The following is a 113,260-nucleotide window of genomic DNA, read 5'->3' on the forward strand; positions in this document are numbered from 1 at the left end:
GCTGCACTGCTGCGTTGACCGTGCGCGGAAACGGCGTTGATAATCCGGGCGATGCCGGCCGCCATCGCCCGGCCCGGTCCATACGGAGCTTCAGCATGCGCCACGCTCGCGTTCTTGCCGTATCCGCCCTTGCCACTGCCGTAGTCGTTGCCGCCGCTGCGTTCGCGCAGACCACGTTGACTCCGCTGCCCGACAACGGGCCAATCCGCACCGCGTCGCTGGAGGTGGACTTCAGCAAGACCCACTGGGGTGATGCCAAGGCCGGCCAGACCAAGGCGACGGCCTGTGCGGCCTGCCATGGCGCCGACGGCAATTCCACGGTGGAGATGTATCCGTCCATCGCCGGCCAGAGCGAACGCTACGTGGCCCAGCAGATGGCCCTGATCGCCAATGGCCAGCGCAGTTCCGGCGCAGCAGTGGCGATGGTGCCGTTCGTGCAGAACCTCACCCCGCAGGACATGCGCGATATCGGCGCCTACTTCGCCACGCAGAAGGCCAACGCGGGCATCGCCGATGACACGGTGGTCACCGACGGCCCCTACAAGGGCATGAAGTTCTACGAGATCGGCCAGCAGCTCTACCGTGGCGGCGATGCCAAGCGTGGCCTGCCGGCCTGCATGGCCTGCCACGGCCCCAGCGGTGCCGGCAATCCCGGCCCGGCCTATCCGCACCTGGGTGGGCAGCACGCCAGCTATGTCGCGCGCCGCCTGCAGGAGTACCAGGCCGGCCAGACCAACGAGACCGACAAGGCGCACTTCCAGATCATGGCCACGGTCGCGCAGAAGCTCAGCGAGCAGGAGGTGCAGGCCCTATCGAGCTACCTGCAGGGCCTGCACAACAAGGCCGACGATGTGGCCGCTGCGGCCACGCCGACGCAACCGGCTGCCGCCCCCTGAGCACCACTGGTCGGCCGGGGCCGCGACGTCGGCCCACGGCTGCGGTATGTTTCCTTCACGCCGGCGGCTGCGCCGGCGTTGCTTTTTTCAACGGAGATGCGTGTCGATGAGGTTGATTTCCCGCCTGCTGTTGTCCGTGCTGGTGCTGCTGCCGCTGGCAGCCTGCGCCGCCACCCCCGCCAATGCCCCGCTGGTCGAGGGCAAAGACTACGAGCGCATCGCCCAGCCGGGCCCGTTCCAGCCGCTGGCCGGCAAGATCGAGGTGGTCGAAGTCTTCGGCTACACCTGCCCGCACTGCGCCCATTTCGAACCGCAGCTGGAAGCCTGGGCGGCCAAGCTGCCGGCCGACGTGCGCTTCACGCCGGTCCCGGCGGCCTTCGGTGGCGCTTGGGATGCCTGGGCACTGGCCTACTACGCCGCCGACGAAGTCGGCGTGGCCAAGCGCAGCCACGCTGCCGTGTTCAAGGCCCTGCACGAGCAGGGATCGCTGCCGATGCAGAACGTCTCGGCCGATGAGCTCGCCACGTTCTACAAGGCCTACGGCGTGACCCCGGACCGCTACCTCCAGGCGCTGCGCGGCGATGCCGTGCAGAAGAAGGTTGAGGCCGCGCGCGCGTTCGCCCAGCGCACCAAGGTGCCGGGCACCCCGGCCATCATCATCAACGGCCAGTACCTGGTGCGCGGCAACAGCTTCGACGACCAGCTGCGCATCGCCTCGGCGCTGATCGCCCAGGCCCGCGCCGCCCGCGGCCGCTGAACCAACGCCCACCCTCGACACGGCGCTGTCGCCGCCGCATGTCATCATTTCCCCCTGGCTGGCGCCTGGCGCCGGCCCCACCTTTCCAGATGCTGGAGACGTTTCCATGAAGATCCGTTACGCCCTCGCCCTCGCAGCGCTGCTGCCGATCCTGGCTGCCTGCAAGGCTGATGACGGCAGCACCAACACCACCGCGGCCCCGGCCGCACCGGCCGCCGCCCCGGCCACCCCCGAACCGGCCGCTGCGCCGCGGCGGGCAGCGAAGGCGCCGCGCGCGGCTGCCGCCGAAGGCGACAAGGCCCCGGCCGAAGCGACTCCGGCCGCCGCGCGCCCCGACCACCGCCGCGCTGACCGGCCCGGCCCCGGTGGAAGGCGCCGATTACCAGGTGATCCCGAACGGCCAGCCGTTCCAGCCGGCCGCCGGCAAGATCGAAGTGACCGAGATCTTCGGCTACGTCTGCCCGGCCTGCGCCGCGTTCCAGCCGCTGGTCGGCCCGTGGAAGGCCGGCCTGCCGAGCGACGTCAACTTCGTCTACGTGCCGGCCATGTTCGGCGGCACCTGGGATGACTATGCCCGTGCGTTCTACGCCGCGCAGACCCTGGGCGTGCAGGAAAAGACCCACGAAGCGCTGTATGCCGCCATCCACTCGCAGAAGACCCTGAAGGGCGAGCGCGGCCGTGATTCGGTGGAAGACATCGCCAAGTTCTACGCCGCCTATGGCGTGGATCCGAAGCAGTTCGCCGCCACCATGGGCAGCTTCGCAGTGAACGCCAAGACCAACTCGGCCAAGCAGTTCGCCCAGCGCAGCCAGATCAGCGGCACCCCGTCGATCATCGTCAACGGCAAGTACCTGGTGAAGGGCAAGAGCTTCCCGGACATGCTGCGCATCGCCGACCACCTGATCGCCCGCGAACGCGGTGCGGCCCAGGCTCACTGATCCAAGAGACGCATTTCCCGGCCGTGAATTCCCCCCGTACACGGACCCTGCGCTTGCTGACGGCCAACATCCAGGCCGGCTCAAGTACCCGCCGCTACAGCGACTATGTGACCCGCAGCTGGTCACATGCGCTGCCGGCGGGTCGCAAGCGCAGCAGCCTGGACGCGATCGCCACCCTGGCGCGCGACCATGACATCGTCGGCCTGCAGGAGGCCGACCCGGGCAGCCTGCGCTCGGGCTTCACCAACCAGACCCACTACCTGGCCCAGCGCGCCGGCTTCAACTACTGGAGCCACCAGCCGAACCGGCGCATGGGCGGCGTGGCGTCCAGTGCCAATGGCCTGCTGAGCAAGCTGGAACCGGTGGAAGTGCAGGACCATGCCCTGCCCGGCCGCATCGGCGGGCGTGGCGTGCTGCTGGCCAAGTTCGGCGACGGTACCGATGGCCTGGCGGTGGCGGTGGCGCATCTGTCATTGGGCGCGGGCTCGCGGATGTCGCAGCTGGGCTTCATCGCCGAGCTGCTGTCCGACCACCCCAACGCGGTGCTGATGGGCGACTTCAACTGCCTGGCCGAACGCCCGGAAATGCAGGTGCTGTACCAGAAGACCCGGTTGCAGCCGCCCGGCTGCATCGTGCCGACCTTCCCCAGCTGGCGCCCCGATCGCGCCATCGACCACATCCTGGTCAGCAGCGGACTGCTGACCCGCACCGTGGAAGCCGTACCGGCCGCGTTCTCCGATCACCTCGCCCTGGCGATGCAGATCGACGTCCCGACCGACGCCCTGCGCTGAACCGCCGCCCTGGTAGGTGCGGACCGTTGGTCCGCACGCTTCGCGCCGGCCGCCGCCTGGCGCCCGCTAAATCAGGGCATAAACGACTTAATCCCCTCCGTCCCCTTTTTTCAGGCGGTGACGGGTGCCTTCAGGCGCCGCGCGATCATCGTGCTGCCCACCGAGGCCAGCACCGTGCAGCCGATCGCCAGCCACTGCAGCCCATGCAGGTGCTCGTGCAGCAGCAGCATCGCCCACAGTGCGGCCACCGCCGGCTCCATGCTGATCAGGATGCCGAACGTCTCCTTCGGCAGGCGCTTGAGCGCCATCATTTCCAGCGACATCGGGATCGCGCTGGAGACCAGCGCCACCAGCAGGCCGGCGGCCAGGATCTTCGGGTCCAGCAGCGCCGCGCCGGCGTGCACCACGCCCACCGGCACCACCACCAGCGACGCCGCCAGCAGCCCCAGCGACACCGAATGCCCGGCGTGCAGGTGCCCGGCACGCTTGCCGAACACGATGTACAGGCCCCAGCACGCCGCAGCACCCATCGCATACAGCACGCCGGCCGGATCAAGCGCCGGGCCGCCGCCGATCGGCAGCAGCAACAGCAACCCCACCGCCGCACAGCCCACCCAGAGGAAATCGATCGGTCGTCGTGACGACAGCATCGCCACCGTCAGCGGCCCGGTGAACTCGATGGCCACCGCGATGCCGAAGGGAATCGTACGCAGGGCCATGTAGAACAGCAGGTTCATCAGGCCCAGGGTGAGCCCGTAGCGCAGGATGGTGATCGCATCCGCGCGGCCGGTCTTCCAGCGCCACGGCCGCCAGAACAGCAGCAGCAACAGGGCCGAGAAGCCCACGCGCAGCGCGCTGGTGCCCTGCGCGCCGATCAGCGGGAACAGGTTTTTTGCATAGGAGGTGCCGATGGCCAGCGAGGTGACCGAGCCAAGCACCGCCAGCGCCGGTAACATCGGCGCGAGTCGTGGGGTCTGCATGGGCAAAGTCTATTGCGCCGGCGCCGAGCACTTGGCTCAATTGACGGCCCGTTCGTGCAACTTCTGCTCGCCATGGCCACCGCCCCCGTGCTCGACAGCTTCGACCGCGCCATCCTCGACCTGCTGCAGCGGGACAACACCCTGCCGCAACGCGAAATCGCCGAGGCTGTGCACCTGTCCGCGCCGGCCGTGCAGCGCCGCATCAAGCGCCTGCAGGACGGCGGCGTGATCGCCGCCAACGTGGCGGTGGTCGACGCGGCCAGGGTCGGGCGACCGCTGACCATCATCGTCGAGGTGCGCGTGGTCAGCGAGCAGCGCGACCGCGTGGCACCGTTCAAGCGCCGCGTGCAGGACGACCCGGCGGTGCAGCAGTGCTACTCGATCACCGGCGATGGCGATTTCCTGCTGCTGGTCTCGGCCGCGTCGATGGAAGAGTACGAGGCGATCACCGAGCGGCTGTTCAGCGCAGATGACAACATCGAGCGCTTCCGTACATCGGTGGCGCTGGGCACGTTGAAGCGCAGTTTCGAGGTGCCGCTGGCATGACATCCGCTGATTCCCCTTCCGCGGCCCGCCGCCTGCGCCGCTGGCTGCTGCGCGGCCTGTGGCTGGCCGTGGCCCTTGTTGCGGTGATGGCGGTGTGGAACAGCCCGTGGGCGGCCGCACCGAAGATGCTGTGGACACTCTCGCGGATGCCGCCGGCCACCGGACTGCCGGTGCCCGTGGACGGCGTCAGACCCGGGCAGATCGCCGATACGTTCGGCGCACCGCGCGGTCGCGACCGCTCCCACGCCGGCATCGACATCTTCGCCAGGCGTGGCACCCCGGTGCGCAGCGCCACGCCTGGCGTCATCGCCGACGTCCGTGAGGGTGGCCTCGGCGGGCGCCAGGTGTGGGTGATCGGGCCCGGTCGCGAACGCTACTACTACGCGCATCTCGAAGACTGGGCTGAGGGCCTGGCGCGCGGCCAGGTGGTCCAGGCCGGCGACCTGCTCGGCCACGTCGGCGACAGCGGCAATGCCAAGGGCACGCCCCCGCATCTGCACTGGGGCGTCTACGGCACCGACGGTGCCCGCGATCCGCTGCCACTGCTGCGCTGACCCCAACTGTTGCGTCGGGCCCTGCCCAAGCGCCTTCCTCGTTCAGGATTTGTAAATAGGAATAGTTCGTATTAACATTTCTTTCGTTTCCGGTGGTGCCAGGACGGCCTGCCCGCCCTTCCCCTACCCGTAGCGCCTCGCCTCCTGGATGCCGGCCGAGCGCGCGTGCTCGCCCAGGACCTCCATGACCCGTTCCGCCCTCCGTATCCCGCAGCCGAAGCGGCTGTCCGTTGCCGTGCTCGCCGTGCTCTGCAGCGTGGCCCCGGCCGCCTTCGCCGACACCGCCGCCGACCCGACCACGCTGGACAAGGTCGTGGTCAAGGGCGAACGCGCCGAAGGCTATTCGGTGCGCCGCACCTCGGCCGGTACCCGCTTCGACCTGGCGCCGCGCGAGATCCCGCAGTCGCTCAGCATCATCAGCCACCAGCGCATCGAAGATCAGAAGCTGGACGACATCATCGACGTGCTGGCCAACACCACCGGCGTGACCAGCACCCAGTCCGACAGCGAGCGCACCGAGTTCTACGCGCGTGGGTTCTACATCGATGCCTACCAGTTCGATGGCCTGCCCACGCAGATGGTGCAGAACTGGAGCTACGGCGACTCCGGGCTGGACCTGGCGCTGTATGACCGTGTGGAAGTGGTGCGCGGTGCCACCGGTCTGCTCAGCGGTGCCGGCAATCCATCCGCGTCGGTGAACCTGATCCGCAAGCACGCCGACAGCGCCGAGCTGGCCGGCAGCGTGTCGGTGAACGTCGGCAGCTGGGGCCGTACCCGCACCACCGTTGACGTGGGCAGCGCGCTCAATGCCAGCGGCAGCGTGCGCGGCCGCGTGATCGGCAGCTACCTGGACACCGACGGCCAGATGGACCGTTACAACCAGCGCAAGACGCTGGGCTATGCGGTCATCGATGCCGACCTGACCCCGGACACGCAGCTGAGCGTGGGCTACGACTACCAGCAGAAGCGCGCCAATGGTGCGACCTGGGGCGGTTTCCCCATGCTGTATTCGGATGGCTCGCGCACCGGCTACGACGAATCGTTCAACGCCAGCCCGGAGTGGACCTATTGGGACACCACCAGCAAGCGGGCCTTCGCCACCCTGCAACACGCCTTCAGCAGCGGCTGGAAATTCAAGGTGGGGGCCACGCACGATGAGACCAGGGCCGACGACAAGCTGTTCTACCCCGCCTACAACGACTGGACCACGGGCGCCTCGAACTTCGACCGGGCCACTGGCGCGGGCATCTCGCCGTCCGCAGGCCTGTACAACACCGAGCGCAAGGTCACTGGCGTCGACGGCTACGTGGATGGCCCGTTCCAGCTGTTCGGCCGCGAGCACCAGCTGATGGCCGGCCTCAGCTACAACAAGCGCGAGTACGCCAACTACGGCGACTATCAGGTCGGTGGCCCGGGCCAGACCTGGGATCCGTTCGCCAGCTATCTGAACTGGACGGGCAAGATCGGTGAGCCGAACTGGAACCCGCTGGCCCTGGCCAGCGAGGGCACCATCACGCAGAAGGCCGGTTACGCGGCCGCGCGCCTGTCGCTGGCCGATCCGCTGAAGCTGATCATCGGCGCACGCTACACCGACTGGAAGAGCGAGGGTGAAGGCGCCGACCGCGCGCACAAGGTGACCACGCCGTACGCTGGCCTGGTCTTCGACATCAACGGGACGTACTCGACCTACGCCAGCTACACCGAGATTTTCCAGCCGCAGACGCTGAAGGACCGCAATGGCAGCTACCTCGATCCGGTCGATGGCAAGAGCTACGAGGTGGGCGTCAAGGGCGCGTGGTTCGACAACCGCCTCAATGCCTCGCTGGCCGTGTTCCGCATCGAACAGGACAACGTCGGCCAGGCCACCGGTGAGCCGGTGCAGGGCAGCCAGAACGAGTTCGCCTATCGCGCTGCACGCGGCACCGTCAGCCGCGGCTTCGAGTTCGAGGTGAACGGCGAACTCGCCCCGGGCTGGAACGCGACCTTCGGTGCGTCGCGCTATGTGGCCAAGGACATCAACGGCGCCGACATCAACACCAACCTGCCGCAGACCGCGCTGAAACTGTTCACCAGCTACACCCCGCAGTCGCTGCAGGCACTGACCGTCGGCGGCGGCGCCAACTGGCAGAACCGCATCTACTACCCGGTGCCGGCCTACGGCCGCATCGAACAGAGCGGCTACGCGCTGGTCAGTGCCTTCCTGCGGTACCGCATCTCGCCGGAGTTCAGCGTGCAGGCCAACCTCAACAACCTGCTGGACAAGAAGTACCTGTCGCAGGTCAACGGCTACGGTGCCTACGGCGATGGCCGCAATGGCTCGCTGACGTTCACCTGGGCGTTCTGATCAGACGCGGGGTACGACCGCCCCGCGCCTGTTGAGCCGAGCGCGGGCTCGGCTCTACGCCCGCAAGGCAGCGCCGGAACTGACCGGCGCTGCCACCGTCACATCAGAACCGCAGGTCCGCGCGCAGGTACCAGTAACGGCCACGCGGGATGTCGTAGGTCGAGGCGTCATACCCGTTCAACGAACACGACAGGCAGATCGGCGGATCCTTGTCGAACACGTTGTTCAGGCCCGCGGTCAGCTGCAGCCCCTTCATCCAGTCGATCTTGTAGCCCACCTGCACGTCGTGGAAGGTGGTGGCCGAGAGCGTGTTGGTACCGGCGGCCTGGTTGCTGCAGACCGGGAATGCCACCGCATCGCCACAGTTCTCGGTCAGCTCGGAAATGTGCCGCACCGTCCAGTTCGCACTCCAGCGGTCCAGCGTCCAGCCGATGCTGGCGTTGCTGGTCCACTCTGGAATGGAGCTGTCGGCCACTTCCACGCCCGGCTTCTGCGGCTGCTTCTGCCCGGCCGCGCCGGTGGCTTCGTAACGACCGACGAAGGTGTTCTTCCAGGCCAGCTTGAACTGGCCGACCGAGGTCTGCGGCAAGGTCCAGAACAGGTCCACGTCCCAGCCATCGGTCTTGATCGAGCCCAGGTTGGTCAGCCGGTTGTTGAAGCTGCTGACCGCGCCGGTGCTGGCGCGGGTGATGCCACCGCAATACAGCGGGTCAAGCGTGTCCACGCACAGGTCCAGCTGGGTCTGGGCGTTGATGGCCTGAATCGCACCATCGATGGCATGGCGGTAGAAGGTCACTTCCACATCGAAGCGCTCCGACCAGGACGCGTTGTTGCCGAACCACGGACTCCACACGAAGCCGGCGCTGAAGCTGCGCGAGCGCTCCGGTTCCAGCTCGCGGTTGCCGCCGGTGGTCACCGAGATCTGCGAGTTGGCCTGCTGGAAGCCGGCCGGGACGCCCAGCGCGGCGCAGTTGGCGGCGCTGCCGCGCGGCGCGGTACCGCCCAGGCCCACCGAGCACGGATCGAACAGCTGCAGGTCGGCGCGTGCGGCCGAGCCGTACAGCTCGCCGATCGATGGCGCCCGGAAGCCCTCGGCGTAGGTGGTGCGCAGCACGAAGTCGTCGGTCACCTGCCAGCGCAGGCCGTACTTCGGGGTGAACTCGCCACCGAAGGTGGAGTAGTCCGAGTAGCGGCCGGCCAGGCTCAGGTCCAGCTTCTTGCCCAGCGGCGAGTCGGCGAAGATCGGAACGCTCAACTCCAGATACGCTTCGTTGACGTCATACGAACCGGACGTCGGCTGCGACGGCACACCGTTGTAGTGGCCGATCACCGTCAGCGGGTCGGGCTGGTACCAGCCCTTGTACTTGCGATATTCGTAGCCGCTGGCGAACGATACCGGACCCGCCGGCAGGGTGAACAGGTCGCTGGACAGGTTGGCGGTGAACAGGCTCAGCTCGTTCTGGCTGCGGTCGCGCACCACCGGCTGGATCCACTTCAGCATGTCCGGGGTGATCGAGCCGGCGCCACCGAAGATGTTCAGCGGCACGCATCCCGGCGTGGCCGCACACACCGCCGGATCGCCCAATGCCAGGTTGACGTTGTAGATGTTGTAGCTGCCGTAGTTGGTCTGTTCGGCCTTGTTCTTGCTGTAGATGCCGTTGACGTCCCAGTACCAGCTGCGGTCGGCGGCATGGAAGTTGCCGACCAGGCCGGTGGCCACGTAGGTGGTGTTGACCTCCTGCTTGAACACGCGTGCCCCGCCCTCCACCGGACGGCGGCCGATCAGGCTCATGTTGTCGCCGGACACCAGATCGAAACCGAACGGGTTGTACGGGTTCAGGCGCGAGACCACGATGTTGTCGGCCAGCGGGTTGCCGGTGGCGCCGTCAGGACCGAAGAACAACGGCTCCGGTCCGGCCTGGTTGGTCGACTCGCGGCGGTTGCCCAGCGCCTTGATGTACCACTGCACGTTGTCGGTGATGTCGAAACGGAACTGGCCGAACAGGCCTTTGCGCTCGGACGGCGTGAGTACCATGTTGTATTCGGCGAAGTTGAAGCGGTCGGCGGTGGTGAAGCAATGGTAGTCATCGCTGCGGTTGCAGCCGGCGCTGCCGTCGTACCGTGGATTGCTGACACCGCTGTTGGGCACGATGTTCTGCACCGCGCCGGTGTTCGGATCGGTGAACATGAAGCGGCCCTGCGGGATGCCACCGCTGCCGAAGGCCAGGCCGGTGCCGGGAATCGGGAAGCGCGACTGTTCGCGGTCCTTGGCAAACACCGGATCCTGCTTGGTCCAGCTGGCGCCCAGGAACAGGCTGAAGCGGTCGCCGCTCTTGCCCCAGGCCAGATCCACGCCCTTCTGCGTGCCGTCGCCCTTGCTGTACTCACCATAGTTCAGGGTCACCTGGCCGCCGTCGAAGTCGCGGCGGGTGATGATGTTGACCACGCCGGCGATGGCATCGGAGCCGTACAGCGACGATGCGCCGTCTTCCAGCACCTCGATGCGTTCGACGATGGCCAGCGGGATGGTGTTGAGGTCGGTGGCGGCACCCACACCCGATGCGGACGACTCGTTGACCCAGCGGATGCCGTCGACCAGCACCAGCACGCGCTTGGCACCGAGGTGGCGCAGGTCGACCTGCGCCGAGCCGGCACCCACGCCGCTGCCATCCGGCGGGAAGCCGAAGTTGCCGGACGAATTGAACTTGGCATTGAGCGCCGAACCGGAGCCGGTCAGTTGCTGCAGCACCTCGCTGATCGAGTTCAGGCCGGTGCGTTCGATGTCACCGCGGGTCAGGGTCTGGATCGGGACCTGGCCCTCGACTTCAGCGCGCTTGATGCGGGTACCGGTGACTTCCACCGCATCCAGGTTGGTGGTGGATTGTGCAGCGGCACCCAACGGGGCCAGGGCCATCACGCACAGCGCGACGGCAACCGCCAACGGGCGGTGGTGCAGGTGATTCATTCGCTCTCTCTCCAAAGGAATGTCGGGACATGGACTGCCGCGCTCCCCCCTGCATGGCGGCAGCGTCTCCTTTGTAAACAAGCGGTAAAAATCACGGCGTGACGATCGACACTCTTTCACGCGGAATTGACGCAATTGCATGACATTTGCGTCAGATGAGTGCCGTTTAGAACCGGACGGTAATGTTCTGCCGCCTACGCTTTGATGCTGGCCACGACAGCGTGCGCCGGAAACTGCCGCGCGCATGAAAGTGCCTTTGCCGCACCATTTCAGGAATAGTCTGAAATTCCTTCATTCAGAAGGCCCGCTTGATCGACCCGGTGCAGACTCGCACCTCCAGCCATTCGCGGGAGGATCGATCATGAAAGCATCAACTGCCGTGCCAAGCGTCATGATGGTGATCACGCTGCTTCTTCCCCTAGCCGGCGAATCGAGGGCAGGCGGCGTGGTCGAGTGCAACAACTGCCCCTCTCCCAGGAATGCGGCCTCGGCCTCAGGAGAGGGATTGACGGTTGTGGTGGATTTCGAGAGAGCCGAGTTGACCGCTTTCGACGTTGAACATGACCCTGAGACCGGAAGGTGGCGAGCACATCCGACCCCGGTTCCGGCGCAGATTGAAATGGCTTTTCTGCGGATCCTGGATGCGACGCTGTCAGCAGGGCAAGCGCCGCTCATGCAGCAATCACCGCATGAGCGGCAGTGAGACAACGCGCTATCGCACGAAGGCAATCCGCTCCATGCCGGTCGCCTCGGCCGCAGCCAATATCCGCGCCATGCCTTCGTACTCGGCCGCCGGGTCGGTGGCGATGCGCAGCTCCGGCAGGTTGCCGGCATGTTCGCCCACCTGTGCCTGCAGGCGCGCCTGCAGCTCACTGATCGCCATCGGCTGGCCATTCCAGCTGAGCTGGTTGCCAGCGTCCAGGCGCAGCTCGATCGGCGGGGGCGGTTCGGGACGGTCAACCACGCGATCGGTGGCCTGTGGCAACTGCACGGCGATTGGCCGGGCCACGATCGGCGCGGTCACGATGAAGATGATCAACAGCACCAGCATTACATCCACCAATGGCGTGACATTGATGTCCGCCAGCGGGCCGCTTCTTACTGCGCTACTGAACGCCATGTGCCGCTCCCTGCAGCCGGGCCGTTCGCCCAAGGCCGACGTTACGACGACTGTCACCCGCTGCGGCAGGGGCTTCTACGGATTCATTCAGCTGTCGTTGCCGACGCCCGGCGTGCACGCAATGCGAAACTGAATTCAGCCACCGCCCGCTATGCTGCATGCCATGACCCGACGATCTCCGACCGCCCTGTCCCTGCTGCCCTTGGCCACCACGCTGCTGATCGGCTGCGCCAATGCCCAGTCCCTCGACGCCCAGAACGCGCAGTTGAAAGCCGCGATCGCGGCCGCCGAACGCGGCCAGTTCGATCCTGGCCAGGCCGCTGCGCTCAGCCGCCACCCGGCGTACGGCTGGCTGGAGTACGCCAACCTGCGCCGCAACATCGACACCGTCGATACCGCGCAGGCACAGGCCTTCCTCAAGCGCTATGAGGGCCAGGCCGTGGCCAGCACGTTCCGCAGCGTGTGGCTGCCCTCGCTCGCCCGCCGCCAGGACTGGCCGACCCTGCTGGCCAACTGGGCGCCCACCGACAACGCCGGCCTGCGCTGTGCGCAACTGACCGCGCGCCAGGTGACCGGCAAAGTCGATCCGCAGTGGATCAGCGAAGCGCAGGAGCTGTGGCGCAAGAACGGCAAGCCGCTGCCGGACAGCTGCGATGCGGTGTTCACCGTGCTGCAGGCCCAAGGCGGCCTGAGCGACGCCCTGCGCTGGGAACGGATCGATGCCGCCGCCGACGCGCAGCAGCCCGCCGTGATGCGCAGCGCGGCCCGCGGCCTGCCTGCCACCGATCTGGCACTGGCCAACACTTACGCCGCGTTCGTCGACAAGCCCAACGCCAGCGCCCTGAACTGGCCGCGCAACGAGCGCAGCCGGCGCATCGCCACCGATGGCCTGGCCAAGCTGGCCAAGGCCGACCCGGCCGCCACCGAACAGCAGCTGCCGCAGTACGCGCAGGCACTGGGGCTGAGTGCCGACCAGCAGGGCCAGGTGCTGTACCAGATCGCGCTGTGGACGGTGGCGTCCTACCTGCCCGATTCGGCACGCCGCCTCAACGCGGTGCCGGAGTCGGCCTATGACGAACGCCTGCACGAGTGGCGCGTGCGCGAAGCGATGTCGCGCGGCGGCTGGCCGGCGGCGCTGACCGCCATCCGCAAGATGGGCAGCAAGCAGCGCAGCGACCCGCGCTGGCGCTACTTCGAAGGCCGCATGCTGGAGAAGACCGGCCAGGCCCAGCAGGCGCAGCCGCTGTTCCGCGAAGCCGCACGCGCACCGACCTTCCACGGTTTCCTTGCCGCCGACAAGCTGCAGCAGGGTTATACCCTGTGCCCGTGGAAGCCCAACGACAGCGCGCAGGCACAGGCCGTGATCGCGCGCGATCCGGCCATCCAGCGGGCGATGGCGCTGTACCAGATCGACCGCGCCGGTTGGGCCGTCGCCGAATGGAACAGCGCGCTGTCGCGCTTCGATGACACCCAGCGCCGCCTCGCCGTGCGCGTGGCGCAGGACAACGGCTGGTTCGACCGTGCCGTGTTCGCGCTCGGCAAGCAGCCGCAGGAACAGCGCCTGTACGACCTCCGCTTCCCGCTGCACCACGACGCCACCATCCGCCGCGAGTCGGCACGCAACGCGATCGATCCGGCCTGGGTGGCGGCGGAGATCCGTGCCGAGAGCACGTTCACCCCGCGCGCGCGCTCGCCTGCCAACGCCATGGGCCTGATGCAGGTGCTGCCGGCCACCGGTGCCATCGTGGCCAAGTCGATCGGCCTGACCGGCTACGGCGGCGCCGACAGCCTGTACGACCCGGACACCAACATCGCGATCGGCACCGCCTACCTGCGCCAGCTGATGAACAAGTACAACGGCCTGCCGTACGTGACCATCGCCGCGTACAACGCGGGGCCGACGCCGACGGCTCGCTGGCAGGGCCAGCGCCCGGGCTTCGATCCGGATCTGTGGATCGAGACCATCAGCTACAAGGAAACCCGCGAGTACGTCGCCCGCGTGCTGGCCTTCAGCGTGATCTACGACTGGCGCCTCAATGGTGATGCACTGCCGCTGAGCGACCGCCTGATGGGCCGCCTGGTGGACAAGCGCAAGCGCTTCAGCTGCGCGGCCGACGCCGAGCAGGGCGGCGATTGATCGCAACACGGTACTGCCGGCCGCTGGCCGGCATTCCCCGGTGTCCACGCCCTGGGGAGTGAAACGATGAGCCTGCTGGCCTGGATCAGGCTGGCCGCTGTATCGGTAGTGCCGCCGGCCAGCGGCCGGCACTACCGGTGCATCTGCACCGGGCATGCGATGATTCCCGCCATGAAGATCTATCTTGTCGGCGGCGCCGTGCGTGACCGCCTGCTGCAGCGACCTGCCGGCGACCATGACTGGGTGGTGGTCGGTGCCACGCCCGCGCAGATGGAAGCGCAGGGCTACACCGCCGTCGGCCGCGATTTCCCGGTGTTCCTGCACCCGAAGACCGGCGAGGAATACGCGCTGGCGCGCACCGAGCGCAAATCCGGTCGTGGCTACCGCGGCTTCGTGGTCGATGCCGATCCGGCGGTGACGCTGGAGGAGGACCTGCAGCGCCGCGACTTCACCATCAACGCGATTGCCTGCGACGAAGACACCGGCACGCTGGTCGATCCCTACGGCGGTGTGCGCGATATCGAGCAACGCGTGCTGCGCCATGTCGGCCCTGCGTTCGTGGAAGATCCGCTGCGCGTGCTGCGCGCGGCGCGCTTCATGGCGCGCTTCGCGCCACTGGGCTTCACCGTCGCCGAAGAGACCCTGGCACTGATGCGCGAGGTCGCCGCCAGTGGCGAGCTGGACGCGCTGGTGCCCGAGCGCGTCTGGCAGGAGCTGCGCAAGGCGCTGGTCAGTGAGCGGCCCTCCGCGTTCCTGCGCACATTGCACGATGCGCATGCACTGGGCCCGATCCTGCCCGAGCTGGAAGCGCTGTATGGCGTGCCACAACGTGCCGAATTCCACCCCGAGGTCGATACCGGCATCCACCAGGAAATGGTCAGCGACATGGCTGCCAGGCTGGCGCCGGGCGATGACCTGGTCGGTTTCGCGGCCCTCACCCACGACCTCGGCAAGGGCCTGACCCCGCCGGAGGAATGGCCGCGCCACATCATGCACGAGCAGCGCGGCATCAAGCCGCTGAAGGCACTGTGTGCGCGGTTGAAGATTCCCGCCGAACACCAGCAGCTGGCTGAAGCGGTGTGTCGCGAGCACTTGAACGTGCACCGCATCGACGAACTTCGCGATGCCACCGTGCTGGAACTGCTGGGCCGCTGCGATGCGCTGCGCCGGCCGGAACGCGTGGCCCGCATCGCACTGTGCTGCGAGGCCGATAAGCGCGGCCAGCTCGGCTTCGAGGATGCCGACTACCCCCAGGGCGAAACGCTCAAGCGCCTGCACCAGGCGGCGCTGTCAGTGCAGGCGCGGGACCTGGATACCACGCACCTGAAGGGCCCGGCCATCGGTGAAGCGCTGGCCAAGGCGCGGGTGAAAGCCATCGCCGCCGCCCGCTGATCCGCAACCGCCGTGGCGCCCGCGCACCGACTCCCATGGGTAGTGTACGCCGCTGGCACCCCTATATCACTGGCTTCAGTGCGCCATCCCACGGGTAATCGCCGCCGCACGCTGCTTCAGCTGGGCCACGGCATCGGGAATCATCTCCATGCCCACGTCCAGGCCCGGGTTCAGCACCAGGCCGACGCCGTCGCCGATACCGGCCAGCAGCGCGTGCACCGCGATCGGCATGGCATGCGCAAACTGCGGCAGCTGCTCGTGCCACAGGCCGGCACGCTCGGGCGCGGTGAACACCGCGAACATCGGCTCGCCGCTCTCGCTGGTCAGCACCAGCGGCGAGATGCTTTCGTCCCAGGCGCCATCCTCACCAATGGCCTTGTCCAGCAGCACGAACGCCGTCGAGGTCAGCAGGCCATCGAGGAACTGCGCTGCGGTCAGCGTGCCGTCCTGGGCCTGCAGCAGGCGCACCTCGAGGTCGTTGAGGGGTTCGAACGGGGTGTCGTGGTCCATGGTCGGTTCCGGTACGTGGTTGCAGGCTGCAACTTTAGCAGGCCGGGCACGAGGCACGGCAGCGCCTCGGCAGGGACACCGGCTTCAGCGGCCGATGAGGCTTTCCGCGGGAATGCCCAGGTTGCGGTGAAGCTTCCGGATCATTTCCAGAGTCAGACCGCGCTTGCGATTCAACACCTCATAGACACGGTTGAGCTGGCCGATGGACGGCACCAGATCCTTCACGGTCAGACCGCCCTGCTCCATGCGGAAGCGGATTGCGTCGATGGGGTCTGGCGGTTCGATCGGGTAGTGCTTCGCTTCGTAGGCTTCAACCAGCGTTACGAGAATTTCGAATCGATCGCCCTCCTCGCTGCCCGGCTCCGGCTCGTTGTCCACGTAGGCCGAAATCTCGCGCAGCGCATTTTCGTAGTCGTTTTCCGTACGGATGGGCTGGATGTTCATAGAAGCTCCACAGTGTCGGCGTCGATCCGGTCGTACTCGGCGTGGGTGCCAATGAACTTGATGTAGACCACCTGAAACCTGTAACTCACAGCGACGATGAGCCGGTAGCTGTTGCCCTTTATGTTGAACACCACACGACTGTTCGCCACGAAACTTGCGCTTGCATAACGTTGGCGTACGTCGTGCGGCGTGTCCCATACGGCGTGCCTGACTTCGTCGTACCAGGACCTGAGCACTGCTTCCGAATCAGGGTGACGTTCCCAGAATCGTTTCAGCGTCGCCAAAGCAACCACCTTCATCCGCACATCCTAGTCCCAATATGGGACATAAGCAACCGTTTCATCTTCATCAGCGGCCGATATAGCCGTGCCGCCATAGCCAGCCCAGCGCGGCCAACCCGGCCACGCCCACCAGCATCAACGGCAGGCCGAAGCGGTGCTGCCACGGGATCGGCACCCCGCCCAGCTGCTGGTCCATGGTCTCGGTATCCAGCACCCAGCCGTGCTCGCACCGGGTACAGGCCAGCTCGTAGCGGCGCTGGTAGGTGAACCCGAACAGCAGGTCGATGCGCGCCATCTTGTAGCGCAGCTGCGGCGCGAACTCGGTTTCCGTCTGGCACCGCAGGCAGTGGTGCGCTTCGGTGGGGCCGACGATCAGCACCCGTTCCTGTTGGCCGATCAGGATCATGTCCGGTTGCCCCGGCAGGTGGGCTGGGCCAGCAGCCAAGCCTGGGCGGCGGCGACGGTGGCCGCGTCACCCTCCACGCGCTGGTCGGGCTCGATCTTCAAGCCATCGCCACGATCATCGCGGTCCCGCATCACGCTGGTGGTCAGCAGCAGGCGACTGCCATCGGCAAGCGTGTGCACGACATTGCCAGTGGAGACACCCGCCGTCGGCTGGCCGAAGCTCCGCGCCTGCGGCCGGCCACGCCACGCCAGCACCGCGGCCTCGCCCGAACTGGCAGTGCGGGGCCCGAACAGCACCGCCACCGGCGCACCAGGCTGCCGCAGCGCGTGACCCGACTGGCCGAAGTCCAGCAGCGGCTTGCCCGCCAGCTGCACGGCAGTCGCCGTCAACGTCCAGCGCTGCGGCCCTTGCGCGGTTTCGAACGAGCCGACGTCCTCGTTGTTCACCACCGAGGTGCGCAGCAGCGGTGCCATGCCCAGCAGCATCGGCCACATGGAGCCGCCACCGTTGTCCCGCAGGTCGACGATCCAGCCGCAGCGCGCGCCGTCGTCCTTGCTGCGGATGACCTGCTGCCACCGCGCGGCACGCTGGATGTCCTGGCGGAATTTTTCCTGCGGCGTCGCGCCCGGCGAGGAGGCATAGCCCTCGATGACCACCCAGCCGATGCGCGCATCCACCGCATCAGCGGCCTTGGCCCGGTCCACGGCGGCGGCACCGGCCTGCTGCGCACGCGCGAGGGATTTGCGCTGACGCTGGGTCGTGGTCCACGCACCATGGTGGCCGGTGCTGAGCGCAATGGCTTCGCGCAGAACGGCCAGCCGTCGCGCCGGGTCGCCCTGCGCCGATTGCAGGCGTACGCGGGTGGCGGGCCAGTCCATCCGGTCGCGATACAGCGCCTGGCGTTCAAGCAGGTTGAGGATCTCGGCCTGGGCCTCCGGCGAGGGCACCTCGACCGCGCTTGGGGTATCGGCCATGGCGCCGGTCGCCAGCAACACGAGCATCAGCGCGCCGATGCGACGCACTCCCTTGCGAACCTGCATGCGACGCTTCCTTGTCGTTGAATCAGGACCGCAGCATAACCGGGGCATGATCGCTTGCGCCACGCGCGAACTGTCGTATTTGCCTCCTCCGCAGATTGCAGGCAGACACGCTCACTGCGATCACAACATTACAACTTTGCCCATGTCATCGCGGGGTACAACGCGCCAAGGTGGCTTTGCCGGCGCCTCCTGCGCTGGTCGGGATTGGCGTCCTGAATGAAGTTTTTCACGAGCAGGCTTGCAACCTCGTTGCCGGCCCGAACAATGCACCGTCCGTCGTTCTGCGGCGGGCGGCGCGAGGGGATCCCCGGATCCGCCGGCGTCATTCCTCGTGAAGAGCTTCACCGGCACGCCAACCCGCACCGCCCGCCACCTTGCATCCCGCAGGTGGCCTCGCCTCGTGAGGTTGCCGCCATGAACACGCCCCACCCCACCTATCCACGCCTGCATGCCCTGCTCGGCGCTGCACTGCCCGGCCTGCAGCTGTCCACTGCCGTCGCTGAAGCGTTGGAAGATGCACTCGCCGAAGCCAACGAACAGGCGCCGCCATCGGCGTTCTTCGCCCGGTTGCGCGGCATCGCTCACAGCCACGCAGCCGACGGCCAGGCGTGGCGCGAGCGGCAACTCAGCGAGGCGCGCGGCCGGGACCTGGCGGAGGCAACGCGCTGCCTGGCGGCAGTGTCTGCGTGTGGGGGCGTGTTGCTGGCGGCGCAGTCGGCACGCGAGATGGATGATGCGCAGGCGCAGTGTCCGCCGCAGGTGGAGGAAGGCTTGCTGCACGCAGTGGTGGTATTGGCCGATCATGCCGGAGCGTTGGTGGAACCGGATGCGTGCGCACCGCTGCTATAGAGCTGCGCCTATGCCCGGCTGCGCAGAGGTCATGGCGTGGGTGGGATTCGTGCCGACCAAGGTCGGCACCTACCCAAGGTTGCGGTTGTCACCAGTCCGCGCGCAGGCCGATGTTGCCTTCGATGATGCGGCGCTTCTCGTTGCGGTCGCCGCCCAGCTCGCGCGTGTAGTCGGCCACGGCGTACGCACTGATGGTGCGGTTGAAGCGACCGACCACACCCACGCCGGCTTCCAGCGCGCGCGAGCGCTGCGAATTGACGATCACGTCGTCGTCGAAACGGATGCGGTCTTCGCCGGAACGGCTATGCCAGTAATTGAGCTTGAAATACGGCTGCCAGCCGTTGTCGGCCAACTGATAATCGCCGGCCAGGCGCAGGCCGATGCGGCCGGTCCAGGCGTTGTCGTTGTCGAAGCGCACGCTCGATACTTCATCGCGACGGTCATCCAGCGAAGTGCGCTGCCAGATCACCTGCACCTGCGGTTCCAGCCACCATGCGGACTGCCCGAAGTGCAGCAGCGGCTTGCCCGCCTCCACCGACACGCTGGTACCGTCGCCGCTCAGGCCGAAGCCGAGCCCACGCGAGGAACGCACGCGGCCGTCGTAACGGCTCTGCATCGCCACGGCGTCGATATAGCCGCCACTGCTGTCGGTGAACGTCCAGTACAGGCCCACGTGCTTGTCATCCAGGCGGTTCTGGCCCACCTGCACGTTCTCCCAGCCCAGTGCCAGACCCGTGGTCTTGCCCTGCGCGCGGGTGCGGCCAACGAATACGCCGATCTGGTTGCGGTGGTTGTCAGACGCCGCAGCCCACACGTCGAGGCCGGCCTGCAGGCCCATCACATCGCCATCGAAGCCCGGCTGCGCATCCCCCTTCCAGTGGATCTCGCTGCTCTGCCCCACCAACCGGCCCCAGGCGGTGCGGAATGCGCCCTGGTTGTACAGCAGGCGCTGCTCGCCCTGCCGCTCGTGGAACGTGCCGAGACTGGCCAGCGAGGTCTCGCGCAGCAGCGGTGGCACCACCGCGTAGGCGGCGGTCTCCACGCGGTACAGCGGCACCACCGCGCCTTCGGCAGGGCGTGCACCCGGCGTTGGCGGAGTGCCGGTACCGGGCAGCGCACCGCCGGCCATCGGCACGTCCGGCACCGCCGGGTCGCTGGGCGGCGCCACCGGCGCCGGTTCCGGTGGCGGCGGTGGCGGCGCGGTCTCGCCGGCGGTCAGGTCAGGATCGGTGGCGCCTTCCGGTGGCGGCGGCGGTGCCGGGGTGATCGCCGGCGGCGGTGCGACCGGCGGCGTCAGCGGCGGTGGCGCGGCGCTGCCACCACCATTGGGTGCCGGCGTTGGCCCGGTCAACAGCGTCGAGCGCAGGTACCAGTTCTCGCTGGTGCCGGCGCTGACACCGCCCTTGAACAGGAAGTACTCGTAGGCACCGGCCGCGACCGGCGCAAACAGCGAGAACGCGCCCGGCGCGGTGCGGCCACCATTCAAGGCCTGCACCACCAGGATGCCATCGGCCAGCGTGGCGGCACCGCTGCCGCCCGCATTGAGCACGCCGATGCCGGTGGTGCCGGTGGCGGAACCGCCATCGATCACCAGGCGGTCGCTGGTGGAATTGTCTGCGCCCAGCACGGTGCGCAGGTACAGGCCACCGCCGTCGCCGCGATAATTGCCGCGCACGGTGAACACGTCGCCTGCGCCGGTGCCGGTCAGGTCGATGCGCCCGGCATTGACCATCTCCACCAGTGCACCACTGTTGAACGGACGGATGGCATGGCCGCCACTGCCTGCATAGACGGTGCTCGTGTCATCCACCGTGAGCGTGCCGGTGCCGGTACTGCTGTCGCCCAGCACCAGATCGCCATCGAAGGTCAGCTCGGTGCTGTTGGCCAGGCGCACCGTCTCCCAGTTCTGGAAACGGCCCACGCCGGCGGTCTTGACGTTGCTGAGGTTGAGCTGGTCGATGCCGCTGCCACCGTCGAACAGCGGCACCGCGCCAAGGTTGCCCTGGTTGAGGTTGCCGAGGGTGGCGACGTCGTTGTCCGGCCCCATGTCGATCGCACCGTAGACGATGCCACCACCATTCCAGTTGAAGGTGTCATCGCCGGTACTGAGCAGCACCTGCCCGCGCACGGTGCCGTCGGTGATGGTCACGCTGTCGTTGCCGCCGCTGACGCTGATGTTGCCGCCGATATAGGCCGTGCCAGAAATGATGATGGTGTCGGTGTCGAAGCCGGTCACCACGTTGCCATCCACGGTACCGCCGGACTGGTCCCACAGGTTCTTGTCCAGCTTCATGTTGACGCGGCCGATGCGGCCTGCGGTCATCCAGGCCTGGTCGCCATCCTCGAACGCACCGATGATGCGGCCACCGCTCATGCGGAAGGTATCGATGTTGTCGCCCTGCTGCAGCGCGCCGATCGTGCCGCCACTCATGACGAAATCATCGCGGCCACTGCCCTGCGCCACCACGCCGGTGACGGTGCCACCGGTGACGGTCATCTGGTCATCGCCACTGCCCTGGTCGACGCTGTCGATCGTACCGTTGCCCAGCACCAGCACGTCGTTGCCATCGCCCTGCAGGACGCCGCCGCTGATGCTGCCGGCCTGCATGTCCAGGCGGTCATTGCCGGCACCGAACTGCACGCCGGTGCGCCCGCTGATCGTTCCGCGGTTGACCAGCACGCTGTCGCCCGCGCCGACGAACTGCAGCGCGGTGTTGTTGCCGGTACTGATGCTTCCCGCATTTTCGACGCGGCTGCCGCCACCGAGCTGGACCGCCACGCCGCCCACCGAACTGATCGTGCCCAGGTTGGACAGCAGGTGCCCACCGGCGCCGACAAGCGAAATCGCGCTGCTGCCACCGCTCTGCTGCAGTTGTACCGTGTTGGCGACAGTGACGGTGATGCCGGCGGCGCCATTGGCGGTGACGGGCACGGTCTGCGGGTTCGGCGCGTTGGCATCGCAGGTGACCGTCTGGCCGGCGACGGGGGCGACGCTGTCACAGCCGGCCCAGGCGGCGCTGGCAGTCAACAACATGACCGACGGAACAGCCATGGCCTGCAGTACGGAAACAGTGAGGCGGCGCATACGCACTGCGCGCGGGACGGCACGGGACATACAGCACTCCTGGGACAGGGGATCAGGAACTGCGGATATGCGGTACTGCGAGCGCAGTCTGCGCCGTGGTGAATGGTTTCGTCAGGTGAATTTGCGTGCCGCTCATCACAGTTCAGATGCGAACTTGATCGGGCATCACCTGGCCTCTACGTGGCTGAAATCGTTCATCTTTGCGGCAATCACACGCCACGCGGAGAGCATCCACGCATGGCGTGGATCTACTGGCGCACCCGGTAGATCCACGCCATGCGTGAATTGAGCCGCCGGCACACCCGGTTGGTCCACGCTATGCGTGGATTGAACCGCCGATACATCGGGTAGATCCACGCCATGCGTGGATTGAGCCGCCGATACACCCGGTAGATCCACGCCATGCGTGGATTGAGCCGCCGGCACACCCGGTTGGTCCACGCCATGCGTGGATTGAGCCACTGATACACCCCGTAGATCCACGCCATGCGTGGATTGAGCCGCCGATACATCAGGTAGATCCACGCCATGCGTGGATGAGGCGACCTCCCGGGTAGGGTCAGAGCCCGTTCCTGCGGAAAGGGATCCGACCCCGTGCCATCAGATCTTCAGATAGATCTTGCGGCGGTCCAGCCACCACGCCACACCCCACCACAGCGCGACGAACGCCAGCGCCTGCAGCATCGACGCCAGCTCAAGCGCCTGCGGCATCGCGGCGGCCAGTTGCTGCCAGATCCAGCTCCAGGCACCGCTGGCCATCAACGCCACCGACATCACCGAGGCCCCCAGATACGCGGTGATCGCATTGACGCCGAAGCGGCGGCCCAGCGCCGGCCATCCCTTCTGGTCGATCAGCACGTGGCCCAACCACAGTGCCAGCGCGGCCAGGCCGCCGGTCCACAGCACATAGCTGGGCGTCCACAGCTGCTTGTTCAATGGCAGCACCACGGCCAGCAACAGGCCCAGCACGGCGGTTGCCACACCCAGGCCAGCCAATGCCGCCGCACGTCCGCTGCGCAGCAGGCCACCGGCCAACAGACCCAGTACGGTACTGGCCAGCGCACCCAGCGTGCTCAGCAACCCTTCCGGGTCGTGGCCCAGTCCGGTATCGGCCTGCCACTGGTAGATCCAGGGGGCGAACAGCGTGGTGTCCAGGCGGCTGGCCGGGTTGGTCCATGGCGCCAGGTCACCGATGCCCAGCAGCAGCACGGTGTAGCCCACCAGCAGCGTGACCAGCACGCCCACCTGCACGCGCGGCCGTGCATACACCGCCAGCACACCCACCAACGCTGCGCACACCGCGATCCGTTGCAGCACGCCCCAGATGCGGAAGTGATGGGTATGCAGCGCCCACCAGATCAGCAGGTGCAGCAGCGCACCGGCCACCAGGATGCGCAGCGCGCGCTCCAGTACGCCGCGCGCCAACGCCGGTCGCGCCGCCGTATCCTGCGCGCGCGGCGCCACGCTGAAGGCCATCGACACGCCGACTAGGAACAGGAAGAACGGGAACACCAGGTCGGTGGGCGTGCAGCCGTGCCATTCCGAATGGCGCAGCGGTGCAAACACCGCACTCCAGTCTCCCGGGTTGTTGACCAGCAGCATCGCCGCCACGGTGATGCCGCGCAGGGCATCGATCGAGCCCAGGCGGCGTGGCGGCGTACTGTTCATCAGGCGGCCTCGTACTGTCCGGCAATCCAGGTACCGCGCACCTGCAGGGCGTCGTCCAGCAGCACCAGGTCGGCCTGGTAGCCCTCGGCGATATGGCCCAGGCGGTCGTCGACGTTGAGGAACTGCGCCGGATAGGTCGACGCCATGCGTGCGGCTTCGGCCAGCGGTTGGCCGAGCAGCTGCACGGTGTTGCGCACGGCGGTGGCCATGTCCAACGCCGAACCCGCCAGCGAACCGGCGGCATTGCGCACCACGCCATCGATGGCGGTGATGGTTTCACCGTACAGCACATAGCTGGGATCGTCGGCACCGACCGGCGGCATCGCATCGGTCACCAGCAGCAGGCGACCACGCGGCTTGGCCGCCAGTGCCACGCGCAGGCTGGCCGGGTGCACATGCACGCCGTCGACGATGATGCCGATCCAGCTGTCGCGGTCTTCCAGCGCAGCGCCCACCGCACCGGGCTCACGGCCCTGCAACGGCGACATCGCGTTGTACAGGTGGGTGAAACCGCGCACGCCCGCATCCAGGCCGGCACGGATCTCTTCGTAGGTGCCTGCGGTGTGGCCGGCGGCGACGATCACGCCCCGCTCGACCAGTGCACGGATGGTCTCCAGCGGCACGCGCTCCGGCGCCAGCGTCAGCAGGGTCACGCCGTTGTCCAGCGACGCGGCCAGTGCGATCTCTTCTTCATCCGGCACGCGGAACTTGCTTGCATCGTGCGTGCCCTTGCGCGCCGGCGCGATGTACGGGCCTTCCAGGTGGATGCCGATCACCCCCGGCACGCCCTGCGCGATGGCCTCGCGCATCGCACCGATGGCTTCGCGCATCACCGCCACGTCATCGCTGATCAGCGTGGGCAGCATCGCGGTGGTACCGAAACGGCGATGGGTCTGCGCGATGGTGCGCAGCGCCGCCACGTCCGGCGTGTTGTTGAACAGCGCGCCGCCGCCACCATTGACCTGCACGTCGATGAAGCCGGGCAGCAGCCAGCCGCCGCCCAGGTCCACCTGTTCGGCCGCGTGGCCAAGCTGCGGCGCGGCATCGGGCAGCAGCGCGCTGATGCGGCCGTCTTCGATCACCACCGCCAGGTCGTCGCGGAACTCATCGCCCGCCAGGATGCGGGCGTTGCGCAGCACGGTTGCCATCACACCGTCTCCGTGACCTTGTTCAGATGCGGCGGCAGGTCCGGGTTGAAGCCACGGCGCAGTGCCAGCGCGTTGATGGCGCGGTAGAAGCTCTGCACGGTCAGCAGCGGTGCGCACAGCGGATGCGGTGCGGCGGCCACCGGCAGGTTGCCACCGGCACCGGCCAGCCACACCTGCGCGCCGCGTGCGGTGAACTCATCGACCACCGCACGGGTACCGGCGCCGGTTTCGTCCGGCTGGGCGAAGGCCAGCACCGGGAAGCCGCGGTCGACCAGCGCCATCGGGCCGTGCTTGACCTCGGCCGAGCTGTAGGCCTCGGCGTGCAGGCTGCAGGTTTCCTTGAACTTCAGCGCGGCTTCCTGCGCTGCACCCAGGCCCAGGCCACGGCCGAGCACGAACAGGTTGGTGGCGTCGACCAGGCCCTCGGTCACCGCGCTCCAGTCGCACTGCCAGGCCTCACGCAGCGCATCGGGCAGCAGGTCCAGCGCTGCACGCAGGCTGCTGTCCTGCTTCCAGTACGCCGCCAGCTGCAGCAACGCGGCCAGCGAGGCCAGGTAGCTCTTGGTCGCCGCCACGCTCTTTTCGGCGCCCGCGTGCAGCGGAATGACCGTGTCGGCCAGCTGCGCCAGCGGCGAATCCTCGACGTTGACCAGCGCGATCACGCGCGCGCCGGCGGCCTTGGCCGCCTCGGCGTTGCGCAGCAGGTCCGGGCTCTTGCCCGACTGCGAAATGACGATGAACAACGCACCGCGCAGCTGCAGCGGCGCGGCGTAGACCGAACCCACCGACGGCGAGGCCGACGCGACCACCAGGCCCAGTTGGGTCTCCAGCAGGTATTTGCCGTAGGTAGCGGCGTGGTCGGAGCTGCCACGTGCACAGGTGACCACGAACGGCGGCGGCGCGGCGCGCAGGCTGGCAGCCAGCGTTTCCAGGGTGGCGTGGTTGCGCGAGAACTGGCGGGCAACCACGTCGGCCGCTTCGGCGGCCTCGGCGAACATCAGGGTGGACGTGGGGTCTGACAGCGACATGGCGGGCTCAGGCAGGATCGGAAGGAAGGGGGCGTGCGCCGGCCGGGCGCATCGGCGCGGTCGAGCCGCGCACCACCAGCTGCGGCACGAAGCCCTGGTTGTGCAGCGGCGCCGGCGCATCGTCGTAGGCATCGCTGCGCAGCTGCGCGATCAGCAGGCGCGCGGCGTGGCGGGCGATGTCCTCGGTGGCCTGCTTGGCGGTGGTCAGCGGCGGCCACGACTGGCGCGAGAACGGGCTGTCCTCGAACCCGGCGATGGACAGGTCGTAGGGCACGTTCATGCCGGCCGACTTGGCAGCGGCCAGCACGCCGGCGGCGATTTCGTCGTTGGAACCGAAGATGGCGGTGGGCGGCTCGCGCAGCGCCAGCAGGCGGCGCGCACCCCGGAAGCCGTCGTCGAAGGTGTAATCGCCCTGCACCACCAGGTGCTTGTCCACGGTCATGCCGTAGTCCTTCAGCGCGGCTTCGTAACCGGCATAGCGTTCGCCCGAAGAGCGATGCGAACTGCCCCCCCACAGGAAGCCGATGCGCTGGTGGCCCAGCTGGATCAGGTGTTCGGTGATCTCGTAGGCGGCCTCGCGGTCGTCGACGAACACGCAGGCACCGTCGGCGGGGTCTTCGGTGGCGGCGATGATGCGCACCAGCTTGATGCCACGCGCGGTCAGCGCCTGGACCAGGTCGCGGCGCTCGGACATCGGTGCGGTCAGCACCAGCCCGGCCAGGCGCGAGCGCTGTACCCAGTCGGCCAGCTCATCGGCCAGCAGCGGCGAGCTGGAATCGCAGGGATGGATCTGCAGGCCGAAGCCGGTCTCGCGGCACGCGGCCAGCACACCGTTCTGCACGCCGATGATGTGATACGGGTTCGGGTTGTCGTAGACCAGCCCGATCACGAAGGTGGTGCCGCTGCGCAGGTTGCGCGCGGACGGATCGGGTTCGTAGTCGAGCTCGGCGATGGCACGCAGTACCCGCGCACGGGTGGCCTGCATCACCGAAGGTTCGTTGTTGATCACCCGCGAGACCGTCTTCAGCGAGACCTTGGCCTTCTCCGCAACGTCCTTGATGGTCGCTCTGCGCATGGGTTTTCCCTGGGGTTGGCTGCCGTCCATCATCGCCGATCAGGCCTTGTCCTGCGGCAGGCCGGCGCGGTGGCCGATCACCGAGTAGAACAGGATGTACAGGTAGCACGGCACCATCAGCAGCACGAACACCAGCTGGAAGTCGATGTGCTGCTTGAGCACGGCGAACAGCTGCGGAATGATCGCGCCGCCGGCGATGCCCATCACCAGCAGCGCCGAGCCGGTCTCGGTGAAACGGCCCAGGCCGCGGATCGCCAGCGGGAAGATCGCCGGCCACATCATGGCGTTGGCGAAGCCCAGCAGGGCCACGAAGGCCACCGAGACGTAGCCGTGGGTGGCCCAGGCGCCCAGGCAGAACACCACGCCCAGCACGGCCGAGAAGGTCAGGTAGCGCGACTGCGACACCACGTTGGGGATCAGCAGCAGGCCGACGACATAGCCGACCAGCATCGCGCCCAGGGTCAGCGAGGTGAACATCTTGGTCTGGTCCAGCGGCAGGTCGAAACCATGGCCGTAGGTACCGATCGCATCACCGGCCATCACCTCCACGCCCACGTAGACGAACAGGCACAACACGCCCAGCCACAGGTGCGGGAACTGGAAGATGCTGCGCCGCTCGGCGGCACCGGCGGCGACCGGTGTGGCGTTGGCTTCGGACGACTTGATTTCCGGCAGCGGCGAGAACAGCACGGCCACCGCCAGCACCACCAGCAGCGCGGCCATCGCCAGGTACGGGGTGTGGATCTTGGCAGCGAACTCGTTCAGCAGCGCGGCCTTGGTGACCGCATCAGCCGCCTGCACCTGCGCATCAAGGTCGCCGATGCCATGCAGCACCAGCGTGCCGATCAGCACCGGGGCGAGCATGCCGGCGATCTTGTTGCAGATGCCCATCAGCGCGATGCGGCGCGCTGCGGTCTCGATCGGGCCGAGGATGGAAATGTAGGGGTTGATCGCGGTCTGCAGCAGGGCCAGGCCGCTGCCGATCACGAACAGGCCGCCGAGCGCGCCCGGGTACCAGCGCTGGGTGGCGAATTCGCCGAACAGGGCGGCCCCCCCGGCCATCACCAGCAGGCTCAGGCTCAGGCCCTTCTTCATGCCGGTACGGCGCAGGATCCACGACGCTGGCAGGGCCAGGAAGAAGTAGGACAGGTAGAACACCATCAGCACCAGGAAGGCGCCGACCTCACTGAGTTCGAAGGCCAGCTTGACGAAGGTGATCAGCGGACCGTTGAGCCAGGTGAAGAAGCCGATCAGGAAGAACAGCACGCCGACGATGGCGATGGAGGTGGCCACGTTCGGGCGCGCGCTTGCAGCGGGGACGGCGGACATCAGGAGGGCTCCTGCGGCGACGGCCGCAGAACGCGGCGTCGGAGAGTGGCTGGGAACAACGTTGTCACATTCTTTCGATGGACAACGGCGGTTTGTCAACTTCCATCCGACGCCCCCTGCTACCCATGTTGCACTGCGCAAGGGAGTGGCCGTGCATCACGCTGAATGCGCTGGGCAGCTTGAGCCCCATAGCACAACGGTTCCCGCGTGAATCCCGCATTCACGCCATGTAAACGTTTACCACGTGGCGCATTCGTTGCGGCGCAGCAACGAAAGTGTCACGAACTCGTTGACATCGTTGTCAGCGCGGTTACAGACTCCGGCCCAATCGCCGCTCCCGATCCCGGGGCCGGCCCCACCTGCAGCAGGAGCCCGCGTGACCGCCAGCCACCCCGCCCCGGCCCATGTCCTGTCCCGCGTCGCGCCCTCGTTCCTGGCCGCCGACGTCGGTGGCACCCATGTGCGCGTGGCCCGGGTCCAGGCCAGCGGCGATGCCGCCCATCCGGTGCAGGTGCTGGAATACCGCAAGTACCGCAACGCCGACCACGCCGGTCTCAGCGCGATCCTGTCCGACTTCCTGGGCGAAGGCCCGCGCCCCACGCACTGCGTGGTCGCCAGCGCCGGCTACGCCCGCGAGGACGGCACCGTGATCACCGCCAACCTGCCGTGGCCGTTGTCGGCGCGCCAGGTGGAAGCCGATGTGGGCCTGCAGCGGGTCTACATCGTCAACGACTTCGAGGCGGTGGCCTACGCTGCCGCGCAGGTCGACGCCAGCGGCGTGCTGCACCTGTGCGGCCCGGACACCGCCGCGCGTGGCCCGACCCTGGTGGTCGGCCCCGGCACCGGCCTGGGCGCCGCGCTGTGGATCCCCACCGCGCACGGCCCGGTGGTGCTGCCCACCGAAGCCGGCCAGCCGACCCTGGCGGCCAGCACCGAACTGGAAATGGCCATCGTCCGCCACATGCAGCGTGATCGCGCCCATGTGTCGATCGAGCATGCGATCTCCGGCCCGGGCCTGATGAACCTGTACCGCGCGGTCTGCGCGCTGCAGGGGCAGGCGCCGACGCTGGCCAGCCCCGATGCGGTCACCGCTGCGGCCATGGCCGATACCGATGCACGCGCGCGCCAGGCGCTGGATGTGTTCTGCGGCCTGCTCGGCAGCACCATCGGTGACATGGCGCTGTTCTACGGCGCGCATGGGGGCGTCTACCTGGCCGGCGGCATCCTGCCGCAGATCCGCGAATACCTGCATGCCAGCACGTTCGTCGAGCGCTACCTGCAGAAGGGACCGATGGGCGAAGCGCTGGCACGCATCCCGGTGAAGGTCGTCGAGCACGGCCAGCTGGGCGTGGTCGGCGCGGCCAGCTGGTACCTGCAGCAGTCCGCGGCCTGACACCGCAACAGGCTTCAACGCAATCGCAGCACGCAGTACGTGGCACGCCAACGCACGGGACTTCGCCGCCGCCCCGCGCATGTCATCGCAACCGTTATCGAACACCGCCGCCGGCATCCAATCGAGTGATGAGGAGAGACATCATGAACACCCGCAAGACCCTGCTTTCGGCCGCCATCGTCAGCTGCATCGCCTTCAGTGCGCACGCGCAGCAGGCTGCCCCGACCGCCACCGACCTGGACACCGTGACCGTTACCGGCATCCGTGGCTCGATGGAAAAATCGCTGGACACCAAGCGCGAAGCCAATGCGCGCGTGGAAGTGGTCACCGCCGAAGACGTGGGCAAGCTGCCGGCGCACAACGTTGCCGACACCCTGCAGCGCCTGCCGGGCGTCAACATCAGCTCGTCCAGCGCCGATGAAGGCGGCTTCGATGAAGCCGACCGTGTCAGCCTGCGCGGCACCAGCCCGAGCCTGACCCAGACCCTGATCAACGGCCACACCGTCGGTTCGGCCGACTGGTTCGTGCTCAGCCAGGGCAACAACGTCGGCCGCAGCGTCAGCTACTCGCTGCTGCCGTCCGAACTGGTCAGCTCGGTGGAAGTGAACAAGTCCTCGCAGGCCAAGCTGCAGGACGGCGGCACCACCGGCACCGTCAACATCATCACGCGCAAGCCGCTGGAGTTCTCCAAGCCTTTCACTGCGGAAGGCTCGATCGGCCTGGTGCGCTCGGACCAGGCCAAGTCGAACGACCCACAGTATTCGGCGCTGTTCAACTACAAGAACGACGAAGGCACCTTTGGCGTGATGGTGCAGGGCTTCAGCCAGAAGCGCGAACTGCGCCGTGAAGCGCAGGAAATCCCGGGTGGCTTCTTCAAGATCGGCGCAAACGATCCGGTCGCCAGGACCAATCCGGACCTGATCGGCGTCAACGTTCCGGGCCTGCTGGGTTCGACCCTGTTCGAACAGACCCGCGAGCGCAAGGGCGGCCTGGTCTCGCTGCAGTTCAAGCCGAGTGACAGCCTCACCCTCGGCCTGAATGGTTTCAGCTCCGAGCTGAAGGCGAACAACTACAACCGCAACTTCATGATGTTCGGCAACAGCTTCGCCAAGTCGCAGGCGCCGGATCCGGGCTATGTGGTCAAGGATGGCGTGCTGACCAATGCCACCTACCGGGGCGTGCCGGGCACCGACTACGCGGTGTACGACATGATCTATCGTGAGTCGAAGGCCAAGTCGAGCTATGTCACCTTCGATGCCGACTGGCAGATCAACGACAGCCTGACGGCAAAATTCCAGGCCGGCAGCACCAAGGGCACCGGCGAAACGCCGCGCCAGTACATCGCCGAAGTCACCCTGGCCAACGGCGGCGGCGCCAGCTGGGCCACCCACGGCAATGGCTCGCCGATCGACTGGAACGTCGGCGGCGACATCTCGCCCAACGGCGTGACCAGCTTCGGCACCTGGGGCAACCAGCAGGTCACCGCCGAAGACAAGGAGAAGTGGGCCACGCTCGACTTCAACCAGTACTTCAACGATGGCGGCGTGCTGAGCTCGATCGACTTCGGCCTGCGTTTCGCCGACCACAAGCGCGAAGCACTGTCGCCGGAAGGCGCAACGCCGGGTGACATCTGGAGCGCACTGAAGAACGGCGCGACGGCCAACTATCCCAGCGGCTTTGCCGGTGACATCGGCGGCACCTTCCCGCGCAACCTCTGGTACTTCACGCCGGGCGCGCTGAAGGACGCGGTGACCAACAACTCCACCTGGCTGGCCGGCAATGATGGCCCGACCGGTCGCCACAACTACGGCGCCGAATGGAAGGTGAAGGAAAAGAACTTCGCCGGCTACGTGCAGGCCAACTTCCGCGGCGACTGGTGGAGCGGCAACGTCGGCCTGCGCTACGTCAACATCAAGCAGGACATCGACACCTACAACGCCGTCAGCAAGGCCGCCGATGCCGATGTCAGCAGCCTGTTCGGCATGTGGGAGCGCCTGGCCTTCCAGAACAAGCGCAACCGTGTGCTGCCCAGCGCCAACATCAAGTTCGACCTGGACGACTCGCTGGTGCTGCGCGTCGCCGCCTCGCAGACCCAGACCCTGCCGGACTACTCGGCACTGGGTGCCTCCTCGTACGGTTCGGACCTGAACCGCACCGGCGGCGGCGGCAATCCGAACCTCAAGCCGACCCTGTCCACCAACCTGGACGCCAACCTGGAGTGGTACTTCATGCCGCGCGGCCTGCTGTCGGTGGGCGCGTATCACATGGACCTGAAGGACTACATCGCCTTCGACGTGGTCTCGCGCCAGCTGTACAGCGAACTGACCAACCAGCTCGAGACCTACCAGATCTCCACCCCGATCAATGCCGACGGCAAGGTCACCGGCGTGGAAGTGGCCTACGAGCAGCCGATCGGCGAGTACTTCGGCATCAATGCCAACTACACCTATGCCAACGGCACCACCTCGCATACCTGGTCGGATGGCTCGCACAACCTGCTGGGCACCTCGAAGAACACCTACAACGTGGGTGCCTACTTCGAGAACGAGCGCTTCGGTGCCCGCGTCAGCTACACCCGCCGTTCCTCGTTCCTGATCAGCCTGTCCGGTACCAATCCGTACTACCAGGATGACTTCGGCACGCTGTCGGCATCGCTGAGCTTCAAGGCCACCGATTGGCTGAGCATCAGCCTGGATGGCCTGAACCTCAACAACCCGACCTACAAGTACTACCAGACCGCGGCCATCCCGACCTCGTTCTACAGCAACGGTCGCCAGTACTACCTCAACTTCCGCTTCAAGTACTGATCCAGCGGCAGCAACATCGCCGAGTCGTGCACGCACGCCGGGCCTGGGTCATTCCGGGCCCGGCGTTTTTCATGTATAGCGTTCATCGCACCGTTCCAAGGAGTCGTTCCGATGGTCAAGCCTTCCCGCGCCCGGATGCGCAGCGCGCTGCTGCTGGGCAGCCTGATCGCCCTGCTGCCGGCACTGCCGGCGCTGGCCGCCGATCCTACGCCCGCCACCGAAGCCCCCGGCCCGCAGCTGCGCACCGGCAGCCTGATGCTGATTCCCGCGCCAGCCACTGTGCAACGCGGCCAGGGCAGCGGCATCACCGTGCGCGCCGATACCGTGCTGCTGGCCGAAGGCGAGGCCGCACAGCGCGTCGCCAGCCAGTTCGCCGACCTGCTGGCGCGCAGTGGCGGCCCGCGCCTGGCGCTGGCCAAGGGCAAGACGGCGGCCAGGACCGGTGGCATCCGCTTCCAGATCGTGCCCACCTTCCGCGACAGCGGTGAGAGCTACACGCTGGAAAGCACCGCACAGGGCGTAGTGGTACAGGCCGGCAACGAAACCGGCCTGTTCTATGGCGCAACCACCCTCGCCCAGCTCGCCACCGGCGGCAGCAACGGCGTGCTGCCGGCAGTGCAGATCCAGGACGCGCCACGCTTCAGCTGGCGCGGTTTCATGCTCGACTCGGCACGGCATTTCCAGAGCCTGGACGAGATCAAGCGCGTGCTCGATGCGATGGCCGCGCACAAGCTGAACACCTTCCATTGGCACCTGACCGATGACCAGGGCTGGCGCATGGAGATCAAGCGCTACCCGAAGCTGACCGAAGTGGGCAGCTGCCGCCTGCCGGCCGGCGACGGTGGCATCGATCCGGTCACTGGCAAGGAGCATCCGTATTGCGGCTTCTACACGCAGGACCAGATCCGCGAAGTGATCGCCTATGCCGCGAAGCTGCATATCCAGGTGATTCCGGAAATCGATGTGCCGGGGCACGCGACCGCAGCGATTGCCGCGTACCCGGAACTGGGTTCGATCAATACCCCGCTGAAGCCGATCAGCGAATGGGGCGTGTTCCCGAACCTGTTCAATGTCGAAGACAGCACTGTCACCTTCCTCGAAAACGTGCTGGAAGAGGTGATTGCGCTGTTCCCGGCCAGGTACGTGCACGTCGGCGGCGACGAGGCGGTCAAGGACCAGTGGGAAGCCTCCAGGCAGGTCCAGCAGCGCATGCGTGCGCTGGGCATCAAGGATGAAATGGCCATGCAGAGCCACATCATCAAGCGTCTGGAGACCTTCCTGGAGGAGCACGACCGGCGCCTGATCGGCTGGGATGAAATCCTCCAAGGCGGGCTGCCGCCGCAGGCCACGGTGATGTCCTGGCAGGGCACCGAAGGTGGCCTGGCCGCGGCCAGTGCGGGCCATGACGTGGTCATGTCGCCGGTGGGCTACCTGTACCTGGACTACCTGCAGACGGCCTCGCCGAATGAACCTCCCGGCCGCCCGACCCAGGTCAACCTCGGCAAGCTGTACAACTTCGAACCGGTGCCGGCCGAGCTTGCGGCCGACAAGCGCCAGCACATCCTGGGCCTGCAGGCCAACATGTTCACCGAACACACGCGCACCTACGCGCGCCTGCAGCACAACCTGTTCCCACGCCTGGCCGCAGTGGCCGAGACCGGCTGGAGCACGCCGGAACATCGCGATTTCCGCGATTTCCTCGCACGCCTGCCGGCCCAGCTGCAGCGCTACCGCGCCTGGGGCCTGGCCTACGCGCAGACCCCGTTCGAAGTGGGCGTGGACTACACCGACAGCCGCGCGGCCAACACCGTGACCGTGTCGCTGGCCAACCCGCTGGGCTATGACGTGCGCTACAGCACCGATGGCCAGCCGGTGACCGCGCAGTCACCGCTGTACCAGCAACCGCTGACCGCGACGCTGCCGACCACCGTGCAGGCCGCCGCGTTCTACCAGGGCCAGATGCTGGCGGCGAAGCCGAGCATCGCCGCGTTCACCGCGCAGTCGCTGCTCAGCCGCCGCAGCGATGAGCTGCTCAGCTGCGTGGGCAAGAAGGGGCTGGTGCTGCGCCTGGAAGACGATGGCCCGCGCGAGGGAACGCGTGCGGTGTTCAACGTCGACATCTTCCAGCCGTGCTGGCGCTGGCCGCAGGCACAGCTGGACGGCATCGGCAGCGTGGAAGTCCGCGCGGGGCGCATTCCGTACTACTTCCAGCTGGCCCACGACGAGCCCAAGCGTCGCTTCGAGAAGCCCAAGCGCGCGCATGGGGAGATGCTGGTTCGTCGTGGCGACTGCAGCGGCAAGGTACTGGCGGAAGTGCCGTTGCCGGCCAAGCCGGATGCCGATGGCTTCGTGACGCTGCGTGCGGCGCTGCCGAAGGGGACGCAGGGCACCGCTGACCTGTGCATCAACTTCACCGGCGACACGCGCCCGGCGATGTGGGTGCTGGATGAGGTCACGCTGGGGAAATGACGGCAGGCCTGTACGGGTGGGTGCCGACCTTGGTCGGCACCTCGGGCACTTCATCCACGCATGGCGTGGATCTACGGTTAGGTGCCAACCTGGGTTGGCACGACGTTACCCGCGCCAGCGCAGCAGCAGGTCGCGCATGGGGGTCAATGCCGTGCCCATGCCCGCCAGCACGCCCACCGTGTTGGCGATGGCGTCCATCGGATCGGCCATGCGGTCATCGGTCAATGCACCCTGCGCAAACTCGATGCCGATGCCCATCAGCACCAGGCCCACGGCCACCCACAGCAGCGGACGACCGCGACGGAACAGCTGCACCGCGCTGCCGGCCAGGATGAAGTAAGCGAGGACGTGTTCGCCCTTGTCGCCGTTTTCCGGCAGCGGGATCGGCGGTGGCGGGATCAGGCAGACCACGATCACCAGCAGCACCGCCAATGTCCAAAGCGCGATCCACAGCCGCGGCCGCCGCAGCGGCTTGATCAGCGGCAGCGCATCGCTCACAGGCGCCAGCTCAGGTCACCCAGCTCGAAGGCGGGCTCGAAGTCGACGCCGCGCTGCAGGCCGATCGCCTGGAAGCGCTCCCCCATCTCGGTCGGCAGGGTCAGCTTCTTCACCTGGTCGCGCAGCTGGATACGGCCGACTTCATCGGTGCGTTCCTCGGCCAGCGACAGCACCTGGTCCAGGCCGTTGCCGAGCAGGAAGCTGGCCTGGCTGCAGTAGCCCGCCAGCTCGAAACCGCCGTGCATGCCGGCCTCGGCCATCGCGGTGAAATCCACCGACGCGGTGATGTCCTGCAGGCCCGGCCAGCGGTGCACGTCGTTGTGCACGTGGTGGCGGTAGAACGCGCGCACGGTGCCCTCATCGCGGTCGTGCTGGTAGAACTCGCCACGGTTGTAACCGTAGTCGATGAACAGCATCGCGCCGCGCTGCAGGCCACCCGCCACTGCCTGCAACCAGTACGGCAGCTGCGGCAGCACCTCGGAGCGGTAGCCCTCGGCGAAGGGGCGCTCCAGGTAGCGCTCGATGTGGCGCACCGCACCGTTGAGCAGGATGTCGGCCGGCTGCGCGCCACGGATGAAGTTGCCTTCGGCATCCAGCTCGACGGTTTCCTCGTAGACCTCGCCGTCCCGGATCAGGAAGCGCGGGGTCGGCAGCGCGTCAATCACCTCGTTGGCGAACACAACGCCTTCCCAGTCCTCTTCGAACGGGCGGTCGACCCAGTCCACGCGCGCGGCCAGCTCCGCCGGCAGGTTCTGCTGCAGCCGTTGCTGCTGGCGCTCGCGCAGGTCGGCGCTGGGTTCGAGGATGGCGTAGCGCGACGGCAGTGCATCAAGTTCCGCCAGGCGCAGCAGCACCGCCTCGGCGAATGCACCGGTGCCGCCCCCCAGTTCCAGCAGGCGCGACTGCGCGCCCAGCTGTGCGAATACCGGCGCCAGCGCATTGGCTACGCTGCCGGCGAACAGGCTGCCGAGCTCGGGCGCGGTGGTGAAATCGCCACTGCCACCAAACTTGCTGGCACCCGCGCTGTAATAGCCCCAGCCGGGCGCATACAGGCACAGCTCCATGAAGCGGGAAAACGGCATCGCCCCGCCATGGGCAAGGATTTCGGCGCGCAGGGCGGCCGCCAGCTGGTCGCTGTGGGCCAGGGCATCGGCTTCGGGCAGGGGGAAGGTGGGCTGCATGGCGTCTTCGAATGCGGTGACAATGGTGCACAGGATAGCCGAGCCTTGGAGGACCCTCGATGAGCGACACCCACCCCGTGGTCCTGATCACCGGCAGCGCACGCCGGATCGGTGCGGCCATCGCCCGCCAGTTCCATGCCTGCGGCTGGTCGGTGGTGCTGCACGCCCACACCTCCAGCGCCGAGCTGCAGCAGGCCGCGTTCGATTTCGACAACGTGCGCCCCGGCAGCGTGCTGGCCCTGCAGGCCGACCTGCGTGACGCCGACGCCCTGCCCGACCTGGTGGAACAGGCGGTTACCCACTTCGGCCGCCTGGATGCGCTGGTCAACAATGCTTCCAACTTCTTCCCCACTCCGCTCGGCCAGGTCACCGCTGAGGCGATGGACGCGCTGTATGCGGTCAACGCACGCGCGCCATTGCTGCTGTCACAGGCGGCGGCGCCCTACCTGCGCCGCCAGCAGGGCTGCATCGTCAATTTGACCGACCTGCACGGCACCGACCCGATGCGCGACCACATCGCCTACACCATGGCCAAGGCCGCGCTGGAGATGGCCACCCGCGCGCTGGCGCTGGAGCTGGCACCGAAGGTGCGGGTCAATGCGGTCGCGCCGGGGGCGATCCTGTGGCCGGAACAGGGCAAGGACGATTTCGCGCGCGAGGCGCTGCTGGCACGCACGCCGTTGGCGCGGATCGGCACGGTCGAGGAGATCGCCGAGGCGGTGTACTGGCTGGTGGCCGAGGCCAGCTTCGTGACCGGCCATACCCTGCGCGTGGATGGCGGGCGTACGGTCAGCTGAGAGGTTGTAGCCGGCCAGCGGCTTAAGATACCGGTAGTGCCGGCCGCTGGCCTACAACCCCGTCATTCCAGGTCAACCACCTCGAACGCCTCGCCAAACTGCGGGTGCGCGCGCCACAGCGTGGCCAGGTCCAGTCCGCTGACCGGATCGATGAAGTCCGGCGCGATGTCGGCCAGCGGCTTCAACACGAACGCGTGCTTCAGCTCCGGCCGCGGGATGCGCAGGTGACCCGGCCCTTCCACCACCAGGTCGCCATAGAACACCACGTCGATGTCCAGGGTGCGGTCGGAGAAGCGCGGCCCGCTGCGGTCGCGGCCATGCGCATCCTCCAGCGCATGCAGCCAGTCGTCCAGTTCCTGCAGCGGCAGGCCGGTCTCGATCGCCACCGCGTTGTTGAGGAAGGCCGGGCCATCGAAGCCGACCGCGGCAGTACGGTAGGCGGGCGAGACCTGCAGCGCGCCGAAGCGCTCGCGCAGGGCCGTCACCGCGGCGTGGAGGTAGCGGCGGGGCTGGACGTTGCTGCCCAGGCTCAGGAGCACGGTGGTCATGCGGTTCAGGTGACGGCACTTAGGGGGCGTGGACATGCCGTCGTCACGGCGGCCTGCCTACAATCCGGGACGCACATGATAGGGCACCGACATGACCTATTGCGTTGGAATCGAGGTGGACGAGGGCCTGGTCTTCGCTGCCGACACCCGGACCAATGCCTCGCTGGACGATGTGCGCGTGCATCGGAAGCTGCACGTGTTCGAGTATCCCGGCCAGGCAGCCTACGTGCTGATGGCGGCTGGCAACCTGGCCACCACCCAGCTGCTGGTGTCGCGCCTGGGCCGCGACGCCGCAGAACGGCGCATGCCCAACCTGCGCGACATGACCCACCTGTTCGAAGCCGCCGCGTATGTGGGCCAGCTGCTGGTGGACAGCCAGGTGCACAGCAGCCACAGCGAACACGGCCATGACGGGGTCAACACCCAGGCCACGCTGATCTTCGGCGGCCAGATCGCCGCGAGCGGCCCGGGCTGTACATGATCTACCCGCTCGGCAACGCCATTGCCGCCTCGCCGGAGACGCCCTACCTGCAGATCGGCGAATCCAAGTACGGCAAGCCGATCCTCGACCGCATCCTCAGCCCGGCCACGCACCTGGAGGATGCCGCGCGTACGGCGATCGTGTCGCTCGATTCCACCATCCGTTCCAATCTGTCGGTGGGCCTGCCGATCGATCTGGCGCTGCTGCGCGACGGCGAACTGCGCATCGGCCAGCAGCTGCGGCTGGGCGCGGATTCCACGCTGTATGCCGACATCCACCAGAACTGGTCGCGGCGGCTGGAACAGGCGGTGGACGCGCTGCCGCGCTTCCCCTGGGAAACCCTGGACCGGTAGTGCCGGCCGCTGGCCTACAACCGCGTTGATTCCACCACACAGGGATGTACCAGCGGCCGCACTACCGTGGCATCAGCCCAGCGCTTCGGCCACCGCGCGGAAGACCGGCTGCATCTGCTGCGGCTGGAACAGGCAGTGGATGCCTTGCCGCGCTTCCCTTGGGAATCCCTGGACCGGTAGTGCCGGCCGCTGGAACCGCATTGACCCGACCCCAGGGATGCTTACCAGCGGCGGCGCGCGGCACTACCGTGGCATCAGCCCAGCGCTTCGGCCACCGCGCGGAACACCTGCTGCATCTGCAGCGGCTGGAACAGGCAGTGGATGCCTTGCCGCGATTCCCTTGGGGAAACCCTGGACCGGTAGTGTAGGCCGCTGGTGCCTACAACCGCGTTGATCCCCCCACACAGGGATGTTGCCACCAGCGGCGTCACTACCGCGAGATCAGCCCAGCGCTTCGGCCACCGCGCGGAAGACCAGCTGCATCGGCTGCGGCTGGAACAGGCGGTGGATGCGCTGCCACGCTTCCCCCTGGGAAACCTCCGGACCGGTAGTGCCACCGCTGGTAAACAACCGCATTGATTCCACCGCACGGGATGTAGGCCAGCGGCCGGCACTACCGTGGCATCAGCCCAGCGCTTCGGCTACCGCTCGGAACACCTGCTGCATCTGCAGCGGCTTGCGCAGCACATGCACCTCCACGCCGGGCGGGAACGCATCGGCGGGCACCGCCACCGCCGCATCCTCCAGCACCAGCGCCGGCCCGCGATAGCCCAACGCGGCCATCTCGCCCAGCAGCTGGCTGGCCGGCAGCAGCTTGGAACCGGCATCGGCGATCACCAGGGCCGGCATCGCCTCCTGCTGCATCCAGCGCAGCGCCGCCGGGCCGTCGGACGCCAGCTGCAGCTGGTAGCCCTGGCTGGACAACGCATTGCCAAGCAGCGACAGGCGCGTGGCTTCGCCGTCGACGACCAGGATCGACTGCCCACTGCCCAACGCCACCAGCTGTTCGATCGGCTCGCTGCCGTCGCTGGCTTCGTGCATGGGCAAGCGCAGTTCGAAGCAGGTGCCTTGCCCCGGCTGGCTGCTGACATGGATGCTGCCGCCGGCGCCTTCCACGATGCGCTTGCAGGAAATCAGGCCCAGGCCGGTGCCATCGGCCTTGGTGGTGAAGAACGGATTGAACAGGTGCGACAACGTGTCCGCGTCCATGCCGATGCCTTCATCGGCCACGCAGATGCGCATCCAGTCCACGCCATCGCGCTGGCCGGCATGGCTGGCGGTCAGGCTCAGGCGGCCACCGTTGGGCATCGCCTGGATCGCGTTGAGCGCCAGGTTCAGCATCACCTGCTGCAGTTCGGTGTAGTTGGCGTCGACCACCAGGCCTTCATCCTGCACCAGCAGTTCCAGGCGCACGGCATCGGGCACGTTGCTGCGCAACAGCAGGGCCACCGCATCGAACAGGCCCTTGATCTCGATGCGCTCGCTCGGCTTGCGCGATCCGCGCACGAACGACAGCATCGATTCGGCCATCTCGTGGCCACGGCGGCCACACTCGGCGATGACATCGGCCAGGTGGTGCAGCTGCGGATCGTCGGTACGCGCCTTCAGCAGGTCCGGCATGATCAGCAACGGCTGCAGGATGTTGCGCAGGTCGTGGCTGAGCCCGGCGGCAAGCAGGGACAGGCTTTCCAAGCGCTGCGCACGCATCAGCTCGGTTTCCACGCGTGCACGCTCGACCGCACTGCGTGCATCGCGGATCGCACGCGCGACCGCCGAGGGCAGGCGTGCCGGCAGGTGCTTGATGATGTAGTCGTTGGCGCCCTTCTGCAGCGCCGCCACCGCGTTCTCCTCGCCCATGGTGCCGGAGACGAAGATGAAGGGCACTTCCGGCGAGGTCTCGCGCACGATGCGCAGCGCATCATCACCGGAGAACCCCGGCATGCTCAGGTCGGACAGCACGATGTCCGGCTGGAACGCGGCCAGTGCCTGGCGCAGTTCAGCCTCGCTCTCGACGCGCTCGAAACGGGCGTCCAGGCCCGCATCGAGCATCTGTTCGGACATCAGCTCGGCATCTTCCGGTGAATCCTCCACCAGCAGGATGCGCAGCGCCCCCAGGGCGGGACCGGTCAGGGGCATGGGCTCACTCGAGTTCCGGTGCCTGGTTGATCAACGCCCAGAACTTGCCCAGGGTCTGCACTGCGCCGAAGAACTGGTCCACATCCACCGGCTTGACCACGTAGGCGTTCACGCCCATGTCCCAGCTGCGGGCCAGATCGCTTTCCTCGCGCGAGGACGACAGGATCACCACGGGCAGGCGCTTGAGCTCCTCGTGCTCGCGGATCTGCCGCAGCACTTCTAGGCCATCCATGCGCGGCATCTTGATGTCCAGCAGCAGCACCGCCGGCAGGCCTTCCTCGCGCTCGGCAAAGGCGCCGCGACGCAGCAGGTAGTCCATCACTTCCACGCCGTCTTCGACGTGCACGATGGGATTGGCCAGGCGCGCCTCTTCCAGGGCATCGATCGCCATTTCGGCGTCGGCCGGGCTGTCTTCGGCGAGAAGGATGGTGCGCAGAGTGGTCATGCAGAAGGCCCTTGTTTGTCCGCGTCGTTCGCGGGAGGCAGGTAGAAGTGGAAGGTGGCGCCGACGTCCGGCTCGGCCTCGGCCCAGATGCGGCCGCCATGGCGGGTCAGCACGCGGCGCACGCTGGCCAGGCCGATGCCGGTGCCCGGATAATCGCTGGCCTTGTGCAGGCGCTGGAACACACCAAACAGTTTGCCGGCGTAAGCCATGTCAAAGCCTGCACCATTGTCGCTGACCGTGAACTGATGGCCGCCATCGGGCTGCGGCTGGTAGTCCACGCGGATCTTCGCCGGTTCACGGTTGCCCGAGTATTTCACTGCGTTGCCAAGCAGGTTCAGCCAGACCTGGCGGATCATGTTCTCGTCGCCCACCACGATCGGCAACGGCGCGATGCTCCACTCCACCCGGTGCGCATGACCGCTGTTCTCGGCCTCGGTCTGCAGGTTGGCATCGAGCATGGCGCGGGTATCGGCCACCAGCGACTGCATGTCCACGGCCTGCTGGCGCATCGCCGCACGGCCCAGGCGCGAGTAGACCAGCAGGTCGTCGATCAGCGCCGCCATGCGACGGGCGGAACTGGAGATCACCTCCAGGTAGTGGCGGCTCTTGTCATCGGCAGCATCGCCAAGGTGGCGCGACAGCTTGTCGGAGAATCCGGCCACGTGGCGCAGCGGCGCGCGCAGGTCGTGCGAGACCGAATAGCTGAAGGCTTCCAGCTCGCGGTTGACCTCGGACACCTGCGCGACCTTGCCTTCCAGCTGGCGGTTCAGCTCTTCCACGCGCAACTGCACTGCGCGCTGCAGGGTGACGTCGCTGATGGTCAGCAGCACCACCTCGTCATCGGTGTCGGGCAGCGGCATGCGGCGCGCATTGAGCATCATGTAGCGCACCATGCCATCGGCGGTACGCTGCTCATGCTCGAAGTCCCAGAGCTCGCGGCCACGCGACAACACATCGGCCAGGCGCTGGCGCACCACCGGATCCCCCCAGGCGCCGTCGCCGACGTTTTCCAGCAGCAGGCCATCGGCACGCTCGTCCTGCAGGTCGTACAGTTCGGCGAACGCCGGGTTGTGCAGCTGCACGCGCAGGTCGCGGTCGAGCAGCACGATGGGTTCGCGCACGGTCTGCAGTACCGACGCCGCACGCGCGGCCGAGCGCAGCGACTGGCGTTCGGCATGCAGGCGGCGGCCGATCTGCCGCTGCAGCAGCCACAGCACCAGGCCCAGCAGCGCCAGCTGGATCACCAGCGAGCTCCACGCGACCAGTTCGGTCTGCTTGCGCTGGCGCGCGGCCTGCTCGGCACGCCGTGCCAGCAGCGTCTGCTCGCTGGCCTGCAGTTCTTCCACCAGGCCACGGATCGGGTACCGCGTGCTCAGGTCCTGCACCAGTTCGCGCTGGTCGCTGTTCGGTTCGGACCGGGCCAGTTCGCGTGCCACCGCCAGGCGGCCGTCCAGCATCGATTCGATGCGGCCAATGCGGATCAGCTGCTCGGGGTTGTCGCGGGTCATCCGCCCAAGCTCGGCCAGTCGTCCGGGAATGTCGTTGGCCTTGGCCATGCGCTCGCGCAGGCCGGGCGCATCCACGCCCTTGGACAGGGTCAGGGCGGCCGATTCGACGTCGCGCACATCGGCCTGCAACTGTTGCAGTGCCACGCCCACGGCCTGGGTATGGTTGACCCAGGCCATCGCCTCTTCGCTGTCCTGCTGCAGTTTGCGCAGCGTCAACCACGGCACCACGATGATCGCGGCAGCCGCCAGCGCCAGGGCCGGCAACCGCCAGCGGTCCCAGATGTCGTCACTGAAAACCAGCGCCATAGTTCCTCGTCAGCACGGCCGCGGAGCGGGACCCGGGGCGGAGCCCGGCTGCGGCGGAACCGGCAATATAGCGCAGGCGGTCACAACTCTGGAGCCCGAAGCGCGGCAGGCTGAACGGGCTCACGCAGCCGGCCCCATACGCGAGTGGGCGCCCCTTGCGGGGCGCCCACCCTGTTCAACGCGTGGTGGCTGTTCAGCGCTTGGCGGCGGCGCTGACCTTCAGCGCGGCGGCATCGACGCGGGTCACGCCCTTGATGCCCTTGGCGGTATTGACTGCCTTGTCCTTCTCCGCCTGCGTGGCGACGGCGCCGCTCAGGCTGACCACGCCGTTCACGGTTTCCACCTTGATCTCGGTGCCCGGAACGTTGCTGCTGGCCAGCAGGTCAGCCTTCACCTTGGTGGTGATCCAGGTGTCGGTCACCGGCTCATTGGAGTCATGGCGATCGGCATGGGTGGTCGGGTGGGCACTGGTCGGCGGGCTCTTCGCGGCCGGATCCTTGGCGAATGCGGCCGAGGAGGACATGGCCAGGCCCAGCGTCAGGGCCGAGGCAATCAGCGTGCGGGTCGTATTGCTCATCGTGTCGTACTCCTTCGGAATGTGCTGCCAGTCTGGACAAGCGCACGTGGAGCAGGCGTGGCGTTGCGGTCATGCTGCCGTGAATCGGCAGCCCGGCGATGCCAATGGTTCAGTTTGGGCTCGTCCGCCATCGTCGTTTACCCTGCCCTTCCCCATTGCCGGAGCCCTGCCATGCGCCCCGACCTGCAACTGGCCCTGATCGGTTACGGCCTCGCCGGCCGCGTCTTCCATGCGCCGCTGATCCAGCACACGCCCGGGCTGGCGCTGCACAGCATCGTCAGTTCACAACGCGACACGCTGCTGCGGACGTTCAGCGATGTGCACGTGCGTGCCACGCCGCAGCAGGTATTCGATGATCCGGCCGTGGATGCCGTAGTGATCGCCACGCCCAACGAACAGCATGCGCCACTGGCCATCGCGGCGCTGGCGGCAGGCAAGCATGTGTTGGTCGACAAGCCGTTCGCACTGGACGTGGCCGAGGCGGAAACGGTGCTGGCGGCGGCACGCGACGCCGGGCGCATCGCCACCGTGTTCCAGAACCGGCGTTTCGATGCCGACTTCCTCACCCTGCAGTCGCTGCTGGCCGAAGGCACCTTGGGCGACGTGGCCGAGTGCCACGCGCACTTCGACCGCTACCGGCCACAGGTGCGCGACCGCTGGCGCGAACAGGACGGGCCCGGCAGTGGCCTGTGGTACGACCTCGGTCCGCACCTGCTGGACCAGATGCTGGTGCTGTTCGGCTGGCCCGACGCCATCGATGCCGATCTGGCCGTGCAGCGCGAAGGTGGCGGCGGCATCGATTACTTCCACGCGATACTGCACTACCCGCGGCATCGGGCGATCGTCCACGCCGGTTCACTGGTGGCAGCGCAGACGCCGCACTTCAGCGTGCATGGCAGCACCGCCAGCTGGATCAAGCACGGACTGGACGTACAGGAGGCGCAGCTGCGCCGCGGCGTTGCGCCGGGCGCACCGGGCTGGGGCATTGATCCGCGGCATGGCGAGCTGGTGCGCTGCGATGCCGAAGACAACGTGCAGCGCAGCACCTTCGACAACCTGCCCGGCGACTACCGCCGCCTGTATGCACAGTTCGCCTCGGCGATGCACGGCGAGGGCGAAGCCACGGTCAGCCCGGTGCAGGCCCTGCAGCTGATGCGGCTGCTGCAAGCCGGCATGGACAGCGCGCGCAAAGGGCGGCGGATCGCGTTGGGTGATCGGCAGGGCTGCGCCCTGCACCCGCAGAAACGGTAGTGCCGGCCGCTGGCCGGCAACCTCAACAGCAACAGCAAAAGCCGGCTATCCGTGAGATGGCTCTTGTAGAGTCGAGCCATGCTCGACTGGCTGCATGGGGTCAGAGCCCTTTCCTGCGGAAAGGGATCCGACCCCGATCTGCCTGGGGTCGGATCCCTTCGGCAACGCCGAAGGGCTCTGACCCCACCGCAGTGCTTACGACTTCTTGATCGCGTGCCCGCCGAATTCATTGCGCATCGCCGACAGCAGGCGGTCGGTGAACGAATTGGATTCGCGCGAACGCAGGCGTTCCAGCAGCGACAGCGTGATCACCGGTGCAGGCACGTCCAATGCGATTGCTTCGGCTACGGTCCAGCGGCCTTCACCGGAATCCTCGACGTACGGTGCGATGCCATCCAGCGACGGATTGCGCTTGAGGGCTTCGGCACTCAGGTCCAGCAGCCACGAACGCACCACGCTGCCGTGGCGCCACACCTCGGCGACCTGGGCCAGGTCCAGTTCCATTTCCTGCTTGCGCTCCATCAGCGCGAAGCCCTCGGCGTAGGCCTGCATCATTCCGTACTCGATGCCGTTGTGGACCATCTTGGTGAAGTGGCCAGCGCCGGACGGGCCGACACGACCCCAGCCCCGGTCCTCGGCCGGTGCCAGCGTGCGCAGCAGCGGTGCGATCTGCTCCACCACCGACGCTTCGCCACCGACCATCAGGCTGTAGCCTTCCTGCAGGCCCCACACGCCACCGCTGGTGCCGCAGTCGACGTAGCCCAGATCATCCTCGGCCAGCGCCCTGGCGCGGCGGATCGAGTCCTGGTAGTTGGAGTTGCCGCCGTCGATGACGATGTCACCTTCGGCCAGGTGCGGGGTCAGCTGGCCCAGCGTCTGGTCGACGGTTTCACCCGCCGGCACCATCAGCCACACCACGCGCGGCACCGGCAGCGCGGCCACGGCGGCGGCCAGCGAATCGACCACCTCCAGGCCCGCCTCGGCGGCGCGCTCGCGGGCGCCTTCGCCCGGGTCGTAGCCGACTACGCGGTGGCCGCCGCGATGCAGGCGCTGGGCCATGTTGGCCCCCATGCGGCCAAGGCCGATCATTGCAATGTCCATTGTTTCACCTTCAGTTGGGGTCGAGGGTCAGGCTGCCTGGCCTGCCGGTAGCCGCGCAGTGGCGCAGTTGCGCCTCGCGCCAACGCCGGTAGAGCGTGGTGTGCAGATTGTGCACCGCCAGGTCGATCGAAAACGGGGTTCGCGGGTTGCGGTCGAGCAGCCGGGCGATGTGGTAGCCGATGGGACGTATACCGCGTGGATGCACATAGATCACGAACTGCCGGTAGAACGGATCGTCCAGCAGCTGGTCCATGCGCGCCAGCGCCGCGTGGTAGCGCGGCGCCAGCCGTGCGCGCAGCTGTGGATCGCGCTCGTACAGCAGCCGCTCGAAGTAGCGCTGGCCGGTACGCGGTATGTCCTGCGCCAGTGCCCACACCTCGGCATTGCGCTGGTCATACCAGGCCAGTCCGCCGTGCGTGGCCAGCGCCCGCGCAGCATCCTCGCCCACCTCGACCACCACGAAGTTCTCGGCCTGGTTGCTCAGGTCGTCCAGCGTGCCTTTGTCGTACACATGTTCGATGAAACCGGGAACGCCGACGAACGCCTGCCGTCCCATCGCCGAGGTGCGCACTGCCTTGCCATCGGCGAAGAATTCGCCCGCGTGCGCGCCAAGCAGAATGCTGTCGGTCCGGTGCAGCGCGAGGAAGGTGCCGATCGACAGTTCATCCTCCGCAAAGCCGGCGTCGAACGCAGCGTCGCCGTACAGCTCGCGCTGGGTGGCCAGCTGCGCAACCTGGCGACCGACACCGCATTCGGCACGCACGGCCCCGCTATAGAACGCCTCCAGTGCACGGCTGTTGCCCGCACTGGGCATGAAGCCACGGCCGAGGCTGCGCGTGCGCTGCCACCCCTGTGCCGGCGCACCGCGCACACCGAAGCCGATCCAGCCCAGCTGCAGGCCGGAGAACCGGAAGCCGGGATTGCCCTCAAGTGCCTGCGTCGCACGCCGCGTGGCTGCGCCCAGCTCGAACGCGTAGGCGCAGACCGTGGCCGGATCATCCAGCAGCTGCTGCAGCAGCGCCTGCCGTGCGGTCGGGGCGAGGGCCGCTGGCCAACGCACCTGCAGATCGCCGGCGGCCTGCGCCGCAGCCAGCGACGCACGCGTGCACACCGCGCCACCGTGTACCTGCGGTGCACTCACGACCGCGTCCTCGAAGCGCCAGCCCAGCCGTTGCAGCAGGCCCTGTGCACAGTCCAGCGACGGCGCTGCCACGACCCACGATGGCACCAGCAGCAGGGCCACGCTCAGCCACCTGCCGCGCACGCTCAGCCCTGGTCCGTCGCCGCCGGTGCAGGTTCCGGCGGTGCGGCCGGTGATGGCGATGGCGATGGCGCGCCCGCTGCCGCGGGGAGGTACTGCTGCAGGCGCTGGAAGAAGCGGCGATAGAACTCGGCATCGGTAACCGTGCTGCTGGCCACCTTCACCAGCGAGTCGTCGTTGCTGCCGAACGGCAGCGACACCGAGCCCAATGCGCCCACGCCGACACTGGCCGACGTCGGGCTCTTCTTCAGCGCGTAACGATCCTGCACCGCGCTGACAAACACCAGCGCCTGGCCGCCACGCGGCGCACACGAGATGCGCAGCACCAGCTGCTCATGATCGTCCTCGCGCGGCTGGAAGTTCTTGTTGCCTTCCACCTGGGCATCATCGGCACGGGCGATGGCATAGCCCTGACTGAGCAGCGTGCGGCGCGCCGCCTCGCAGGCCTCCGCAGGGCGTCCCTCGACGGTACGCGAGAAGGTGTCGCCGGAGTCGAAGGACTCGCGCAGCACAGTGCTGTCGGCGGCGCGGCCACCACAGGCCGACAGGATCAGGACGCTGGCACAGGCGACGGCAGCGCTGGAAAGACGGGAGGCCCGCATGGGTGCTCCTGCGAGGACGGTAGCGGCAAGGGTAGTCCCGCCGCCGTGTGCGGCAGGTCGACATCGCCGCCCATGTTGCTCCCGGTTCATGCGCCGGCAGCGCCACGGACGGGGGTCCTCAAACAGACGGGACCCCAGACAGAAAGGGGCCGGCAATGCCGGCCCCTCGGGGATCGCGTGGGACGCCCGGTTCAGTCCGCCCAGCGACCCGCGCCGGTGGACTGCGGCAGCACCTGTGCCGACAGCGGGCGGTCGTTGGCCAGCAGGTTCACCGCGTCAGCCAGGATCGACGCCGACTCGCGCAGCAGCGGGTCCGGGCGCTTCTCGGCAGCCTTCTCGCGCGCCGCATCCTTGACGATGTCACGTTCGTTGCCGGTCAGGCCATCATCGCTGCTGTCATCGGCCAGCGGGTCCAAGGCCAGGCCCAGTGCCTTGCGCTGCACCTGGCGCTCCTTGCGCTGGGCATCCTGGCGCTCACGCTCGGCGCGGCGGGTGGCCTCGTTGAGCGAGATGTACTTCTTGGCCGCCTCGGCACGGAACTGCTCCACGTCCTCGTTCCACCACTGGAATTCCTTGTCGGTCGCGATGCGCGCGTCATGACGGGTTTCCAGCTTCGGCAGCAGCGGCGCGAAGTTGCCGTACTGGGTATGCGGCACGGCCGCGATACGGGTCCACGGCAATGCGTTGTCGTAGGTGCTTTCGCCGAACTCGGTGGCATCGACGCTGGCCGGGAACGCCAGGTCCGGCACCACGCCCTTGTGCTGGGTGCTGCTGCCGCTGATGCGGAAGAACTGGGCGATGGTCAGCTTGACCTGGCCGAAGCGCTGGGTTTCGCCGCTCGGCCAGCGATCGAGGTCGACGATGTTCTGCACGGTGCCCTTGCCGAAGCTGGTTTCACCGATCACCAGGCCACGGCCGTAGTCCTGGATGGCACCGGCGAAGATCTCCGAAGCCGAGGCCGAACCGCGGTTGATCAGCACCGCCAGCGGGCCGTCCCACGCCACGCCCTGGTTGCGGTCGCTGTTGACGGTGACGCGTCCGCCGGACTCGCGCACCTGCACCACCGGGCCCTGTTCAATGAACAGGCCGGTCAGTTCGATCGCTTCATCCAGCGAGCCGCCCCCGTTGTTGCGCAGGTCCAGCACCACGCCGTCCAGCTTGTCGTTCTTGAAGCCGGCCAGCAGCTTGGCCACGTCGCGGGTAGCCGAGGCGTAGTCGGCGGCATTGCGGCGACGGCCTTCAAAGTCCTGGTAGAAGGTCGGCAGCTTGATCACGCCGATCCGGCGCGCCGGTTCGCCGTTGGCGGCCGGGATGCTCATGGTCTCGCCCTTGGCGGCCTGTTCGGCCAGGCGCACCTTCTGGCGGGTCAGCACCAGCGTGTGGTGCTTGCCGTCCACGCCCTCGGCGGCCGGGATGAACTCCAGCTTGACCTGGGTATCCTTGGCACCGCGGATCTTGGCCACGACGTCATCGATGCGCCAGCCGATCACGTCCTCGACCGGCCCGGACTTGCCCTGGCCCACGCCGACGATGCGGTCGCCCGGTTTCAGGGTGCCGTCCACTGCGGCCGGACCTCCGGCGATGATCTCGCGGATCACCACCATGTCGTCCTGCCGCTGCAGCTGCGCACCGATGCCTTCCAGCGACAGCGACATCGCCTGGTTGAAGTTCTCGGCGGTGCGCGGGGTGAAGTAGTCGGTGTGCGGATCGACAGCGCTGGTGTAGGCGTTCATGAAGAACTGGAAGACGTCCTCGCCCTTCAGCTCATTGACCGACTTTTCCAGCGTGGCATAGCGCTTGTCCAGCGTCTTGCGGATGTCATCGGGCTTCTTGCCGGCCAGTTTCAGGCGCAGCCAGTCATTCTTGACCGACTTGCGCCACAGCTCGTCCAGCTCGGCGCTGCTGGCCGCCCACGGCACCTTCTTGCGGTCGTACTCGAAGCGTTCGTCGGTGGTGAAGTCCGGCTCCTGCTTGAGCAGCTTGCGTGCATAGGCCACGCGTTCGCCGACCCGTTGCTTGTAGACCGCGAACACCTGGAACGCCGGCTCCAGCTCGCCACCACGGATGGCCGAGGAGATGTTGGCTTCGAACGGCGCGAAGCGCGCCACGTCGGCCTGGGTGAAGTACTGCTTGGCGCCGTCCAGCGTTTCCAGGTAGCGCTTGAACACGTCCTTGGAGGTGGCCTCGTCCAGCGCGCGCGGGCGATAGGCGTAGCGGCTGTCGGACAACAGGCCGTACACCAGCTTGGAGGTGGTCACCTGATCGGCGGTGGCCGCGGCGGGCAAGGCAGGCGAGTCGGCCTTGGCCGCCAGCGCCAGCGGCGCGACCAGCGCCAGGGCCATCAGGAATGCGGGGGCTTTGAATTTCATTGACGTGCTCGAAGGCGCCTTGCCAAGGGAGAGACTGCGGGGTGTTCAGACACCGCGACAGTGCCGAAAGTTGCCGGGTTTGTCACCCGGCCGCGCTCGGTGGAAAACCAGCCTAGCCGGGCCGGTGTAGCAAATTGTGAATGCAGGCGAAGGCGTGCGCGCGCCCACCAGGGCGGTGGTGGCATCCCTTGGCAGCGCCGGGCCATGGCCCGGCGGCGACCGCTTACCGGACGCCGGCGCCCTTGGCCTGGACGTCGGCATGGTACGACGAGCGCACCATCGGGCCGGATGCCACATGGCTGAAGCCCAGCGCGTAGCCGTAGTCTTCCAGCGCCTTGTAGTCCTCGGGGGTCCAATACTTCAGCACCGGGTGGTGATGCGCGGTCGGCTGCAGGTACTGGCCGATGGTGATCATGTCCACATCGTGCGCGCGCAGGTCACGCATCGTGGCCTTGATCTGTTCGAAGTCTTCGCCCAGGCCCAGCATGATGCCGCTCTTGGTCGGCACGTCCGGGTGCTGCGCCTTGAAGTTCTTCAGCAGGTTCAGCGACCACTGGTAGTCCGCACCCGGGCGCACGTTGCGGTACAGGTCCGGCACGGTCTCGATGTTGTGGTTGAACACATCCGGCGGATTCTGCGCCAGGATCTCCAGCGCACGTTCCATGCGGCCCTTGCCGCGGAAGTCCGGGGTCAGCACTTCGATGCGGGTACCCGGCGACTTTTCGCGGATGGCGGTGATGCAGTCGACGAAGTGCTGGGCACCGCCGTCACGCAGGTCATCGCGGTCGACGCTGGTCACCACTACGTACTTCAGGCCCATGTCGGCCACGGTCTGGCCCAGGCTGGCCGGTTCGTTGGCATCCGGCGGCTTCGGGCGGCCGTGGGCGACGTCGCAGAACGAGCAGCGGCGGGTACAGACCTCGCCGAGGATCATGAAGGTGGCGGTGCCGTGGCCGAAGCACTCATGGATGTTCGGGCAGCTGGCTTCCTCGCACACCGTCACCAGGCGGTTCTCGCGCAGCTTGGCCTTCAGGTTCTGCACCGCATTGCCCGAAGGAATGCGCACGCGGATCCACGACGGCTTGCGCAGCACGGGCGCATCGGCGAACTGCACCGGCGAACGGTTGATCTTGTCACCGCCCAGCTGCTTGACCCCGGCCTGCAACGGCGCGGCGGACGGAGAATCGCCCTGCACGATCTGCAGGGGAATGGAACGGGCGGTGGTTTCAGTCATGGCGGTTCCGGGGGCGGTCAGGCGGCCGCAGAAAGATCGGGCAGTTCGGGCGTGTGCTGCAGCAGCAGGCCGAACTGGCGGGCCAGGTGGTCCAGCAGCACCGGCTTGACGGCCTCCATGCCGGAGGGGCCGCCCAAGTCTACCACCGAGGTCACCTGCAACCCCTGATAGCCACAGGGGTTGATGCGGTGGAAGGGTTCCAGGTCCATGGCCACGTTGAACGCCAGCCCATGGAAGGTGCAGCCGCGCCGCACGCGGATGCCGAGCGCGGCGATCTTGGCGCCACCGACGTAGACGCCCGGGGCGCCCTCGCGGCGTTCGGCACCGATGTTCCACTCGGCCAGCGTATCGATGAGGGCCTGCTCGATGCGGCACACGTAGTCGCGCACGCCGATGCCCAGCCGCGGCAGGCGCAGCAGCGGATAGACCACGATCTGGCCGGGACCGTGATAGGTCACCTGGCCGCCGCGGTCCACGTGCAGCACGGGGATATCGCCCGGCGCCAGCACATGCTCGTCCTTGCCGGCCTGGCCCAGGGTGAACACCGGATCGTGCTCGACCACCCACAGCTCGTCGGCATCGGCGTCGCTGCGCTGGTCGGTGAAGCGCTGCATGGCGCGCCACACCGGCTCATAGGCCTGGCGGCCAAGGACACGGACCACCGCCGGACGCGGCGCGCGGTGTTCCGGGGCGGCCTCGGCCGGGCAGCTGTCGGCTACAGCGTCCACTTCACTTCCGGGTGGTCGCGCAGCGCCTGGTGGGCCAGGTCGTACTGTTCGCGGCTTTCTGCCTTGAACACGATGCGGACGGACACGTACTTGCCGTTGGACGAATGCTTCCAGCTGATGCGTTCGTTCACCACATCGATGCCGGCAGCCAGCAGCAGGCGGGGGAGCTCATGTTCCAGGCCGCGGTTGGCCGCGCCCATGGCGCTGAGCTCGAACTGGCCGGGGAACTGGAAGCCGTGGTCGGGGTTGTCGGACTTGATTTCCATGGGCCCATTATCGGGCCGCAGGGCAACAAACCCAAGAGTATTCATCAACATCAAAGGCGGTACCGGCGGCCTGCTGCGTTGCAGGTGGCACCCACACCGGCGCTGCCATGCCCAACGGCAGCTGACTGCGATTCCTGCGCCGGCGCAGGCCGCGACGCCGCGCCGCACGGCTGGCGCCGGCCTTCACGCGAGGCCCCCGGCGCCTGCGCGGGTAACAAATTGTGTCCGCTGGACAATGTTGTTTTCGGAACAGACAAGTGATCCGGACGCGCTCGTTCCGGCGCGCGGGCGCGAGTACCGTGGCGTTGCAGAAAACGACAGAAAACCATCCCCTTCCCCATGAGCATTCCATCCATGCATCGTGTCGCAGTCCTTGGGCTGGCCTGCCTGCTGGCCACTGCCCTCCCCCTTGCCGCACAGGCGGCTGAACAGTGTGGTCCGGACGCCATGCGCGACCACCCGCCCCAGGTCAATTTCCGCGTCGACAACGACCTGTTCGGTGGCCGCCACCAGGACCAGGGCTACACCAACGGCGCGCAGCTGACCCTGGTCTCGCCGAACCTGGTCGACTACACCGATGACCCCTGCCTGCCGCGCATGGCGCGCTGGGTGAACCAGTACCTGGAAGGCCTGCACCCGGGCCGGTTCGAACAGCAGAACATGATCTTCAGCATCGGCCAGGGCATCTTCACCCCCTCCGACCCGGCCCGCCGCGACCTGATCAAGGAGGACCGGCCGTATGCCGGCGTGCTGCTGGCCAGCTTCGGCTTCAATGCGCGCAGTGGCGACCGCCTGCAGACCACCCAGCTGGCGGTGGGCGTGGTCGGCCCCTGGGCACAGGGCAAGCAGGTGCAGGATGCGGTGCACGACCTTCTGGGCGACAAGAAGTTCGAGGGCTGGGACAACCAGCTGCACAACGAACCGGTGTTCATGCTGACCCACGAGCGCATGCGGCGCTGGCCGGCCGATGCCAGTGTCAACGCCGGCGGCTGGGGCTGGGATGCGATCAGCCACTACGGCGGTGCCATCGGCAATCTGGAGACCAAGGCCAATGCCGGTGGCGAGCTGCGTTTCGGCTGGAAGCTGCCCGACGATTTCGGCAGCACGCCGTTGCGCCCGGCGGGCGAGAACACGGCACCGACCCGCGGCGGCCGCCCCAGTGGCTGGTCCTGGCACCTGTTCGTGACCACCGACGCGGCCTGGATGATCCGAGACATCACCCTGGACGGCAATACGTTCCGCAGCAGCCACAGCGTGGACAAGCGCCATGTGGTGGCACAGGGCGGCTACGGCATCGCGGTAATGCGCGGGCGCTGGAAATTCGCGATGGCGCGTTACCACAGCACCCGCGAGTTCGATGGCCAGCGCCAGTCACCCGTGTTCGGCAGCTTCACCATCAGCCGCGCGCTGTAAGCGGGCAGGCTATCGGTAGTGCCGGCCGCTGGGTTGCAGGTAGAGCCGGCCGCTGGCCGGCTGCCGGCAGATCCGGATGGGTTGCTGGGGAGCCGGCCAGCGGCCGGCCCTACCCCCCGCATGCGGGGGGGAAGCGGCCTCCCGAAACAGAAAAGGCCGGCATTTGCCGGCCTTTTCGTTCACCACGCCGGGGCGTGGATCATTCCGATTCCCACCACATCCAGAAGCTGTCCCACAGGCGCTTGAAGAAACCGGCCTGTTCGACGGCGGCCACAGCCACCAGCGGCGCTTCGGCGATGACCTTGCCATCCAGCGTGACCTTCACGGTGCCGATCTGCTGGCCCGCGGTGAACGGTGCCTCCAGGGTCTTGGGCACGTCGATGCTCGGCTTCAGGTCGTTGTAGCGGCCGCGCGGCACGCTCACCAGCATCGGCTGGGCCACGCCCAGCTGCACCTTGTCGGTGGTGCCCTTCCAGACCTTGTGCTCGGCCACGGCCTTGCCCGGCTCGTACAGGCGATGGGTCTCGAAGAAGCGGAAGCCCCAGTTCAGCAGGGCCAGGCTGTCATCGGCACGCTGCTTTTCCGACGCACCGCCCAGCACCACGGCAATCAGGCGCTGGTCGCCACGCTGGGCCGAGCTCATCAGGCAGTAGCCGGCTTCGGAGGTGTGGCCGGTCTTGATGCCATCCACGCTGCCATCGCGCCACAGCAGCAGGTTGCGGTTCGGCTGCTTGATGTTGCCGACCTGGAATTCCTTGATCTTGTTGTACGCGTAGGTTTCCGGGTAATCACGCACCATCGCGCGGCCCAGCAGTGCCAGGTCGTAGGCGGTGCTGTGATGGCCTTCGGCGGTCAGGCCGTGGGCGTTGACGAAGTGCGAGTCCTTCATGCCGATCTTGGCGGCGTAGCTGTTCATCAGCGAGGCGAAGGCTTCTTCGCTGCCGGCCACATGCTCGGCCAGGGCGATCGCGGCGTCATTGCCGGACTGGATCGCCATGCCCTTCTCCATGTCTTCCAGGCGTGCGGTCTGGTTGACCGGGAAGCCGCTGTAGCTGCCGTCGGTACCCGCACCACCCTCGCGCCAGGCGCGCTCGCTCATCATCACCTGGTCATCTGCACGGACCTTGCCGTTCTTGACCTCGGCGGCAACCACGTAGGACGTCATCACCTTGGTGATGCTGGCCGGGGCCAGCTGCTCGTGGATGTTCTCGCCGGCCAGCACCTGGCCGGTGGCGTAGTCCATCAGGACCCAGGCCTTGGACACGCTCGGCGCCGGGGCCGGCGGGGTCGCGACGGTGGCCGGGGCAGCTGCGGCGGCGGCAGGCGCTCTCTCTCGTGGCCGGGGTCGGGGTCGGCAGCGGCGTCTGGGCGGAAGCCAGGCCCACCACCAGGGTGGCGGCCAGGGCGGTGGCGGCGGAACGGAAATTCATTGGACAGCAGGCTCCAGGGGACGGCCAGGAATGGAGGGTGGAACGAAGCGGCCATTGTAAGGCCGGGCGAGCCTGGGCCGGCAGCACCAGCCCAGGCGGATCAATCCTTGACGATCTGCGGCGAACCCAGGCCCAGACCGGCGATGCGGCCGACAAGTTCCGCGGCACTGGCATGGTCGCTGGCGGGAACGCGCAGGCGGAACAGGGTACGGCCACCGGCGGCGATGTCGCTGATGGTGGCGCCGACAATGCCGGCCGCGTTGAGCTGGCCCATCGCGCGGTTGGCATTGTCGCGGCTGGAAAAGCTGGCGACCTGCACCATCACCGCGCCGACCACCTGCTGCGACAGGCTGGGGGCTACTGCGGTGGCGGGCACCGTACGCACTGCGGCCGGCGCGACCGTGCGCGGCGCGGCGCTGGCGACTGCCACCGGCGCCGTTGTGGTGCTGCGCACCGGCGGTGCGCTCGGCGGCAGGCTGCTGACCGCCACGTCCGGCACCGCGCTGGCCACGCCCTGGGTGGTGGCCGGCTGGCCACGCGCAGGCGTGGCCTCGGCCGGCAGGCGCTTGACCAGGCGATCGATGTCGCTGTCAGCGGTGGCACGCGCGGCCGGTACCGGGCGCGCCCCGGCCACCGCGACCGCGGTTTCCGCGGCACGGCGCTCGCGGCGCGACGGCTTCTGCGCCAGCAGGTTGCTCTCGCCCGGCTGCAGCGCACGCACTTCCACGTTGCCGGTGCCGCGCTGGGTGATGCCCAGGCGCACTGCGGCGGCATAACTGAGATCGACCACGCGGCCGTCATGGAACGGGCCACGGTCGTTGACGCGCACGATGACCGATTCGCCGTTGTCCAGGTTGGTGACGAGGGCGAAGCTGGGCAGCGGCAGTGTCTTGTGCGCGGCGGTGAACTGGTACATGTCGTAGACCTCGCGGTTGGAGGTCAGGCGGCCATGGAACTTGGCGCCGTAGTACGACGCCGTGCCGCGCTCGACATAGTTGCGGGTGTCGTCGAGCACCTTGTACGACTTGCCCAGCACCACGTAGGGCGATTTGTTGCCGATCGCCGAACGCTCTTCGGCGGTCACTTCCGGCTCGGGAATGCAGGCGACGTTGGGAATGTAGTCCGGGGTGCTGTCACGCACGCCGGGTCTGTACAGGCCGCCGGCGGTGTAGTTGCCGCGCGTGTTCGGGTCTTCCTTGGCCGCCGCATACGGCGAGCCCTCCGGGCAATGCGCCGGGCGCGCGCCGCGGCCCTGCACCACCGTGCCGCTGGGCTTGCCACCGTGGCCGGCCGTGGCCGGCTTCTTCGGCGCGCTGCTGCAGGCGGCCAGCGCGAAGACGATCAAGCTCGGGACCAGCCATCTGATGTTCATGCCGGGGGCAGCTCCTGTCCGGCGATGGCCTGGGACAACTGGAACACGGCCATCGCGTACATCTTCGAGAGGTTGTAGCGGGTGATCGCGTAGTAGTTCTGGAAGCCCAGCCAGTACTGCTTGCCCGTGCTGCCTTCCAGCGTGATCGGCGTGGCCGTGGCGCCCGGCTGCACCGGTGCGCTGGGCTGGTAGCCGCGCTGCGCCAGATCGGCCAGCGACCAGGTCGGCATCCACTCGGTCGGGTTGAATTCCTCGCGCCCCGGGGCCAGCGTGGCCGGTACGGCCACCTGGCCACCCCGGACCCAGCCGCCCTTCTTCACGAAGTAGTTGGCGATGGACGAGAACACATCGTCATAGCTGGTGAACAGGTCACGACGGCCATCGCCATTGCCGTCCACGGCGTAATCCAGGTAGCTGGACGGCATGAACTGGCCCATGCCCATCGCACCGGCATAGCTGCCCTTGAGCGTGGTGATGTCCAGCTTCTCCTCGCGGCCCAGCTCGAACAGCTTGGCCAGTTCGTCGCGGAAGAACAGCTCGCGGCGCACTTCGCGTTCCAGCTTGGCCGGGTCGCCACTGCGCGGGTAATAGAACGCCAGTGTGTACAGCGCATCGAGCACGCGGTGGTTGCCGGCATTCCTGCCATAGCTGGTTTCCACGCCGATGATCGCCACGATCACTTCGGCCGGCACGCCGGTGCGCTGCTGCACGCGATCCAGTTCGGCGCGGTGTTCGGCCAGGAACGCGCGGCCGCCATCGATGCGCGCCTTGCTGATGAACATCGGCCGGTATTCATTCCACGGCTTGACCCGTTCGGCCGGGCGCGACATCGCGGCGATGATCGGTTGGCGCACCTGTGCCTGGTCGAGCACGCTGCGGATCTGCTCCGGCTTCAGGCCATAGCGCTTGGCGGTATCGGCGATGAAGCGGTCCCGCGCGACCTCGAACGGGACCGGGGTGAGATCGACCGGCGGCACGGTGGCGGCGGTGGCTTCAGGCGCGGCCTCGGCCGGGCCATGGGCCTTGGCGGCGGGCTGGCGCGGCGTGCTGCTGGCCTGGGGCGAAGACGGTGGGGACTTCGGCTGGGTCGCGCAGGCGACCAGGCCGAGGGTGAGCATGCAGGCCAGAGTGCGTCGAATCATCGTCGCAGGTTAGCAGGTCATGGATGAATTAAAACCCCTAACACCATGAATCACAACGATTTGCCCGCGTTCAGCGGGAAATGTGAAGACGTCGTGATCGGGCTTCCCCATTCAGTGAGAGGTTGCCGGTTGCGTCCCCATCCCCGCAGACGCAACCGGCGACCGGATCCGGTCGGTACCTGCGCGGCTGCCGCTCCCCAGTGGCAGTACCCCGCGCTCCCTGTACCCGTTGGATCAGTACTGCTTCCCGCCCGACGCCCCCTCGCGCTGCAACGATTGACGGCGCGCCGTGCCGAACGGGCCGCCATTGTGCAGGCCGATTACGACAAGTCCATTGATCAAGATCAACGCGGTGTAAAAGTGTGAACCAGCTAACGTTTTTTGCGGACTTTGGTCGGTGGGTGTATTGCTTCGCATCGTTGTGAGAACGCTTCCACAACAGGCACTGCGCAGCGTCAGAGTTTCCAGCCAACGGCGCAGCCCCTCGTGGGTGGAGTCTGGGTGGTCGCAGAAAGCCGGATTGCTGAGGGCTGGCCGGGTGGGTGGGCAGTGCGGGGACGCCGTGAACCCATCCATGGGGGCTTGGCCGCGGCATCCATGCCGCGGACACCCCGCACTGCCCCCCCACCCGGCCGCTGACAGTTGTCGGGCGCGTTCACCCACGGAGAAGAAAAGAGAAGATCAAAAGCAAAAGCGGTTTGGCGGGTCGCTTCATTGCCTTGTGTGGAGCCGAGCCATGCTCGGCTCACGAGCAAGCGCAGCGCCGCGACCCGCTTTTGATTTTCTCTTGCTTCTCCGTGGGTGGCAGACCGCCAAAATCTGTCAGAGGGCGGTCGGGTTGGGTACGCGGGGGTGTCAGCCGCATGGATGCGGCTGCCAAGCCTCCAGGGACGGATTCACGGCGTCCCCCGCGTACCCAACCCGACCGGCCTACCCGCGGCTTCTGCTTTCCGCGACCACCCAGACTCCACCCACGAGGGGCTGCGCCGTTGGCTGGAAGCCCTATCCCCCGTGCACGGGCCGGTGCCCACGCACCGCCATCACCAACCCGATGCCGGCCAACAGCGAAACCGCCGAGGTCCCGCCGTAACTGATCAGCGGCATCGGAATGCCCACCACCGGCAGCAGGCCGGAGATCATTCCACCGTTCACCAGTACATAGACGAAGAACGCCAGGCCCAGGCTGCCGGCCAGCAACCGCGCATGCGTGTCGCGCGCGTGCACCGCAATCCACAGGCAACGCCCCACCACGAACAGGTACAGCGCGAACAGCGTCGCCACGCCGATCCAGCCGAACTCTTCGGCCAGCACCGAAAACGCGAAGTCGGTGGTGTATTCGGGCAGGAAATCCAGCGTGGCCTGGGTGCCCTGCCCCCAACCGCGTCCCTGCCATCCCCCGGAGCCGATCGCGATGCGCGACTGCAGGATGTTCCAGCCGGTGCCCAGGGGGTCGGCCGCCGGATCGAGGAAGGTCAACACGCGGTCCTTCTGGTATTGCCGCAACAGCCCGAACCACGCCAGCGGCGCGGCCACTGCCAGCCCCGCCGCACCGGTCGCCACCCAGCCCCAGTGCAGGCCTGCCAGCAACAACGCGAACACGCCGCTGGCGGTGACCAGCGTGGCGGTGCCGAGGTTGGGCTGCATCAGGATCAGCAGCGCCGGCGCGCCGATCAGCACCGCGGCGGTCAGTACCGTGCGTGGCGACGGCGGCAGCGGTTGCCGATGCAGGTACCAGGCCATCATCAGCGGCAGGCTGAGCTTGAGCAGCTCCGACGGCTGCAGGTAGAACACGCCGAGGTTCAGCCAGCGCTGCCCGTATTTGCCGGTACCGATCACGTACACCGCCATCAGCGGCAGCATCGACAACGCATACAACGCCGGTGTCCACGCGCGCAGGCGCAGCAGCGAAACACGCGACAGCAGCCACATGGCCAGCAGTCCACCGGCAAAGCGCGCCGCCTGCCCGGCCACCGGCCCGGACACACTGTGCAGCACCGCCAGGCCCGCGCCCATCAGGATCAGCAATGCGACCAGCAACGGCAGATCGATCGTGCGCACTGCCTCACGGCAGCCGCCATACAGTCGTTTCCATTCCACGCGCAGCACGCTAGCAACCGGCGCTTGCGTGAAGCTGTCAGGGTGTTTCCGCTCCCGGACTCAGCCGTAGCCGCCGTGCACCGGGTTGTGGCTGCGCACCGCCATCACAAGCCCGAAGCCAGCCAGCAGCGACACCGCCGAGGTACCGCCGTAGCTGATCAGCGGCATCGGCACGCCCACCACCGGCAGCAGGCCGGAAATCATCCCGCCGTTGACCAGCACGTAAACGAAGAACGCCAGGCCAGTGGCACCGGCCAGCAGGCGCGAATAGGAATCGCGCGATTGGCTGGCAATCCACAGGCAACGTCCGATCACTACCAGGTACAGCGCCAGCACGGTGGCCACGCCGATCCAGCCGAACTCCTCGCTCAGCACCGAGAACGCGAAGTCGGTGGTCTGCTCGGGAATGAAGTTCAGGTGCGACTGCGAGCCCTCGCCCCAGCCCTTGCCGTCGAAGCCACCGGAACCGATCGCGATCTTCGACTGGATGATGTTCCAGCCGGCGCCCAGCGCATCCATCTCCGGGTCCAGGAACATCATGATGCGGTCCTTCTGGTACGGCCGCAGCAGCCAGAACCACGCCACCGGCGCGACTGCGGCCACGCCGCCCACGCCCAGGCCCACCCACCACCACGGCAGGCCCGCCAGCAGCAGCACGAACACGCCACTGGCGGCGATCAGCACGCCGGTACCGAAGTCCGGCTGCAGCATCACCAGGCCGGTCGGCACGCCGATGATGACCAGCGCGGTCAGCACCGTGCTGAAGCGCGGCGGCAGCGGCATCCTGTGCAGGTACCAGGCCACCATCATCGGCAGGCTGACCTTCAGCAGCTCGGCCGGCTGCAGGTAGAAGAACTTCAGGTCCAGCCACTGCCGGCCGTACTTGCCGGTGCCCAGCACGAACACCGCCAGCAACGGGATCATCGAGATCGCGTAGATCATCGGCGTGGCCGAGCGGATGCGCAGGATCGAGACCCGCGAGATGCCCCACAGCGCGGCCATGCCCACGGCGAAGCGCGCGCCCTGGGCCATCACCAGGCTGTCGCCACCGGCGCTCTTCAGGGTGGCCAGGCCGATCAGCATCAGCGCGCCCAGCGCCAGGCACAGCACCCAGTCCAGGGTGCTGAAGAAGCGGCGCAGCATGTCGCCGGCCCAGCGCAGGAAGACGCTCATCGTGCAGGCTCCGCGTGGGTCGGGCGTGGCGGGGCCGGCAGCGCGGCCGCCGCCGGTGCATCCGGTTGCGGTGCGGGTGCGGGTGCGGGTGCGGGTGCGGGTGCGGGTGCGGGCACGCCGATCAGCACCGGATGGTCCCCGAGCTGCGCGGCGGCAAGGTCGCCTGCCTGGCGCGCGCCCGCGTCCTCGTTGTCGAACGCGGTGGCGCCGATGGCCGTGGTGCCGCGCTCGCTGTCCAGCGGCTGCATGCCCTCGGGCATCTTGCCCAGCAGGTAGGCATCGAACACCTTGCGTGCGATCGGTGCGGCGGCCGAGCCGCCGTAGCCGCCGCCTTCCACCGCCACCGCAATCGCGATCACCGGGTTCTCGACCGGCGCGAAACCCACGAACAACGCGCGGTGGCGCAGGTGCATCGGCAGGCTCTTCGGATTCACCGCAGCGGTGCCCTTGCGGCTGATGACCTGCGCGGTGCCGGTCTTGCCGGCCATCACGTACGGCGCACCCACCGCCACGCGCCAACCACTGCCGCCAGGCCGCATGGTCGCCATCATGCCCTCGCGCACGGCCTGCACGTTGTTGGGGTTGGGACTGATCGGCTTGCTTTCGCCGGCCGGCATGGCCGTCCAGTCACTGTCGAATCCTTCGCGCTGCTGGATCACCAGGTGCGGGGTGCGCAGCTGGCCGTCGGCCAGCGCGCTGACGCCGCGCGCCAGCTGCAGCGGGGTCACCTTCCAGTCGCCCTGGCCGATGCTGATGTTGACCGTGTCGCCCGGGAACCAGGCTTCCTTGCGGGTCTTCCGCTTGTAGGCCGGCGACGGCAGGATGCCGCCGATTTCGCCGGTGAGGTCGATGCCGGTCGGCTGGCCGAAGCCGTAGTACTCCATGTAATGGTCGAAGCGCTCGATGCCCAGGTCCAGCGCCAGCTTGTAGTAATAAGTATTGACCGACTCGGCGATGGACTTGCGCAGGTCGGTCCAGCCGTGGCCGCCACGATGCGCATCACCCCAGCCACGGGAAGTGCCGGGCAGGTAGAACATGCCGGTGGACAGCACCTTGTCTTCCGGGCGGCGCACGCCCGAATCCAGGCCGGCCAGGCCGATCAGCGGCTTCAGCGTGGAACCGGGGGCAACGCCACCGAGCACCAGGCGGTTGAACTGCGGCCGCGACGGGTTTTCGTTCAATGCCTTGAAGTCGGCATGGGAAATGCCGTTGACGAACAGGTTCGGATCGTAGGACGGCAGGCTCACCATCGCCAGCACTTCGCCGGTGCGCGGGTCCATGGCCACCGCCGAGCCTTCCTGGTCGCCGAAGGCAGCGACCATGGCGCGCTGCAGGTCGGCGTCGATCGACAACCGCAGATCGGCACCGGACTGCGCGGCAACGCGGCCGATGGTGCGGATCGCGCGGCCCTGCACGTTGGTCTCGACCTGTTCGTAGCCGACCCGGCCACGCAGCTGCTGCTCGTAATAGCGCTCCAGCCCGGATTTGCCGATGTGCGTCAGCGCGGCATTGCCTTCGCCGAGGATCTCCAGATCCTTGTCATCGACGCGACCGACGTAGCCGATGATGTGCGCGAACAGATCGCCATACGGATAGCGCCGGGTCAGGTAGGGTTCCAGCTCGACCCCCGGGAACCGCCAGCGGTCGACGGCAAAGCGCGCCATCTCCTCGTCGCTCATGCGCAGCTTCAGCGTGACCGGCAGGAACTTGCGGCGCGCCTTGCGCGACTTGTTGAACGCTTCCAGCTCTTCCGGGCTGATGCTGATGATCTTCGCCAGCCCTTCCAAGGTGGCGTCCATGTCCTTGACCTTGTCCGGGGTGACGTCCAGGCGGAACGCCGGCACGTTCTCGGCCAGCAGGCGGCCGTTGCGGTCGTAGATCATGCCGCGCCCGGGCACCACCGGCCGCGGCTTGATGCGGTTGGCTTCCGAGCGGGTGGCGTAGACATCGTGGTCCAGCACCTGCAGCTTGAAGTACCAGCCGCCCAGGCCCAGCAGGCAGACCAGCACGCCCAGGAAGCCGAGCGCCGCGCGACGGCGGAACTGCTCGGCTTCGGCGTGCGGATTCTTGACCTGGCGGCGCGGAATCATGGCTCAGCGCCCGCGCTTGCCGAAGCGCACCGCGTCCAGCAGCACGAACACCAGCGGCCACAGGCCCATGCCCAGCAGCGGCGCCCACCAGTACGACCACGGTAGGGTCGGTTCGCCCACCAGGATGTGCACCAGCGCGCTGACGATGCGGTCGTTGAACAGCAGGCCACCGATGGCCAGCATCTGCTGCGACATCGGGAAGAAGCGGATGCGGGCGCGGAAGCGCTGCAGGATGAAGGCCAGCATCACCAGCCGCAGCGCCTGTTCGCCGAGGACACCGCCGTACAGCAGGTCGGCGACCACGCCGCTGGCGAAGGCGATGCCCAGGCCGACGCGCTCGGGCGCTTCGATGACCCAGTACGCCAGCACCAGCGCCAGCCAGTACGGGCGCAGCGGCTGCAGCAGCGCCGGCAACGGCAGCAGGCCCAGCAGCAGCGCCACCACCAGGCTGGCCGGCAGCACCCATGGGTTGTCGCGCAGGCGGCTCATCGCTGCGCCTCCGGCGCGGTCGGTTGCCGGCCAGCGGCCGGCACTACCGGGGCGCTGACCGGAGCTGGCGTCGTTGCCGCTGGCGCGGTCCCCACAGGCACGGTGGCGCCGGTGGCCGGGCCCCCCGGGGCGGTTTCTTCCAGCTGCAGGCGCAGCTCCGGCGGAATGCGGATCGCCGCGCCCGGGCGCAGCAGCAGCACGTCGCGGCCGCGGTCGAGCTGCGCCGCCGGCTTCAGTTCGCCGACCAGGAACGCATGAGTGTCGTCCGGGCGCAGGCCGGTGATGGTGCCGACCGGGAAGCCGGCCGGGAAACGCCCGCCAAGACCGGAGGTGACGATCTCATCGCCCACTTCCACCCCGGCGCTGAGCGGAATATCGCGCAGCTCCAGCGTGTCGCCGCGGCCGTAGACGATCAGGCGCACGCCGTTGCGGGCCACGGTGACCGGCACCGCGTGGTCGGGATCGGTCAGCAGCAGCACGGTGGAGGTGCCGCCGGTCACGCTGATCACCTGCCCCATCAGGCCGCCGGCGTCGATCACGGCCTGGCCGACGTGCACGCCTTCGCGGGCGCCAGCGTCGAGCACCAGGCGCTGCTTCACCGGGTCCAGGTCGATGTCCAGGATCGGCGCCAGCTGCACGTCCAGGCCGCTGCGCTCGGCCACGTTCAGCAGTTCGCGCAGCTGCGCATTGTCCAGCGCGGCGGTCTGCAGGCGGGTCAGGCGCGCGTTGGCCAGCAGCAGCTGGTTGCGCAGTTCGCGGTTCTCGGCGACCAGCTGGGTATGGCTGGCGGCGGAATCCTTGACCTGGTTGCCGAGCTTGCCGGGCAGGCCGGCCAGGGCCCACACCGGCTGCACCAGGCTGTTGGCCTGCTCGCGCAGGCGCGCCAGCCAGCCGGCCTGGTCATCGAGCACGATCAGGGTGATGGCCAACGCGAGATAGGCCAGCAACCGCAGGGGGCTGGCGGCATCACCGGATCGGGAGGCGACGGGAGGACCGGCGTAGGGCGGCACGGCAACGATTCAACTGGCAGAAGGCGGAAGGGAAACACGCGGACGCCCCGCCGGTGCCGGCCCGCCTTCACGGCGGGCCGCACCCCGGAAGGGCGCGGCGGGCAGGAACGGCCGGGACGGCTTATTCCGGCGCAAAGAACTCGTTGCCGTGCATGTCCACCAGCTCCAGCGCACGACCGCCGCCGCGGGCCACGCAGGTCAGCGGATCGTCGGCCACCTGCACGTGCAGGCCGGTTTCCTCGGAAATCAGGCGATCCAGGTCGCGCAGCAGGGCGCCACCACCGGTCAGCACGATGCCGCGCTCGGCGACGTCGGCGCACAGTTCCGGCGGGGTCTGCTCCAGCGCCAGCTTGACCGCGCTGACGATGCCCGACAGCGGTTCGTGCAGGGCCTCGAGCACCTCGTTGGAGCTGATCTTGATCATCTTCGGCACGCCCTCGGCGAGGTTGCGGCCGGAGATTTCCATCTCGATCACTTCCGCCTGCGGGTAGGCGCAGCCCAGCTCGACCTTGATGCGCTCGGCGGTGGCTTCACCGATCAGCATGCCGTGGTTGCGGCGCACGTAGTTGGTGATCGACTCGTCGAAGCGGTCGCCGCCGATGCGGACCGAGGCCGAATAGACGATGCCGTTGAGCGAGATCACTGCCACTTCGGTGGTGCCGCCGCCGATGTCGATGACCATCGAGCCACGGGCCTCGGTGACCGGCATGCCGGCGCCGATCGCGGCGGCCATCGGCTCTTCGATCAGGAACACGTCACGGGCACCGGCTTCCTCGGCCGATTCCTTGATCGCGCGGCGCTCGACCTGGGTCGAACCGGCCGGCACGCAGACCAGCACGCGCGGGCTCGGGCGCAGCACGCGCGACTTGTGCACCTTCTTGATGAAGTGCTTGAGCATCGCCTCGGTGTAGGTGAAGTCGGCGATGACGCCGTCCTTCATCGGGCGGATGGTGGTGATGTGGCCCGGGGTACGGCCGAGCATCTGCTTGGCCTCGGCGCCCACGGCTGCCACCGAGCGGGTGCCACCGATGGCACGGTCCTGGCGCACGGCCACGACCGACGGCTCGTTCAGCACGATCCCCTGCCCGCGCACGTAGATGAGGGTGTTGGCCGTGCCCAGGTCGATGGACAGGTCGTTGGAGAACATGCCACGGAGTTTCTTGAACATCTGAGGAAGGAGTCCTGAGGGGTGTCGTGCCCGCCGCGGGATGGCGAAAAAATGGGCAGAAATCGAGGCCGACAAGCCTAGCAACCCGCCTGCCGCCGAGCAAGGAAAAAACTAGCTGAACCCGCGTCTTCACAGGCTTTCGGCCTGATCGGGCATCACCCGGTTCTGGCCCTGAGCGGCACCAGCGGGTAACCTTTGCGCCGTCGGGCGCCCAAGGGCGCCGTTTGCTTGCCCGCTGAACCGGGCCGGCCCACCCCAAAATTCACCGCATAGGCTTACATCGATGTCCGCTCTGATCTGTGGTTCTCTTGCCTTCGACACCATCATGGTGTTCCCGGACCAGTTCAAGAATCACATCCTGCCGGACAAGGTGCACATCCTGAACGTGTCTTTCCTGGTGCCGCGCATGCGCCGCGAGTTCGGCGGCTGCGCCGGCAACATCGCCTACAACCTGCACCTGCTGGGCGGCCAGCCGATCCCGATGGGCACCGTGGGTTCGGACTTCGGCCCGTACCGCGAGTACTTCGAAGGCCTGGGCATCGACCTGTCGCGCGTGCGCGTGATCGATGAGCTGTTCACCCCGCAGGCGTTCATCACCACCGACCACGACAACAACCAGATCACCGCCTTCCACCCGGGCGCGATGATGCGTTCCTACGAGAACCATGTGCGCGGCGTGCCGGGCGTGACCCTGGGCCTGGTCGGCCCGGACGGCCGCGAAGGCATGATCCAGAACGCACAGGAATTCCACGAGGACGGCATCCCGTTCATCTTCGACCCGGGCCAGGCCATGCCGCTGTTCAACGGCCCCGAGCTGCGCGCCTTCATCGATCAGGCCGACTACGTGGTGGTCAACGACTACGAGTCGAACCTGCTGCAGGAGCGCACCGGCTGGGACGAAAAGGAGATCGTCAGCCGGGTCAAGGCCTACATCACCACCCGCGGCCCGAAGGGCGCGGTCATCCATACCCCGGAAAAGAGCTACGACATCCCGCCGGCGCACGAGCGCCGCGTGGTCGACCCGACCGGCTGTGGCGACGCCTTCCGCGCCGGCCTGATCTACGGCATCCAGAAGGGCTACGACTGGCTGACCATTGGCCGCATGGGCAACCTGATGGGCGCACTGAAGGTCGAGCATCCGGGCACGCAGAACCAGCGCTTCACCTTCGATGAGTTCAACGAGCAGTTCAAGCAGCAGTTCGGTTACGCGCTGGGCGCGTAAACCGAACTGCCCGCGCATTCCACCTTATCCCCGCGCCTTCGGCGCGCCCCCTTGAACAACAAGGGGGCTTTCCACCCGATGCGCTGCTGGGAATGCTGTTGGTAGGTGTCGACCTTGGCCGACACTGCCGGCCAGCGGCCGGCACTACCCCTTCTGCTGCCAGGCCGCCAACAGCGCGCGGCAATCGGCGAAATGCCAGTCGGCCCGGCCCGGCCATGGGTGTTCTGGTAGGTGTCGACCTTGGTCGACACTGCCGACCAGCGGCCGGCACTACCCCTTCTGCTGCCAGGCCGCCAACAGCGCGCGGCAATCGGCGAAATGCCAGTCGGCCCGGCCCGGCCATGGGTTCTCCGGCAGATTGACCAGCACGGTGTGCGTGCCTGCGGCACGGCCGCACTCCAGGTCGTAGGCGTGGTCGCCAACCATCACTGCCTCCGTCGCTGCAATGCCCCAGCGCCGCAGGTGCTGCTGCAGGCCATCCGGCGAGGGCTTGGGCACCGCTTCATCACGGCCGACGATGTCGGCATCATCGAACAGTTCCCCGACCCCGATCGCCTCCAGCGTCAGCTTCGCCAGCGCATGGTCGTTGCGGGTCAGGATGCCCAGCCGGCACCCGGCGGCCGCCAGCGCGCGCAGCAGCGTCACCGCGCCCGGCGCGGGCAGCGCGTCCTCGGCCAGCGCGCGCTCGTGATCCAGCAGCCACGCGCGCTTGGCCTGCGCCGGCGCGTCCGGCAGCGCCGCGATATGGTCGAGGATGTCCTCCTCGGCCGCGATCTGCAGCGCACGGCGGATCGCGGCGAAATCATGCACGGCCACCGTCAGCGTGCCGTCCATGTCGAACACCCAGTGCCGGATCGCGGACAACGCGTGCACTGCGCTGCCCGCCGCCCCCGTCACTGCCACCACTGCGGCATGCGGCTGGCGTCGACACCACCGGTTTCGAACACCGCCGTGCGGGTGCCGCCGGCCTTGACCGGGAACTCGATGCTGATCGACTTGCCCTTGCGCGCCAGCTTCCACAGCGCCTTCTGGTCGGTGATGAACAGGGCGATGGCTTCATCGGTCTTCGGGCGCCACGCGGCCATCGATACCGGCTTGCCATTGTCCACGGTCACCTTCACCGTGCACTGCGGGCAGCGGAAATCACCGGCCTGCAGCACCAGGTAGGCGTGCCGCTTCCACTCCGGGTGATCGCGGAACACCAGCTGCACCGGCTTGGCGCCGCTGCCATCCACGTCCACCCGTTCCTTGCTGTAGATCTGCGCCGACACCTGGTTGCCCTTGCTGCCCACCGGGATCTGGTTGTACTGCCACAGCGCCTGCATGCGGCGCAGGTCGCGCGCGGCATCGCCCTTGGCCTTGACCTCGTCGAAGCCGGCGGCGATGCGCTCGGCGGCGGCGGTGTCCTTGTACTGGTCCAGCAGCGAGGCGCCATGCAGGCGCGCGCGTTCCCAGTCCTGCGCGGCCACGGCCATGTCGTACTGCTTGGCCACGTCTTCGGCCTTGGCTTCCTTCTGCGCCTGCACGGCGGCCGCGGCGGCTTCCTGCGCCTTGCGCTCTTCCTCGGGGTTGCTGCAGGCGGCCAGGGCCAGCATGCAGGCGGTGAGCAGGATCAGTCGTTTCATGGCGGAGGTCCTATGCGAGTGCATCCCGATTCTATCGGCAGCGAAAAGCGGATACACCAACGGCGGGTTTCCCCGCCGTTGGTGGTGAAGCAATGACCGGTTGCCGGCCAGCGGCCGGCACTACCGCTTACTTGGCTTCGGCCTTGGCCAGCATGTCCTGGACCGAGGCGGTGGTGATCGGGTGGTAGCCCGGCTTGGCCTTTTCGAAGGCCTGCTTGGCCAGCTCCAGCCCCTTCGGGGTCTTCACCAGTTCGGCGTAGATCGGCAGGATCAGCTTGCGACGGCCGACGCGTTCGATGAACGCAGCGGCGCCTTCATTGGCCTGCTCGTAGCCGCTGCGGATCGCCAGCGGGTACCAGCGCATGGCGATTTCGCCATTCGGGGTGCCGGTGAAGTGGAACGCCTTGTCCAGCGTGGCCAGCTTGTCCAGCGGCTGGGTCGCGCCCAGGCCGTCGATGAAGCGCACCCATTCCTGCGTGCTCCAGTCGGCGATGACCTGGCTGCTGGGCACGGTGCCGGCGCTGGCGAAGGCAATGCGCGCGGTATCGACGCTACTGAAGTTGCGCGACTGCGCCTTGGCCGCAAACGCCGGGATGCCCGGCTCGTCCAGCCACGCCTTCAGTTCGGCCTCGGTCACGGCCGACGGATTCTTCGGCAGCAGGTTCTTCTTCATGTACGCGACGAACTGGTCGGTGTTCGCGCTCTGGAAGGCGTGGTCATCGAACCAGCCGCGCAGGAACGGATCGAAGGTCTCGCGGCCGAAGCGCTGTTCCAGGAACTCCAGGAACCATGCACCCTTGACGTAGGCGACCTGGCTGAGCGCTTCGTCGGGGTCGCGCTCGTTCAGCGGCGGCAGCGCCAGCGCCTGGTCGGCCGGGCTCATGTCCTTCACTTCAGCCAGCAGGTCGGTCTGGTCGATCTGCTTCTCCATCTCGGCCATCTCCTTGCCGTACAGGGCTTCGGTGATGCGGCCCTGGACGTAGGTGGTGAAGCCTTCATTGAGCCAGATGTCCTTCCAGCTGGCGTTGGTCACCAGGTTGCCCGACCAGCTGTGCGCCAGTTCGTGGGCGACCAGCGAGACCAGCGACTTGTCGCCGACGATCACGGTCGGGGTGGCGAAGGTCAGGCGCGGGTTTTCCATGCCGCCGAACGGGAACGACGGCGGCAGCACCAGCATGTCGTAGCGGCCCCAGCGGTATTCACCGTACAGCTTCTCGGCGGCACCGATCATCTTCTCGGTGTCTTCGAATTCCTTGGCGGCCTTGTTGACCATGGTCGGCTCGGCCCAGACGCCGGAGCGGCCGGAGATCGGCTCGAACACCAGGTCACCGGCGGCGATGGCCAGCAGGTAGGACGGAATCGGCTGCGGCATCTTGAAGGTGTAGTCACCGTCACGCGCGGCCTTCGGATCGTTGTCGGCGCTCATCAGCACCATCACGTCCGGGCGCGAGACCACGTGCGCGCTGTAGGTGAAGCGCACGCTCGGGGTGTCCTGCAGCGGCACCCAGGAGCGGGCATGGATGGCCTGCGACTGGCTGAACATGAAGGGCAGCTTCTTGCCCTCGGTCATCGACGGCGCCAGCCACTGCAGGCCCGAGGCGGTCGGTGCGGTGTGGTAGGTCACTTCCACCTTGGCCGGCTGCTCCGCGGCCTCGATGGTCAGCTTGCTGCCGAACACCTTGTCGGCCGGGGCCAGTTCGAACTTCAGCGGGCTGCGCGCGCCATCGGCGGCGACGGCCTCGACCTTGGACACGGTCAGCTCGCGGGTGTCGAGCACCAGCAGGCTGGCGTCCTTCTGCTTCCACTCCAGCGTATAGGTGGCGGTACCGCCGATCTGCTTCTGGTCGAAGTCCAGCTTCAGATCCAGCGCGATGTCCTTGATGACGACCTTGTCCGGCTCGGCGTACGAGCTTTCGTCGTGGCTGCGGTTTTCGGCGTTCACGGGGGCGGCGGGGGCCTTTGCGGCAGTCGGGGCGGCGGCGGGCGCGGCCGCCTCCTGGGAGCAGCCGGCGGCCAGGGCCACGGCCAACGGAAGGAGCATCAGCGGATTACGCATGAATCGGGACCGTTACGGGGATCAAACCCCAATGGTACCTCCCTCCGGCCGCGCAGGCGTTGCGCGGTGCGGGGTAATGGCGGCCCACAGCACCGGTAGTGCCGGCCGCTGGTAAACATCCACGGGACGATGACCGGGCACGGGGATGTTACCACCAGCGGCTTCTACACTACCCGGACACCGGGCTTACAGCTTGTAGCCGGAGTGGATCGAGACGATGCCGCCAGTCAGGTTCTTGTAGTGGCAGCGCTCGAAGCCGGCCTGCCCCATCATCGCCTTCAGTTCGTCCTGCGGCGGGTGCTTGCGGATGCTCTCGGCCAGGTACTGGTAGCTGTCCGAATCGTTGGCGAACAGCTTGCCCAGCTTGGGCAGGATCTTGAACGAGTGGAAGTCGTAGATCGGCTTGAACCAGTCCGCCGTCACTTCGGAGAATTCCAGCACGCGGGCCTGGCCGCCCACCTTCAGCACGCGGTACATCTCGCGCAGGCCGGCGTCCTTGTCGGTCACGTTGCGCAGGCCGAAGGCAATGGTGACCAGATCGAAGCTGTTGTCCGGGAACGGCAGGGCTTCGGCGTTGCACTGCACGTAGTCCAGGCCCAGCACCAGGCCGCGGTTGGTCAGGCGGTCACGGCCGACCGACAGCATGCCGGCGTTGATGTCGCCCAGCACCACCGAACCCTCGGCGCCGACGCGCTCCTTCAGCAGGGCGGCGATGTCGCCGGTGCCGCCGGCCAGGTCCAGCACGCGGTCGCCCGGCTTCACCTGCGCGGTCGCCACGTAGTAGCGCTTCCACGCCCGGTGCACGCCCAGGCTCATCAGGTCGTTCATCAGGTCGTAGTTGCGCGCGACCGAGGTGAACACCTGGCCGACCAGCTTCTGCTTGTCCTTGGCGGCGACGTCGCGGAACCCGAAATGGGTGGTACCGGCTTTGTAGGGGGATTCGCTCATGCCCCCGATTATCGCACCGCCAGGGGCCAGCGGCACCCCCTGCCCGTATCATGGCGGGCCACGACTTACCGGAGCCCCACATGATCACCACGCCCGACTACCAGGCCCTGCTGCAGACCGCCATCGCCGAAGCCCGCCAGGGCCTGGCCGAGGGCGGGGTGCCGATCGGCGCGGCGCTGTACCACAACGACGGGCGCCTGCTCGGCTGCGGCCACAACCGCCGCGTGCAGGAAGGTGACCCGTCGGTGCACGGCGAGACCGACGCCTTCCGCAAGGCCGGCCGCCAGCGTCGCTACCAGGACACCATCATGGTCACCACCCTGGCCCCGTGCTGGTACTGCTCCGGACTGGTGCGCCAGTTCAACATCGGCACCGTGGTGGTGGGCGAATCGCGCACGTTCCAGGGCGGCATCGACTGGCTGCGGGAGAACGGCGTCAACGTGATCGACCTGGACAACCAGGAATGCGTGGACCTCCTGGGTGATTTCATCAGCCGCCACCCGGACATCTGGAACGAAGACATCGGTGAATGAGCAGCGCAGCGCCTGCCGTTCCACCCGTTTAATGAACGCTTCAGTGCCGGCACGTTCTAGTGCCGGCAGCGTTTGCGGCCATCACTGTGACCGTGTGCACAGTCAGAGAGCGGGCCTGCACACGTTGCGGTAACACTCGCCACCGCCAACACGCCTACGGTGGGGTTCACCGGGGCTCCTTTCCCCGGCGGAGCCAGCCATGTGCGCGCACGCCGTACGCCCTACGCCAGACCCGATTCTTGCCCCGATCCGCGACCGCCTGCAGCAACAGTTCGCGCTGCATCGGCGCGGTGCATTGTTCTGGACCGCCTACCAGGGGCTGCAGCTGGAACTGGCGCGCAGCCATCCGCTGGAGCATGAGCGCCTGTGCAACGCCATGGCCGACATGGCCGAAGACCTCGGCGCCGTCGAGCATGCGCAGCTCATAGGCAATCGCAACGCCGGCTCCACATCCCGCTGACACGGCATGCACCGGCGTATACGCCACACTGCGATCACCCCCCACTCCCATCCACCTCAACCGATTGGATCGACATGCACGCTGAAGTTCCCGCCATTCCCCCGGTCATCAACGTTGACGCCGAGCTTGATCACTGGCGCCGCCAGCATGCCGACGGCGCGCTGCCGCACAACTCGTTCGGCTCCTACGTGCCGTGGATCAAGTTCGCCTGTGATTCGCTGATCACCCAGCCGCGCGCCAGCAATGCGCAGCGCGACGAGATGTTCCAGACCCAGTACGCCCTGCAGATCATGCCCCGCCTGAGCGAAGCCCAGGCCCGCGAATTCGTCGACCGTTGCTGGCAGCACGTCTACCAGAGCAGCCCGGTACGCCTGCAGGACGCGCCGCGCCTGCGCGCCTGAGCTGCGGCGAAGCGGCTGCACGGTCCCTGCACGAGCCACTACCGATCATCCTCGTCACCTGAGTGGGACGGACGACGATGAAAGCACGCAACCTGTTCAACGCCATCGCCAAGAAGGCCGCGGCAGCCACCGGCTCGCCCTGGACCTTCCTGGCCGCCGTGACCATCGTGGTGGTCTGGGGCATCAGCGGTCCGGTGTTCGGCTTCAACGACACCTGGCAGCTGGTGATCAACACCGGCACCACCATCATCACGTTCCTGATGGTGTTCCTGATCCAGCACACGCAGAACGCGGACACTGCCGCGATGCAGATCAAGCTGGACGAGCTGATCCGCGCGACCAGCGAGGCCAACAACGAGCTCCTGGACCTGGAAGAACTGGACGAGGAGCGGCTGGAAGAAATCCGGCGCGAGTACGAGCAGATGGCACGCGAAGCCGGCGACGCGCTGGCGCGCGTCCGCGCCTGCCACGCCGCGCGGCGTGACGACGAAGCGGTCTAGCCCTGTAGTGGCACTGCCGGGCAGCGGCCGGCACTACCATCGATCATCAAGGTAGAGCCGGCCGCTGGCCGGCTGTCCTTCAGCTGCGCTCGTGCCAGCCGCCGCCCAGCACCTTGTACAGGGTGATGCGGTTGGACTGCTGCGCCAGCTGGGCCTGCAGCTGGGTCTGCTGCGCGTTGTAGGCGGTGCGCCGTGCGTCGAGCAGGGTCACGAAGCTGTCCAACCCGGCGTCATAGCGCGCCTGCGACAGGCGATTGGCCTGCTCGGCCGCCTCCACCAGGCGCTGCTGCGCGCTGACCTGCTCGTCCAGGCTGACGTTCAGCGCCAGCGCGTCGGCGGTTTCGCGGAAGCCCACCTGGATCGCCTTCTCGTACTGCGCCAGCGCGATATCGCGGTCGGCATTGGCAATGGCGAGGTTGGCGCGCAGCTTGCCGCCCTGGAAGATCGGCAGGGTGATCTTCGGCAGGAAACTCCACACGCGGGTGCCGCTGTCGAACAGGTTGGACAGTTCGGTCGAGCCACTGCCGATGCTGCCGGTCAGCGAAATGCTCGGGAAGAACGCCGCACGTGCGGCGCCGATGTTGGCGTTGGCGGCCAGCAGCTGGTGCTCGGCGGCCATGATGTCCGGGCGCTGCAGCAGCACATCGCTGGGCAGGCCCGCCGGCGGCGGCGCCAGCGCGAGCAGCTGCGGGCCGATGCTGTCCGGCAGCAATGCCGGATCCAGCTGGCCACCGGCCAGCAGCGCCAGCGCATTGCGGTCCTGGGCCAGCTGCGCGCGCAGGCGCGCGGCATCGGTGCGTGCGGTCTCGACCAGGGTGCGGGTCTGGGTCAGCTCCAGGGCGGAGCTGCCACCGCGTTCGTGGCGTGCCTCGGCCAGGCGCAGCGAATCCTCGTAGGTCTTCAGCGTGGCCTCGGCAATCTTCAGCTGCTGCGCATCGGCACCATAGGTCAGCCACGCGGTGGCGGTCTCGGCGACCAGGCTCAGTTGCGCGTTGCGGCGGTTGGCGGCCACGGCGAAGTACTGCTGCAGCGCCGCTTCGCTGAGGTTGCGGACGCGGCCGAACAGGTCCAGCTCGAACTCGGCCACGCCAACCCCGGCGGTGAACTGCTCGCTGACGCCGGCGTCGGTGCCCTGGCGCTGCATCTGCCCGGTCACGGCCACGCCGGGCACGCGGTCGGCACGCTGCACGCGGTACTGCCCCCGCGCGCGTTCGACGTTGAGCACGGCCACGCGCAGGTCGCGGTTGTTCTGCAGCGACTGCTCGATCACCTGCTGCAGGCGCCGATCAGTGAAGAAGTCGCGCCAGCCGACGGCGGCGACATCGGCGACCTGGCCCTGCGCGGCCTCGGCCGGCCACTGCGCCGGGATGGCCGGCGCGACGGCGGTGTCCTTCGGCGCCAGGGTGGAGCAGCCGGCGAGCGCGAGCGCGGCGGCAATGGAGAGGAACAGGGATGCACTTTTCATGGGAATGGCTTCCATCGGTACTGCCGGATGGCAGGAGGTAGTGCCGGCCGCTGGCCGGCAACCTCGTTGGATTCACATCAAGCAAGCAGTAGGTGCCGGCCAGCGGCCGGCACTACCGATTCACTTACGTCGCGGACTTGCGCTTGAACACGCGCTGCACCACCACGAAGAACAGCGGCACGAAGAACACGCCGAGCACGGTGCCGACGATCATGCCGCCCAGCACGCCGGTGCCGATCGCCTGCTTGGCGCCGGAGCCGGCACCGCTGGAAATCGCCAGCGGTACCACGCCCATGCCGAAGGCCAGCGAAGTCATCACGATCGGGCGCAGGCGGTCGCGCACGGCGTGCATGATCGCGTCGACCAGGCTGGCGCCCTTCTCCAGGTTTTCCTTGGCGAACTCGACGATCAGGATCGCGTTCTTGCTGGTCAGGCCCACCGTGGTCAGCATCGCCACCTGGAAGTAGATGTCGCGCTCCAGGCCCTTGAAGGTGTTGGCCAGCACGGCACCGAGGATGCCCAGCGGGGCGGCCAGCAGCACTGCGGTCGGCACGCTCCAGCTTTCATACATCGCGGCCAGGCACAGGAACACGATCATCAGCGACAGCGTGTACAGCAGCGGCGTCTGCGAGCCGGCCTGGCGCTCCTGGTAGGACATCGCCGTCCACTCGATGCCGAAGCCTGCCGGCAACTGCTTGGCCAGCTGCTCGATTTCGGCCATGGCATCACCGGAGGCAACACCCGGGGCTGGTTCACCCTGGATTTCCATTGCCGATACGCCGTTGTAGCGCTCCAGGCGCGGCGAGCCGTAGTCCCAGTGCTTGGTGGCAAAGGCGCTGAACGGCACCATCTCGCCCTTGTCGTTCTTCACGGACCAGAGATCGAAGTCCTCCGGCACCATGCGGAACGCCTGATCGGCCTGCACGAACACGCGCTTGACGCGGCCGCGATCGACGAAGTCATCGATGTACGAACTGCCCCATGCGGCCGCCAGCGTGCCGTTGATCTGGTCGATCGACAGCCCCAGCGAGGTTGCCTTGGCTGCGTCGATGTCGATGCGGAACTGCGGCGTGTCTTCCTGGCCGTTCGGGCGCACGTTGGCCAGCTTCTTGCTGCCGGCGGCAAGGCCAAGCAGCTGGTTGCGCGCGGCCACCAAGGCCTCGTGGCCCTGGCCACTGTTGTCCTTCAGGAAGAAGGTGTAGCCCGAGGCGGTACCCAGTTCCGGAATGGCCGGCGGCGGGAAGGCGAAGATGAAGGCATCCTTGATCTGGCCCAGTGCCGCCATCGCGCGGCCGGTGATCGGCATCACGCCATTGTTGGCGTCACGCTCGCTCCAGTCCTTCAGCTTGACGAACGCCATGCCCGCATTCTGGCCCATGCCGGCGAAGCTGAAGCCCTGCACCGAGAACACCGAGTCCACCGCGTCCTTCTCGTTCTGCAGGAAGTGGTTTTCCAGTGCCGCGATCGATTCCAGCGTGCGCTCCTGGGTGGCGCCGACCGGCGCCTGCACCAGCGCCATCAGCACGCCCTGGTCTTCGTTGGGCAGGAACGAGCTGGGCAGGCGCACGAACAGCACGCCCATCAGCACGAACAGCGCCGCCACGATGCCCATGAAGCGCCACGGACGGTGGATGATGCCGCGCACGCCACGCTGGTAGCGTTCGCTGGTGCGGTCGAAGCCGCGGTTGAAGCCATTGAAGAAGCGACCGGCCAGGCCACGGTGGGCGACGTGGTGCTCGCCCTTCTTCAGCGGCTTGAGCAGGGTCGCGCACAGCGCCGGGGTCAGCACGATCGCGACCAGCACCGACAGCGCCATCGCCGAGACGATCGTGGCCGAGAACTGGCGGTAGATCACGCCGGTGGAGCCGCTCATGAAGGCCATCGGCACGAACACCGCCGACAGCACCAGGCCGATGCCGACCAGCGCACCGGTAATCTGGCCCATCGACTTGCGGGTCGCTTCAAGCGGCGACAGTCCTTCCTCGGACATGATGCGCTCGACGTTCTCCACCACCACGATGGCATCGTCCACCAGCAGGCCGATCGCCAGCACCATCGCGAACATGGTCAGCATGTTCACCGAGAAGCCCAGCATCGCCAGCACGCCGAACGTACCCAGCAGCACCACCGGCACCGCGATGGTCGGGATCAGGGTGGCGCGGAAGTTCTGCAGGAACAGGTACATCACCACGAACACCAGCACGATCGCTTCGATCAGGGTCTGCACCACGCCCTTGATCGACACTCGCACGAACGGGGTGGTGTCGTACGGGACCTCGGCCTTCAACCCGGCCGGGAAGAAGCTCTTCATGTCCTCCAGCGCAGCGTTCACGCCTGCGGCGGTGTCCAGCGCGTTGGCGCCGGTGGCCAGGGTGACCGCCAGGCCGCTGGCCGGCTGTCCGTTGTAACGGGTGACGAAGTCATAGGATTCGGCACCCAGTTCGACACGGGCAACGTCTCCCAGGCGCAGCTCGGCACCGTCCTGCGCGCCGCGCACGATGATGTTGCGGAACTGTTCCGGGGTCTGCAGACGCGACTGCGCGTTGATGGTGGCGTTGAGCTGCTGGCCCTTCACCGATGGCGCACCGCCGAGCTGGCCGATCGCTACCTGGGCATTCTGCGCCTTGATCGCAGCGGTCACTTCCGGCACTGACAGGCCATAGGTGTGCAGCTTGTTCGGGTCCAGCCAGATGCGCATGGCGTACTTGCCGCCGAACACCTGGATGTTGCCCACGCCCGGCACGCGGCTCAGGCGGTCGACGACATTGGAACCGACGTAGTCGGCGATGTCGTTGGCGTCCATGCTGCCATTCTCGGACACGAACGCGATGACGTTCAGGAAGCCCGAGCTGGACTTGGCCACGTTGATGCCCTGCCGCTGCACTTCCTGCGGCAGCAGCGGCATGGCCAGCTGCAGCTTGTTCTGCACCTGCACCTGGGCGATGTCCGGGTTGGTGCCGCTCTCGAAGGTCAGGGTGATGGTGGCCTGGCCGTTGGACGAGCTGTTGGAGGAGAAGTAGATCAGGCCATCAAGGCCCTTCATGTTCTGCTCGATGATCTGCGTCACCGAGTCCTCGACCACCTTGGCCGACGCACCCGGGTAGGTGGCGCTGATTTCCACCGCCGGCGGTGCGACGTTGGGGTACATCGAGACCGGCAGCTTGAACAGGGCCAGGCCGCCGGCGAGCATGATGATGATGGCGATCACCCACGCAAAGATGGGTCGATCGATGAAAAAGCGTGCCATGGGGTTCTCCGCTTACTTCGCGTCGCCGGCCGGGGCGGCAGGCTGGGCGCTCGCTGCCGGCGTGGCCGGAGCTGCGCCCTTCTCGGTGGCCTTGACCGGCATGCCGGGGCCGATCTTCTGCAGGCCTTCGACAATGACCTTGTCGCCGGCCTTCAGGCCGTCCTCGACCAGCCACTTGTCGCCGACCGTGCGGCTGACCTTGACCGGGCGCACTTCGACCTTGTTGTCCTTGCCGACCACCATCGCGGTGGTGTCGCCCTTCGGATCGCGGGCGATGCCCTGCATCGGCACCAGCACCGCATCGCTGCGCACGCCGCCGCCGATCACCGCGCGCACGTACATGCCCGGCATCAGCAGGCCGTCCGGGTTGTCCACCTTCACGCGCAGGCCGAAGCTGCCGGTGGTCGGATCGACGCTGACTTCGGAGAACTCCAGCGTGCCCTTGTGCTCGAAGGTGCTGCCGTCTTCCATCAGGATGCTGACCGGGAGGGTCTGGTTGTCCTGCAGGCGGCCGGCAGCCAGTTCGCGGCGCAGCTGCAGCAGCTCGGCCGAAGACTGGGTCAGGTCGACATAGATCGGGTCCAGCTGCTGCACCGTGGCCAGTGCATTGGCCTGACCGGCGCTGACCAGCGCGCCCTGGGTGACGCTGGACTTGCCGATGCGGCCGCTGATCGGCGCAGTGATGCGGGCGTAGCCCAGGGTGACGTTGGCCGCGTCCAGCGAGGCCTTGGCGGCACCGACGTCCGCTTCGGCCTGCTTCTGCGCGGCCACGGCGTTTTCCAGGTCCTGCTGGCTGACCGCATCGACCTTGGCCAGCTCGGTGATGCGCTTGGCGCTCAGGCGGGCGGCATTGGCGGTGGCTTCGGCACGGGCCAGCTGGGCGCGGGCGTTGTTGGCCTGGGCGCGGTAGCTGGCGTCGTCGAGCTGGTACAGCGGCTCGCCGGCCTTGACCATGCCGCCCTCGGTGAACAGGCGCTTGGCGACGATGCCATTGACCTGCGGGCGCACTTCGGCAACCAGGAAGGCATTGGTACGGCCCGGCAGTTCGCGGGTCAGGCCCACGGTCTCGGACTTCAGGGTGACCACGCTGACCTCGCCCGGGCCCTGCTCGGGGGCCTGGGGTTGGCCGCCACAGGCAGCCACGGTCGCAGCGATCGCCAGCGACAACGCAATGGGTCGGATTCGGCTCAGCAACATGACGGAAAGGCTCTCAGGGGAAGAAATCTCAAAAAGCGCTGATATCGACCGGTGGGGCCGGCCGGCAACGCGCTCCGGCGTGCGGCGGCAGCCACGGGCGGCCTGCCAGGTACACGGCGGGAATGATGGGAGCGAAATATACATACATGCTTGTTTGTTTGTAAACAGGTACAATTCAGCCACGTTTCACCCGCACTCGTACCCATCCATGGCCCGCAAGACCAAAGAGGACACCCAGGCAACCCGGGAAGGCATCCTTGACGCCGCCGAAGCCTGCTTCCATGAACACGGCGTGGCCCGGACCACGCTGGAGATGATCGGTGCCCGCGCCGGTTACACCCGCGGCGCGGTCTACTGGCACTTCAAGAACAAGAGCGAGGTGCTGGCCGCGATCGTCGAACGCGTGCACCTGCCTTTCATGCAGGAGCTGGAGCGCACCTCGACCGACCAGCGCGATACCCCGGTGCACGACCTGCGCGCGGTGATGATCCACTCGTTCATCGAACTGTCCGAGGACGAGCGCCTGCGCAAGACCATGGAGATCATGCTGCGCAGTGATGCCTCGGCCGACACCCGGGTACTGACCGAAATGCAGCAGGCCGGCTTCCGTGATGCGCTGGACCGGATGGAGCGCGCGCTGCGCCGCGCCCGCGACCTGGGCCAGCTGCGCGAGGGTGCCGACCCCAAGATCGCCGCACGCATGCTGCACGCGACCGTGCTGGGCGTGCTGCACGGCGCGATGGTCGAACCGGACCTGATGGACCTCAAGCGCGATGGCATGCTCGCGCTGGACATGACCCTGGCTGCCTACGTGAAGGACGGCGTGTTCGTTCCCGGCACCGTCCCCGAGCCACTGCCCGAGGCGTGAACGAGGCTGCTCCCATCACTGCGGCACCCCTGCAAGGGTAGATCGATGATCCTGGACAACGTGGTGTGGGGCTTCATCGGCTGCGGCAGCGTCACCGAGAGGAAGAGCGGTCCGGCGCTGGCCCGTACGCCCGGCTCGCGGGTGGCGGCGGTCATGCGCCGCAATGCCGCATTGGCCGAAGACTATGCGCGCCGCCACGCGATTGCGCGCTGGTACGCGGATGCCGATGCACTGATCGCAGACCCGGAAGTGAACGCGGTGTACGTCGCCACGCCGCCCTCCACGCACATGCAGTACGCATTGCAGGCGATCGCCGCAGGCAAGCCGGTCTACATCGAAAAGCCGATGGCAATGGACCATGGCGAATGCGAACGCGTTCTGGAGGCCAGCGCGCGCCGTGGCGTGCCGGTGTTCGTGGCTTATTACCGCCGTGCCCTGCCCCGTTTCGCGCAGGTGAAGCAGCTGCTGGACAGCGGCGCGATCGGTACGCCGCGCAGCGTGCGCGCGACCCTGCACCGGCCGCATTCGGCGGCTGCCGCATCGCCGGATTTCTGGCGGACCAACCCCGCCATCGCCGGCGGCGGGCTGTTCGTCGACCTGGGCTCGCACACGCTGGACCTGCTCGACCATCTGCTGGGGCCGCTGAGCGATGTGCGCGGCCTGGCCAGTTCGTTGACCGGCGCTTACGCCGCCGAGGACAGCGTCTCGATGTGCTTCCGCATCGGGCCAGGCGTGCATGGCATCGCGCAATGGAGCTTCTGCGCGTTCCGTCGCCAGGATGAGGTCGAGATCACCGGCGACCGTGGCCAGCTGCGCTTTGCGACCTTCGAGGACGTACCGGTGGTGCTGGAAACCGAAGCGGGCGTGCAGGCCTTCGACATCCCGAACCCGCCGTCGATCCAGCAGCCGTTGATCGCGCACCTCGTGGGCGAGCTGCGTGGTAGCGGCCGTTCGCCCTCGACCGGCGCCAGCGCTGCGCGCACCAGTGCGGTGATCGACCAGGTGCTGCGGGACTACCGCACCCGGCCATCGCGCTGACCGCACAAGAAAAAGACCGCCTTGCGGCGGCCTTTTCTGATGCAGCGGGCGGGGCCAGAGCCCTCTCCGCAGCGAGGGATCCGACCCCATCGGGCGTTACAGGATGTAGCGGCTCAGGTCCGGATCCTGCACCAGCTCGCCCAGGTGCTTGTCCACGTAGGCGCTGTCGATCGCCAGGCTTTCACCGTCACGGTCCGGTGCCTCGTAGCTGAGCGAATCCAGCAGGCGCTCCAGCACGGTGTGCAGGCGGCGGGCACCGATGTTCTCCTGGCGCTCGTTCACCTGGAAGGCGATCTCGGCCAGGCGGTCGATGGCATCGGCAGTGAAGCTGACCTTGACCCCTTCGGTGGCCAGCAGTGCTTCGTACTGCTTGGTCAGCGCGGCCTTCGGTTCGGTCAGGATGCGCACGAAGTCATGCTTGCTCAGTGCACCCAGTTCAACGCGGATCGGGAAACGACCCTGCAGTTCCGGAATCAGGTCGCTGGGCTTGGCCAGGTGGAACGCGCCCGACGCGATGAACAGGATGTGGTCGGTCTTGATCGTGCCGTACTTGGTGGACACGTTGGAGCCTTCCACCAGCGGCAGCAGGTCACGCTGCACGCCTTCGCGCGATACATCACCACCGCCCACGTTGTCACCGCGCTTGGCGACCTTGTCGATCTCGTCGATGAACACGATGCCATGCTGCTCGCACGCCTCGATCGCGGCGGTACGGATGTCGTCCTCGTTGACCAGCTTGCCGGCCTCTTCCTCGACCAGCAACGGGCGCGCGGCCTTGATGGTCAGCGTGCGCTTGTGCGCCTTCGCACCGCCCCCCAGGTTGGCGAACATCGACTTCAGCTGCTGGCCCATTTCCTCCATGCCTGGCGGGGTCATGATGTCCATGCTGACGTTGGCGGCCAGGTCGAGTTCGATCTCGCGCTCGTCCAGCTCGCCGTTGCGCAGCATCTTGCGGAACTTGATGCGGGTCTCGTTGTCCTGCGCCGACGGCTCGTTGCGCGCCACTTCCGGATCGAAACCGATGCCGCCGCTGCGGCGCGGCAGCAGTGCATCGAGGATGCGGTCTTCGGCGCGCTCTTCGGCCTGGGTGCGCACGCGCACCTTGGCCTGTTCGCGATACAGCTTGACCGCGGTATCGGCCAGGTCGCGGATGATCTGCTCGACGTCCTTGCCGACATAGCCGACTTCGGTGAAGCGGGTCGCTTCGACCTTCACGAACGGCGCGTTGGCCAGCGTGGCAAGGCGGCGCGCGATCTCGGTCTTGCCGACGCCGGTCGGGCCGATCATCAGGATGTTCTTCGGCATCACTTCATTGCGCAGCTCGGGCACCAGCTGCATGCGGCGCCAGCGGTTGCGCAGGGCGATGGCCACCGCGCGCTTGGCGTCGTGCTGGCCGACGATGTGCCGGTCCAGTTCCTGCACGATCTCGCGCGGGGTCATGGTGGCGGAGGAAACTTCGATCTTCGACATGGATGTGCTCACGGATTCTTTGTCGGTAGTGCCGGCCGCTGGCCGGCAACCAGGCACGCGTGCGGGGGAGCATGAGGTTGCCGGCCAGCGGCCGGCGCTACCCTCACAGCTCTTCGACCACCACGTTGCGGTTGGTGTAGATGCAGATGTCGCCGGCGATGCCGATCGCTTCGCTGGCAATGGTGCGCGCATCCAGTGCGGTGTGCGCCATCAGCGCGCGCGCCGCAGACAGCGCGTACGAGCCACCGGAGCCGATGGCGATGATGCCGTCCTCCGGCTCGATCACATCACCGGTGCCGCTGATGATCAGCGAGGTTTCCTTGTCGGCCACCGCCAACAGGGCTTCCAGCTTGCCCAGGCGGCGCTCGGTGCGCCAATCCTTGGCCAGTTCGACCGCCGCGCGCTGCAACTGGCCGTGCTTCTCCAGCTTGGCCTCGAACAGCTCGAACAGGGTGAAGGCATCGGCCGCGGCGCCGGCAAATCCGGCCAGCACCTGGCCGTCGCGGCCAAGGCGGCGCACCTTGCGTGCATTGCCCTTCATCACGGTGTGGCCCAGCGTGACCTGGCCGTCGCCGGCAATGGCCACGTGCTCGCCGCGACGGACGCAGACGATGGTGGTGGCGTGGAAAACGTTGGGGTTCTGACTGGGGTCCATGATGCCTCCGGGGTGACAGAACCAGAGGTGGGGACTGCGCTGCGCCCTTCAAGCCACCCGCGACTGGCCGCCGCAGGGGCAACGTTCAGCTTTCTCCACTGCCGTCGCTGCTGCGTCGGCGCTTCGCGCGCGGGTGCGCGGCGTCGTAGACCTTGGCCAGGTGCTGGAAATCGAGGTGGGTGTAGATCTGCGTGGTAGCGATGTCGGCGTGGCCGAGCAGTTCCTGCACGCCGCGCAGGTCACCGGACGATTCCAGGATGTGGCTGGCAAAACTGTGCCGCAGCATGTGCGGGTGCACCTGCTTGAACAGGCCCTGGCGCTGCGCCAGCTGGCGGATGCGGATCTGTACCGCACGCGGGCTGATCGGCCCGTTGCGGCCGGGAAATACCGGCGAAGCCGGGCCGCCACCACTTTCCGCGCGCCAGGCCTGCAGCGCTTCGCGCGCCGGCCGGCCGAACGGCACCCTGCGCTGGCGGTTGCCCTTGCCCAGCACGTTGACCAGGCCGCTGTCGAAATCCAGATCACGCCAGGTCAGCGCGCAGACTTCGCTCAGGCGCAGGCCCGAGGAATAGAACAGCTCCAGCAGCGCGCGGTCACGCCGGCCGAGCTCACCTTCCGGCTCCAGCTCGACCAGCTGCACCGCCTCATCGGCGTCGAGGACCTGTGGCAACCGGCGCGGCGCGCGTGGTGCCTTCAGCGTCGCTGCCGGACTGACCTCGATGCGTCCGTGCTTGAGCAGCCAAGCATAGAAGCTTCGGCAGGCCGACAGGCGGCGCTGCAGGCTCTTGGCCGACAGGCCGCGGCGATGCTCATCGGCCACGAACTGGCGCAACGCATCGGCATCCAGTGCTTCCACGGCCACGCCGCGCGGCTCGGCCCAGGCCGACAGCGCGTCCAGGTCGCGGCGGTAGGCATCCAGCGTATGTGCCGACATCCGCCGCTCCACCTGCAGGTGCTGCAGGAAGGCCTGAACCGCGCTCATCGTCGCCCTGCCCTGCTCAGCCCGCGAAGCGCTTCAGGCCGGTGACCAGCGCGTCGCCCATCATGCGCAGGAACAACGTCCCCATGCCCGGGTAGAAGCGGTTCGGGTCGTGGCTGCCGACCGCGATCAGGCCCACGCCCGGCAGCGGCAGCAGCGCGGTGGTCTGCACTTCCTCGCTGCGCGCGCCGTACAGCACGGCGTTCTTTTCCGGCTGCAGGCGGCCGCAGATCGGCTCGCCGTCCTTCAGGCAGTCGCGGAACGGCCCCAGCTGCGGATCATCGGCAGCGATCACCTGCAGCCAGTCGGCCTGCTCCAGCCCGGCCGCCGGCGCATGCACCACCAGCCGCACCAGGTCGCCGGCGAAGTCTTCCTGCAGCGATGCGGCCATCGCGCGCAGGGTGTCAGCCGCGTTGTCCTGCTTCATCAGTGCCAGGGTCAGCTGGTGCGTACGCACCGCCAGCCGTTCATTGACCTGGGCGGTCGCGCCCAGGTCGGCCAACCGTCGCGCCAGCTCGCGGTTCTTCTCGCGCAGCACTTCCAGCTGGTAGCTGGCCAGCGACGCGGTCGGGCCGTCATCACGCGGCACCACCAGGGTCAGCGCCAGGTCCGGGAACTGCTTGAGGAAGCCCGGATGACGCCGCAACCAGGCAGCGACTTCATGGGCCCCGAGCTTGTCGACGGTTTCGGTCATGCCACCCACTCCCCTTCGAAGACGAATGCGGTCGGGCCGGCCATCACCACCGGCTGGCCCTCGCCCGGCCACTGGATGCGCAGGTCGCCACCGGGCAGGCTGATGCGGGCATCCCGCTGCAGGCGGCTGCGCTGCATCAGGGTCACCGCCGCGGCGCAGGCGCCACTGCCGCAGGCCAGGGTTTCGCCGACGCCGCGCTCGAACACGCGCAGGCGGGCGTGCGCCGGGCCCATGACCTGGGCAAAGCCCACGTTCACCGACCTCGGGAACGACGCATGCTGCTGCAACAGCGCACCCACGCGCTCGACCGGTGCGGCATCGATCAGGCCCACTTCGATCACGGCATGCGGGTTGCCCATCGACACTGCGGCGAAGCGTACGCTCTCGCCCTGCAGCGGCAGCAGGTATTCCTCGCGCGGGTGGGCAAAGCCCACCAGCGGCACGTTAGCCGGCTCGAACGCGGGCACCCCCATGGTCACGGCGAACTGGCCATCGCCCAGCACCTTCACTTCATGGCTGGCCAACGGGCTGTCGATCACGAATGTATCGCCTTGCGCACTGCCTTCGCGCACCAGCCAGGCCGCGATGCAGCGCGCACCGTTGCCGCACTGTTCGGAGTTGGAGCCGTCGGCGTTCCAGATGCGGTACGAGGCCACCGAACCGTCCGCCCGCGGCGCCTCGATGGTCAGGATCTGGTCGCAGCCGACGCCGGTGTGGCGGTCGGCCAGGCGCGCGGCCAGTTCAGGCGTGGGCGGCGCGGTGCCGTCACGCAGATCAATCACTACGAAATCATTGCCCGCGCCATGCATCTTGCTGAAGCGCAGGGCCCTGGAACCGGCCTTACTCATTCCCGCTGCCCGCCTTCTTCTCCGGCGCGGGTGCCGGCTGGGTGGTCGGTGCAGCCGGGTCCACGGTGGTGGCCGGGGTAGCGGTGCCCTGGGTCTGCGCCGGGGTCGCCTCGGTGGCGGGCTCAGCTGCCGGTTCGACGGTCTCTTCCACCGGCACCGGCTTCTGCGGCAGTACCAGCGGGCCCTTGTTGCCGCAGGCGACGAGGAACAGCAGCGAGGCCGCTGCCAGCGGAATCAGGATGGCGTTTCGATGGGGGATCTTCATGCCCCGAGTATAGCCATTGGCGGCTGAGCGGTTGGTGCAGGGGATCGGGTTGCCGGCCAGCGGCCGGCACTACCGCCGGTGCTCAATCCGCGGGGGGCGGCAGCGGCCGGGTCCACAGCCAGATCGCCACCACGGTCATGCTGCCGATCGAGAACCACTTCACCCAGGCGATCGGCACGCACCACAGCATGATGCCGGCGCATACCGCCATGGTGATCGTGGCCATCCACTTGCCGTAGCGGCTGACCGCGCCGTGCGCCTGCCAGTTGGCGATGGCCGGGCCGAAGCGCGGATGCTGCAGCAGCCAGGTGTGCAGGCGCTCGGATCCGCGCGAGGCGGCCCACGCCGAGATCAGGATGAACACGGTGGTGGGAAGGCCCGGCACGAAGATGCCGACGATGCCGGTGCCCAGGCTGGCGTAGGCCAGCAGCCACCACGCCCAGCGGAAACGCACCACGCGTCGCGGCACAGCGCTATCGCCGGAGGCTGGTGGTTCGGGCAGGCTCATGGCCGCAAGGATACCGGTTCGGGGCGCCGGGAATGCCCGGCCCCCCTTCACGCTCAGGGCTGGGCGATGCCCAGCTGCTGCAGCACGAATGCGTACGACTCGGACAGCTCGCGGTAGCGCTGGAAGCGCCCCGACTTGCCGCCGTGGCCGGCTTCCATGTTGGTGCGGAACAGGATCGGGTAGTGGCCGGTGTTGTCATCCCGCAGCCTGGCCACCCACTTGGCCGGTTCCCAGTACTGCACCTGCGAATCCCACAGGCCGGTGCCCACGAACAGCGCCGGGTAGGCCTGCCGCTTCACGTTGTCGTAGGGCGAGTAGGACAGCATGTAGTCGTAATACTGTTTCTGTTCCGGGTTGCCCCACTCGTCGTACTCGTTGGTGGTCAGCGGAATGGTCGGGTCGAGCATGGTGGTGACCACGTCGACGAACGGCACCTGCGCCACCATCACCCGGTAATCCTGCGGCGCCTGGTTGGCCACCGCGCCCATCAGCAGGCCACCGGCGCTGCCGCCGGACGCGGCGACGCGATCCTTCGCCGCCCAACCCTGCGCGACCAGGCCGCGGGTGACATCGATGAAGTCGTTGAAGGTGTTCTGCTTGTGCAGCAGCTTGCCGTTCTCGTACCAGTCGCGGCCCATTTCCTGGCCGCCGCGGATGTGGGCGATGGCATACACCACGCCACGATCGAGCAGGCTGACCGCCGTCTGGTTGAAGTACGGGTCCATCGACATGCCGTAGCTGCCGTAGGCGTACTGGAACAGCGCGCCCTTGCCATCCTTCTGGTAGCCCTTGCGGTAGACCAGCGACACCGGCACCTTCACCCCATCACGCGCGGTGATCCAGACGCGATCGGTTTCGTACTTCGAGGCGTCATAGCCGATCACCGGCTGCACCTTCAGTTGGCGGCGCTCACCGGTGGCGGTGTTCAGTTCGAACACGGTGGTCGGGGTGGTCATCGAGGTGTAGACGTAGCGCAGCCACGGCGTATCGGCCTCGGTGTTGTCGCCCAGGCCCATCGAATACGCCGGCTCATCAGCCTTCACGTAGTCGCTGCGGCCATCCTTGAACAGCAGGCGGATACGCTCCAGGCCCTCGGAACGTTCGGCGATGGCGGTGTACGCATCGAACAGTTCAAAGCCCTCGATGAACACCGCATCGTCGTGCGCGATCCAATCCTTCCATTGCGCGCGCGAGGTCGCATCGGTCGGCGCAGTGACCAGCTTGAAGTTCTTCGCACCGTCGTTGGTGCGGATCACCCAGCGGCCGTCGTAGTGGTCGGCGTCGTATTCGACGTCGCGCTGGCGCGGAGCCAGCACGGTGAACGTGGTCGGATCGCTGGCCGGCGCGTAGCGCTCTTCCGACGACACCGTGCTGTGCACGCCGATGGTGATGAAGCGATCGTCGCGGGTGCGGCCGATGCCCATGTAGAAGCTGTCGTCCTGTTCTTCGTAGACCACGGTGTCGGCGCTGACCGGGGTGCCCAGCACGTGCTTTTTCACCCGCACGGTCAGCAGCGTTTCCGGATCGTTCTCGACGTACAGCACGGTGCGGTTGTCGTCGGCCCAGACCAGGTCGCCGGAGCTGCCGGTGATCACATCGGGCAGCACCTGGCCGGTGCGCAGGTCCTTGAAGCGGATCGTGTACTGGCGGCGGCCGACATCATCATCGGCCCAGGCCAGCAGCTGGTTGTCCTGGCTCACTTCCATCGAGCCGACGCTGAAATAGCCCTTGCCGGCAGCCATGGCGTTGACGTCCAGCAGGATCTCCTCGGCGGCCTCCATGCTGCCCTTGCGGCGCGCGTGGATCGGATAGTCCTGGCCGGTCTCGAAGCGGCTGTAATACCAGTAGCCGCGCTCACGCGCCGGCACGTTGGAATCATCCTGCTTGATGCGGCCGACGATCTCCTTGTACAGGGTGTCTTCGAGCGGCTTGAGCGGTGTCAGCACCTGGTCGGCGTAGGCATTCTCGGCCTGCAGGTAAGCCAGCATGTCCTTGTTCTCGCGCTTGTCGTCGCGCAGCCAGTAATAGTCATCGTTGCGGGTCGCGCCGAACGGCGCCTTGACCACATGCGGATGCCTGGCGGCATCCGGCGGAACGGGCGGAGTGGCGGCGGTAGCAGTCGTGGTCATCAGGCTGGCGAGCAACAGGCAGAGGGTGGACTTCATGAAATAGGGTTCCTGGCGCATCAATGCAATGGTCTTCGGCGGGGTCACATCCGTTTTCCCGAAAGGGGATCTGACCCCAATCCCGGCAATGCGGCAACCCTGCGGATCGTCATGGTGGCCATGCCTGCCGGTAGTGCCGCCGCTGGTAAGCAACCTCACGGCCTGCGGGTGGGTCGGTTGTTACCAGCGCGGCTTCACTACCGGAGCGCGTGATCCCGGTGCGCGGCGTACCATGGGCACATGAGCACCCTGCCCCACCCGCCGGGCTACGACAGCCGCGCAGCCATGAAATCGCCCCGTTCCACGTGATGTCCCTGCTGGCCCGCGCGCAGGCGCTGGAACAGGCCGGCCACGATGTGATCCACCTGGAAATCGGCGAGCCGGACTTCACCACGGCCGAACCGGTCGTGCGTGCCGGCCAGGCCGCATTGGCCGCCTACCATACCCGCTACACCGCTGCACGCGGCCTGCCGGCGCTGCGCCAGGCGATCAGCGGCTTCTATCGCAGCCACTACGGGCTGGACATCGACCCTGAACGCATCCTGGTCACTCCGGGCGGCTCCGGTGCGCTGCTGCTGGCCAGCAGCCTGCTGGTCGACCCCGGGCGCCACTGGCTGCTGGCCGACCCCGGTTATCCGTGCAACCGTCATTTCCTGCGCCTGGTGGAAGGCGGCGCGCAACTGGTGCCGGTTGGCCCGGACACGGCCTACCAGCTCACCCCCTCCCTGGTCGAACAGCACTGGAACGCCGACAGCGTCGGCGCGCTGGTCGCCTCGCCTACCAACCCCACCGGCACCGTGCTTGCCGCCGACGAACTGGCGGCACTGTCGCAGGCCCTGCACGCGCGGGGCGGCCACCTGGTGGTCGACGAGATCTACCACGGCCTGACCTACGGCCTGGATGCGCCCAGCGTGCTGCAGGTGGACGACAGCGCGTTCGTGCTGAACAGTTTCTCCAAGTACTTCGGCATGACCGGCTGGCGGCTGGGCTGGCTGGTGGCCCCCCCGGCAGCGGTACCGGACCTGGAGAAGCTGGCGCAGAACCTGTACATCAGCGCCTCCAGCATCGCCCAGCACGCCGCGCTGGCGTGTTTCAGCGAAGAATCGATGGCGATCTTCGAGCAGCGTCGCGAAGCGTTCCGCCAGCGTCGCGACTTCCTGCTGCCCGCGCTGCGTGAGCTGGGCTTCCGTATCGAGGTCGAGCCGCAGGGCGCGTTCTACCTGTACGCCGACGTCAGCGCCTTCACCGACGATGCGCAGGCGTTCTGCGCCCACTTCCTGGAAACCGAGCACGTGGCGTTCACCCCGGGCCTGGATTTCGGCTTCCATCGCGCCAACCAGCACGTGCGGCTGGCGTACACGCAGGAAGTACCCCGGTTGCAGGAGGCGGTGGCGCGTATCGCGCGCGGGTTGAAGCGCTGGCAGGGATAACGTTGACGGTAGTGCCGCCGCCGCTGGTACAACCCCGGAATGCGTGAATGATGCAGTTGCCGGCCAGCGGCCTACACTACCGGCAAGAAAAACGCCGCCCTCGGGCGGCGTTTTCCGTTCTGCTTACTTGCCGCCCAGCCGCTCCCACAGGAAGCTGTAGGCCAGCGCCGACATGTGCGCGGCCTGCGCGTTGTTGGCGGCGCCGCCGTGGCCCCCTTCGATGTTCTCGTAGTAGGTCACGTCCTTGCCGGCGTCGATCATCTTCGCGGCCATCTTGCGGGCGTGGCCCGGGTGCACGCGGTCGTCACGGGTCGAGGTGGTGAACAGCACCGGCGGGTAGTTCTTCTTCGCGTTGAACAGGTGGTACGGCGAGAAGGTCTTGATGAACTCCCAGTCGCTGGTATCCGGGTTGCCGTACTCGGCCATCCACGAGGCACCGGCCAGCAGGTGGCTGTAGCGCTTCATGTCCAGCAGCGGCACCTGCACCACCACCGCACCGAACAGCTCCGGGTACTGGGTCAGCATGTTGCCGGTCAGCAGGCCACCGTTGCTGCCGCCCTGCACGCCCAGGTGCTTGGCGCTGGTGATCTTGCGCTTGACCAGGTCCCGCGCCACCGCAGCCATGTCTTCATAGGCCTTGTGACGGTTCTGCTTCAGCGCCGCCTGGTGCCAGCGCGGGCCGTACTCGCCGCCGCCGCGGATGTTGGCGACCACATACACACCGCCCTTCTCCAGCCAGGCGCGGCCCATGCCACCGGAATAGCTCGGGGTCAGCGAGATCTCGAAGCCACCGTAGCCGTACAGCAACGTCGGATTGGAGCCATCGAGCTTCATCGCCCTGTCGTGCACCACGAAGTACGGCACGCGGGTGCCGTCCTTGCTGGTGGCGAAGTGCTGCTCGATCACCTTGCCCTTGGCATCGAAGAAGGCCGGCATGGTCTTCAGCGTTTCCGGTGCCTGGCCGATCTCGGCCAGGGCCAGCGTGGTCGGGGTCAGGTAGTCGGTTGCAGTCAGCCACACCGCATCGCTGTCGTTGCTGTCCACGGCCGCCACGCCCAGCGTGCCAAAGGCCGGCGCGCCCACGAAGCGGCTGGTCTGCCAGCCATTGGCGCCCGGGGTCAGCACCGACAGGCGGTTCTTGACGTCGTCCAGCACATTCAGCACCAGGTGGTTCTTGGTCCAGGTGGCGCTGGCCAGCGAGGTGGTCGCGGTCGGGGTGAACAGCACGTCGAACTCGCGCTTGCCGGCCAGGAAGTCATCCAGCTTCGTCGCCAGCAGCGAACCGGACGCGTACGTCTTGCCGCCCACGGTCCACGGATCGCGCAGCTCCAGGGTCAGCCACTGCTTGTGCAGGCCCTTCTCGGCCGAATTCGGCGCGTCGATCTTGGTCAGCGTGCCGTCGTCGCCGCGCAGGTAGATCTCGTTGTTGTAGAACGCCAGGGTGCGGCTGACCAGGTTGCGTTCGAAGCCCGGGGTGTCGTCGTGCATCGCCGCGATGTACATGTCCTCCGGCTTGCCTTCATACACCACGGTGGCCGAGGCCATCGGCGTGCCGCGCTTCCACAGCTTGGCCACGCGCGGGTAGCCGGAGGTGGTCATCGAGCCGGCACCGAAGTCGGTGTAGACGAACACGGTGTCGCGATCGACCCAGTTGAGGCCGCCCTTCGACTCCGGACGGAAGAAGCCGTCCTTGATCCAGGTCTTGTTGGCCAGGTCGAACTCGCGGGTCACGTCGGCGTCGGCACCGCCGCGCGACAGCGCGATCAGGCAGCGGCTGTAATCCGGGCGCAGGCAGTCGGCGCCATGCCAGACCCAGTTCTCACCCTCGGCCTTGTTCAGTGCATCCAGGTCGAGCACGGTCTCCCACTGCGGCGAGGCCTTGCGGTACTCGGCCAGGGTGGTGCGCCGCCACAGGCCGCGCTCGTGCTGCTGGTCCTTCCAGAAGTTGTAGTAGTAGTCACCGATCTTCTGCACGCCGGGAATCTTGGCATCGGAGTCGAGCACCTCGCGGATGCGGGTCTCCATCTGCTTGAAGGCCGGGGTCTGCGCCAGGCGCGCCTCGGACTTGGCATTCTGTTCCTTGACCCAGGACAGCGGCTTGTCGCCGGTGACGTCCTCCAGCCAGGCGTAGCGATCGGTGTCTTCAGCGGCCACGGCGGTCCCCACCGAGGCAGCGGTCATCATGCCGGCCAGCAGGCAGGCGGAAGCGAGTCGTGACATTGCAGCTCCAGGCAGTCATAAGCCGTGGAACGCTAGCACGGAATGTCGTGGCCTCCCCCGTGTCGAAGGTCAGGCCGTGGCGGCCGGGCTGCGCCGGCCACGCGAGGCCGGAACAGGCCTGCGCCGCGCCTGTCCACCGGTACGCCGCGCCAGCCGCAGCCCTGACAGGCGCGGCAGTGGAAAGCGCAGCAGCGCCCACCAGGCCACCAGCGGCATGCCCACCAGCCACATCGGCAGCCAGCCCAGCCACGTGCTGTTGCCACGTGCCGCCGGCCAGACCAGCACCAGCGCCAGCCCGGCCAGGGCCAGCTGCCGCACGCCACGCAGCAGGCGCGGGTCGGCGGGTTCGACAATGCGTTCAGTTGCAGGGCGACGGACGGAACGTGCGTTCATGGGGCTTCTCCGGTAGACAATGCAACACAGCTTGGGCAAGCCCCTTCTCACAGGTTGCGACACCATTGACGGATCGCGCACGCTCAGTCGACCATGCTCAGGCAAAGCCCTCCTGAGCCCGCTCCCGCATGACTTCGATCCGCCCGCTCTGCGCCGTGTTGCTGGCCCTGTCCCTGGCGGGTCCCGCCATGGCGGCCGGTGAGCCGCCATCACCCCGTGCCAGCGTCCCGCGCGCCGCCGATCCGGATGCACCGATCGACCTGAAGCGCTTCATGGGCACCTGGTACGTGATCGGCCGCGTGCCGAACTTCATCGAGCGCGGGCACGTGGCCAGCGTCAACGAGTACGAACTGCGCGACGCGCACAAGGTCGGCATCACCTACCGTTACCGCGATGGCTTCGGCGAACCGCTGCAGGAAGTGCGCGCGCGCGCCAGCGTCGACCCGGACAGCGGCAACCACGGCTGGCGCACCTGGTTCTACCGCGTGGTGCCCACCCATTCGCGGGTGCTGGAAGTCGCCCCGGATTACTCGTGGGCGCTGATCGGTTATCCGGGCCGTGAGATGGCCTGGATCTTCTCGCGCACGCCGGACATGGACAAAGCCCTGTACAAGGAGCTGGCCGAGCGCCTGCGTGACGAGTACGGGGTAAACACCGACAAGCTCAAGCGCGTGCCGCAGCACCCGGAGCAGGTCGGCAAGCTGGGCTACGAAGTACCGAACGCGCGTTGACCGGATCGTGGGCGCGGATCCGGGGCCGCGCGTCCAGGATTCATGCCGCCCGAGGCTGCACGCGGCGTTCGATCTCGCTGCGTGTTGGCAATGTCTTGAGATCGTAGGCCGCCTGCATCGCAAGCCAGGAAGCGGCATCCCCGCCGAAATGCCGTGCCAACCGCGCTGCCGTGTCCGCCGAGATGCTGCGCTGACCGTGGACGATGGCGTGCAGCCGCGTTGCGGGAACATCCAGCGCCTTCGCCAACGCATTCACGCTCAGCGACAGGGGCAGCAGAAACTCTTCGCGCAGGATCTCGCCAGGATGGATGGCGCGCATGCCGTTGTGGGGACGCTTCATGGCGGGCACCTCAGTGATAGTCAACAATTTCCACGGCATCGGCGCCGCTGTCGGTCCAGGTGAAACAGAGCCGCCACTGATCATTGATACGGAGGCTGTATTGTCCTCTCCGATCACCTGACAGCGCCTCAAGACGATTCCCGGGCGGGCTGCGCAGGAAGGCCAGCGTCTGTGCCGAATCGAGCAGCTGGAGTTTACGTTCAGCCGCGCGTCGTATCGGGCGCCAAGCGCGAGGGCAGGCTCCTTCAAACAGGGCGCGGGTCTGCTTGCAGCGGAATGAACGGATCATTCCGTCAAACGTATTACGCCTTACGGAACATACCAAGGAACGCGATGTGCTGCCAGTCCCAGTCTGGCGATATCGATCCCTGATGGGCGTGGCGGCTTCCAGAGCCTGGCGCTATGACAGGCACCCTGTCGACCCGCTGCAGGCTGCAAGCTGCCGGCCAGCGGCCGGCGCTACCCGAACGATGCCGGGCGCCGCCCGGCACTCTGTTATCTGCGGCTGTAATGCGCGACCAGGCGGTCGCCGAGCATCTGCAGCACCTGCACCAGCACCAGCAGCAGGACCACGGTGACCAGGGCGACGTCGGTGTGCGAACGCTGGTAACCATCGCGGAACGCCAGGTCGCCAAGGCCGCCCGAGCCGATCGCACCGCCCATTGCGGTGAAGCCGATCAGGGCCACGGTGGTGACCGTCGCACCGGCAATCAGGCCCGGGCGCGCTTCCGGCAGCAGCACGCGGGTGACCAGCTGCCAGGTGGTGGCACCCATCGCCTGGGTCGCCTCGATCACGCCACGATCCACTTCGCGCAGCGCGGTCTCGACCAGGCGCGCGTAGAACGGCGCGGCACCAATGACCAGCGGCACGATCGCACCGCGCACGCCCAGCGAGGTGCCCATCAGGAACAGCGTGACCGGGATCAGCACGATCATCAGGATGATGAAAGGCACCGAGCGCAGCAGGTTCACCACCAGCGCCAGTGCACCGTAGGCGAACGGACGCCGCTTCATCTGCGGCGCGCCGAACAGGTACAGCAGCACGCCCAGCGGCAGGCCGATGGCCAGGGTCAGCGGCAGCGAACCAAGCAGCATCAGCAGGGTGTCGAGGGTCGCCTGGCCGATGTCGGCCCACTTGCCCGCATCCAGATGGCGGAAGAAACCACCGGCAGTGGCGATGATCATCGACGCAGCTCCTCAACATGCACGCCGGCAGCCACGAACGCGGCCTGCGCGGCGGACTGGTCGCCGCCCACCAGGGCGACCACCAGCTGGCCATACGGGGTGTCCTTGATCCGGTCGATACGCCCGGACAGGATGTTGTAGTCGACCCCGGTCTGGCGCGCGACGCTGCCGAGCAGGGGTTCGTAGGTGTCGCCGCCGAGGAAGGTCAGGCGCACGATGCGCCCGCCGACCACGTCGAAATCGCGGTGCAACGCGCCTTCGTCCACATGCTCCGACTCGCTGACGAACCGGCGCGTGGTCGGGTGCTGCGGATGCAGGAAGACGCGGGTAACCGGTCCGGTTTCGACCATCTGGCCGGCATCGAGCACGGCGACGCGGTCGCAGACGCGGCGGATCACATCCATCTCGTGGGTGATCAGCACGATGGTCAGGCCGAGCTCGCGGTTGATCTTCGACAGCAGCGACAGCACCGATGCAGTGGTCTGCGGGTCGAGCGCACTGGTGGCCTCGTCGCACAGCAGGATCTGCGGGCGGGTCGCCAGCGCACGGGCGATGCCGACGCGCTGCTTCTGGCCACCGGACAGCTGCGCCGGATACTTCTGCGCATGCGCTTCCAGGCCGACGGTCTGCAGCAGTTCGGCCACGCGCGCATCGATCTCCGCCTTCGGCGTCCCGGCCAGCTCCAGCGGGAAGGCGACATTGCCGGCCACGGTGCGCGAGGACAGCAGGTTGAAGTGCTGGAAGATCATGCCGATGCGCCGGCGCAGCGCGCGCAGGCCGTCCGCGTCCAGCGCGGTGACATCCTCGCCGCCGATCAGCAACCGCCCGCCACTGGGTTCTTCCAGCCGGTTGATCATGCGGATCAGGGTCGATTTGCCGGCGCCGGAATGGCCGATGATGCCGAATACCTCACCGGCTTCGATGGTCAGGTCCAGCGGTTGCAGCGCGCCGACTTCGCGGCCGGCAACGGCATAGGATTTGTGCAGGCGCTGGAACTCGATCACGGGCGTGGCTCACCGGCTGGGTGACGGAAGGGGGCGTGCAGCCTACCAGCGCAGGCGGTCGCGCGCCCGCGCCATGGGCCAGAATGTTATTCCTTTTGGTTCTAAGCCGCCCGCGCCGGCGCGTAGGCCGGGGTCAGAGCCCCTGCGGGATCCGACCCCGGGGTCGGATCCCCGCAGGGGCTCTGACCGCATTCCCTGGCCCAACCGGCTCAGGGATGATCCAGCGGCTTCGGCGGCTCCTGCCGGTTCACCCGCTCGCGGTGCAGCAGGTACAGACCGGAGGCGACGATGATCGCGGCGCCCACCCAGGTATAGCCGTCGGGCAGCTGGCCCCAGAAGGCCAGGTCCCAGCCGATCACCCAGACCAGCCCGCTGTACTCCAGCGGCGCGATCATCGAGGCCTCGCCCAGCTGGAACGCCTTGGTCAGGGCGATCTGGCCCAGGGCCCCGGCCAGGCCCATGCCGGCGATCAGCGGCGCATGCGCCAGCTGCAGCGGCACCCAGCCGGGAATGGACAGCAGGCCGGCACCGATGGCCATGATGACCAGGAACCACACCACCATCGACTGCGAGGTATCGGTGCGGGTCAGCAGGCTGACCGTGATCGCCGCCACGGCATAGGCGGTGGCCGCCGCCAGCACCATCAGGCCGGGCACCGAAATGAAGCCGTCCACGCCCGGACGCAGCACCACCAGCACGCCGACCAGGCCGATGCCGATGGCGACCCAGCGCCGCGGCCCGACCCGCTCGCCCAGCAGCGGCACCGACAAGGCGGCGATCAGCAGCGGGGCGACGAAGTAGATGGTGTAGGCGGTGGACAGCGGCAGGTCGCGCAGGGCGAACACGAAGCAGCCGATCATCGCCATGCCCAGCGCCCCGCGCAGCAGGTGCAGGCCCCAGCGGCGCGGCACCAGCGAACGCGGCCCCGCGCTGGCCAGCACCCACACCAGCACGAACGGCAACGAGGCCGCACCGCGCAGGAAGGTCACTTCCAGGGTGGGGTAGCTGGCCGACAGCTGCTTCATGCCAGCGTCCATCAGCGAGAAACAGGCGACCGCAGCGACCATCCAGGCCACCGCGCGCGAAGGGGAGCGTTGCACGTTCATGGCCCATTATCGCCCGGTCGTCGCCTTCTGCAGAACACGGGCATGCGGGCCCTCGCGATAGAATGGTCGCCACTGAATCCTGCGGAGCATCGCCCATGCCTTCCTTCGACGTCGTGTCCGAAGTCGACACCCACGAACTGACCAACGCCATCGACCAGGCCAACCGCGAACTGAGCACCCGCTTCGACTTCAAGGGCGTGGATGCCCGGTTCGAACGCGACGGCGATGTGATCAACCAGACCGCGCCGACCGAGTTCCAGCTCAAGCAGATGAACGACATCCTGCGCGCACGCCTGGCCGCGCGCGGCATCGACGTGCTCAGCCTGGAGTTCGGTGACATCGAGACCAACCTGGCCCAGGCCCGGCAGAAGATCACCGTCAAGCAGGGCATCGAGCAGAAGATCGCCAAGAAGATCGCCGCTGCACTGAAGGATGCCAAGCTGAAGGTGGAAAGCCAGATCAACGGCGACAAGCTGCGCGTGCAGGGCAAGAAGCGCGACGATCTGCAGGAGGCCATCGCAGTACTGAAAGCCGGCAAGTTCGAACTGCCGCTGCAGTTCAACAACTTCCGCGACTGATCGATCCGCCGGGCCGTGCCCGGCGATCCCCGCGTCAATCGCGCAGCAGCTTGTACAGCGTGGTGCGCGAGATACCCAGCTGGCGCGCAGCCAGGCTGAGATTGCCGTCCGCGGCCTGCGCCGCGCGGCGTGCCGCCTCGCGCTGCTGCTGACGCAGCAGTGGCGTACCGGTGGTGTTGCTGGCACGGCGCGGCGTACCGCGCCGCGCCGCGCACCGCGGCCCCTGCAGATGCTGCAGGTAGACCGCACTGCCCTCGCCCAGCCGGACCCGATGCGGTGCACCGGGTTGCAGCAGGCGGCGCCGCTGTGCCGCACTGGCGCCGGCAAACAGCACGCCCAGGTCCAGCAAGGGCAACGGCCCGCGCCTGGGCAGGCCCAGCAGGCGCCGCGCAACGCGGTTGGCCGCGCGCAGCTGGCCATCCTCCTGCACTGCCAGCAGCCCCTGCAGCGGCGACAGCAACCAGCGCGGATCATGCTGCACCGCCAGCAGGTGGACGTCGGCCAGCGCACCGAACAGGCGATTCTCGCTGGCCAGCGCCGCCTGCCGGAAATAGCCCTGCAGCAAGGACGGATCCCGCTCGCCCAGGCCGGTAATGTCGATCGCCCCGCAGACCCGGCCATCGGGATCATGCAGCGGCTCACTCAGGCAGAACACCGGGGCGAAACGCTGCAGGTAGTGCTCGTTGCCACGCACCAGCGCAGGCAGGTCGTCGGCCAGGCTGACCGCCGGTGCGGTGGTGCCGATCACGCTCTCGCCGAGCCGCCGCCCGACCTGGATCGGCCGCAGCAGGGGAGCGTCTTCCAGGCCATGCGCCTGCTGCGCGATCACCATGCCATCGCGGTTGGCGCAGAACATCGTCCAGCCGCGCCCACCGAACGCGGCCCACAGCTGTTCGAGCTCGGGCCGCACGCAGCCCGCCAGGCGCCGGTCATCGGGATGGGACAGGTGGCGGCCGTCACCGAGCAGCGGTGGATAGCAGGGCTCCTGTCCCGGCTGCAGGCCGGCCGCACGCGAGCGCTGCCACGACCGCTGCAGGGGCAACGGCAACAGCTTCAATGACTGCGCATCGCCCTCGGCGAAGGCGGCACGCGCCGCCACCACCTGCTGTTGCCCGACTGTCGTGGCCATCATCACCTGCGCCCTCCGCCGGTGGCCGACGCGGCCACGGCTACCGAGGGTACACCTGCGTTGCCGCGGCGAACCAGGCGCCGCGGCAACGCATCGTTTCATGCCGCGATGCGCAGGATCGGCTTCAGCGTGATGCCACGGGTGCTGTCTTCGGCGGCCTGGTTGATCTGTTCCAGCGGATAGAACTTCACCAGTTTGTCGAACGGGAAGCGTCCCTGCTGGAACAGGGCCACCAGCTGCGGAATGAACACCTGAGGCACGCTGTCGCCCTCGACGATGCCACGGATGCTGCGGCCCCCCAGCAGCAGGTTGTTGACATCGAAGCTGGCAGCGGTGCCCAGCTTCGGCGCACCCACCACGCCCATCATGCCCCGTCCGCCGAGCGCCTCGATCCCGGCTGAAAGCACCTCCGGGCGCCCGGTCGATTCCAGCGCATAGTCGGCTCCGCCGCCGGTGATCGCACGCACCGCCTCGACCACGTCAGTCTCGCGACTGTTGACCACGTGCGTGGCCCCCAGCTCCAGCGCCAGTTCCAGGCGCGAGGGCACCACATCGATGGCGATGATGGTGGTGGCGCCGGCCACCTTGGCCGCCATCACCGCGCTCAGCCCGACCGCACCGGCACCGTAGCTGGCGAAGCTGCTGCCGGACCGTACCTGCAGTGCGTTGAGCACCGCACCGGCGCCGGTCTGGATGCCACAGCCCAGCGGGCCGAGCAGTTCCAGTGGCGCATCGTCGGGCACCTTGATCGCGTTGATCTCGCGCGCCAGCGCATAGGTGGCGAACGAGGACTGTGCAAAGAAGTGGTCGTGCAGCGGCTGGCCGCGCGCATCGGTGATCGCGGTATGGCCGTGGCCATCGTCGCCACCGAAATTCAATGCGAAGAAGTCCCGGCAGTAGGCGCCGTGACCGCCGCGGCAGGGATTGCAGTGGCCGCAGGCACCATAGGTCAGCACTACGTGGTCACCCACCTGCAGCGCCTTGACGTTGGGCCCGACCGCTTCGACGATGCCGGCACCTTCGTGGCCGAGCACAGCCGGCAATGGCACCGGGTAGTACTGGTCGCGCACGATCAGGTCGGTGTGGCACAGGCCGGCGGCCACCACTTTCACCCGTACTTCGTCATCCTGCACGCCACGCAGCGTGGCCTGCTCGATGACGAAGGGCTGTTCCTTGCCGCGCACAACGGCAGCGGTGATCTCACGGGATGCAGCGTCGTTGTTCATGCGTGGGTCCTCCTGGATCAGATCGGATAGGCGGGCGCTTCGCCCTTGACGGTCAACCACTGCCACTGGGTGAATTCTTCCCCGTTGGCCGGGCCGCCGATGCTGGTGCCGTTGCCGGACGCACCCACGCCGCCGAAGGGATTGATCACCTCGTCGTTCACTGTCTGGTCGTTGATGTGCAGCAGGCCGGTGCGCAGGCGCTCACCCAGCTTCAGCGCGCGACCGACATCGCTGGAGACGATGGCCATCGACAGCCCGTACTCGCTGTTGTTTGCCAGCTGCACGGCGTGGTCGTCGTCGTCGAACGGCACCACCACGGCGACCGGCGCGAAGATCTCTTCGTTGAACGCGGGATTGCCGGCGTCGACGTTGCCGAGCACGGTCGGTGCGAAAAACAGATCGTGGTACGTGCCACCGGCTTCCAGCGAAGCGCCGGCCTGCACCGCCTGCTCGACCACGCGCACGGCATGGTCGCGCTGGCCGGCATTGATCAACGGGCCGATCGCCACGTCTTCGCGCGCCGGATCCCCCACCTTCAGCGACGCCGCTTTGGCCACCAGCTTCTGCAGGAACGCATCATGGATCTTCCTGTGCACCAGCACGCGGCCGGTGGCCATGCAGATCTGTCCCTGGTGCAGGTAGACGCCCCATGCCGTATTGGCCACCGCCAGCTCGAGATCGGCGTCATCAAGAATGATCAGCGAATTCTTGCCGCCCAGCTCCAGCGAAACCTTCTTCAGGTGCCGGCCTGCGGCTTCTCCGACCTTGCGCCCGGCCGCGGTGGAGCCGGTGAACTGGATCATCGCCACGTTCGGATCGCTGGTCAGTGCGGCGCCGGCGGCGCCGTCACCCGGCAGCACGTGCAGGACGCCCGCGGGCAAGCCGGCCTGCTCGAACAGGCGGGCAATCACCGCGCCACCACATACCGCCGTGCGTGGGTCCGGCTTGAGCACCACCGCATTGCCCAGCGCGATCGCCGGGGCCACCGCGCGCATCGCCAGATACAGTGGAAAATTGAACGGTGAAATGACGCCGACCACGCCCAGCGGGCGACGCCGCGCCAGGTTCAGCCGGCCGGGTTCGGAGGGCAGGATCTCGCCGACACTGCGCGACGGCAATGCGGCGGCCTCGTGCAGCGCCTTGACGGTCACCTTGGCCTCGAAGCCGGCCTTCAGGCGGGTCGATCCGCTTTCGCGGACCAGCCATTCCACCAGGGTGTCGATATTCTCCTCGGCCAGCCGCGCGGCGGTGCGCAGCACCTGTGCGCGCTGCTCATAGGGAGCCGCGGCCCAGGCCTGCTGGGCCTGCGCCGCAGCGGCTGCCGAACGCGCGACCTGCGCCGGGTCGGCCAGGCCGATCTCGCCGAGCGCCCGGCCGGTGGCCGGCTCGATCACCGGCTGCCGCTGCACGGCGGCCTGCCAACGGCCATCAAAGAAGGTGCCGGACCAGAGCGCATCCGGCAGCCACGGGGAAGTTGCAGTCATGGGTGTCCTCCTGTGTCGTGCGTCCATTCCACGCCCACCGCCGTCGGCAGGCAATCCGCCATCCGCCGGTGGCCTGCAAGGGATTGACGTGGCGGGGATTTCCAGCATCGCCGCTGTCCAGTTCCTGCACAGTGAACGGCGCGTGGCGGCACACGCCTACAATGGGCGGCCCCGCCAGCCGACGTGCCCGCCATGACCGATTCCCCCCTGCCCACCGATGACCCGATCGCCGCTACCCGCCTGTGGCTGGAGCGCATCGTCATCGGCCTGAACCTGTGCCCGTTCGCCAAGGCGGTGTATGTGAAGGAGCAGGTCCGCATCGTGCTCAGCGATGCGACCACGCCCGAAGCGCTGGTTGAGCAGCTGGCCGAGGAGCTGGTGCTGCTGCGCGATACGCCGGCCGAGCAGATCGATACCACGCTGATCGTGCACCCGCAGGTGCTGACCGACTTCCTCGACTACAACGATTTCCTCGACAACGCCGACGCGGCCATCGAGGCGCTGGACCTGCAGGGCATCCTGCAGGTGGCCAGCTTCCACCCGGACTACCAGTTCGAAGGCGTGGCGGCGGACGATGCCAGCAACTACACCAACCGCTCCCCATTCCCCACCCTGCACCTGCTGCGCGAAGACAGCGTGGCGCGCGCGGTGGACGTCTATCCGGACCCGGACGTGATCGTCGAGCGCAACATCCAGACCCTCGACCGCATCGGCGTGGACGGCTGGCACCGCCGCCTGCGTGGCGAGGACCTGACGTGAACACGGTGCCATCGATTGCCCCATGGCCGGCCGCGCCGCTGTCGGGCAAGGTGGTGCTGGTCACCGGCGGCGCCAACGGCATCGGCCGTGGCATTGCCCAGTCCGTGCTCGGTGCAGGCGGCCGCGTGCTGATCGGCGACCTCGACGTGGACGCAGGGCAGGCCTGCCTGGACGAATGGCAGCGCGGCGATGACGCCGCGTTCCAGCGCCTGGACATCATGGACGAAGCCAGCGTGCGCGGTTTCGTCGCGGCCGCGCTGCAGCGTTTCGGCCGCATCGATGGACTGGTCAACAATGCCGGCATCGCCGCACCGCACGGCACGCTGCTGCAGGACATGGACTGGGAGGAATGGCAGCGCCGCCTGTCGTCGCTGCACGGTGCCTTCCTGTGCAGCAAGCACGCGCTGCCGGCGCTGTCGGCGAACGCTGCGGGCGCGATCATCAACATCGCCTCCACCCGGGCCTGGCAGTCCGAAGCGCACAGCGAAGCCTACGCCGCAGCCAAGGGCGGGCTGGTCGCCTTCACCCATGCGCTGGCGATCAGTGCCGGCCCGGCGGTGCGGGTCAACTGCATCAGCCCCGGCTGGATCGGTACGACGGCGTGGCAGGCGCCCTCGCGCCGTCACGCACCCGCGTACTCGGCCATTGACCACGCACAGCACCCGGTCGGTCGTGTCGGCCGCCCCGAGGACATCGGTGCGCTGGCGGTGTACCTGCTGTCCTCGCTGTCCGGCTTCAGCACCGGCCAGGATTTCATCGTCGACGGCGGCATGACCCGGAAGATGATCTACGCCGAATGACCCGCCTCCGGTAGTGCCGGCCGCTGGCCGGCATTCCGGTGGGTCCACGCCCTGCGTGGATAACGGTGACGTGCCAACCAGGGTTGGCCCCGCCACACTGAGGGTTTACGCCATGCCCGAGTGGCGCAGCAGCGCGTCGATCTGCGGGGCACGACCGCGGAAGGCCTTGAAGTTCTCCGCTGCCGGACGGCTGCCACCCCGCGACAGGATTTCATCGCGGAAGCGTGCGCCGGTTTCGGCCACTGCCTGGGGTGCTTCCTCGAACGCGGCATAGGCGTCGGCACTGAGCACTTCAGCCCACTTGTAGCTGTAGTAACCGGCAGCATAACCGCCGGCGAAGATGTGGCTGAACTGGTGCGCGAAGCGATTCCACACCGGCGGGCGGTTCACCGCCACCTCGGCGCGCACGCGGTCCAGCAGGGCCAGCACGCTGTCCTGTGCCGGTTCGAACTGGCTGTGCAGCAGCATGTCGAACAGGCCGAACTCCAGCTGGCGCACGGTGGCCATGCCGCTGTGGAAGTTGCGCGCGGCCAGCATGCGCTCATACAGCGCGCGCGGCAGCGGCTCGCCCGTGTCCACGTGCGCGGTCATGCCCTGCAGGTGCGCCCATTCCCAGCAGAAGTTCTCCATGAACTGGCTGGGCAGTTCCACTGCATCCCATTCCACGCCATTGATCCCGGCCACACCCAGCTCGCCGATGCGGGTCAGCAGCTGGTGCAGGCCATGGCCCATCTCGTGGAACAGCGTGGTCACTTCGTTGTGGCTGAAGGTGGCCGGCTTGCCGTTGGCGCCACGTCCGAAGTTGCACACCAGGTAGACCAGCGGCGTCTGCACGCTGCCGTCGGCGCGCACGCGACGGTTGCGGCAGTCATCCATCCACGCGCCACCGCGCTTGCCCTCGCGTGCGTACAGGTCCAGGTAGAACTGGCCGACCAGCGCGCCCTGCGCATCGACCAGGCGGAAGAAGCGCACGTCTTCGTGCCAGACCGGCGCGCTGTCCTCCTGCACATGCAGGCCATACAGCTGCTCGATCACCGAGAACAGGCCGCCCAGCACCTTCGGTTCGGTGAAGTACTGCTTCACTTCCTGCTCGGAATAGCTGTAACGCGCCTGCTTCAGGCGGTCGGCGGCGAACGCCAGGTCCCAGGCCTGCAGGTCGTCGATGCCCAGCTGCGCGCGTGCGAACTGCTCCAGCTCGGCCCGGTCGCGGGCCGCGAACGGCTTGGCACGCGCGGCCAGGTCGCGCAGGAAGCCAAGCACTTCGGCCGGGTCCTGCGCCATCTTGGTCGCCACCGAGTAATGGCCGTACGAATCGAAGCCGAGCAACGCGGCCAGTTCGGCGCGCAGGGCCAGAATGCGGTCGATGTTGCCACTGTTGTCCAGGGCCTCGTCGCCGAACTCGGACGCACGCTGCGCGCTGGCGCGGTACAGGATCTCGCGCAGGTCGCGGTCTTCGGCCCAGGTCTGCACCGGCAGGTAGCACGGCATCTGCAGGGTCAGTTTCCAGCCGGTCCTGCCGTCCTTCTCTGCCGCAGCGCGCGCGGCGGCCTTCACGTCTTCCGGCAGGCCCTGCAGCCGCGCTTCGTCCTCGATGAACAGCGACCATGCATCGGTGGCGTCGAGCACGTTCTGCGAGAACTTGGCCGACAGCGCCGACAGTTCCTCCTTGATCGCAGCGAAACGCTGCTGCGCCTCCGGCGCCAGCTCGGCACCGCCCAGCCGGAAGTCACGCAGCGTGTTGTCCAGCACCTTGCGCCGGGCTTCATCAAAGCGTGCTGCCTCCGGGCTGGCGGCCAGTGCCTGGTATTGGCGATACAGCGCCAGGTTCTGGCCCAGCGCACTGGCGAAGCGGGTCACCCGCGGCAGATTGCTGTTGTAGGCCTCACGCAGTTCGGGCGTGTTGACCACGCCCTGCAGGTGGCCGACCAGCCCCCAGGCGCGCCACAGGCGCTCGGTGGCATCGTCCAGCGGGGTCACGAAGGTGTCCCAGCGCACCGGCTGCACCTGCTCGACCGCGCTGACGGCGGCTTCGGCCTCGGCCAGCAGCACGTCCAGCGCCGGCGCCACGTGCTCGGGGCGGATCGCCTCGAAGCGCGGCAGGCCGGAAAAATCGAGCAGGGGGTTGGCAACGGTCACGGCAGATCTCCAGGGGACGGGCCCGGCACGCGGGCAGCGTTCCCGATATGGCGCTGCCAGGTGCGGCTGACAAGGGGGCGTGCATTGGCGTTCACGTCGGCCTGACGGCTGCGCGCCGAAGCTCTGGCTGCGGGGGAGTCCGCAGCGGTACTTACCGAACGAGGCCCTACATGGAAGGTCTGGCTGCAGTTGCATCCGCCGCACCGCCGCGCTCGCTGGCATTGACCGCCAGTGCGGCCGAGCTGGCCTGGATCGCCGCGCTGTGCGATGCCGGCGACGACGCCCCGCGCCATCTGCAGCAGCTGCACGCGGTGCTGCAGCAGGGGGGCACCTTCAACGACGCCCAGGAGTGGTACCCGTTCGAGGTGATCGAGCGCGGCGCCAGCCAGTTGCAGCTGGGCCACGAACGTGAGTTCGTGATCTGCGTGCTGCTGTGGCTGCAGGCGCTGGCCCAGGGCCGCGCCAGCATCCTGGACCCCAGCCTGCACCTGGATGACCGCGCGATGGATATCGAGGCGTTGCCGGACGCGCTGCGCGACGCCGTGCTGGATGCGTTCACTGCGGCGGGATATTGAGACGGCCCGGCGACCGGGCAGAGTCGACGGTTGGTCGACCATCGCGCGCAGCGCGGCAATTTCACGACCTGAACGGAGAGCAGTCGACCCACCGTCGACACTGCCCAGCCGATGCAGATCCGGCCGTGCGTTGCCGTGCTACAGCGCTTCCAGGCTGCACCACGGCAGTTCGGGCAAGCCCTGCCCGGCGACCGCTGCGGCCAGCTGTGCGTCGGCGCCGTCGACATCGATCCCCATCCGCGCGTACCACGCCGGGTCGTAGTAACTCTGCGCATAGCGCTCGCCGCTGTCGCACAGGATGCTGACGATGCTGCCGCGGTGGCCCGCCTCGCGCATCCACTGCGCAGCCTGCAGCACGCCGATGAAGTTGGTCCCGGTCGAGCCGCCGACGCGGCGCCCCAACTGCCGGCTGACATGGCGCATGGCGGCCAGGCTCAGCGCATCTGGCACCTTCACCATCGCATCGACGCTGGTCGGGATGAAACTCGGCTCCACCCGCGGCCGGCCGATGCCTTCCACGCGCGAACCACCGCTGCAGGTCAGCGCGCGCCAGTCCTGTTCACCCGCCACGGCGGCCCTGTAACCATCGAAGAACACCGACACTTCCGGGTCCGCGCACAGGATGCGGGTGTCATGCCGGCGGTAGCTGACATAACGGCCCAACGTGGCTGCGGTGCCGCCGGTGCCGGGGCTGCATACGATCCATTCCGGAACCGGGCTGGGCTCTTCGGCCATCTGCTTGAAGATGGACTCGGCGATGTTGTTGTTGGCGCGCCAGTCGGTGGCGCGCTCGGCATAGGTGAACTGGTCCATGAAGTGGCCGCCGGTTTCGCGGGCCAGCTTTTCCGAATCACAGTTGAGGTCGCAGGCGCGCTCGACCAGGTGGCAGCGGCCACCGTGGAACTCGATCGCGGCGATCTTCTCCGGCGAGGTGGTGGCCGGGATCACGGCGATGAACGGCAGGCCGAGCAGGCGCGCGAAATAGGCCTCGGACACCGCCGTCGAGCCGCTGGACGCTTCGATCACCGGCCTTCCTTCGCGCAGCCAGCCATTGGCCAGCGCGTACAGGAACAACGAACGCGCCAGCCGATGCTTGAGGCTGCCGGTGGGATGGCTCGATTCATCCTTCAGATAGAGGTCGATGCCCTCGAACCCGGGCAGTGCCAGCGGGATCAGGTGCGTATCGGCGGAACGGTTGAAATCGGCTTCGATCTTGCGGATGGCGGCGGCCACCCATTCACGCTGCGACATGGCGGGCAATCGTCTTCAGGACGGAACGGTGCGATCCAGCCATTGTACGTCGCAGTGCCGTCAGGTGCCGGCCGGTAGAATGGGCCATCCGGCCGGCAACGGCCCTGTCTGAAGGACCTCCCCCATGACCATTCCCGCCCTGCGCGATGTCCCCGGCGTCGCCGCCCAGGCCCCGGCCGAAACCAGCGGCTTCGTGTTCAACCACACCATGCTGCGGGTCAAGGACATCACCGCCTCGCTGGACTTCTACACCCGCGTGCTCGGCTACCAGCTGATCGACAAGCGCGACTTCCCCGAGGCCCAGTTCAGCCTGTACTTCCTGGCCTATGTGCCGGCCGGCGCGGTGGTGCCGGAAGACGACAGCCAGCGCCGCCTGTGGATGGCCGGCCTGCCGGGCGTGCTGGAACTGACCCACAACCACGGCACCGAGACCCATCAGGGCGCGGTCTACCACGACGGCAACAGCGACCCGCGCGGCTTCGGCCACATCTGCGTGTCGGTGCCGGACATCGAGGCGGCCTGCCAGCGCTTCGAAGACCTGGGCGTGGCATTCCAGAAGCGCCTGACCGACGGCCGCATGAAGAACCTGGCCTTCATCAAGGACCCGGACGGCTACTGGGTCGAGATCATCGCCAACTGACAAAAAGGGGACGGAGGGGATTAAGCCGTTTCTGGCACTATTGGCCGGAAGCGACTTAATCCCCTCCGTCCCCTTTTTTGCGAGGTTCGCATGGAAACGATGGAACTGCACCGCGGCCGCTTGATCGACCACCTGCAGCTGGTGGTGCGTGACCTGGCCGCCAGCCGCCGCTTCTACCAGGCGGTGTTCGATACGATCGGCGTGCCGCTGGGCGGCGAAGGGCCGGACTTCTTCTGGGCCGACGAGCTGTTCATTTCCAGCGCCAGCAGCAAGGCTGCCGCCGGCCAGTTGACCGGCCGCCACCATCTGGCGTTCCAGGCACGTGACAGCGCGACCGTCGATGCCTTCCACACCGCCGCGATCGCCGCCGGTGGCACCGACAACGGCGCGCCGGGCGAACGTCCCTACCATCCGGGCTACTACGGCGCCTTCGTGCTCGACCCGGATGGCAACAACATCGAAGTGGTCTACCACGGTCCGGCCAGTTACAGCGCCGATTCGGTGAAGGTCACGTTCTGATTTCAGCGGCGCCGTGAACGAAGAAGCCGGGCAATGCCCGGCTTCTCTGCATCCAGCGCTGCGGCCCTCAGTGGGCCGCCATGTAGATGTCCTGCAGTACGGCCTTTTCCAGCTCCAGCTCGCCCAGCAGGTTCTTCACGATATCGCCCAGGCTGAGGATGCCGACCAGCTGGTTGCCGTCGGTCACCATCAGATGACGGCGCCGCGAGTACGTCATCAGCGACATGGCCTGCTTCAGCGTGGCGTCCGGCGCAATGCCCTCAAGGCCGGTGGACGGCAGGCTGGAAATCACCCGGCGGCCGGCCTGCGGGCCGTCGTCGGCCAGGGTACGCACGATGTCCTTCTCGGAAATGATGCCGACCGGGGCACCGTCCTTCATCACCACCAGCGCAGCGATCCTGTTCGCGCTCATCTTGTGGGCGGCGGCACCGATCGTGTCTTCGGCATCGATGGTGATGACAGCTTCTTTCTTGGATTGCAGGAGTTCGCGGACGTTCATTCTTGTTTCCTGGTGCAGGTCACTGAAGTCAAAAAAGTGTGCTCTTCCGATACGCCCCCTCCCCGGGAACAGACCTTTCAGCGCACGTCTGGCGCACCCGGCTGCCGCATCGAATGCTTCGGCAGGCGACGTGCTGCAACGCGAACGAGGAAGGGTTCAACCGCTCAACCCGGACCTCGGTCGAATCGATTCTACGACTGCGACCCTCGGTCACTACCGGCATCGATGGGACAGTTCGTCGTGGGAACCAACTGACGATCCAGAGAATGGCACCGCGGCTGAAACCGCCGCTGAATACTGCCGGCCCTGCGCATTAAAGATTGACGGACGCCTGCCGCCCGCGGACAGAACAGCCGGCCGCTGTCCCACTTGGCGCTGCCACCGCTGCAAACGAAAGGGGGCCACGCGGGCCCCCTTCGCTTGCAGCGTCGCCGCCATCCGACGGCTGTTACTCCACCGTCACGCTCTTGGCCAGGTTGCGCGGCTTGTCCACGTCGGTGCCGCGTGCCAGCGCGGTGTGGTAGGCCAGCAGCTGCACCGGGATGGTGTGCACGATCGGGCTGAGGACGCCGGCATGACGCGGCGTGCGGATCACGTGCACGCCGTCGGACTCATTGAAGTTGCTGTCCTGGTCGGCGAACACGAACAGCTCGCCACCACGGGCGCGCACTTCCTGCATGTTCGACTTCACCTTCTCCAGCAGGCTGTCGTTGGGGGCGATCACCACCACCGGCATGTCCTCGTCCACCAGCGCCAGCGGGCCGTGCTTCAGTTCACCTGCCGGGTAGGCCTCGGCATGGATATAGGAAATCTCCTTGAGCTTGAGCGAGCCTTCCAGCGCGATCGGGTAATGCAGGCCACGGCCCAGGAACAGCGCATTGGACTTGCGCGCGAAGCGCTCGGCCCACGCCGCGATCTGCGGCTCCAGGTTCAGTGCGTGCTGCACGCTGCCCGGCAGGAAGCGCAACTGCTCCAGGTAATCCGCTTCCTGCGCCGCGTCGATGCGGCCATGCAGCTTGCCCAGCACCACGGTCAGCTGGAACAGCGCGGCCAGCTGGGTGGTGAAGGCCTTGGTCGAGGCCACGCCGATCTCGGCGCCGGCGCGGGTGTAGCACACCAGTTCGCTGGCGCGCGGGATCGCGCTTTCCGGCACGTTGCAGATCGACAGCGTGTGCGTGTGGCCGAGCGACTTGGCGTACTTCAGTGCCTCCATCGTATCCAGCGTTTCGCCCGACTGGGAGATGGTGACGATCAGGTGCTTCGGGTTGGCATAGGCCGCGCGATAACGGTACTCGCTGGCGATCTCCACGCTGCACGGCAGGCCGGCGATGGCCTCGATCCAGTAGCGCGCGGTCAGGCCGGCGTAGTAGCTGGTGCCGCAGGCAATGATCTGCACGCCCTCGATGCCCGACAGCACCGCTTCGGCGTTCTTGCCGAACAGCTCGGCCGGGAAACCACCGGCGTCGATCGCCGCCTCGATGGTGTCGCCCAGTGCGCGCGGCTGCTCGTGGATTTCCTTCTGCATGAAGTGGCGGTACGGGCCCAGCTCCAGCGATGCCAGCGACACGTCGGACAGGTGCACATCGCGCTCGACCGGCCGGTCATGCTCATCGAAGATGCGCACGCCATCGCGACGGATCTCGGCGGTGTCGCCCTCTTCCAGGAAGATCACCTTGCGGGTGGCCGAGATCACCGCCGAGACGTCGGAGGCGACGAAATTCTCGCCCTCGCCAAGGCCCACCAGCAGCGGGCAGCCCATGCGCGCGCAGACGAAGCGCTCCGGCTCGGCACGGCTGACCACGGCCAGCGCGTAGGCGCCGGTCAGCTCCTTCACCGTGTGCTGCAGCGCCACCAGCAGGTCATCGCCGCCCTTCAGGTGATGGTGGATCAGGTGCGCGATGACTTCGGTGTCGGTCTGCGACTCGAAGGTGTAGCCCATCGCACGCAGTTTCTCGCGCTGCTCTTCGTGGTTCTCGATGATGCCGTTGTGCACCAGCGCCACGCCGTGGCTGATGTGCGGATGCGCGTTGGCCTCGGTGACGCCACCATGGGTGGCCCAGCGGGTGTGGCCGATGCCCAGCACCGCATGGAAGCCTTCGGCTTCAGCCGCCGTCGCCATTTCCGATACGCGGCCGGTACGGCGCACACGCCGTACCTCGGGGCGCTCGGCGTGGTCGATCACCGCGATACCCGAGGAGTCATAGCCACGGTACTCAAGCCGCTTCAGGCCTTCGATCAGTACCGGCACCACGTCGCGATCGGCGATTGCACCCACGATTCCACACATGTCACGCGTTTCCTTGAAGACGATCGGCGCATTCTAGCCCGCGCGTCCGGCTTCGCCCTCCTGTCCGCTTAATGAAAGTGTCCGGAAAGGTGTCCGCGGACACCCGGACACTCGTGCGAGCCACCCAAATCATTGATCTGCAATGAATTAAAGTTGGCACGCTACGTGCTTGGTACTCGCTACCACCGTCAGGCACGCACCGATGATCCGCGACACTTCCGCACAGGACCAGATCGTTTCCTCCGCCCCGGCCGGCACCTCCCGCGCAAGCTGGCACCGCTACCGCTGGCCGGCGCTGGGCGCCATCGCGCTGCTGGCCGGCATCGGCTGGGCGGTGCATGCCTGGTCCAATGCCAGCCGCTCCTTCGACAGCAGCCGCGTGCGCATCGCGGAGGTGAAGCGGGGCGATCTGGTCCGCGACATCGCCGCCGATGGACGGGTGATCGCGGCCAACAGCCCGATCCTGTATGCCGTGTCGGCCGGCACCGTCGACCTGAAGGTCGTTGCCGGTGACGTGGTGAAGAAGGGCCAGGAGCTGGCGATCATCGACAGCCCGGAACTGCGCAGCAAGCTGGCCCAGGAACAGGCAACGCTGGCGGGCCTGGAAGCCGAGGCCAGCCGCGCCGCGCTGGACGCGACCCTGGCCCGCGCCAAGTCGCGCAAGGAAACCGACCAGGCCACGATCGAACGGCAGGCCGCCGACCGCGACCTGCAGCGCTACCAGCGCGGCTATGACGGCGGTGCGGTGCCGCAGATCGACCTGGCCAAGGCCAAGGACTCGCTGAAGAAGGCCGACATCACCCTGGCCAACGCCACCACCGATGCGCGCCTGCAGAGCCAGGGCGCGGACCTGGATGCCCGCAACAAGCGCCTGCTGGCCGACCGCCAGAAGGCCGTGGTGGCCGAGGTGCAACGCCAGGTCGATGCACTGACCCTGCGCGCGCCGTTCGATGGCCAGGTCGGCCAGGTGCAGGCCGTCCAGTCCACCAACCTGGCCGCCAATGCACCGGTGCTGGGCGTGGTCGACCTGTCCAAGTTCGAAGTCGAGATCAAGGTGCCGGAAAGCTTCGCCCGCGACCTGGCGATCGGCATGCCGGCCCAGCTGACCGGCGGCAACGGCAAGCCCTTCCCGGGCGAGATCAGCGCGGTGTCGCCGGAAGTGGTCAACGGCGAGGTCAACGCCCGCGTGCGCTTTGCCAGTGCGCAGCCGGAAGGCCTGCGCCAGAGCCAGCGGATGTCGGTGCGGGTGCTGCTCGATACCCGCAAGGACGTGCTGAAGGTCGAGCGCGGCCCGTTCGTCGAGCAGGGCAATGGCATGGCCTACGTGATGGATGGCCGCACCGCCGTGCGGCGTCCGGTGGAACTGGGCGTCAGCAGCCTGGGCGAAGTGGAAATCAAGTCGGGTGTGCAGCCGGGCGACCGTATCGTGGTCTCCGGCAGCGACCTGTTCAAGGACGCCGAACGCGTCTCCGTCAACTGACACATCCTGGAGAGAGGACACCCCATGTACATGCTCGAAATGCGTTCGGTCGCCAAGGTCTTCCGCACCGAACAGGTGGAAACCCACGCGTTGCGCTCACTGGAACTGCAGGTCAAGGAGGGCGAGTTCGTCGCCGTCACGGGGCCGTCCGGCTCCGGTAAGACCACCTTCCTCAACATCGCCGGCCTGCTGGAGACCTTCACCAGCGGCACCTACCTGCTGGACGGCCAGGACGTGAGCACGCTGGGTGACGACGCCCGCAGCCGCCTGCGCAACCAGAAGATCGGTTTCATCTTCCAGGGCTTCAACCTGATCCCCGACCTGAACCTGTTCGACAACGTCGACGTGCCGCTGCGCTACCGCAAG

General features: G+C 67.5%; 100 protein-coding genes and 4 pseudogenes (1 of these 104 cut by a window edge). 35 read left to right on the forward strand and 69 right to left on the reverse strand.

Annotation, left to right across the window (positions count from 1 at the left end; all coding sequences use genetic code 11):
- Positions 1–95 precede the first annotated feature (95 nt).
- The 4 genes and pseudogenes from NSQ78_RS18185 to NSQ78_RS18200 all read left to right on the forward strand — a co-directional run bounded on the left by NSQ78_RS18185 (position 96) and on the right by NSQ78_RS18200 (position 3,382).
- A complete protein-coding gene (locus NSQ78_RS18185; protein WP_064239177.1) occupies positions 96–896 on the forward strand; it encodes a c-type cytochrome in 801 nt (266 codons plus the stop codon).
- A gap of 106 nt (positions 897–1,002) precedes the next feature.
- Entirely contained in the window at positions 1,003–1,653 is a 651-nt protein-coding gene (locus tag NSQ78_RS18190; RefSeq protein WP_049466462.1) for a thiol:disulfide interchange protein DsbA/DsbL, read from the forward strand.
- Between the two features lie 106 nt (positions 1,654–1,759).
- Positions 1,760–2,591 (forward strand): annotated as a pseudogene (locus NSQ78_RS18195) (thiol:disulfide interchange protein DsbA/DsbL).
- 23 nt (positions 2,592–2,614) lie between these two features.
- Positions 2,615–3,382, forward strand: coding sequence for an endonuclease/exonuclease/phosphatase family protein (locus NSQ78_RS18200; RefSeq protein ID WP_049466458.1), 768 nt, complete (start codon positions 2,615–2,617; stop codon positions 3,380–3,382).
- Positions 3,383–3,492: 110 nt separating this feature from the next.
- Here the strand turns inward: NSQ78_RS18200 and NSQ78_RS18205 are convergent, their stop codons facing one another.
- A complete protein-coding gene (locus tag NSQ78_RS18205; RefSeq protein ID WP_064239178.1) occupies positions 3,493–4,362 on the reverse strand; it encodes an EamA family transporter in 870 nt (289 codons plus the stop codon).
- A 72-nt stretch (positions 4,363–4,434) separates the two neighbouring features.
- On the opposite strand from NSQ78_RS18205, the gene NSQ78_RS18210 reads away from it, so the two are divergent.
- The 3 genes from NSQ78_RS18210 to fhuE all read left to right on the forward strand — a co-directional run bounded on the left by NSQ78_RS18210 (position 4,435) and on the right by fhuE (position 7,806).
- Entirely contained in the window at positions 4,435–4,908 is a 474-nt protein-coding gene (locus NSQ78_RS18210; RefSeq protein ID WP_053461375.1) for an Lrp/AsnC family transcriptional regulator, read from the forward strand.
- Positions 4,905–5,462, forward strand: coding sequence for a M23 family metallopeptidase (locus NSQ78_RS18215; RefSeq protein ID WP_064239180.1), 558 nt, complete (start codon positions 4,905–4,907; stop codon positions 5,460–5,462). Before NSQ78_RS18210 ends, NSQ78_RS18215 begins: the two co-directional genes overlap by 4 nt.
- A 184-nt stretch (positions 5,463–5,646) precedes the next feature.
- On the forward strand, positions 5,647–7,806 hold the full coding sequence (gene fhuE, locus NSQ78_RS18220) for a ferric-rhodotorulic acid/ferric-coprogen receptor FhuE (RefSeq protein WP_064239181.1): 2,160 nt from the start codon (positions 5,647–5,649) through the stop codon (positions 7,804–7,806).
- Positions 7,807–7,909: 103 nt separating this feature from the next.
- On the opposite strand, the gene NSQ78_RS18225 is transcribed toward fhuE, so the two are convergent.
- Positions 7,910–10,771 carry a TonB-dependent receptor gene (locus NSQ78_RS18225; RefSeq protein ID WP_064239182.1) on the reverse strand — a complete coding sequence of 954 codons (2,862 nt, stop codon included), beginning with the start codon at positions 10,769–10,771 and terminating at the stop codon, positions 7,910–7,912.
- A gap of 361 nt (positions 10,772–11,132) precedes the next feature.
- Between NSQ78_RS18225 and NSQ78_RS18230 the strand changes: the two genes are divergently transcribed.
- Positions 11,133–11,474 carry a hypothetical protein gene (locus tag NSQ78_RS18230; protein WP_149901780.1) on the forward strand — a complete coding sequence of 114 codons (342 nt, stop codon included), beginning with the start codon at positions 11,133–11,135 and terminating at the stop codon, positions 11,472–11,474.
- 9 nt (positions 11,475–11,483) lie between these two features.
- Here the strand turns inward: NSQ78_RS18230 and NSQ78_RS18235 are convergent, their stop codons facing one another.
- Positions 11,484–11,891 (reverse strand): biopolymer transporter ExbD, encoded by a 408-nt coding sequence (locus NSQ78_RS18235; RefSeq protein ID WP_064239184.1) that lies wholly within the window; start codon positions 11,889–11,891, stop codon positions 11,484–11,486.
- Between the two features lie 151 nt (positions 11,892–12,042).
- On the opposite strand from NSQ78_RS18235, the gene NSQ78_RS18240 reads away from it, so the two are divergent.
- Both NSQ78_RS18240 and NSQ78_RS18245 read left to right on the forward strand, forming a co-directional pair.
- Entirely contained in the window at positions 12,043–14,028 is a 1,986-nt protein-coding gene (locus NSQ78_RS18240) for a transglycosylase SLT domain-containing protein (protein ID WP_064239185.1), read from the forward strand.
- Between the two features lie 171 nt (positions 14,029–14,199).
- On the forward strand, positions 14,200–15,420 hold the full coding sequence (locus NSQ78_RS18245) for a multifunctional CCA addition/repair protein (protein WP_339208697.1): 1,221 nt from the start codon (positions 14,200–14,202) through the stop codon (positions 15,418–15,420).
- Positions 15,421–15,495: 75 nt separating this feature from the next.
- Here the strand turns inward: NSQ78_RS18245 and NSQ78_RS18250 are convergent, their stop codons facing one another.
- The 5 genes from NSQ78_RS18250 to NSQ78_RS18270 form a co-directional block, all read right to left on the reverse strand.
- Positions 15,496–15,930: an SseB family protein gene (locus NSQ78_RS18250; RefSeq protein WP_005419309.1), complete on the reverse strand. Its 435-nt coding sequence runs from the start codon at positions 15,928–15,930 to the stop codon at positions 15,496–15,498.
- An 84-nt stretch (positions 15,931–16,014) separates the two neighbouring features.
- Entirely contained in the window at positions 16,015–16,374 is a 360-nt protein-coding gene (locus NSQ78_RS18255; protein ID WP_064239186.1) for a transcriptional regulator, read from the reverse strand.
- Complete coding sequence (locus NSQ78_RS18260; RefSeq protein WP_064239187.1) at positions 16,371–16,673, reverse strand: type II toxin-antitoxin system HigB family toxin; 303 nt, start codon at positions 16,671–16,673, stop codon at positions 16,371–16,373. The genes NSQ78_RS18255 and NSQ78_RS18260 overlap by 4 nt, the downstream gene beginning before the upstream one ends.
- 49 nt (positions 16,674–16,722) lie before the next feature.
- The gene (locus tag NSQ78_RS18265; protein WP_049466438.1) at positions 16,723–17,061 is read right to left on the reverse strand and encodes a hypothetical protein; all 339 of its coding nucleotides are present in this window, start codon (positions 17,059–17,061) and stop codon (positions 16,723–16,725) included.
- Positions 17,058–18,101, reverse strand: a complete 1,044-nt coding sequence (locus NSQ78_RS18270; protein ID WP_064239188.1) for a S41 family peptidase — start codon at positions 18,099–18,101, stop codon at positions 17,058–17,060. Before NSQ78_RS18270 ends, NSQ78_RS18265 begins: the two co-directional genes overlap by 4 nt.
- A gap of 414 nt (positions 18,102–18,515) precedes the next feature.
- Here NSQ78_RS18270 and NSQ78_RS18275 point away from each other — a divergent pair, with 414 nt between their 5' ends.
- Positions 18,516–18,950: a hypothetical protein gene (locus NSQ78_RS18275; protein WP_064239189.1), complete on the forward strand. Its 435-nt coding sequence runs from the start codon at positions 18,516–18,518 to the stop codon at positions 18,948–18,950.
- Positions 18,951–19,038: 88 nt separating this feature from the next.
- Here NSQ78_RS18275 and NSQ78_RS18280 read toward each other — a convergent pair whose 3' ends face one another.
- From NSQ78_RS18280 to NSQ78_RS18310, 7 genes are all read right to left on the reverse strand, one after another.
- On the reverse strand, positions 19,039–22,065 hold the full coding sequence (locus NSQ78_RS18280) for an autotransporter outer membrane beta-barrel domain-containing protein (RefSeq protein WP_064239190.1): 3,027 nt from the start codon (positions 22,063–22,065) through the stop codon (positions 19,039–19,041).
- Between the two features lie 218 nt (positions 22,066–22,283).
- Positions 22,284–22,565 (reverse strand): hypothetical protein, encoded by a 282-nt coding sequence (locus tag NSQ78_RS18285; protein ID WP_149901779.1) that lies wholly within the window; start codon positions 22,563–22,565, stop codon positions 22,284–22,286.
- 70 nt (positions 22,566–22,635) lie between these two features.
- Positions 22,636–23,703 (reverse strand): heparan-alpha-glucosaminide N-acetyltransferase domain-containing protein, encoded by a 1,068-nt coding sequence (locus tag NSQ78_RS18290; RefSeq protein WP_064239191.1) that lies wholly within the window; start codon positions 23,701–23,703, stop codon positions 22,636–22,638.
- Complete coding sequence (gene nagA / locus NSQ78_RS18295) at positions 23,703–24,851, reverse strand: N-acetylglucosamine-6-phosphate deacetylase (RefSeq protein WP_064239192.1); 1,149 nt, start codon at positions 24,849–24,851, stop codon at positions 23,703–23,705. The genes NSQ78_RS18290 and nagA overlap by 1 nt, the downstream gene beginning before the upstream one ends.
- On the reverse strand, positions 24,851–25,879 hold the full coding sequence (locus tag NSQ78_RS18300; RefSeq protein WP_057494991.1) for an SIS domain-containing protein: 1,029 nt from the start codon (positions 25,877–25,879) through the stop codon (positions 24,851–24,853). The genes nagA and NSQ78_RS18300 overlap by 1 nt, the downstream gene beginning before the upstream one ends.
- 7 nt (positions 25,880–25,886) lie before the next feature.
- Positions 25,887–26,954 carry a LacI family DNA-binding transcriptional regulator gene (locus NSQ78_RS18305; RefSeq protein WP_049466708.1) on the reverse strand — a complete coding sequence of 356 codons (1,068 nt, stop codon included), beginning with the start codon at positions 26,952–26,954 and terminating at the stop codon, positions 25,887–25,889.
- 39 nt (positions 26,955–26,993) lie between these two features.
- Positions 26,994–28,283 carry a sugar MFS transporter gene (locus tag NSQ78_RS18310; protein ID WP_049466707.1) on the reverse strand — a complete coding sequence of 430 codons (1,290 nt, stop codon included), beginning with the start codon at positions 28,281–28,283 and terminating at the stop codon, positions 26,994–26,996.
- Between the two features lie 376 nt (positions 28,284–28,659).
- Here NSQ78_RS18310 and NSQ78_RS18315 point away from each other — a divergent pair, with 376 nt between their 5' ends.
- From NSQ78_RS18315 to NSQ78_RS18325, 3 genes are all read left to right on the forward strand, one after another.
- A complete protein-coding gene (locus NSQ78_RS18315) occupies positions 28,660–29,676 on the forward strand; it encodes a glucokinase family protein (RefSeq protein WP_053461389.1) in 1,017 nt (338 codons plus the stop codon).
- Positions 29,677–29,819: 143 nt separating this feature from the next.
- Positions 29,820–32,483 (forward strand): TonB-dependent receptor, encoded by a 2,664-nt coding sequence (locus NSQ78_RS18320; protein ID WP_057494989.1) that lies wholly within the window; start codon positions 29,820–29,822, stop codon positions 32,481–32,483.
- Positions 32,484–32,594: 111 nt separating this feature from the next.
- Positions 32,595–34,952, forward strand: coding sequence for a family 20 glycosylhydrolase (locus NSQ78_RS18325; protein WP_064239193.1), 2,358 nt, complete (start codon positions 32,595–32,597; stop codon positions 34,950–34,952).
- A 105-nt stretch (positions 34,953–35,057) separates the two neighbouring features.
- Here the strand turns inward: NSQ78_RS18325 and NSQ78_RS18330 are convergent, their stop codons facing one another.
- Both NSQ78_RS18330 and NSQ78_RS18335 read right to left on the reverse strand, forming a co-directional pair.
- Positions 35,058–35,450, reverse strand: a complete 393-nt coding sequence (locus NSQ78_RS18330) for a VanZ family protein (protein ID WP_064239194.1) — start codon at positions 35,448–35,450, stop codon at positions 35,058–35,060.
- Complete coding sequence (locus tag NSQ78_RS18335) at positions 35,447–36,631, reverse strand: SAM-dependent methyltransferase (RefSeq protein WP_064239195.1); 1,185 nt, start codon at positions 36,629–36,631, stop codon at positions 35,447–35,449. Before NSQ78_RS18335 ends, NSQ78_RS18330 begins: the two co-directional genes overlap by 4 nt.
- 59 nt (positions 36,632–36,690) lie before the next feature.
- Between NSQ78_RS18335 and NSQ78_RS18340 the strand changes: the two genes are divergently transcribed.
- Positions 36,691–37,428 (forward strand): pteridine reductase, encoded by a 738-nt coding sequence (locus tag NSQ78_RS18340; protein WP_049466695.1) that lies wholly within the window; start codon positions 36,691–36,693, stop codon positions 37,426–37,428.
- 62 nt (positions 37,429–37,490) lie between these two features.
- Here the strand turns inward: NSQ78_RS18340 and folK are convergent, their stop codons facing one another.
- The gene (gene folK / locus NSQ78_RS18345) at positions 37,491–37,976 is read right to left on the reverse strand and encodes a 2-amino-4-hydroxy-6-hydroxymethyldihydropteridine diphosphokinase (RefSeq protein ID WP_049466693.1); all 486 of its coding nucleotides are present in this window, start codon (positions 37,974–37,976) and stop codon (positions 37,491–37,493) included.
- A gap of 91 nt (positions 37,977–38,067) precedes the next feature.
- Here folK and NSQ78_RS18350 point away from each other — a divergent pair.
- A pseudogene (locus NSQ78_RS18350) lies at positions 38,068–38,810 on the forward strand (20S proteasome subunit A/B).
- 441 nt (positions 38,811–39,251) lie between these two features.
- Here the strand turns inward: NSQ78_RS18350 and NSQ78_RS18355 are convergent.
- The 5 genes from NSQ78_RS18355 to NSQ78_RS18375 all read right to left on the reverse strand — a co-directional run bounded on the left by NSQ78_RS18355 (position 39,252) and on the right by NSQ78_RS18375 (position 43,782).
- The gene (locus tag NSQ78_RS18355) at positions 39,252–39,386 is read right to left on the reverse strand and encodes a hypothetical protein (RefSeq protein ID WP_339207084.1); all 135 of its coding nucleotides are present in this window, start codon (positions 39,384–39,386) and stop codon (positions 39,252–39,254) included.
- Positions 39,387–39,434: 48 nt separating this feature from the next.
- Complete coding sequence (locus tag NSQ78_RS18360) at positions 39,435–40,946, reverse strand: ATP-binding protein (protein WP_064239197.1); 1,512 nt, start codon at positions 40,944–40,946, stop codon at positions 39,435–39,437.
- Positions 40,947–40,950: 4 nt separating this feature from the next.
- Complete coding sequence (locus tag NSQ78_RS18365) at positions 40,951–41,391, reverse strand: response regulator (RefSeq protein WP_053461396.1); 441 nt, start codon at positions 41,389–41,391, stop codon at positions 40,951–40,953.
- Entirely contained in the window at positions 41,388–43,205 is a 1,818-nt protein-coding gene (locus NSQ78_RS18370; RefSeq protein WP_064239198.1) for an ATP-binding protein, read from the reverse strand. The genes NSQ78_RS18365 and NSQ78_RS18370 overlap by 4 nt, the downstream gene beginning before the upstream one ends.
- A gap of 193 nt (positions 43,206–43,398) precedes the next feature.
- Entirely contained in the window at positions 43,399–43,782 is a 384-nt protein-coding gene (locus tag NSQ78_RS18375; protein ID WP_049467929.1) for a BON domain-containing protein, read from the reverse strand.
- A 171-nt stretch (positions 43,783–43,953) separates the two neighbouring features.
- On the opposite strand from NSQ78_RS18375, the gene NSQ78_RS18380 reads away from it, so the two are divergent.
- The gene (locus NSQ78_RS18380; protein WP_064239199.1) at positions 43,954–45,033 is read left to right on the forward strand and encodes an oxidoreductase; all 1,080 of its coding nucleotides are present in this window, start codon (positions 43,954–43,956) and stop codon (positions 45,031–45,033) included.
- Between the two features lie 195 nt (positions 45,034–45,228).
- Here NSQ78_RS18380 and gnd read toward each other — a convergent pair whose 3' ends face one another.
- The 7 genes from gnd to NSQ78_RS18415 form a co-directional block, all read right to left on the reverse strand.
- Entirely contained in the window at positions 45,229–46,134 is a 906-nt protein-coding gene (gene gnd / locus NSQ78_RS18385) for a phosphogluconate dehydrogenase (NAD(+)-dependent, decarboxylating) (protein WP_057494984.1), read from the reverse strand.
- A 10-nt stretch (positions 46,135–46,144) separates the two neighbouring features.
- Positions 46,145–47,383: a hypothetical protein gene (locus NSQ78_RS18390; protein ID WP_308306501.1), complete on the reverse strand. Its 1,239-nt coding sequence runs from the start codon at positions 47,381–47,383 to the stop codon at positions 46,145–46,147.
- A gap of 17 nt (positions 47,384–47,400) precedes the next feature.
- Positions 47,401–47,997, reverse strand: coding sequence for a DUF2242 domain-containing protein (locus NSQ78_RS18395; RefSeq protein ID WP_064239201.1), 597 nt, complete (start codon positions 47,995–47,997; stop codon positions 47,401–47,403).
- Between the two features lie 191 nt (positions 47,998–48,188).
- On the reverse strand, positions 48,189–50,366 hold the full coding sequence (locus tag NSQ78_RS18400; protein ID WP_049467942.1) for a carboxy terminal-processing peptidase: 2,178 nt from the start codon (positions 50,364–50,366) through the stop codon (positions 48,189–48,191).
- A 223-nt stretch (positions 50,367–50,589) separates the two neighbouring features.
- Positions 50,590–51,600 (reverse strand): lipoyl synthase, encoded by a 1,011-nt coding sequence (gene lipA / locus NSQ78_RS18405; RefSeq protein WP_049467944.1) that lies wholly within the window; start codon positions 51,598–51,600, stop codon positions 50,590–50,592.
- Between the two features lie 17 nt (positions 51,601–51,617).
- Entirely contained in the window at positions 51,618–52,328 is a 711-nt protein-coding gene (gene lipB / locus NSQ78_RS18410; protein WP_064239202.1) for a lipoyl(octanoyl) transferase LipB, read from the reverse strand.
- Positions 52,316–52,594 (reverse strand): YbeD family protein, encoded by a 279-nt coding sequence (locus NSQ78_RS18415; protein WP_049467948.1) that lies wholly within the window; start codon positions 52,592–52,594, stop codon positions 52,316–52,318. Before NSQ78_RS18415 ends, lipB begins: the two co-directional genes overlap by 13 nt.
- Before the next feature lie 354 nt (positions 52,595–52,948).
- Here NSQ78_RS18415 and NSQ78_RS18420 point away from each other — a divergent pair, with 354 nt between their 5' ends.
- The gene (locus tag NSQ78_RS18420; RefSeq protein ID WP_080473156.1) at positions 52,949–54,007 is read left to right on the forward strand and encodes a lipid A deacylase LpxR family protein; all 1,059 of its coding nucleotides are present in this window, start codon (positions 52,949–52,951) and stop codon (positions 54,005–54,007) included.
- Positions 54,008–54,206: 199 nt separating this feature from the next.
- On the opposite strand, the pseudogene NSQ78_RS18425 reads toward NSQ78_RS18420, so the two are convergent.
- From NSQ78_RS18425 to NSQ78_RS18465, 9 genes and pseudogenes are all read right to left on the reverse strand, one after another.
- A pseudogene (locus NSQ78_RS18425) lies at positions 54,207–55,437 on the reverse strand (D-alanyl-D-alanine carboxypeptidase family protein).
- A 100-nt stretch (positions 55,438–55,537) separates the two neighbouring features.
- Positions 55,538–56,809, reverse strand: a complete 1,272-nt coding sequence (locus NSQ78_RS18430) for a septal ring lytic transglycosylase RlpA family protein (RefSeq protein ID WP_064239205.1) — start codon at positions 56,807–56,809, stop codon at positions 55,538–55,540.
- Complete coding sequence (gene mltB, locus NSQ78_RS18435; RefSeq protein WP_064239206.1) at positions 56,806–57,951, reverse strand: lytic murein transglycosylase B; 1,146 nt, start codon at positions 57,949–57,951, stop codon at positions 56,806–56,808. The genes NSQ78_RS18430 and mltB overlap by 4 nt, the downstream gene beginning before the upstream one ends.
- A gap of 1,002 nt (positions 57,952–58,953) precedes the next feature.
- Positions 58,954–60,048 carry a rod shape-determining protein RodA gene (rodA, locus tag NSQ78_RS18440; protein ID WP_188348103.1) on the reverse strand — a complete coding sequence of 365 codons (1,095 nt, stop codon included), beginning with the start codon at positions 60,046–60,048 and terminating at the stop codon, positions 58,954–58,956.
- A gap of 60 nt (positions 60,049–60,108) precedes the next feature.
- Entirely contained in the window at positions 60,109–61,221 is a 1,113-nt protein-coding gene (rodA, locus tag NSQ78_RS18445) for a rod shape-determining protein RodA (RefSeq protein ID WP_053461406.1), read from the reverse strand.
- Positions 61,218–63,311, reverse strand: coding sequence for a penicillin-binding protein 2 (gene mrdA / locus NSQ78_RS18450; RefSeq protein WP_149901778.1), 2,094 nt, complete (start codon positions 63,309–63,311; stop codon positions 61,218–61,220). The genes rodA (NSQ78_RS18445) and mrdA overlap by 4 nt, the downstream gene beginning before the upstream one ends.
- Before the next feature lie 3 nt (positions 63,312–63,314).
- The gene (gene mreD, locus NSQ78_RS18455) at positions 63,315–63,800 is read right to left on the reverse strand and encodes a rod shape-determining protein MreD (protein ID WP_049470244.1); all 486 of its coding nucleotides are present in this window, start codon (positions 63,798–63,800) and stop codon (positions 63,315–63,317) included.
- Positions 63,797–64,810: a rod shape-determining protein MreC gene (gene mreC / locus NSQ78_RS18460; RefSeq protein ID WP_064239209.1), complete on the reverse strand. Its 1,014-nt coding sequence runs from the start codon at positions 64,808–64,810 to the stop codon at positions 63,797–63,799. The genes mreD and mreC overlap by 4 nt, the downstream gene beginning before the upstream one ends.
- A gap of 121 nt (positions 64,811–64,931) precedes the next feature.
- Complete coding sequence (locus NSQ78_RS18465; RefSeq protein ID WP_005419402.1) at positions 64,932–65,978, reverse strand: rod shape-determining protein; 1,047 nt, start codon at positions 65,976–65,978, stop codon at positions 64,932–64,934.
- Between the two features lie 283 nt (positions 65,979–66,261).
- On the opposite strand from NSQ78_RS18465, the gene NSQ78_RS18470 reads away from it, so the two are divergent.
- On the forward strand, positions 66,262–67,200 hold the full coding sequence (locus NSQ78_RS18470; RefSeq protein ID WP_005411078.1) for a carbohydrate kinase family protein: 939 nt from the start codon (positions 66,262–66,264) through the stop codon (positions 67,198–67,200).
- A gap of 144 nt (positions 67,201–67,344) precedes the next feature.
- Here NSQ78_RS18470 and NSQ78_RS18475 read toward each other — a convergent pair.
- From NSQ78_RS18475 to ubiE, 5 genes and pseudogenes are all read right to left on the reverse strand, one after another.
- Positions 67,345–67,434 (reverse strand): annotated as a pseudogene (locus tag NSQ78_RS18475) (HAD family hydrolase); the annotation flags it as partial.
- Between the two features lie 36 nt (positions 67,435–67,470).
- Positions 67,471–68,106, reverse strand: a complete 636-nt coding sequence (locus tag NSQ78_RS18480; RefSeq protein WP_049464592.1) for an HAD family hydrolase — start codon at positions 68,104–68,106, stop codon at positions 67,471–67,473.
- On the reverse strand, positions 68,094–68,825 hold the full coding sequence (locus tag NSQ78_RS18485) for a hypothetical protein (RefSeq protein WP_064239210.1): 732 nt from the start codon (positions 68,823–68,825) through the stop codon (positions 68,094–68,096). Before NSQ78_RS18485 ends, NSQ78_RS18480 begins: the two co-directional genes overlap by 13 nt.
- A gap of 127 nt (positions 68,826–68,952) precedes the next feature.
- On the reverse strand, positions 68,953–70,881 hold the full coding sequence (locus NSQ78_RS18490; protein WP_064239211.1) for a M1 family metallopeptidase: 1,929 nt from the start codon (positions 70,879–70,881) through the stop codon (positions 68,953–68,955).
- Positions 70,882–71,067: 186 nt separating this feature from the next.
- Positions 71,068–71,829: a bifunctional demethylmenaquinone methyltransferase/2-methoxy-6-polyprenyl-1,4-benzoquinol methylase UbiE gene (gene ubiE, locus NSQ78_RS18495; protein ID WP_005411082.1), complete on the reverse strand. Its 762-nt coding sequence runs from the start codon at positions 71,827–71,829 to the stop codon at positions 71,068–71,070.
- Positions 71,830–71,909: 80 nt separating this feature from the next.
- Between ubiE and NSQ78_RS18500 the strand changes: the two genes are divergently transcribed.
- From NSQ78_RS18500 to NSQ78_RS18515, 4 genes are all read left to right on the forward strand, one after another.
- Positions 71,910–72,362 (forward strand): nucleoside deaminase, encoded by a 453-nt coding sequence (locus NSQ78_RS18500; RefSeq protein WP_005419409.1) that lies wholly within the window; start codon positions 71,910–71,912, stop codon positions 72,360–72,362.
- A gap of 199 nt (positions 72,363–72,561) precedes the next feature.
- A complete protein-coding gene (locus tag NSQ78_RS18505; protein WP_064239212.1) occupies positions 72,562–72,822 on the forward strand; it encodes a hypothetical protein in 261 nt (86 codons plus the stop codon).
- A 74-nt stretch (positions 72,823–72,896) separates the two neighbouring features.
- Positions 72,897–73,223, forward strand: coding sequence for a hypothetical protein (locus NSQ78_RS18510; RefSeq protein ID WP_049464602.1), 327 nt, complete (start codon positions 72,897–72,899; stop codon positions 73,221–73,223).
- Positions 73,224–73,300: 77 nt separating this feature from the next.
- Entirely contained in the window at positions 73,301–73,723 is a 423-nt protein-coding gene (locus tag NSQ78_RS18515; RefSeq protein WP_064239213.1) for a low affinity iron permease family protein, read from the forward strand.
- Between the two features lie 79 nt (positions 73,724–73,802).
- Here NSQ78_RS18515 and smeF read toward each other — a convergent pair whose 3' ends face one another.
- From smeF to smeD, 3 genes are all read right to left on the reverse strand, one after another.
- Positions 73,803–75,203 (reverse strand): multidrug efflux RND transporter outer membrane subunit SmeF, encoded by a 1,401-nt coding sequence (gene smeF / locus NSQ78_RS18520; protein ID WP_149901777.1) that lies wholly within the window; start codon positions 75,201–75,203, stop codon positions 73,803–73,805.
- Positions 75,204–75,312: 109 nt separating this feature from the next.
- Complete coding sequence (gene smeE / locus NSQ78_RS18525) at positions 75,313–78,435, reverse strand: multidrug efflux RND transporter permease subunit SmeE (protein WP_049464609.1); 3,123 nt, start codon at positions 78,433–78,435, stop codon at positions 75,313–75,315.
- Between the two features lie 12 nt (positions 78,436–78,447).
- Positions 78,448–79,632, reverse strand: coding sequence for a multidrug efflux RND transporter periplasmic adaptor subunit SmeD (gene smeD / locus NSQ78_RS18530; RefSeq protein ID WP_064239215.1), 1,185 nt, complete (start codon positions 79,630–79,632; stop codon positions 78,448–78,450).
- A 208-nt stretch (positions 79,633–79,840) separates the two neighbouring features.
- Here smeD and smeT point away from each other — a divergent pair, with 208 nt between their 5' ends.
- The gene (gene smeT, locus NSQ78_RS18535; RefSeq protein ID WP_005411090.1) at positions 79,841–80,500 is read left to right on the forward strand and encodes an efflux transporter SmeDEF transcriptional repressor SmeT; all 660 of its coding nucleotides are present in this window, start codon (positions 79,841–79,843) and stop codon (positions 80,498–80,500) included.
- Between the two features lie 45 nt (positions 80,501–80,545).
- Positions 80,546–81,538 (forward strand): Gfo/Idh/MocA family oxidoreductase, encoded by a 993-nt coding sequence (locus NSQ78_RS18540; RefSeq protein WP_064239216.1) that lies wholly within the window; start codon positions 80,546–80,548, stop codon positions 81,536–81,538.
- 96 nt (positions 81,539–81,634) lie between these two features.
- Here the strand turns inward: NSQ78_RS18540 and hslU are convergent, their stop codons facing one another.
- The 8 genes from hslU to NSQ78_RS18580 form a co-directional block, all read right to left on the reverse strand.
- Positions 81,635–83,008 carry an ATP-dependent protease ATPase subunit HslU gene (gene hslU, locus NSQ78_RS18545; protein WP_049464617.1) on the reverse strand — a complete coding sequence of 458 codons (1,374 nt, stop codon included), beginning with the start codon at positions 83,006–83,008 and terminating at the stop codon, positions 81,635–81,637.
- 103 nt (positions 83,009–83,111) lie between these two features.
- Positions 83,112–83,663 (reverse strand): ATP-dependent protease subunit HslV, encoded by a 552-nt coding sequence (hslV, locus tag NSQ78_RS18550; RefSeq protein WP_049464619.1) that lies wholly within the window; start codon positions 83,661–83,663, stop codon positions 83,112–83,114.
- 85 nt (positions 83,664–83,748) lie between these two features.
- Positions 83,749–84,645, reverse strand: a complete 897-nt coding sequence (gene xerC, locus NSQ78_RS18555) for a tyrosine recombinase XerC (protein WP_064239217.1) — start codon at positions 84,643–84,645, stop codon at positions 83,749–83,751.
- 16 nt (positions 84,646–84,661) lie between these two features.
- Entirely contained in the window at positions 84,662–85,336 is a 675-nt protein-coding gene (locus NSQ78_RS18560) for a DUF484 family protein (protein ID WP_064239218.1), read from the reverse strand.
- Positions 85,333–86,184: a diaminopimelate epimerase gene (gene dapF, locus NSQ78_RS18565; RefSeq protein ID WP_064239219.1), complete on the reverse strand. Its 852-nt coding sequence runs from the start codon at positions 86,182–86,184 to the stop codon at positions 85,333–85,335. Before dapF ends, NSQ78_RS18560 begins: the two co-directional genes overlap by 4 nt.
- Positions 86,177–86,449 (reverse strand): lipoprotein, encoded by a 273-nt coding sequence (locus NSQ78_RS18570; protein WP_049464627.1) that lies wholly within the window; start codon positions 86,447–86,449, stop codon positions 86,177–86,179. The genes dapF and NSQ78_RS18570 overlap by 8 nt, the downstream gene beginning before the upstream one ends.
- Before the next feature lie 82 nt (positions 86,450–86,531).
- A complete protein-coding gene (locus tag NSQ78_RS18575) occupies positions 86,532–86,957 on the reverse strand; it encodes a YbaN family protein (protein ID WP_064239220.1) in 426 nt (141 codons plus the stop codon).
- Positions 86,958–87,010: 53 nt separating this feature from the next.
- Complete coding sequence (locus tag NSQ78_RS18580; RefSeq protein WP_064239687.1) at positions 87,011–89,122, reverse strand: S9 family peptidase; 2,112 nt, start codon at positions 89,120–89,122, stop codon at positions 87,011–87,013.
- A gap of 308 nt (positions 89,123–89,430) precedes the next feature.
- Between NSQ78_RS18580 and NSQ78_RS18585 the strand changes: the two genes are divergently transcribed.
- Positions 89,431–90,552, forward strand: coding sequence for a pyridoxal phosphate-dependent aminotransferase (locus tag NSQ78_RS18585; protein WP_339207110.1), 1,122 nt, complete (start codon positions 89,431–89,433; stop codon positions 90,550–90,552).
- A gap of 123 nt (positions 90,553–90,675) precedes the next feature.
- Here the strand turns inward: NSQ78_RS18585 and NSQ78_RS18590 are convergent, their stop codons facing one another.
- Positions 90,676–92,772, reverse strand: a complete 2,097-nt coding sequence (locus NSQ78_RS18590) for a prolyl oligopeptidase family serine peptidase (RefSeq protein ID WP_064239222.1) — start codon at positions 92,770–92,772, stop codon at positions 90,676–90,678.
- Positions 92,773–92,841: 69 nt separating this feature from the next.
- Positions 92,842–93,165 carry a hypothetical protein gene (locus tag NSQ78_RS18595; protein ID WP_064239223.1) on the reverse strand — a complete coding sequence of 108 codons (324 nt, stop codon included), beginning with the start codon at positions 93,163–93,165 and terminating at the stop codon, positions 92,842–92,844.
- 128 nt (positions 93,166–93,293) lie between these two features.
- Here NSQ78_RS18595 and NSQ78_RS18600 point away from each other — a divergent pair, with 128 nt between their 5' ends.
- Entirely contained in the window at positions 93,294–93,896 is a 603-nt protein-coding gene (locus tag NSQ78_RS18600) for a lipocalin family protein (RefSeq protein ID WP_049464637.1), read from the forward strand.
- Positions 93,897–93,936: 40 nt separating this feature from the next.
- On the opposite strand, the gene NSQ78_RS18605 is transcribed toward NSQ78_RS18600, so the two are convergent.
- From NSQ78_RS18605 to NSQ78_RS18625, 5 genes are all read right to left on the reverse strand, one after another.
- Entirely contained in the window at positions 93,937–94,236 is a 300-nt protein-coding gene (locus NSQ78_RS18605; protein WP_049439995.1) for a HigA family addiction module antitoxin, read from the reverse strand.
- A 10-nt stretch (positions 94,237–94,246) separates the two neighbouring features.
- Positions 94,247–94,525: a type II toxin-antitoxin system RelE/ParE family toxin gene (locus NSQ78_RS18610; protein WP_080355515.1), complete on the reverse strand. Its 279-nt coding sequence runs from the start codon at positions 94,523–94,525 to the stop codon at positions 94,247–94,249.
- A gap of 206 nt (positions 94,526–94,731) precedes the next feature.
- On the reverse strand, positions 94,732–95,421 hold the full coding sequence (locus NSQ78_RS18615) for a methionine ABC transporter permease (protein WP_064239224.1): 690 nt from the start codon (positions 95,419–95,421) through the stop codon (positions 94,732–94,734).
- Positions 95,418–96,425, reverse strand: coding sequence for a methionine ABC transporter ATP-binding protein (locus tag NSQ78_RS18620; RefSeq protein ID WP_064239225.1), 1,008 nt, complete (start codon positions 96,423–96,425; stop codon positions 95,418–95,420). Before NSQ78_RS18620 ends, NSQ78_RS18615 begins: the two co-directional genes overlap by 4 nt.
- 209 nt (positions 96,426–96,634) lie before the next feature.
- Entirely contained in the window at positions 96,635–97,531 is an 897-nt protein-coding gene (locus NSQ78_RS18625) for a DMT family transporter (protein WP_014038546.1), read from the reverse strand.
- Positions 97,532–97,626: 95 nt separating this feature from the next.
- Here NSQ78_RS18625 and NSQ78_RS18630 point away from each other — a divergent pair, with 95 nt between their 5' ends.
- Complete coding sequence (locus NSQ78_RS18630) at positions 97,627–98,109, forward strand: YajQ family cyclic di-GMP-binding protein (protein ID WP_049464641.1); 483 nt, start codon at positions 97,627–97,629, stop codon at positions 98,107–98,109.
- A gap of 34 nt (positions 98,110–98,143) precedes the next feature.
- Here NSQ78_RS18630 and NSQ78_RS18635 read toward each other — a convergent pair whose 3' ends face one another.
- The 3 genes from NSQ78_RS18635 to NSQ78_RS18645 all read right to left on the reverse strand — a co-directional run bounded on the left by NSQ78_RS18635 (position 98,144) and on the right by NSQ78_RS18645 (position 101,948).
- Positions 98,144–99,241: a helix-turn-helix domain-containing protein gene (locus tag NSQ78_RS18635; RefSeq protein WP_064239226.1), complete on the reverse strand. Its 1,098-nt coding sequence runs from the start codon at positions 99,239–99,241 to the stop codon at positions 98,144–98,146.
- Between the two features lie 95 nt (positions 99,242–99,336).
- Positions 99,337–100,464, reverse strand: a complete 1,128-nt coding sequence (locus NSQ78_RS18640; protein ID WP_064239227.1) for an NAD(P)-dependent alcohol dehydrogenase — start codon at positions 100,462–100,464, stop codon at positions 99,337–99,339.
- Between the two features lie 17 nt (positions 100,465–100,481).
- Positions 100,482–101,948 carry a benzaldehyde dehydrogenase gene (locus NSQ78_RS18645; RefSeq protein WP_064239228.1) on the reverse strand — a complete coding sequence of 489 codons (1,467 nt, stop codon included), beginning with the start codon at positions 101,946–101,948 and terminating at the stop codon, positions 100,482–100,484.
- A gap of 192 nt (positions 101,949–102,140) precedes the next feature.
- Between NSQ78_RS18645 and NSQ78_RS18650 the strand changes: the two genes are divergently transcribed.
- Positions 102,141–102,707, forward strand: a complete 567-nt coding sequence (locus NSQ78_RS18650; protein WP_049464648.1) for a DUF1415 domain-containing protein — start codon at positions 102,141–102,143, stop codon at positions 102,705–102,707.
- On the forward strand, positions 102,704–103,507 hold the full coding sequence (locus tag NSQ78_RS18655; protein WP_057495079.1) for an SDR family oxidoreductase: 804 nt from the start codon (positions 102,704–102,706) through the stop codon (positions 103,505–103,507). The genes NSQ78_RS18650 and NSQ78_RS18655 overlap by 4 nt, the downstream gene beginning before the upstream one ends.
- A 105-nt stretch (positions 103,508–103,612) precedes the next feature.
- On the opposite strand, the gene NSQ78_RS18660 is transcribed toward NSQ78_RS18655, so the two are convergent.
- A complete protein-coding gene (locus NSQ78_RS18660) occupies positions 103,613–105,643 on the reverse strand; it encodes a M3 family metallopeptidase (RefSeq protein WP_064239229.1) in 2,031 nt (676 codons plus the stop codon).
- A gap of 170 nt (positions 105,644–105,813) precedes the next feature.
- On the opposite strand from NSQ78_RS18660, the gene NSQ78_RS18665 reads away from it, so the two are divergent.
- Complete coding sequence (locus tag NSQ78_RS18665) at positions 105,814–106,218, forward strand: hypothetical protein (RefSeq protein WP_064239230.1); 405 nt, start codon at positions 105,814–105,816, stop codon at positions 106,216–106,218.
- 138 nt (positions 106,219–106,356) lie between these two features.
- Here the strand turns inward: NSQ78_RS18665 and NSQ78_RS18670 are convergent, their stop codons facing one another.
- A complete protein-coding gene (locus NSQ78_RS18670; protein WP_057495081.1) occupies positions 106,357–107,469 on the reverse strand; it encodes a PLP-dependent cysteine synthase family protein in 1,113 nt (370 codons plus the stop codon).
- A gap of 124 nt (positions 107,470–107,593) precedes the next feature.
- Between NSQ78_RS18670 and gloA the strand changes: the two genes are divergently transcribed.
- Together gloA and NSQ78_RS18680 are read left to right on the forward strand one after the other, a co-directional pair.
- Complete coding sequence (gene gloA / locus NSQ78_RS18675) at positions 107,594–108,109, forward strand: lactoylglutathione lyase (RefSeq protein ID WP_064239231.1); 516 nt, start codon at positions 107,594–107,596, stop codon at positions 108,107–108,109.
- A gap of 90 nt (positions 108,110–108,199) precedes the next feature.
- The gene (locus tag NSQ78_RS18680; protein ID WP_049464657.1) at positions 108,200–108,628 is read left to right on the forward strand and encodes a VOC family protein; all 429 of its coding nucleotides are present in this window, start codon (positions 108,200–108,202) and stop codon (positions 108,626–108,628) included.
- Positions 108,629–108,695: 67 nt separating this feature from the next.
- Here the strand turns inward: NSQ78_RS18680 and NSQ78_RS18685 are convergent, their stop codons facing one another.
- Together NSQ78_RS18685 and glmS are read right to left on the reverse strand one after the other, a co-directional pair.
- Positions 108,696–109,127 carry a CBS domain-containing protein gene (locus NSQ78_RS18685; protein ID WP_064239232.1) on the reverse strand — a complete coding sequence of 144 codons (432 nt, stop codon included), beginning with the start codon at positions 109,125–109,127 and terminating at the stop codon, positions 108,696–108,698.
- Between the two features lie 448 nt (positions 109,128–109,575).
- Complete coding sequence (gene glmS / locus NSQ78_RS18690) at positions 109,576–111,414, reverse strand: glutamine--fructose-6-phosphate transaminase (isomerizing) (protein ID WP_064239233.1); 1,839 nt, start codon at positions 111,412–111,414, stop codon at positions 109,576–109,578.
- A 202-nt stretch (positions 111,415–111,616) separates the two neighbouring features.
- Between glmS and NSQ78_RS18695 the strand changes: the two genes are divergently transcribed.
- Both NSQ78_RS18695 and NSQ78_RS18700 read left to right on the forward strand, forming a co-directional pair.
- Positions 111,617–112,894, forward strand: a complete 1,278-nt coding sequence (locus NSQ78_RS18695; protein WP_049466613.1) for an efflux RND transporter periplasmic adaptor subunit — start codon at positions 111,617–111,619, stop codon at positions 112,892–112,894.
- A gap of 24 nt (positions 112,895–112,918) precedes the next feature.
- Positions 112,919–113,260, forward strand: partial view of an ABC transporter ATP-binding protein gene (locus tag NSQ78_RS18700; protein WP_049466611.1) — the start only. The gene runs 381 nt beyond the window's last position; only the first 342 of its 723 coding nucleotides appear in the window; the start codon lies at positions 112,919–112,921; its stop codon lies beyond the right edge, outside the window.

The organism is Stenotrophomonas sp. FSL W7-1447, assembly GCF_037966425.1.
GTDB lineage: Bacteria > Pseudomonadota > Gammaproteobacteria > Xanthomonadales > Xanthomonadaceae > Stenotrophomonas > Stenotrophomonas pavanii.

Bases quoted from the DNA above. Each gene is read 5' to 3' on its own strand.
- hslU (WP_049464617.1), bottom strand. From the start codon at position 83,008: ATGTCGAAGATCGAAGTTTCCTCCGCCACCATGACCCCGCGCGAGATC.
- NSQ78_RS18190 (WP_049466462.1), top strand. From the start codon at position 1,003: ATGAGGTTGATTTCCCGCCTGCTGTTGTCCGTGCTGGTGCTGCTGCCG.
- NSQ78_RS18505 (WP_064239212.1), top strand. From the start codon at position 72,562: ATGTGCGCGCACGCCGTACGCCCTACGCCAGACCCGATTCTTGCCCCG.
- NSQ78_RS18625 (WP_014038546.1), bottom strand. From the start codon at position 97,531: ATGAACGTGCAACGCTCCCCTTCGCGCGCGGTGGCCTGGATGGTCGCT.
- NSQ78_RS18610 (WP_080355515.1), bottom strand. From the start codon at position 94,525: ATGATCCGTTCATTCCGCTGCAAGCAGACCCGCGCCCTGTTTGAAGGA.
- fhuE (WP_064239181.1), top strand. From the start codon at position 5,647: ATGACCCGTTCCGCCCTCCGTATCCCGCAGCCGAAGCGGCTGTCCGTT.
- NSQ78_RS18695 (WP_049466613.1), top strand. From the start codon at position 111,617: ATGATCCGCGACACTTCCGCACAGGACCAGATCGTTTCCTCCGCCCCG.
- NSQ78_RS18395 (WP_064239201.1), bottom strand. From the start codon at position 47,997: ATGCGGGCCTCCCGTCTTTCCAGCGCTGCCGTCGCCTGTGCCAGCGTC.
- folK (WP_049466693.1), bottom strand. From the start codon at position 37,976: ATGACCACCGTGCTCCTGAGCCTGGGCAGCAACGTCCAGCCCCGCCGC.
- NSQ78_RS18210 (WP_053461375.1), top strand. From the start codon at position 4,435: ATGGCCACCGCCCCCGTGCTCGACAGCTTCGACCGCGCCATCCTCGAC.
- NSQ78_RS18365 (WP_053461396.1), bottom strand. From the start codon at position 41,391: ATGACCACTCTGCGCACCATCCTTCTCGCCGAAGACAGCCCGGCCGAC.
- NSQ78_RS18245 (WP_339208697.1), top strand. From the start codon at position 14,200: ATGAAGATCTATCTTGTCGGCGGCGCCGTGCGTGACCGCCTGCTGCAG.
- hslV (WP_049464619.1), bottom strand. From the start codon at position 83,663: ATGGACCCCAGTCAGAACCCCAACGTTTTCCACGCCACCACCATCGTC.
- gloA (WP_064239231.1), top strand. From the start codon at position 107,594: ATGACCATTCCCGCCCTGCGCGATGTCCCCGGCGTCGCCGCCCAGGCC.
- NSQ78_RS18680 (WP_049464657.1), top strand. From the start codon at position 108,200: ATGGAAACGATGGAACTGCACCGCGGCCGCTTGATCGACCACCTGCAG.
- nagA (WP_064239192.1), bottom strand. From the start codon at position 24,851: ATGGCAACCGTGCTGCGCAACGCCCGCATCCTGGCGGGCGATGAGTTC.
- NSQ78_RS18485 (WP_064239210.1), bottom strand. From the start codon at position 68,825: ATGAAACGACTGATCCTGCTCACCGCCTGCATGCTGGCCCTGGCCGCC.
- NSQ78_RS18615 (WP_064239224.1), bottom strand. From the start codon at position 95,421: ATGATCATCGCCACTGCCGGTGGTTTCTTCCGCCATCTGGATGCGGGC.
- NSQ78_RS18665 (WP_064239230.1), top strand. From the start codon at position 105,814: ATGGAAGGTCTGGCTGCAGTTGCATCCGCCGCACCGCCGCGCTCGCTG.
- NSQ78_RS18600 (WP_049464637.1), top strand. From the start codon at position 93,294: ATGACTTCGATCCGCCCGCTCTGCGCCGTGTTGCTGGCCCTGTCCCTG.
- ubiE (WP_005411082.1), bottom strand. From the start codon at position 71,829: ATGAGCGAATCCCCCTACAAAGCCGGTACCACCCATTTCGGGTTCCGC.
- NSQ78_RS18420 (WP_080473156.1), top strand. From the start codon at position 52,949: ATGCATCGTGTCGCAGTCCTTGGGCTGGCCTGCCTGCTGGCCACTGCC.
- NSQ78_RS18595 (WP_064239223.1), bottom strand. From the start codon at position 93,165: ATGAACGCACGTTCCGTCCGTCGCCCTGCAACTGAACGCATTGTCGAA.
- smeT (WP_005411090.1), top strand. From the start codon at position 79,841: ATGGCCCGCAAGACCAAAGAGGACACCCAGGCAACCCGGGAAGGCATC.
- gnd (WP_057494984.1), bottom strand. From the start codon at position 46,134: ATGGACATTGCAATGATCGGCCTTGGCCGCATGGGGGCCAACATGGCC.
- NSQ78_RS18255 (WP_064239186.1), bottom strand. From the start codon at position 16,374: ATGAACATCCAGCCCATCCGTACGGAAAACGACTACGAAAATGCGCTG.
- NSQ78_RS18335 (WP_064239195.1), bottom strand. From the start codon at position 36,631: ATGCAGCCCACCTTCCCCCTGCCCGAAGCCGATGCCCTGGCCCACAGC.
- NSQ78_RS18275 (WP_064239189.1), top strand. From the start codon at position 18,516: ATGAACACGCCCCACCCCACCTATCCACGCCTGCATGCCCTGCTCGGC.
- NSQ78_RS18415 (WP_049467948.1), bottom strand. From the start codon at position 52,594: ATGGAAATCAAGTCCGACAACCCCGACCACGGCTTCCAGTTCCCCGGC.
- NSQ78_RS18280 (WP_064239190.1), bottom strand. From the start codon at position 22,065: ATGTCCCGTGCCGTCCCGCGCGCAGTGCGTATGCGCCGCCTCACTGTT.
- NSQ78_RS18360 (WP_064239197.1), bottom strand. From the start codon at position 40,946: ATGCCCCTGACCGGTCCCGCCCTGGGGGCGCTGCGCATCCTGCTGGTG.
- NSQ78_RS18510 (WP_049464602.1), top strand. From the start codon at position 72,897: ATGCACGCTGAAGTTCCCGCCATTCCCCCGGTCATCAACGTTGACGCC.
- NSQ78_RS18635 (WP_064239226.1), bottom strand. From the start codon at position 99,241: ATGATGGCCACGACAGTCGGGCAACAGCAGGTGGTGGCGGCGCGTGCC.
- NSQ78_RS18305 (WP_049466708.1), bottom strand. From the start codon at position 26,954: ATGCGCAGAGCGACCATCAAGGACGTTGCGGAGAAGGCCAAGGTCTCG.
- NSQ78_RS18650 (WP_049464648.1), top strand. From the start codon at position 102,141: ATGACCGATTCCCCCCTGCCCACCGATGACCCGATCGCCGCTACCCGC.
- rodA (WP_053461406.1), bottom strand. From the start codon at position 61,221: ATGAGCGTCTTCCTGCGCTGGGCCGGCGACATGCTGCGCCGCTTCTTC.
- NSQ78_RS18670 (WP_057495081.1), bottom strand. From the start codon at position 107,469: ATGTCGCAGCGTGAATGGGTGGCCGCCGCCATCCGCAAGATCGAAGCC.
- NSQ78_RS18575 (WP_064239220.1), bottom strand. From the start codon at position 86,957: ATGAGCCTGCCCGAACCACCAGCCTCCGGCGATAGCGCTGTGCCGCGA.
- NSQ78_RS18580 (WP_064239687.1), bottom strand. From the start codon at position 89,122: ATGAAGTCCACCCTCTGCCTGTTGCTCGCCAGCCTGATGACCACGACT.
- NSQ78_RS18340 (WP_049466695.1), top strand. From the start codon at position 36,691: ATGAGCGACACCCACCCCGTGGTCCTGATCACCGGCAGCGCACGCCGG.
- NSQ78_RS18400 (WP_049467942.1), bottom strand. From the start codon at position 50,366: ATGAAATTCAAAGCCCCCGCATTCCTGATGGCCCTGGCGCTGGTCGCG.
- NSQ78_RS18310 (WP_049466707.1), bottom strand. From the start codon at position 28,283: ATGTCCGCCGTCCCCGCTGCAAGCGCGCGCCCGAACGTGGCCACCTCC.
- NSQ78_RS18225 (WP_064239182.1), bottom strand. From the start codon at position 10,771: ATGAATCACCTGCACCACCGCCCGTTGGCGGTTGCCGTCGCGCTGTGC.
- NSQ78_RS18355 (WP_339207084.1), bottom strand. From the start codon at position 39,386: ATGCGGTTGTTTACCAGCGGTGGCACTACCGGTCCGGAGGTTTCCCAG.
- NSQ78_RS18630 (WP_049464641.1), top strand. From the start codon at position 97,627: ATGCCTTCCTTCGACGTCGTGTCCGAAGTCGACACCCACGAACTGACC.
- NSQ78_RS18230 (WP_149901780.1), top strand. From the start codon at position 11,133: ATGAAAGCATCAACTGCCGTGCCAAGCGTCATGATGGTGATCACGCTG.
- smeD (WP_064239215.1), bottom strand. From the start codon at position 79,632: ATGTTGCTGAGCCGAATCCGACCCATTGCGTTGTCGCTGGCGATCGCT.
- NSQ78_RS18240 (WP_064239185.1), top strand. From the start codon at position 12,043: ATGCTGCATGCCATGACCCGACGATCTCCGACCGCCCTGTCCCTGCTG.
- dapF (WP_064239219.1), bottom strand. From the start codon at position 86,184: ATGAGTAAGGCCGGTTCCAGGGCCCTGCGCTTCAGCAAGATGCATGGC.
- NSQ78_RS18235 (WP_064239184.1), bottom strand. From the start codon at position 11,891: ATGGCGTTCAGTAGCGCAGTAAGAAGCGGCCCGCTGGCGGACATCAAT.
- NSQ78_RS18645 (WP_064239228.1), bottom strand. From the start codon at position 101,948: ATGACTGCAACTTCCCCGTGGCTGCCGGATGCGCTCTGGTCCGGCACC.
- smeF (WP_149901777.1), bottom strand. From the start codon at position 75,203: ATGGAAGCCATTCCCATGAAAAGTGCATCCCTGTTCCTCTCCATTGCC.
- NSQ78_RS18570 (WP_049464627.1), bottom strand. From the start codon at position 86,449: ATGAAGATCCCCCATCGAAACGCCATCCTGATTCCGCTGGCAGCGGCC.
- NSQ78_RS18215 (WP_064239180.1), top strand. From the start codon at position 4,905: ATGACATCCGCTGATTCCCCTTCCGCGGCCCGCCGCCTGCGCCGCTGG.
- NSQ78_RS18465 (WP_005419402.1), bottom strand. From the start codon at position 65,978: ATGTTCAAGAAACTCCGTGGCATGTTCTCCAACGACCTGTCCATCGAC.
- NSQ78_RS18325 (WP_064239193.1), top strand. From the start codon at position 32,595: ATGGTCAAGCCTTCCCGCGCCCGGATGCGCAGCGCGCTGCTGCTGGGC.
- NSQ78_RS18430 (WP_064239205.1), bottom strand. From the start codon at position 56,809: ATGAACATCAGATGGCTGGTCCCGAGCTTGATCGTCTTCGCGCTGGCC.
- NSQ78_RS18375 (WP_049467929.1), bottom strand. From the start codon at position 43,782: ATGAGCAATACGACCCGCACGCTGATTGCCTCGGCCCTGACGCTGGGC.
- NSQ78_RS18260 (WP_064239187.1), bottom strand. From the start codon at position 16,673: ATGAAGGTGGTTGCTTTGGCGACGCTGAAACGATTCTGGGAACGTCAC.
- NSQ78_RS18590 (WP_064239222.1), bottom strand. From the start codon at position 92,772: ATGTCACGACTCGCTTCCGCCTGCCTGCTGGCCGGCATGATGACCGCT.
- NSQ78_RS18515 (WP_064239213.1), top strand. From the start codon at position 73,301: ATGAAAGCACGCAACCTGTTCAACGCCATCGCCAAGAAGGCCGCGGCA.
- NSQ78_RS18250 (WP_005419309.1), bottom strand. From the start codon at position 15,930: ATGGACCACGACACCCCGTTCGAACCCCTCAACGACCTCGAGGTGCGC.
- NSQ78_RS18205 (WP_064239178.1), bottom strand. From the start codon at position 4,362: ATGCAGACCCCACGACTCGCGCCGATGTTACCGGCGCTGGCGGTGCTT.
- NSQ78_RS18300 (WP_057494991.1), bottom strand. From the start codon at position 25,879: ATGTCGCTGTCAGACCCCACGTCCACCCTGATGTTCGCCGAGGCCGCC.
- NSQ78_RS18270 (WP_064239188.1), bottom strand. From the start codon at position 18,101: ATGCAGGTTCGCAAGGGAGTGCGTCGCATCGGCGCGCTGATGCTCGTG.
- NSQ78_RS18320 (WP_057494989.1), top strand. From the start codon at position 29,820: ATGAACACCCGCAAGACCCTGCTTTCGGCCGCCATCGTCAGCTGCATC.
- NSQ78_RS18285 (WP_149901779.1), bottom strand. From the start codon at position 22,565: ATGGCGTGGATCTACCTGATGTATCGGCGGCTCAATCCACGCATGGCG.
- NSQ78_RS18490 (WP_064239211.1), bottom strand. From the start codon at position 70,881: ATGCGTAATCCGCTGATGCTCCTTCCGTTGGCCGTGGCCCTGGCCGCC.
- NSQ78_RS18640 (WP_064239227.1), bottom strand. From the start codon at position 100,464: ATGAACAACGACGCTGCATCCCGTGAGATCACCGCTGCCGTTGTGCGC.
- mrdA (WP_149901778.1), bottom strand. From the start codon at position 63,311: ATGATTCCGCGCCGCCAGGTCAAGAATCCGCACGCCGAAGCCGAGCAG.
- NSQ78_RS18685 (WP_064239232.1), bottom strand. From the start codon at position 109,127: ATGAACGTCCGCGAACTCCTGCAATCCAAGAAAGAAGCTGTCATCACC.
- NSQ78_RS18380 (WP_064239199.1), top strand. From the start codon at position 43,954: ATGCGCCCCGACCTGCAACTGGCCCTGATCGGTTACGGCCTCGCCGGC.
- NSQ78_RS18585 (WP_339207110.1), top strand. From the start codon at position 89,431: ATGTCCCTGCTGGCCCGCGCGCAGGCGCTGGAACAGGCCGGCCACGAT.
- mreD (WP_049470244.1), bottom strand. From the start codon at position 63,800: ATGAGCCGCCTGCGCGACAACCCATGGGTGCTGCCGGCCAGCCTGGTG.
- NSQ78_RS18605 (WP_049439995.1), bottom strand. From the start codon at position 94,236: ATGAAGCGTCCCCACAACGGCATGCGCGCCATCCATCCTGGCGAGATC.
- NSQ78_RS18500 (WP_005419409.1), top strand. From the start codon at position 71,910: ATGATCACCACGCCCGACTACCAGGCCCTGCTGCAGACCGCCATCGCC.
- xerC (WP_064239217.1), bottom strand. From the start codon at position 84,645: ATGAGCGCGGTTCAGGCCTTCCTGCAGCACCTGCAGGTGGAGCGGCGG.
- NSQ78_RS18290 (WP_064239191.1), bottom strand. From the start codon at position 23,703: ATGAACAGTACGCCGCCACGCCGCCTGGGCTCGATCGATGCCCTGCGC.
- mltB (WP_064239206.1), bottom strand. From the start codon at position 57,951: ATGATTCGACGCACTCTGGCCTGCATGCTCACCCTCGGCCTGGTCGCC.
- smeE (WP_049464609.1), bottom strand. From the start codon at position 78,435: ATGGCACGCTTTTTCATCGATCGACCCATCTTTGCGTGGGTGATCGCC.
- NSQ78_RS18560 (WP_064239218.1), bottom strand. From the start codon at position 85,336: ATGACCGAAACCGTCGACAAGCTCGGGGCCCATGAAGTCGCTGCCTGG.
- NSQ78_RS18370 (WP_064239198.1), bottom strand. From the start codon at position 43,205: ATGGCGCTGGTTTTCAGTGACGACATCTGGGACCGCTGGCGGTTGCCG.
- lipA (WP_049467944.1), bottom strand. From the start codon at position 51,600: ATGACTGAAACCACCGCCCGTTCCATTCCCCTGCAGATCGTGCAGGGC.
- NSQ78_RS18470 (WP_005411078.1), top strand. From the start codon at position 66,262: ATGTCCGCTCTGATCTGTGGTTCTCTTGCCTTCGACACCATCATGGTG.
- NSQ78_RS18185 (WP_064239177.1), top strand. From the start codon at position 96: ATGCGCCACGCTCGCGTTCTTGCCGTATCCGCCCTTGCCACTGCCGTA.
- glmS (WP_064239233.1), bottom strand. From the start codon at position 111,414: ATGTGTGGAATCGTGGGTGCAATCGCCGATCGCGACGTGGTGCCGGTA.
- NSQ78_RS18540 (WP_064239216.1), top strand. From the start codon at position 80,546: ATGATCCTGGACAACGTGGTGTGGGGCTTCATCGGCTGCGGCAGCGTC.
- NSQ78_RS18265 (WP_049466438.1), bottom strand. From the start codon at position 17,061: ATGATCCTGATCGGCCAACAGGAACGGGTGCTGATCGTCGGCCCCACC.